Origin of the sequence: Solimonas sp. SE-A11 (assembly GCF_030345715.1) — a bacterium.
Classification (GTDB): domain Bacteria; phylum Pseudomonadota; class Gammaproteobacteria; order Nevskiales; family Nevskiaceae; genus Solimonas_A.
In genome coordinates, this window is sequence record NZ_JAUASX010000001.1 from 279,112 (window position 1) to 386,206 (window position 107,095).

Annotated in this window: 122 protein-coding genes and 2 pseudogenes (2 of these 124 running past the window's edge); 86 read left to right on the forward strand and 38 right to left on the reverse strand. The window is 67.9% G+C overall.

What is annotated here, in order from left to right; translation table 11 throughout:
- Both ubiA and QT386_RS01435 read left to right on the forward strand, forming a co-directional pair.
- Positions 1 to 507: the 3' portion of a 4-hydroxybenzoate octaprenyltransferase gene (gene ubiA / locus QT386_RS01430; RefSeq protein ID WP_289271941.1), read on the forward strand. Its footprint begins 360 nt before the window's first position; the window shows 507 of its 867 coding nt (coding positions 361–867); its start codon lies beyond the left edge, outside the window; its stop codon occupies positions 505 to 507.
- Entirely contained in the window at positions 504 to 1,352 is an 849-nt protein-coding gene (locus QT386_RS01435; RefSeq protein ID WP_289271942.1) for an alpha/beta hydrolase, read from the forward strand. The genes ubiA and QT386_RS01435 overlap by 4 nt, the downstream gene beginning before the upstream one ends.
- A 69-nt stretch (positions 1,353 to 1,421) precedes the next feature.
- Here the strand turns inward: QT386_RS01435 and QT386_RS01440 are convergent, their stop codons facing one another.
- The 3 genes from QT386_RS01440 to QT386_RS01450 all read right to left on the reverse strand — a co-directional run bounded on the left by QT386_RS01440 (position 1,422) and on the right by QT386_RS01450 (position 4,086).
- A complete protein-coding gene (locus QT386_RS01440; RefSeq protein ID WP_289271943.1) occupies positions 1,422 to 1,916 on the reverse strand; it encodes a VOC family protein in 495 nt (164 codons plus the stop codon).
- Positions 1,917 to 1,945: 29 nt separating this feature from the next.
- Positions 1,946 to 3,349 carry an ATP-dependent RNA helicase DbpA gene (gene dbpA, locus QT386_RS01445; RefSeq protein ID WP_289271944.1) on the reverse strand — a complete coding sequence of 468 codons (1,404 nt, stop codon included), beginning with the start codon at positions 3,347 to 3,349 and terminating at the stop codon, positions 1,946 to 1,948.
- 74 nt (positions 3,350 to 3,423) lie between these two features.
- Complete coding sequence (locus tag QT386_RS01450) at positions 3,424 to 4,086, reverse strand: ComF family protein (protein WP_289271945.1); 663 nt, start codon at positions 4,084 to 4,086, stop codon at positions 3,424 to 3,426.
- Positions 4,087 to 4,162: 76 nt separating this feature from the next.
- Between QT386_RS01450 and bioB the strand changes: the two genes are divergently transcribed.
- The 12 genes from bioB (at position 4,163) to QT386_RS01510 (ending at position 16,444) form a co-directional block, all read left to right on the forward strand.
- On the forward strand, positions 4,163 to 5,257 hold the full coding sequence (gene bioB / locus QT386_RS01455) for a biotin synthase BioB (RefSeq protein WP_367401366.1): 1,095 nt from the start codon (positions 4,163 to 4,165) through the stop codon (positions 5,255 to 5,257).
- Between the two features lie 26 nt (positions 5,258 to 5,283).
- Positions 5,284 to 7,143 carry an adenylate/guanylate cyclase domain-containing protein gene (locus QT386_RS01460; protein WP_289271946.1) on the forward strand — a complete coding sequence of 620 codons (1,860 nt, stop codon included), beginning with the start codon at positions 5,284 to 5,286 and terminating at the stop codon, positions 7,141 to 7,143.
- Positions 7,140 to 7,619: an SH3 domain-containing protein gene (locus QT386_RS01465; RefSeq protein WP_289271947.1), complete on the forward strand. Its 480-nt coding sequence runs from the start codon at positions 7,140 to 7,142 to the stop codon at positions 7,617 to 7,619. Before QT386_RS01460 ends, QT386_RS01465 begins: the two co-directional genes overlap by 4 nt.
- 11 nt (positions 7,620 to 7,630) lie before the next feature.
- A complete protein-coding gene (locus QT386_RS01470) occupies positions 7,631 to 8,482 on the forward strand; it encodes a M48 family metalloprotease (RefSeq protein ID WP_289271948.1) in 852 nt (283 codons plus the stop codon).
- The gene (gene bioF, locus QT386_RS01475; protein WP_289271949.1) at positions 8,479 to 9,687 is read left to right on the forward strand and encodes an 8-amino-7-oxononanoate synthase; all 1,209 of its coding nucleotides are present in this window, start codon (positions 8,479 to 8,481) and stop codon (positions 9,685 to 9,687) included. Before QT386_RS01470 ends, bioF begins: the two co-directional genes overlap by 4 nt.
- The gene (gene bioC / locus QT386_RS01480) at positions 9,688 to 10,479 is read left to right on the forward strand and encodes a malonyl-ACP O-methyltransferase BioC (RefSeq protein WP_289271950.1); all 792 of its coding nucleotides are present in this window, start codon (positions 9,688 to 9,690) and stop codon (positions 10,477 to 10,479) included.
- Entirely contained in the window at positions 10,476 to 11,204 is a 729-nt protein-coding gene (gene bioD, locus QT386_RS01485) for a dethiobiotin synthase (RefSeq protein WP_289271951.1), read from the forward strand. The genes bioC and bioD overlap by 4 nt, the downstream gene beginning before the upstream one ends.
- 145 nt (positions 11,205 to 11,349) lie before the next feature.
- On the forward strand, positions 11,350 to 11,889 hold the full coding sequence (locus QT386_RS01490; protein ID WP_289271952.1) for a DUF2244 domain-containing protein: 540 nt from the start codon (positions 11,350 to 11,352) through the stop codon (positions 11,887 to 11,889).
- Positions 11,890 to 11,893: 4 nt separating this feature from the next.
- Positions 11,894 to 13,195 (forward strand): cytochrome c oxidase subunit II, encoded by a 1,302-nt coding sequence (gene coxB, locus QT386_RS01495; protein ID WP_289271953.1) that lies wholly within the window; start codon positions 11,894 to 11,896, stop codon positions 13,193 to 13,195.
- Between the two features lie 18 nt (positions 13,196 to 13,213).
- Positions 13,214 to 14,875, forward strand: coding sequence for a cytochrome c oxidase subunit 1 (locus QT386_RS01500; RefSeq protein ID WP_289271954.1), 1,662 nt, complete (start codon positions 13,214 to 13,216; stop codon positions 14,873 to 14,875).
- Positions 14,876 to 14,996: 121 nt separating this feature from the next.
- A complete protein-coding gene (locus QT386_RS01505) occupies positions 14,997 to 15,548 on the forward strand; it encodes a cytochrome c oxidase assembly protein (protein WP_289271955.1) in 552 nt (183 codons plus the stop codon).
- Between the two features lie 17 nt (positions 15,549 to 15,565).
- Positions 15,566 to 16,444, forward strand: a complete 879-nt coding sequence (locus QT386_RS01510) for a cytochrome c oxidase subunit 3 (protein WP_289271956.1) — start codon at positions 15,566 to 15,568, stop codon at positions 16,442 to 16,444.
- A 65-nt stretch (positions 16,445 to 16,509) separates the two neighbouring features.
- Here QT386_RS01510 and QT386_RS01515 read toward each other — a convergent pair whose 3' ends face one another.
- A complete protein-coding gene (locus QT386_RS01515; RefSeq protein ID WP_289271957.1) occupies positions 16,510 to 16,749 on the reverse strand; it encodes a twin transmembrane helix small protein in 240 nt (79 codons plus the stop codon).
- Positions 16,750 to 16,854: 105 nt separating this feature from the next.
- Here QT386_RS01515 and QT386_RS01520 point away from each other — a divergent pair, with 105 nt between their 5' ends.
- The 5 genes from QT386_RS01520 (at position 16,855) to QT386_RS01540 (ending at position 21,894) form a co-directional block, all read left to right on the forward strand.
- Positions 16,855 to 17,568 carry an SURF1 family protein gene (locus tag QT386_RS01520; RefSeq protein ID WP_289271958.1) on the forward strand — a complete coding sequence of 238 codons (714 nt, stop codon included), beginning with the start codon at positions 16,855 to 16,857 and terminating at the stop codon, positions 17,566 to 17,568.
- Positions 17,565 to 18,167, forward strand: a complete 603-nt coding sequence (locus QT386_RS01525; protein WP_289271959.1) for an SCO family protein — start codon at positions 17,565 to 17,567, stop codon at positions 18,165 to 18,167. Before QT386_RS01520 ends, QT386_RS01525 begins: the two co-directional genes overlap by 4 nt.
- A gap of 249 nt (positions 18,168 to 18,416) precedes the next feature.
- Positions 18,417 to 19,493 carry a heme A synthase gene (locus QT386_RS01530; RefSeq protein ID WP_289271960.1) on the forward strand — a complete coding sequence of 359 codons (1,077 nt, stop codon included), beginning with the start codon at positions 18,417 to 18,419 and terminating at the stop codon, positions 19,491 to 19,493.
- A 13-nt stretch (positions 19,494 to 19,506) separates the two neighbouring features.
- The gene (gene cyoE, locus QT386_RS01535) at positions 19,507 to 20,400 is read left to right on the forward strand and encodes a heme o synthase (RefSeq protein WP_367401372.1); all 894 of its coding nucleotides are present in this window, start codon (positions 19,507 to 19,509) and stop codon (positions 20,398 to 20,400) included.
- Positions 20,401 to 20,748: 348 nt separating this feature from the next.
- A complete protein-coding gene (locus QT386_RS01540) occupies positions 20,749 to 21,894 on the forward strand; it encodes a hypothetical protein (protein WP_289271962.1) in 1,146 nt (381 codons plus the stop codon).
- Positions 21,895 to 21,992: 98 nt separating this feature from the next.
- Here QT386_RS01540 and QT386_RS01545 read toward each other — a convergent pair whose 3' ends face one another.
- A complete protein-coding gene (locus QT386_RS01545) occupies positions 21,993 to 22,460 on the reverse strand; it encodes an SET domain-containing protein (protein WP_289271963.1) in 468 nt (155 codons plus the stop codon).
- A gap of 232 nt (positions 22,461 to 22,692) precedes the next feature.
- On the opposite strand from QT386_RS01545, the gene QT386_RS01550 reads away from it, so the two are divergent.
- Together QT386_RS01550 and QT386_RS01555 are read left to right on the forward strand one after the other, a co-directional pair.
- Positions 22,693 to 23,253 (forward strand): hypothetical protein, encoded by a 561-nt coding sequence (locus tag QT386_RS01550; protein WP_289271964.1) that lies wholly within the window; start codon positions 22,693 to 22,695, stop codon positions 23,251 to 23,253.
- Between the two features lie 197 nt (positions 23,254 to 23,450).
- Positions 23,451 to 24,695 carry a S8 family peptidase gene (locus QT386_RS01555; protein WP_289271965.1) on the forward strand — a complete coding sequence of 415 codons (1,245 nt, stop codon included), beginning with the start codon at positions 23,451 to 23,453 and terminating at the stop codon, positions 24,693 to 24,695.
- Between the two features lie 57 nt (positions 24,696 to 24,752).
- Here the strand turns inward: QT386_RS01555 and QT386_RS01560 are convergent, their stop codons facing one another.
- Complete coding sequence (locus QT386_RS01560) at positions 24,753 to 25,211, reverse strand: flavodoxin family protein (protein ID WP_289271966.1); 459 nt, start codon at positions 25,209 to 25,211, stop codon at positions 24,753 to 24,755.
- Positions 25,208 to 26,047 (reverse strand): D-hexose-6-phosphate mutarotase, encoded by an 840-nt coding sequence (locus QT386_RS01565; protein WP_289271967.1) that lies wholly within the window; start codon positions 26,045 to 26,047, stop codon positions 25,208 to 25,210. The genes QT386_RS01560 and QT386_RS01565 overlap by 4 nt, the downstream gene beginning before the upstream one ends.
- 87 nt (positions 26,048 to 26,134) lie before the next feature.
- On the opposite strand from QT386_RS01565, the gene QT386_RS01570 reads away from it, so the two are divergent.
- From QT386_RS01570 to QT386_RS01580, 3 genes are read left to right on the forward strand one after another with little or no spacing between them, the layout of a single operon-like run.
- Positions 26,135 to 27,046, forward strand: a complete 912-nt coding sequence (locus QT386_RS01570; RefSeq protein ID WP_289271968.1) for an alpha/beta fold hydrolase — start codon at positions 26,135 to 26,137, stop codon at positions 27,044 to 27,046.
- A gap of 37 nt (positions 27,047 to 27,083) precedes the next feature.
- Complete coding sequence (locus tag QT386_RS01575) at positions 27,084 to 28,262, forward strand: MFS transporter (RefSeq protein ID WP_289271969.1); 1,179 nt, start codon at positions 27,084 to 27,086, stop codon at positions 28,260 to 28,262.
- A gap of 10 nt (positions 28,263 to 28,272) precedes the next feature.
- The gene (locus QT386_RS01580; protein WP_289271970.1) at positions 28,273 to 29,313 is read left to right on the forward strand and encodes a hypothetical protein; all 1,041 of its coding nucleotides are present in this window, start codon (positions 28,273 to 28,275) and stop codon (positions 29,311 to 29,313) included.
- A gap of 107 nt (positions 29,314 to 29,420) precedes the next feature.
- Here QT386_RS01580 and QT386_RS01585 read toward each other — a convergent pair whose 3' ends face one another.
- Genes QT386_RS01585 through QT386_RS01595 form a run of 3 tightly spaced genes read right to left on the reverse strand, consistent with a single transcriptional unit; the run spans position 29,421 to position 31,453 of the window.
- Entirely contained in the window at positions 29,421 to 30,080 is a 660-nt protein-coding gene (locus QT386_RS01585; protein ID WP_289271971.1) for a CAP domain-containing protein, read from the reverse strand.
- Positions 30,081 to 30,108: 28 nt separating this feature from the next.
- Entirely contained in the window at positions 30,109 to 30,915 is an 807-nt protein-coding gene (locus QT386_RS01590) for a dienelactone hydrolase family protein (protein ID WP_289271972.1), read from the reverse strand.
- 31 nt (positions 30,916 to 30,946) lie between these two features.
- Positions 30,947 to 31,453, reverse strand: a complete 507-nt coding sequence (locus QT386_RS01595; protein ID WP_289271973.1) for a DUF1993 family protein — start codon at positions 31,451 to 31,453, stop codon at positions 30,947 to 30,949.
- 165 nt (positions 31,454 to 31,618) lie between these two features.
- Between QT386_RS01595 and QT386_RS01600 the strand changes: the two genes are divergently transcribed.
- Together QT386_RS01600 and QT386_RS01605 are read left to right on the forward strand one after the other, a co-directional pair.
- Positions 31,619 to 32,059, forward strand: a complete 441-nt coding sequence (locus QT386_RS01600) for a glycine zipper 2TM domain-containing protein (protein WP_289271974.1) — start codon at positions 31,619 to 31,621, stop codon at positions 32,057 to 32,059.
- A gap of 62 nt (positions 32,060 to 32,121) precedes the next feature.
- Complete coding sequence (locus tag QT386_RS01605; protein ID WP_289271975.1) at positions 32,122 to 32,328, forward strand: SlyX family protein; 207 nt, start codon at positions 32,122 to 32,124, stop codon at positions 32,326 to 32,328.
- A gap of 33 nt (positions 32,329 to 32,361) precedes the next feature.
- Here QT386_RS01605 and QT386_RS01610 read toward each other — a convergent pair whose 3' ends face one another.
- Positions 32,362 to 33,369, reverse strand: a complete 1,008-nt coding sequence (locus tag QT386_RS01610; RefSeq protein ID WP_289271976.1) for a beta-ketoacyl-ACP synthase III — start codon at positions 33,367 to 33,369, stop codon at positions 32,362 to 32,364.
- A gap of 61 nt (positions 33,370 to 33,430) precedes the next feature.
- Complete coding sequence (locus tag QT386_RS01615) at positions 33,431 to 34,426, reverse strand: formylglycine-generating enzyme family protein (RefSeq protein WP_289271977.1); 996 nt, start codon at positions 34,424 to 34,426, stop codon at positions 33,431 to 33,433.
- Positions 34,427 to 34,644: 218 nt separating this feature from the next.
- Here QT386_RS01615 and msrA point away from each other — a divergent pair, with 218 nt between their 5' ends.
- The 4 genes from msrA to QT386_RS01635 all read left to right on the forward strand — a co-directional run bounded on the left by msrA (position 34,645) and on the right by QT386_RS01635 (position 36,139).
- Positions 34,645 to 35,274 (forward strand): peptide-methionine (S)-S-oxide reductase MsrA, encoded by a 630-nt coding sequence (msrA, locus tag QT386_RS01620; RefSeq protein WP_289271978.1) that lies wholly within the window; start codon positions 34,645 to 34,647, stop codon positions 35,272 to 35,274.
- Between the two features lie 114 nt (positions 35,275 to 35,388).
- On the forward strand, positions 35,389 to 35,670 hold the full coding sequence (locus tag QT386_RS01625; RefSeq protein WP_289271979.1) for a hypothetical protein: 282 nt from the start codon (positions 35,389 to 35,391) through the stop codon (positions 35,668 to 35,670).
- An 80-nt stretch (positions 35,671 to 35,750) separates the two neighbouring features.
- Entirely contained in the window at positions 35,751 to 35,879 is a 129-nt protein-coding gene (locus tag QT386_RS01630; protein ID WP_289271980.1) for a hypothetical protein, read from the forward strand.
- Positions 35,879 to 36,139 (forward strand): hypothetical protein, encoded by a 261-nt coding sequence (locus QT386_RS01635; protein ID WP_289271981.1) that lies wholly within the window; start codon positions 35,879 to 35,881, stop codon positions 36,137 to 36,139. Before QT386_RS01630 ends, QT386_RS01635 begins: the two co-directional genes overlap by 1 nt.
- Before the next feature lie 4 nt (positions 36,140 to 36,143).
- Here the strand turns inward: QT386_RS01635 and QT386_RS01640 are convergent, their stop codons facing one another.
- The gene (locus tag QT386_RS01640) at positions 36,144 to 36,722 is read right to left on the reverse strand and encodes an NADPH-dependent FMN reductase (protein ID WP_289271982.1); all 579 of its coding nucleotides are present in this window, start codon (positions 36,720 to 36,722) and stop codon (positions 36,144 to 36,146) included.
- Positions 36,723 to 36,925: 203 nt separating this feature from the next.
- Between QT386_RS01640 and QT386_RS01645 the strand changes: the two genes are divergently transcribed.
- Positions 36,926 to 37,282 carry a hypothetical protein gene (locus QT386_RS01645; protein ID WP_289271983.1) on the forward strand — a complete coding sequence of 119 codons (357 nt, stop codon included), beginning with the start codon at positions 36,926 to 36,928 and terminating at the stop codon, positions 37,280 to 37,282.
- A 58-nt stretch (positions 37,283 to 37,340) separates the two neighbouring features.
- Here the strand turns inward: QT386_RS01645 and QT386_RS01650 are convergent, their stop codons facing one another.
- The 3 genes from QT386_RS01650 to QT386_RS01660 form a co-directional block, all read right to left on the reverse strand.
- Positions 37,341 to 38,102, reverse strand: coding sequence for a hypothetical protein (locus QT386_RS01650; RefSeq protein WP_289271984.1), 762 nt, complete (start codon positions 38,100 to 38,102; stop codon positions 37,341 to 37,343).
- Between the two features lie 69 nt (positions 38,103 to 38,171).
- Positions 38,172 to 38,591, reverse strand: a complete 420-nt coding sequence (gene arfB / locus QT386_RS01655; protein WP_289271985.1) for an alternative ribosome rescue aminoacyl-tRNA hydrolase ArfB — start codon at positions 38,589 to 38,591, stop codon at positions 38,172 to 38,174.
- Complete coding sequence (locus QT386_RS01660) at positions 38,588 to 38,890, reverse strand: PGPGW domain-containing protein (protein ID WP_289271986.1); 303 nt, start codon at positions 38,888 to 38,890, stop codon at positions 38,588 to 38,590. Before QT386_RS01660 ends, arfB begins: the two co-directional genes overlap by 4 nt.
- A gap of 273 nt (positions 38,891 to 39,163) precedes the next feature.
- Between QT386_RS01660 and QT386_RS01665 the strand changes: the two genes are divergently transcribed.
- The 5 genes and pseudogenes from QT386_RS01665 to mtgA form a co-directional block, all read left to right on the forward strand.
- Positions 39,164 to 39,376 carry a cold-shock protein gene (locus QT386_RS01665; protein ID WP_289271987.1) on the forward strand — a complete coding sequence of 71 codons (213 nt, stop codon included), beginning with the start codon at positions 39,164 to 39,166 and terminating at the stop codon, positions 39,374 to 39,376.
- Positions 39,377 to 39,467: 91 nt separating this feature from the next.
- Positions 39,468 to 39,932, forward strand: a complete 465-nt coding sequence (locus QT386_RS01670; RefSeq protein WP_289271988.1) for a YaiI/YqxD family protein — start codon at positions 39,468 to 39,470, stop codon at positions 39,930 to 39,932.
- A gap of 41 nt (positions 39,933 to 39,973) precedes the next feature.
- A complete protein-coding gene (locus QT386_RS01675; RefSeq protein ID WP_301334122.1) occupies positions 39,974 to 40,405 on the forward strand; it encodes a murein L,D-transpeptidase family protein in 432 nt (143 codons plus the stop codon).
- A 178-nt stretch (positions 40,406 to 40,583) separates the two neighbouring features.
- Positions 40,584 to 41,600: a medium chain dehydrogenase/reductase family protein gene (locus QT386_RS01680; RefSeq protein ID WP_289271990.1), complete on the forward strand. Its 1,017-nt coding sequence runs from the start codon at positions 40,584 to 40,586 to the stop codon at positions 41,598 to 41,600.
- A gap of 74 nt (positions 41,601 to 41,674) precedes the next feature.
- Positions 41,675 to 42,328, forward strand: a pseudogene (gene mtgA / locus QT386_RS01685) (monofunctional biosynthetic peptidoglycan transglycosylase); the annotation flags it as partial.
- A gap of 371 nt (positions 42,329 to 42,699) precedes the next feature.
- Here the strand turns inward: mtgA and QT386_RS01690 are convergent.
- Positions 42,700 to 44,292 carry a DHA2 family efflux MFS transporter permease subunit gene (locus tag QT386_RS01690; protein ID WP_289271992.1) on the reverse strand — a complete coding sequence of 531 codons (1,593 nt, stop codon included), beginning with the start codon at positions 44,290 to 44,292 and terminating at the stop codon, positions 42,700 to 42,702.
- 124 nt (positions 44,293 to 44,416) lie between these two features.
- Entirely contained in the window at positions 44,417 to 45,784 is a 1,368-nt protein-coding gene (locus QT386_RS01695; RefSeq protein WP_289271993.1) for a cytochrome P450, read from the reverse strand.
- 185 nt (positions 45,785 to 45,969) lie between these two features.
- On the opposite strand from QT386_RS01695, the gene QT386_RS01700 reads away from it, so the two are divergent.
- Both QT386_RS01700 and QT386_RS23295 read left to right on the forward strand, forming a co-directional pair.
- A complete protein-coding gene (locus tag QT386_RS01700) occupies positions 45,970 to 47,148 on the forward strand; it encodes a diguanylate cyclase (RefSeq protein WP_289271994.1) in 1,179 nt (392 codons plus the stop codon).
- A gap of 257 nt (positions 47,149 to 47,405) precedes the next feature.
- Positions 47,406 to 47,525: pseudogene (locus QT386_RS23295) on the forward strand (glycine zipper 2TM domain-containing protein); the annotation flags it as partial.
- Positions 47,526 to 47,608: 83 nt separating this feature from the next.
- Here QT386_RS23295 and QT386_RS01710 read toward each other — a convergent pair.
- Positions 47,609 to 47,824: a hypothetical protein gene (locus QT386_RS01710; RefSeq protein ID WP_289271996.1), complete on the reverse strand. Its 216-nt coding sequence runs from the start codon at positions 47,822 to 47,824 to the stop codon at positions 47,609 to 47,611.
- Positions 47,825 to 47,901: 77 nt separating this feature from the next.
- Here QT386_RS01710 and QT386_RS01715 point away from each other — a divergent pair, with 77 nt between their 5' ends.
- From QT386_RS01715 to QT386_RS01730, 4 genes are all read left to right on the forward strand, one after another.
- Positions 47,902 to 48,201 carry a hypothetical protein gene (locus tag QT386_RS01715; protein WP_289271997.1) on the forward strand — a complete coding sequence of 100 codons (300 nt, stop codon included), beginning with the start codon at positions 47,902 to 47,904 and terminating at the stop codon, positions 48,199 to 48,201.
- 11 nt (positions 48,202 to 48,212) lie between these two features.
- Complete coding sequence (locus QT386_RS01720; RefSeq protein ID WP_289271998.1) at positions 48,213 to 48,575, forward strand: hypothetical protein; 363 nt, start codon at positions 48,213 to 48,215, stop codon at positions 48,573 to 48,575.
- A gap of 94 nt (positions 48,576 to 48,669) precedes the next feature.
- Positions 48,670 to 49,554, forward strand: a complete 885-nt coding sequence (locus tag QT386_RS01725; protein WP_289271999.1) for an SDR family oxidoreductase — start codon at positions 48,670 to 48,672, stop codon at positions 49,552 to 49,554.
- A 151-nt stretch (positions 49,555 to 49,705) separates the two neighbouring features.
- The gene (locus tag QT386_RS01730) at positions 49,706 to 51,472 is read left to right on the forward strand and encodes a cholesterol oxidase substrate-binding domain-containing protein (RefSeq protein ID WP_289272000.1); all 1,767 of its coding nucleotides are present in this window, start codon (positions 49,706 to 49,708) and stop codon (positions 51,470 to 51,472) included.
- A 66-nt stretch (positions 51,473 to 51,538) separates the two neighbouring features.
- On the opposite strand, the gene QT386_RS01735 is transcribed toward QT386_RS01730, so the two are convergent.
- Positions 51,539 to 52,096: a MarR family transcriptional regulator gene (locus QT386_RS01735; RefSeq protein WP_289272001.1), complete on the reverse strand. Its 558-nt coding sequence runs from the start codon at positions 52,094 to 52,096 to the stop codon at positions 51,539 to 51,541.
- 216 nt (positions 52,097 to 52,312) lie between these two features.
- Here QT386_RS01735 and QT386_RS01740 point away from each other — a divergent pair, with 216 nt between their 5' ends.
- From QT386_RS01740 to QT386_RS01815, 16 genes are all read left to right on the forward strand, one after another.
- The gene (locus tag QT386_RS01740) at positions 52,313 to 53,764 is read left to right on the forward strand and encodes a coniferyl aldehyde dehydrogenase (RefSeq protein ID WP_289272002.1); all 1,452 of its coding nucleotides are present in this window, start codon (positions 52,313 to 52,315) and stop codon (positions 53,762 to 53,764) included.
- 131 nt (positions 53,765 to 53,895) lie between these two features.
- A complete protein-coding gene (locus QT386_RS23300; protein ID WP_289272003.1) occupies positions 53,896 to 55,140 on the forward strand; it encodes a cytochrome P450 in 1,245 nt (414 codons plus the stop codon).
- Between the two features lie 21 nt (positions 55,141 to 55,161).
- A complete protein-coding gene (locus QT386_RS01750; protein WP_289272004.1) occupies positions 55,162 to 55,971 on the forward strand; it encodes an enoyl-CoA hydratase-related protein in 810 nt (269 codons plus the stop codon).
- A gap of 66 nt (positions 55,972 to 56,037) precedes the next feature.
- Positions 56,038 to 56,346 carry a 2Fe-2S iron-sulfur cluster-binding protein gene (locus QT386_RS01755; RefSeq protein ID WP_289272005.1) on the forward strand — a complete coding sequence of 103 codons (309 nt, stop codon included), beginning with the start codon at positions 56,038 to 56,040 and terminating at the stop codon, positions 56,344 to 56,346.
- A gap of 24 nt (positions 56,347 to 56,370) precedes the next feature.
- Positions 56,371 to 56,769 (forward strand): nuclear transport factor 2 family protein, encoded by a 399-nt coding sequence (locus tag QT386_RS01760; protein ID WP_289272006.1) that lies wholly within the window; start codon positions 56,371 to 56,373, stop codon positions 56,767 to 56,769.
- An 11-nt stretch (positions 56,770 to 56,780) separates the two neighbouring features.
- Positions 56,781 to 57,155: a hypothetical protein gene (locus QT386_RS01765; protein WP_289272007.1), complete on the forward strand. Its 375-nt coding sequence runs from the start codon at positions 56,781 to 56,783 to the stop codon at positions 57,153 to 57,155.
- Positions 57,142 to 58,953 carry an AMP-binding protein gene (locus tag QT386_RS01770; protein ID WP_289272008.1) on the forward strand — a complete coding sequence of 604 codons (1,812 nt, stop codon included), beginning with the start codon at positions 57,142 to 57,144 and terminating at the stop codon, positions 58,951 to 58,953. The genes QT386_RS01765 and QT386_RS01770 overlap by 14 nt, the downstream gene beginning before the upstream one ends.
- 470 nt (positions 58,954 to 59,423) lie before the next feature.
- Positions 59,424 to 62,057 (forward strand): TonB-dependent receptor, encoded by a 2,634-nt coding sequence (locus tag QT386_RS01775; RefSeq protein WP_289272009.1) that lies wholly within the window; start codon positions 59,424 to 59,426, stop codon positions 62,055 to 62,057.
- 26 nt (positions 62,058 to 62,083) lie between these two features.
- On the forward strand, positions 62,084 to 62,833 hold the full coding sequence (locus tag QT386_RS01780; protein ID WP_289272010.1) for a DUF3450 domain-containing protein: 750 nt from the start codon (positions 62,084 to 62,086) through the stop codon (positions 62,831 to 62,833).
- 3 nt (positions 62,834 to 62,836) lie between these two features.
- Complete coding sequence (locus tag QT386_RS01785) at positions 62,837 to 64,219, forward strand: MotA/TolQ/ExbB proton channel family protein (protein ID WP_289272011.1); 1,383 nt, start codon at positions 62,837 to 62,839, stop codon at positions 64,217 to 64,219.
- 254 nt (positions 64,220 to 64,473) lie between these two features.
- A complete protein-coding gene (locus tag QT386_RS01790; RefSeq protein WP_289272012.1) occupies positions 64,474 to 65,004 on the forward strand; it encodes a MotA/TolQ/ExbB proton channel family protein in 531 nt (176 codons plus the stop codon).
- Positions 65,005 to 65,017: 13 nt separating this feature from the next.
- Complete coding sequence (locus tag QT386_RS01795; protein ID WP_289272013.1) at positions 65,018 to 65,443, forward strand: biopolymer transporter ExbD; 426 nt, start codon at positions 65,018 to 65,020, stop codon at positions 65,441 to 65,443.
- 25 nt (positions 65,444 to 65,468) lie between these two features.
- The gene (locus QT386_RS01800) at positions 65,469 to 65,876 is read left to right on the forward strand and encodes a biopolymer transporter ExbD (protein WP_289272014.1); all 408 of its coding nucleotides are present in this window, start codon (positions 65,469 to 65,471) and stop codon (positions 65,874 to 65,876) included.
- Positions 65,876 to 66,589, forward strand: coding sequence for an energy transducer TonB (locus QT386_RS01805; protein ID WP_289272015.1), 714 nt, complete (start codon positions 65,876 to 65,878; stop codon positions 66,587 to 66,589). Before QT386_RS01800 ends, QT386_RS01805 begins: the two co-directional genes overlap by 1 nt.
- Positions 66,590 to 66,597: 8 nt before the next feature.
- Positions 66,598 to 67,887, forward strand: a complete 1,290-nt coding sequence (locus tag QT386_RS01810; protein ID WP_289272016.1) for a tetratricopeptide repeat protein — start codon at positions 66,598 to 66,600, stop codon at positions 67,885 to 67,887.
- 129 nt (positions 67,888 to 68,016) lie between these two features.
- Positions 68,017 to 69,246 (forward strand): NAD(P)/FAD-dependent oxidoreductase, encoded by a 1,230-nt coding sequence (locus tag QT386_RS01815; protein WP_289272017.1) that lies wholly within the window; start codon positions 68,017 to 68,019, stop codon positions 69,244 to 69,246.
- Positions 69,247 to 69,284: 38 nt separating this feature from the next.
- On the opposite strand, the gene QT386_RS01820 is transcribed toward QT386_RS01815, so the two are convergent.
- The 4 genes from QT386_RS01820 to QT386_RS01835 are packed head-to-tail and all read right to left on the reverse strand — an operon-like array spanning position 69,285 to position 72,897.
- Positions 69,285 to 70,571, reverse strand: a complete 1,287-nt coding sequence (locus QT386_RS01820; RefSeq protein ID WP_289272018.1) for an acetyl-CoA C-acyltransferase — start codon at positions 70,569 to 70,571, stop codon at positions 69,285 to 69,287.
- 28 nt (positions 70,572 to 70,599) lie between these two features.
- A complete protein-coding gene (locus tag QT386_RS01825; protein WP_289272019.1) occupies positions 70,600 to 71,079 on the reverse strand; it encodes a hypothetical protein in 480 nt (159 codons plus the stop codon).
- A 33-nt stretch (positions 71,080 to 71,112) separates the two neighbouring features.
- Positions 71,113 to 71,922, reverse strand: coding sequence for an SDR family oxidoreductase (locus QT386_RS01830; RefSeq protein WP_289272020.1), 810 nt, complete (start codon positions 71,920 to 71,922; stop codon positions 71,113 to 71,115).
- A gap of 30 nt (positions 71,923 to 71,952) precedes the next feature.
- Positions 71,953 to 72,897 (reverse strand): alpha/beta fold hydrolase, encoded by a 945-nt coding sequence (locus QT386_RS01835; RefSeq protein ID WP_289272021.1) that lies wholly within the window; start codon positions 72,895 to 72,897, stop codon positions 71,953 to 71,955.
- 154 nt (positions 72,898 to 73,051) lie between these two features.
- Between QT386_RS01835 and QT386_RS01840 the strand changes: the two genes are divergently transcribed.
- The gene (locus QT386_RS01840; protein ID WP_289272022.1) at positions 73,052 to 73,933 is read left to right on the forward strand and encodes a LysR family transcriptional regulator; all 882 of its coding nucleotides are present in this window, start codon (positions 73,052 to 73,054) and stop codon (positions 73,931 to 73,933) included.
- 2 nt (positions 73,934 to 73,935) lie between these two features.
- On the opposite strand, the gene QT386_RS01845 is transcribed toward QT386_RS01840, so the two are convergent.
- Positions 73,936 to 74,727, reverse strand: a complete 792-nt coding sequence (locus QT386_RS01845) for a PaaX family transcriptional regulator C-terminal domain-containing protein (RefSeq protein WP_289272023.1) — start codon at positions 74,725 to 74,727, stop codon at positions 73,936 to 73,938.
- 58 nt (positions 74,728 to 74,785) lie between these two features.
- Between QT386_RS01845 and QT386_RS01850 the strand changes: the two genes are divergently transcribed.
- The 8 genes from QT386_RS01850 (at position 74,786) to QT386_RS01885 (ending at position 81,288) form a co-directional block, all read left to right on the forward strand.
- Positions 74,786 to 75,580 (forward strand): crotonase/enoyl-CoA hydratase family protein, encoded by a 795-nt coding sequence (locus QT386_RS01850; protein ID WP_367401367.1) that lies wholly within the window; start codon positions 74,786 to 74,788, stop codon positions 75,578 to 75,580.
- A 100-nt stretch (positions 75,581 to 75,680) separates the two neighbouring features.
- The gene (locus QT386_RS01855) at positions 75,681 to 76,595 is read left to right on the forward strand and encodes a crotonase/enoyl-CoA hydratase family protein (protein ID WP_289272025.1); all 915 of its coding nucleotides are present in this window, start codon (positions 75,681 to 75,683) and stop codon (positions 76,593 to 76,595) included.
- A gap of 202 nt (positions 76,596 to 76,797) precedes the next feature.
- Positions 76,798 to 77,955 carry an epoxide hydrolase family protein gene (locus QT386_RS01860; RefSeq protein ID WP_289272026.1) on the forward strand — a complete coding sequence of 386 codons (1,158 nt, stop codon included), beginning with the start codon at positions 76,798 to 76,800 and terminating at the stop codon, positions 77,953 to 77,955.
- A gap of 13 nt (positions 77,956 to 77,968) precedes the next feature.
- The gene (locus QT386_RS01865; RefSeq protein ID WP_289272027.1) at positions 77,969 to 79,153 is read left to right on the forward strand and encodes a cytochrome P450; all 1,185 of its coding nucleotides are present in this window, start codon (positions 77,969 to 77,971) and stop codon (positions 79,151 to 79,153) included.
- Between the two features lie 52 nt (positions 79,154 to 79,205).
- Entirely contained in the window at positions 79,206 to 79,427 is a 222-nt protein-coding gene (locus QT386_RS01870) for a DUF1161 domain-containing protein (protein WP_289272028.1), read from the forward strand.
- Between the two features lie 32 nt (positions 79,428 to 79,459).
- The gene (locus tag QT386_RS01875; RefSeq protein ID WP_289272029.1) at positions 79,460 to 79,687 is read left to right on the forward strand and encodes a DUF1161 domain-containing protein; all 228 of its coding nucleotides are present in this window, start codon (positions 79,460 to 79,462) and stop codon (positions 79,685 to 79,687) included.
- A 33-nt stretch (positions 79,688 to 79,720) separates the two neighbouring features.
- Positions 79,721 to 80,488, forward strand: coding sequence for an ABC transporter ATP-binding protein (locus tag QT386_RS01880; protein ID WP_289272030.1), 768 nt, complete (start codon positions 79,721 to 79,723; stop codon positions 80,486 to 80,488).
- Entirely contained in the window at positions 80,485 to 81,288 is an 804-nt protein-coding gene (locus tag QT386_RS01885) for an ABC transporter permease (protein ID WP_289272031.1), read from the forward strand. Before QT386_RS01880 ends, QT386_RS01885 begins: the two co-directional genes overlap by 4 nt.
- A gap of 261 nt (positions 81,289 to 81,549) precedes the next feature.
- On the opposite strand, the gene QT386_RS01890 is transcribed toward QT386_RS01885, so the two are convergent.
- On the reverse strand, positions 81,550 to 82,071 hold the full coding sequence (locus QT386_RS01890) for a nuclear transport factor 2 family protein (RefSeq protein ID WP_289272032.1): 522 nt from the start codon (positions 82,069 to 82,071) through the stop codon (positions 81,550 to 81,552).
- A 116-nt stretch (positions 82,072 to 82,187) separates the two neighbouring features.
- Between QT386_RS01890 and QT386_RS01895 the strand changes: the two genes are divergently transcribed.
- Together QT386_RS01895 and QT386_RS01900 are read left to right on the forward strand one after the other, a co-directional pair.
- The gene (locus QT386_RS01895) at positions 82,188 to 82,649 is read left to right on the forward strand and encodes a DUF1801 domain-containing protein (protein WP_289272033.1); all 462 of its coding nucleotides are present in this window, start codon (positions 82,188 to 82,190) and stop codon (positions 82,647 to 82,649) included.
- Positions 82,646 to 83,092: an HIT family protein gene (locus QT386_RS01900; RefSeq protein ID WP_289272034.1), complete on the forward strand. Its 447-nt coding sequence runs from the start codon at positions 82,646 to 82,648 to the stop codon at positions 83,090 to 83,092. The genes QT386_RS01895 and QT386_RS01900 overlap by 4 nt, the downstream gene beginning before the upstream one ends.
- Here QT386_RS01900 and QT386_RS01905 read toward each other — a convergent pair.
- Entirely contained in the window at positions 83,087 to 83,302 is a 216-nt protein-coding gene (locus QT386_RS01905) for a hypothetical protein (protein WP_289272035.1), read from the reverse strand. The genes QT386_RS01900 and QT386_RS01905 overlap by 6 nt on opposite strands.
- A gap of 123 nt (positions 83,303 to 83,425) precedes the next feature.
- Here QT386_RS01905 and QT386_RS01910 point away from each other — a divergent pair, with 123 nt between their 5' ends.
- A complete protein-coding gene (locus QT386_RS01910; protein ID WP_289272036.1) occupies positions 83,426 to 83,773 on the forward strand; it encodes a hypothetical protein in 348 nt (115 codons plus the stop codon).
- Here QT386_RS01910 and QT386_RS01915 read toward each other — a convergent pair whose 3' ends face one another.
- Positions 83,774 to 83,962 carry a DUF4169 family protein gene (locus QT386_RS01915; RefSeq protein ID WP_289272037.1) on the reverse strand — a complete coding sequence of 63 codons (189 nt, stop codon included), beginning with the start codon at positions 83,960 to 83,962 and terminating at the stop codon, positions 83,774 to 83,776.
- A 382-nt stretch (positions 83,963 to 84,344) separates the two neighbouring features.
- Here QT386_RS01915 and QT386_RS01920 point away from each other — a divergent pair, with 382 nt between their 5' ends.
- From QT386_RS01920 to QT386_RS01930, 3 genes are all read left to right on the forward strand, one after another.
- Entirely contained in the window at positions 84,345 to 85,454 is a 1,110-nt protein-coding gene (locus QT386_RS01920) for an S-(hydroxymethyl)glutathione dehydrogenase/class III alcohol dehydrogenase (protein WP_289272038.1), read from the forward strand.
- Positions 85,454 to 86,290: an S-formylglutathione hydrolase gene (gene fghA / locus QT386_RS01925; protein ID WP_289272039.1), complete on the forward strand. Its 837-nt coding sequence runs from the start codon at positions 85,454 to 85,456 to the stop codon at positions 86,288 to 86,290. Before QT386_RS01920 ends, fghA begins: the two co-directional genes overlap by 1 nt.
- A gap of 125 nt (positions 86,291 to 86,415) precedes the next feature.
- Complete coding sequence (locus QT386_RS01930) at positions 86,416 to 86,697, forward strand: hypothetical protein (RefSeq protein ID WP_289272040.1); 282 nt, start codon at positions 86,416 to 86,418, stop codon at positions 86,695 to 86,697.
- Between the two features lie 161 nt (positions 86,698 to 86,858).
- Here the strand turns inward: QT386_RS01930 and QT386_RS01935 are convergent, their stop codons facing one another.
- Positions 86,859 to 87,722 carry a metal-dependent hydrolase gene (locus tag QT386_RS01935; protein ID WP_289272041.1) on the reverse strand — a complete coding sequence of 288 codons (864 nt, stop codon included), beginning with the start codon at positions 87,720 to 87,722 and terminating at the stop codon, positions 86,859 to 86,861.
- A 135-nt stretch (positions 87,723 to 87,857) separates the two neighbouring features.
- Here QT386_RS01935 and QT386_RS01940 point away from each other — a divergent pair, with 135 nt between their 5' ends.
- The gene (locus tag QT386_RS01940; protein WP_289272042.1) at positions 87,858 to 88,583 is read left to right on the forward strand and encodes a TetR family transcriptional regulator; all 726 of its coding nucleotides are present in this window, start codon (positions 87,858 to 87,860) and stop codon (positions 88,581 to 88,583) included.
- A gap of 176 nt (positions 88,584 to 88,759) precedes the next feature.
- Here QT386_RS01940 and QT386_RS01945 read toward each other — a convergent pair whose 3' ends face one another.
- Positions 88,760 to 89,020: a hypothetical protein gene (locus QT386_RS01945; protein WP_289272043.1), complete on the reverse strand. Its 261-nt coding sequence runs from the start codon at positions 89,018 to 89,020 to the stop codon at positions 88,760 to 88,762.
- Between the two features lie 68 nt (positions 89,021 to 89,088).
- On the opposite strand from QT386_RS01945, the gene lexA reads away from it, so the two are divergent.
- Positions 89,089 to 89,736: a transcriptional repressor LexA gene (gene lexA / locus QT386_RS01950; RefSeq protein WP_289272044.1), complete on the forward strand. Its 648-nt coding sequence runs from the start codon at positions 89,089 to 89,091 to the stop codon at positions 89,734 to 89,736.
- A 53-nt stretch (positions 89,737 to 89,789) separates the two neighbouring features.
- Here the strand turns inward: lexA and QT386_RS01955 are convergent, their stop codons facing one another.
- Positions 89,790 to 89,924, reverse strand: a complete 135-nt coding sequence (locus tag QT386_RS01955) for a hypothetical protein (RefSeq protein WP_289272045.1) — start codon at positions 89,922 to 89,924, stop codon at positions 89,790 to 89,792.
- A gap of 504 nt (positions 89,925 to 90,428) precedes the next feature.
- On the opposite strand from QT386_RS01955, the gene QT386_RS01960 reads away from it, so the two are divergent.
- A complete protein-coding gene (locus tag QT386_RS01960) occupies positions 90,429 to 91,340 on the forward strand; it encodes an NTF2 fold immunity protein (RefSeq protein ID WP_289272046.1) in 912 nt (303 codons plus the stop codon).
- 47 nt (positions 91,341 to 91,387) lie between these two features.
- Positions 91,388 to 91,939: a DNA-3-methyladenine glycosylase gene (locus tag QT386_RS01965; protein ID WP_367401373.1), complete on the forward strand. Its 552-nt coding sequence runs from the start codon at positions 91,388 to 91,390 to the stop codon at positions 91,937 to 91,939.
- A gap of 12 nt (positions 91,940 to 91,951) precedes the next feature.
- Here QT386_RS01965 and QT386_RS01970 read toward each other — a convergent pair whose 3' ends face one another.
- A complete protein-coding gene (locus QT386_RS01970; protein WP_289272048.1) occupies positions 91,952 to 92,365 on the reverse strand; it encodes a hypothetical protein in 414 nt (137 codons plus the stop codon).
- A gap of 82 nt (positions 92,366 to 92,447) precedes the next feature.
- Positions 92,448 to 92,750: a GIY-YIG nuclease family protein gene (locus tag QT386_RS01975; RefSeq protein ID WP_367401368.1), complete on the reverse strand. Its 303-nt coding sequence runs from the start codon at positions 92,748 to 92,750 to the stop codon at positions 92,448 to 92,450.
- 109 nt (positions 92,751 to 92,859) lie between these two features.
- Here QT386_RS01975 and QT386_RS01980 point away from each other — a divergent pair, with 109 nt between their 5' ends.
- Together QT386_RS01980 and QT386_RS01985 are read left to right on the forward strand one after the other, a co-directional pair.
- Positions 92,860 to 93,240, forward strand: a complete 381-nt coding sequence (locus QT386_RS01980; RefSeq protein ID WP_289272050.1) for a glycine zipper 2TM domain-containing protein — start codon at positions 92,860 to 92,862, stop codon at positions 93,238 to 93,240.
- Between the two features lie 204 nt (positions 93,241 to 93,444).
- Positions 93,445 to 93,999, forward strand: coding sequence for a C40 family peptidase (locus QT386_RS01985; RefSeq protein ID WP_289272051.1), 555 nt, complete (start codon positions 93,445 to 93,447; stop codon positions 93,997 to 93,999).
- 9 nt (positions 94,000 to 94,008) lie between these two features.
- Here QT386_RS01985 and QT386_RS01990 read toward each other — a convergent pair whose 3' ends face one another.
- The 4 genes from QT386_RS01990 to QT386_RS02005 all read right to left on the reverse strand — a co-directional run bounded on the left by QT386_RS01990 (position 94,009) and on the right by QT386_RS02005 (position 97,700).
- Positions 94,009 to 95,250, reverse strand: a complete 1,242-nt coding sequence (locus tag QT386_RS01990; protein WP_289272052.1) for a diguanylate cyclase — start codon at positions 95,248 to 95,250, stop codon at positions 94,009 to 94,011.
- A 79-nt stretch (positions 95,251 to 95,329) separates the two neighbouring features.
- Positions 95,330 to 95,959, reverse strand: coding sequence for a peptide chain release factor H (prfH, locus tag QT386_RS01995; RefSeq protein ID WP_289272053.1), 630 nt, complete (start codon positions 95,957 to 95,959; stop codon positions 95,330 to 95,332).
- Complete coding sequence (locus QT386_RS02000; RefSeq protein WP_289272054.1) at positions 95,956 to 97,104, reverse strand: RNA ligase RtcB family protein; 1,149 nt, start codon at positions 97,102 to 97,104, stop codon at positions 95,956 to 95,958. The genes prfH and QT386_RS02000 overlap by 4 nt, the downstream gene beginning before the upstream one ends.
- Before the next feature lie 206 nt (positions 97,105 to 97,310).
- Positions 97,311 to 97,700, reverse strand: coding sequence for a hypothetical protein (locus QT386_RS02005; RefSeq protein WP_289272055.1), 390 nt, complete (start codon positions 97,698 to 97,700; stop codon positions 97,311 to 97,313).
- A gap of 169 nt (positions 97,701 to 97,869) precedes the next feature.
- Between QT386_RS02005 and QT386_RS02010 the strand changes: the two genes are divergently transcribed.
- Entirely contained in the window at positions 97,870 to 98,349 is a 480-nt protein-coding gene (locus tag QT386_RS02010; protein WP_289272056.1) for a hypothetical protein, read from the forward strand.
- Between the two features lie 69 nt (positions 98,350 to 98,418).
- On the opposite strand, the gene QT386_RS02015 is transcribed toward QT386_RS02010, so the two are convergent.
- Positions 98,419 to 99,954, reverse strand: a complete 1,536-nt coding sequence (locus QT386_RS02015; RefSeq protein WP_289272057.1) for a lysyl oxidase family protein — start codon at positions 99,952 to 99,954, stop codon at positions 98,419 to 98,421.
- A 308-nt stretch (positions 99,955 to 100,262) separates the two neighbouring features.
- Between QT386_RS02015 and QT386_RS02020 the strand changes: the two genes are divergently transcribed.
- The 6 genes from QT386_RS02020 to QT386_RS02045 form a co-directional block, all read left to right on the forward strand.
- A complete protein-coding gene (locus tag QT386_RS02020) occupies positions 100,263 to 101,033 on the forward strand; it encodes a peptidylprolyl isomerase (protein ID WP_289272058.1) in 771 nt (256 codons plus the stop codon).
- A complete protein-coding gene (locus tag QT386_RS02025) occupies positions 101,033 to 102,004 on the forward strand; it encodes a HupE/UreJ family protein (protein ID WP_289272059.1) in 972 nt (323 codons plus the stop codon). The genes QT386_RS02020 and QT386_RS02025 overlap by 1 nt, the downstream gene beginning before the upstream one ends.
- 8 nt (positions 102,005 to 102,012) lie before the next feature.
- On the forward strand, positions 102,013 to 104,292 hold the full coding sequence (locus QT386_RS02030; protein ID WP_289272060.1) for a DUF3604 domain-containing protein: 2,280 nt from the start codon (positions 102,013 to 102,015) through the stop codon (positions 104,290 to 104,292).
- A 98-nt stretch (positions 104,293 to 104,390) separates the two neighbouring features.
- Positions 104,391 to 105,248, forward strand: a complete 858-nt coding sequence (locus QT386_RS02035; RefSeq protein WP_289272061.1) for an SDR family oxidoreductase — start codon at positions 104,391 to 104,393, stop codon at positions 105,246 to 105,248.
- A gap of 55 nt (positions 105,249 to 105,303) precedes the next feature.
- Complete coding sequence (locus QT386_RS02040) at positions 105,304 to 106,365, forward strand: MBL fold metallo-hydrolase (protein WP_289272062.1); 1,062 nt, start codon at positions 105,304 to 105,306, stop codon at positions 106,363 to 106,365.
- A 241-nt stretch (positions 106,366 to 106,606) separates the two neighbouring features.
- Positions 106,607 to 107,095: the beginning of a class I SAM-dependent methyltransferase gene (locus QT386_RS02045; RefSeq protein ID WP_289272063.1), read on the forward strand. 573 nt of this gene lie beyond the right edge of the window; only the first 489 of its 1,062 coding nucleotides appear in the window; the start codon lies at positions 106,607 to 106,609; its stop codon lies off the right edge, out of view.

Genomic DNA, 107,095 nt, shown 5'->3' on the forward strand with positions numbered 1-107,095 from the left:
GCGGTGATCCTGGCCGCGGCCTATCCCTTCATGAAGCGCTGGATCTCGATCCCGCAGGCGGTGCTGGGCCTGGCCTTTTCCTGGGGCATCCCCATGGCCTTCGCCGCCGTGCGGCCCGAGGTCGACTGGGCCCTGGCGCTGCCGCTGATGGTGGCCAACATCGCCTGGGTCATCGCCTACGACACCTGGTATGCCATGGTGGACCTCGAGGATGACATCAAGATCGGCGTGAAGTCCTCTGCCATCCTGTTCGGCCGGCATGCCCGCCTGGTGATCGCACTGCTGCAGGGCGGGGCGCTGCTGCTGCTGATCCAGCTCGGCTTGAACACCGGCCGGGGCGTGTTCTACGAGGCCGGCATTGCCGTGGCCGCGATGCTGGCGGTCTACCAGCAGTGGATCACGCGCGGGCGCGAGCCGGCGCGCTGCTTCCAGGCCTTCCTCAACAATCACTGGTTCGGCGCGGCGATCTTCATCGGATTGGCGCTGGATTACGTACAAAGGGCATGAACACGAAAATCCTGCTGCTTTCCGCCCTGGTCCTGCTGACCGGTTGCGCAACCCATACCGGGCCTACCGGCTCCCCCGATCCCGCCCTGGAGATGGATGTGGACTACGCCGTCCAGAAGGATGTGCCCTACACCCCCGCGGGCTGGCCCACGGAACTGCGCGCCGATCTCTGGCGCCCTGCCATCGGCGGCGCCAAGCCCGCGGTGCTGCTGATCCACGGCGGCGGCTGGGTGGGCGGCAAGCGCCAGCAAATGGACAGCATCGCCAGGCGCCTGGCGCGCCGCGGCTACGTGGTGATGAACATCAGCTACCGCTTCGCCCCGGAGTATCGCCACCCGGCGCAGTTCGAGGATGCGCGACAGGCCCTGCGCTGGCTGCGCGCCAACCACGAGGCCCTGCAGGTGGAACCGCAGCGCGTCGCCGCCTGGGGCTACTCGGCCGGCGCCCATCTGGCGGCGCTGCTCGGCGCGGCAGACACGCCCGCGGCGGATCGCGTGCAGGCGGTGGTGGCCGGCGGCATCCCGGCGGACTTCCGCTACTACCCGGACAGTCCACTGATCGGCAAGCTGATGGGCACCACGCTGGCGGATGACAGCGCCGGCTGGACGGCCGCCTCGCCGGTGGTCCGCGTCGGGCGCGGCAGCCCGCCGTTCTTCCTGTACCACGGCAGCTGGGACCAGATCGTGGGCCTGAAGAACGCCGACGCGATGAAGGCCGCTCTGGATAGCGCCGGCGTGTACAACGAGCTCTACGTGCTGCGCGGGCTGGGGCACATCCCGGCCTTCCTGTTCGACGGTGGCGCGGTGCGCGCGGGCACGGCGTTCCTCGACCGGACGCTGCGCTGATCAGATCGTAGGAGCGGCTGTTAGCCGCGATTCCCGCTCGAGGCTAACAGCCGCTCCTGCGAAAAGCGTTCAACCGTCGTACGCGTCCTGCAGTGCCGTGATGTCGAGCTTCTTCATCTTCAGCATCGCGTTGATCACGCGCCCGGCCTGCTGCGGGCTGCCCTTCATCCACTCGCCCATCTGCGCCGGCACGATCTGCCAGGACAGGCCGTAGCGGTCCTTGAGCCAGCCGCACTGCTGCGCCTCTGGATTGCCGTCCTCGGAGAGACGCGTCCAGTAGTGATCCAGGTCATCCTGCTTGCGGCAGTTCACCTGCAGCGACACCGCCTCGGTGAACTTGAACATCGGCCCGCCGTTGAGCGCGGTGAAGGCCTGGCCGTCCAGCTCGAATTCCACCGTCATGACGCTGCCCGGCTCCTCCTGGTGGAGCTCGTACCCGGCCTCGGTGAAGTGCGTCACCTGCGTGATGCGCGAGTTCGGGAAGACGGAGACGTAGAACTTCGCGGCTTCCTCGCCCTGGGTATCGAACCAGAGGCAGGGGGTGATGGTCTGGATGCGTTCCATGGCGGGGACCTCCCGGGTGGCGATACGGCTTAGACAATCTCCCGCACGCGGAATTTCCGGCCCTTGATCTTGTTGTTGCGCAGGCCGTCCAGGGCCTTCTTCGCCTGCTTGATGTCCACCGCGACGTAGGTACGGGTGTCGAAGGTGTTGATCTTGCCGATGGCGCCGTTGGGGATGCCCGCGTCGCCGGTCAGGGCGCCGAGCAGGTCACCGGGGCGCAGCTTGTCGCTGCGGCCGGCATCGACGCAGAGCGTCATCACCATGGGTTTCAGCGGCTTGTCGGGCGAGAAGCTGCCGGCGGCCAGGCGCTGTACCTCCACCGTGGTCCCCAGGCGCTGCTCGATGGCGGTCACACGGGCATGTTCGCGCCCGGTGAACAGGTGCAGCGCCAGGCCCGCCGCACCGGCGCGGCCGGTGCGGCCCACGCGGTGCACATGCGCATCGGGGTCCGAGGGCAGCTCGTAGCTAAGGACGCAGGCGAGGTTCTTGATGTCCAGGCCGCGCGCCGCGATATCGGTGGCCACCAGGATACGGGCGCTACCATTGGCGAAGCGCACCAGCATCTCGTCGCGCTCGCGCTGGTCAATGTCGCCGTGCAGGGACAGTACCGAGAATCCACGCTTGCGCAGCTGTGCTTCCACTTCCTGCGCGTCATTCTTGGTGTAGCAGAACACCAGAGCGGATTCGGGCTGGCGCGTGCTCAGCAGGTGCGCCAGCGCATCGAGGCGACGCGTGTCATCCACCTCGTAGAACTTCTGCTCGATCTGCCCCGGCGCGGCAGCCAGATCGGTGCGGGCTTCCACCGGATTCTTCTGCAGGCGCTGGCTCACGGCGCGCACGGCATCGGGGAAGGTGGCGGAGAAGAACAGCGTCTGCCGCGTCTTCGGCGACTGCTGGATGATCGCGCGGCTGGCCTGCTCGAAATCGCCGTCGAGCATGCGGTCGGCCTCGTCCAGCACCAGCACGCGAAGGTCGTCGAGCTTCAGCGCGCCCTCGGTGAGCAGTTCGCCCACGCGTCCGGCCATGCCGACGATGATGTGCGGATCGTGCTCCAGCGAGGCCAACTGCGGCCGCTTGGAGATGCCGCCGCCGAGCACGGTCAGCTTGATATTGGGCAGGCAGCGCGCCAGCCGGCGGATTTCCTTGGAGATCTGGTCGGCCAGTTCACGTGTGGGGCAGAGCACCAGCGCCTGCAGCTTCGGCAGTGCCGGATCGATGCGCGACAGCAGGCCCAGGCCATAGGCGGCGGTCTTGCCGCTGCCCGTGCGCGCCTGACCGATCACGTCACGGCCCTCCAGGATCAAAGGCAGGCTCAAGGCCTGGATGGGCGTCATCTGCCGGTACTCCAGCGAGTCCAGCGCTTGCAGCAGGGCGGGATGCAGGGGCAGGCTGTTGAACGGCTGGGACGGGGGCTGGGCGGGCTTGTTGTCCACGGATCACCTTGTTGCGGCCCGGGCCGGATGGCGCGGGGCGCGGATTGTGAGGCCTTGCGGCAGATTCTGCCTGCTCAGGCGGTCCGGGCCACCGCCCAGGCCTCGATCCGGGCGGCTCCGGCCTGGCGGCAGGCCCGGGCCAGTTCGGCCAGCGTGGCCCCGGTGGTCATGACGTCGTCGAGCAGGGCCACGTGCAGTCCCTCCAGGGATGTCCTTATATGGAAGGCGCCCTTGAGGTTGCGGCGGCGCTCCACGGCGGTCAGGCCGATCTGGTCCGGGGTGGGGCGCAGGCGCCGGGCGGCGCGCGGGTCTACCGGGATGCCGGTCAGCCGGCCCAGGTGGCGGGCCACCTCGCCGGCCTGGTTGTAGCCGCGGCGCGCCAGGCGCCAGCGGTGCAGGGGCACCGGCAGGATCAGGTCCGGGCGGGACGGCAGCCGCGGCGCCAGCAGCCGGCCCAGCCGCGCGGCCTCGATCAGCTGCCCCTGGTATTTCAGGCGATGAATCTCTTTCTGCACAGGCACTTCCAGGCGGAAGGCGGTCCAGGCGGCGTCATAGGGCGGGGGCTTGGCGGCGCAATGGCCGCAGCGCTCGCCGTGGACCTGGGGCCGGGCGCAGCCGGGGCAGGCGGGGTCGTTCCAGGGCAGCCCGGCTCGGCAGTCCGCGCAGGCGTCGCTGCCGGGGGCGCCGCACCAGGCGCAGGCGGAGGGGAATATCAGGCCCAGCCAACCGTCAACCACGCTGTCACCTCCTTGGTTGACAACCATCGGCGCCCTCGGGACACTGCCGGCCACGATTCATAGGGAAAGCCTTCAAATGAGTACCGATCTGCGCCACGACTGGACCCGCGAAGAGGTCCAGGCCCTGTTCGAGCTGCCGTTCAACGACCTGCTGTTCCGCGCCCAGAGTCTGCACCGCCAGCACTTCGACGCCAACAAGGTCCAGCTGTCCACCCTGCTCTCGATCAAGACCGGCGCCTGCCCCGAGGACTGCGGCTACTGCCCGCAGTCGGTGCGCTTCAACACCGGCCTTAAGAAGGAGCCGCTGATGGACGTGGATGCCGTGCTGGAAGCCGCCCGCGAGGCCAAGGCCAACGGTGCCGCACGCTTCTGCATGGGCGCCGCCTGGCGTTCCCCGAAGGACCGTGATCTCGCCAAGGTCGAGGACATGGTCAAGGGCGTCAAGGCCATGGGCCTGGAGACCTGCCTGACGCTGGGCATGCTCAAGGAACACCAGGCCCAGAAGCTGGCCGATGCCGGCCTGGATTACTACAACCACAACCTCGATACCTCGCCGGAGTTCTACGGCAAGATCATCACCACCCGCACCTACCAGGACCGCCTGGACACGCTGGAGAACGTGCGTGCCGCCGGCGTGAAGGTCTGCTGCGGCGGCATCGTCGGCATGGGCGAGGAGAAGCAGGATCGCGCCGAGTTGCTGCGCCAGCTGGCGATCATGACCCCGCATCCGGAGTCGGTGCCCATCAATAACCTGGTGCAGGTGGAAGGCACACCGCTGAAGGGCGCCGAGGCCCTGCATCCGCTGGAGTTCGTGCGCACCCTCGCGGTCGCCCGCATCCTGATGCCCAAGTCCTACGTGCGCCTGTCCGCCGGCCGCACCGCGATGACCGAAGAGTTGCAGGCCCTGTGCTTCATGGCCGGTGCCAACTCGATCTTCTACGGCGAGAAGCTGCTGACCACCAGCAACCCGCAGAACGCCAAGGACCGCGCGCTGTTCGCGCGCCTGGGCATCACGCCGGAAGGCGGCAGCTTCGAGCCGGTGGCCACCACCGACGGGCATGGCCATGAGCAGGATCACGGCTGCTGCGGCCACGAGCACAGCCACGAGCACGAGGCGCCGCCGGCGATGATGGCCGCAGGCTGCGGCTCGCAGGCGGCCCGCGCCGAGTAGTCCTCCGCGCATCCGGGGCCGCGACCATGGCGAATCGTTCGCTCAATGCCGCGGCCCTGCTGGTCGCGGTGCTGGCACTGCTGGAGCTGGGCCTGCTGCACCTGGGCTCGGGGCTGGAACACCGCCTGTCCGATGCCTTCGTGCGCGCGCAGGCCGCGCGCCTGCAGCCCGATCCGGGCATCGTGATCGTCGACATCGACGAGGCCAGCCTTGCGCGCCTGCAGGACGACTACGGCCGCTGGCCCTGGCCGCGCGCCATCTATGCCGAGATGCTGCCAGGGTTGCTGGCGCAGAAGCCGGCCGCGGTAGTGTTCGACCTGTCCTTCTCCGAGCGTGACATCGACCGCCCCGACAGCGACCAGGCGCTGGCGGACGCACTGCGAGATCAGCCGCGGGTCTACGTGCCGAGCCTGCGGCTGTCGGCACAGGACGATGCGCGCGGCGTGTTGCTGTCCGAGTTCGGCCCGCCGATGGGCGCGCGCCGCACCGCCGCCGCGGGGGACCAGGCCCGCGCCATGCTGCTGCCGCCGCTGGTGCTGCCGCCTGAGTCCTGGCGCACCGGCCTGATCAACTTCGACGAGGAGTCCGACGGCGTCGGCCGCCGCTACCTGCTGCGCTTGGACGTGCAGGGCTGGCAGTTCCCCTCGCTGCCGGCGCGGGTCGCCGCGGACCTCGGCTGGCCGGTGCCACGGCAAGACTCCCTGCTGCTGCACTGGCGCGGCGGTCCGGGTAACGGCTACCGCCATGTGTCCTTCGCCGACGTCCATGCCGACCTGATCCGTCGCGAGCGGCAGCGGCCCGCCGACGAGTTCCGGGATGGCATCGTTATCATCGGCTCCGCCGCCTCGATGCTGCACGACCTGCGCGTCACGCCGCTGGGCAACCGCTATCCGGGCGTGGAGGTGCTGGCCACCGCCTTCGACAACCTCAAGCACGGACGCTCGATGCAGCGCCCGCCGTGCTGGGCAGCGCCGGCCCTGGCGTTGCTGCTGATCGCCCTGCTGTGGCTGGCCTTCCATCGGCGCGGTCACGCGCTGGCCATCGGCGTCGCGCTGGCCGCCATCAGCGCTGCGCTGCTGGCTGGCGCCTGGGCGGCGGTGCCGCGGCTGTGGCTACTGCCGGTGTTGCTGCCCCTGTTCTTCGCCTGGGCCTTCTATTTCAGCGCCGCCTTGCTGGAATACCTGCGCGAGCGCCGCGCGCGGCGCCAGGCGGTGCAGATGTTCGGTCGCTTCCTCAACCCGGTGGTGGTCAACAAGCTGATGGAGCGCGGAGAGACGGTGGAGTCGCTGTCCGGCAAGCATCACCAGCTCAGCGTGCTGTTCTCCGACATCCGCGGGTTCACCTCGCTGTCGGAGACGCGGCCACCGCAGGAGATCGTGGAGCTGCTCAACCGCTACTTCAGCCGACAGGTAGCGATCGTGTTCAGGCACGGCGGCACGCTCGACAAGTTCATCGGCGACTGCATCATGGCCTTCTGGGGCGCGCCAATCCCGGACGATCAGCACGCGCAGCGTGCCGTGGCCTGTGCCCTGGACATGCAGCGTGCCTTGCTGGAGTTCCGCGAGGAGCTGGGCGCGGCGGCGGCCGACTTCGACGTGGGCATCGGCATCCACTCGGGGCCGGCGGTGGTGGGCTTCATCGGCGCCGAGCAGAAGCTGGAGTACACCGCCATCGGCGACACCGTGAACCTGGCCAGTCGCGTGGAAGGCCTGACCAAGGGCGTGGCGCGCATCCTGGTGTCTGGCGACACCATGGCGGCATGCGGGACGCAGTTCCGGTTTGCGTCACGGGGTTCGTTTAAGGTGAAGGGCAGGGCGCAGGAAGTGGAGCTCTACGAACCTGCGCACGGACCTGCAACGGAACCCGGGAAGGGGGAGATGTCATGAAGCGATGGATTGCGATGCTGCTGCTGGCCTGTGCCGGCGGCGCAGGGGCCGCGGAAAGCGGCGTGCTGGCCAAGGCCGGCGAACTCAAGCAGGAGCCCTTTGCCGACGCCGCCACGGTGGTGGAACTGCCGGCGGCGGCCCCGGTGGAGGTGCTGGCGCGCCAGGGCGCCTGGATGAAGGTCAGCTCCGGCGGCCAGGCTGGCTGGGTGCGGCTGCTGTCGGTGCGCCTCGCTGGCGTGCCTGCAAGAGCCGGCGAGTCCGGCCTGGCCAAGGCGGCCAATGTCGCCCTGAGCGGCTCCAGCGGCACCGCCGTGGCCACCGGCGTGCGCGGGCTCGACAAGGAACAGATCGCCAACGCCGCACCCAACCCGGTGGAGGCGGCCAAGCTTGAAGGCTACGTGGCGACCGACGCCAAGGCGCGCAGCTTTGCCCAGGCTGGCCCCTTGGTCGAACAGACCGTTCCCTATCTGCAATGAGGCGGCCTGCCATGAAGAAGATCGCATGCACGATGGCCGGCCTGCTGCTGGCGGCACCGGTACTCGCCGCCGACTGGGGCAGCCTGCTCAACAAGGCGCAGGATGCCGTGAACAACTACGGCGACGATGCCGCCGGCGTGGTCACCACCAAGAGCGTGGATGAGGAGCGCGACATCGGCCGCCAATGGGCCGAGACCCTGCTCGGTGCCGCGCCGCTGTGGAACAACGACCGCGCTCAGCGCTACGTCAACGAGGTGGGCCTGTGGCTGGCGCTGCACAGCGAGCGCCCGAACCTGGCCTGGCGCTTCGGCGTGCTGGACTCGCCCAACGTCAATGCCTTCGCCACGCCCGGCGGCTACGTCTTCGTCACGCGCGGCCTGCTGGCGCGCATGCGCAGCGAGGCCGAGCTGGCCGGCGTGCTGGCGCACGAGATCGCCCACGTGGTGGAGAAGCATCACCTCGACGCCGTGCGCAAGGCACAGGGCATGAGCTTGGGCGGCAAGCTGCTCAAGCAGTTCGCCATCAAGGACAAGGGCAACGAGCAGGTCAACGAGCGCCTGCTCGGCGGCGTCAAGGAAGTGCTGAACCGCGGCCTGGACAAGGGCGACGAGTACGAGGCCGACCGCATGGGCGTGGTGATCGCCGCGCGGGCCGGCTACGACCCGTACGGCCTGCCCGCCGTGCTGCAGACCCTGCATGCGATGAGCGCGCAGGATTCGACGCTGTCATTGATGTTTGCCACGCACCCTGCGCCGGAGGCCAGGCTGGAAGCCCTGGACAAGGCCATGGGTGCGTCGCTCGATGCCTATGCCATGCAGCCGCAACTGCAGGCGAGGTTCCAGAAATCGGTAGGAAGGCCTTGAACGCGAAGTCCCTGAAGAATGTAGATCCAGCCGTAAAGGCGGAAAGCCCGCTCGACGCGCGCCTGCGTGGGGAGCTGGACAGGCTGCGCGCCCGCGCGCTGTATCGCACGCGCCGCGTGATCGAGGGTGCGCACGGCGTGCGCATCACGGTCAACGGCCGCGAGTGCCTGAATTTCTGCAGCAACGATTACCTGGGCCTGGCCGCCGATCCGCGCCTGGCCGCGGCCGCCAAGGCCGCGCTCGACGCGGGCGGTACCGGCAGCGGCGCCGCGGCGCTGATCTCGGGCTACAACCGCGAGCACCAGGCGCTGGAGGAGGAGTTGGCGGATTTCCTTGGCCGCCCCCGGGCGCTGCTGTTCTCCTCCGGCTGGGCCGCGAACCTCGGCGTGATTCGCGCGCTGGCCGGACGCAAGGACTCGATCATCGCCGACGAGCTCAACCATGCCTCGCTGATCGATGGCGGCCGTCTCAGCGGCGCGCAGTACCTGCGCGCCAACCATGCCGACCTCAATGCCTGGGCCGTGGCGCTGGCCGCCGCCGACGGCGAGCAGCGCCTGGCGGTGACGGATTCGGTGTTCAGCATGGACGGCGACATCGCGCCACTGCCGCAGCTGGCCGAGCTCTGCGCCACGCGTGATGCCACGCTGATGGTGGACGACGCCCATGGCCTGGGCGTGCTGGGACCCAACGGCGAGGGCGCCGTGCAGGCCGCCGGCCTGGGCCTGGATGCGGTGCCGGTCTACGTCGCCACGCTGGGCAAGTCGCTGGGCTGCAGCGGCGCCTTCGTCGCCGGCTCCGAGGCCCTGATCGAATACCTGGTGCAGCGTGCGCGCACCTGGGTCTTTTCCACCGCGCCGCCGCCGGCCATCGCCGCCGCCGCGCGCCGCGCGCTGCGCATCGTCCGCGAGGAGCCTCAGCACCGCGAGCAACTGCTGGCCAACGTGCGCCGCTTCCGTGCCGGCGCGCGCCAGCTCGGCATCCCGCTGTCGGCGTCCGAGACGCCGATCCAGCCGCTGCTGCTGGGCCAGGAACAGCGCGCGCTGGACCTGTCGCAGGCCCTGTTCGACCGCGGCTACTGGGTGGCGGCGATCCGTCCGCCCACGGTGCCCCACGGCACCTCGCGCCTGCGCATCACCTTCTCCGCCGCGCACACGGCCGAGCAGATCGACGGGCTGCTGGAAGGATTGGCGGCAGGGCTGAAGTAGATGTCCGCCACCCGGATCGATCACGCCCGCGCCGCGCGCAACTTCAGCGCCGCCGCCACCAGCTACGACCGCGCCGCGACGCTGCAGCAGCGCACGCGCGAGGTGCTGCTGGCAGAGCTGGCGGCGCGCGTCGAGGCGCCGCAGCGCCTGCTCGACCTGGGCTGTGGCACCGGCCTCGGCGCGCAGCGCCTGCAGGCACTGTATCCGCAGGCCGCCGTACTGGCGCTGGACCGTGCGCCGGGCATGGTCCGCTGCGCGCGTGATGCGGGGCTCGACGCGGTGGTGGCGGATGCGCAGCGCCTGCCGCTCGTCGCGCAGGGCTGCGATGCGATCCTGTCGAACCTGGTCCTGCAGTGGTGCCCCGAGCCGGAGCGCGCTCTGGCCGAGGCGCAACGGGTGCTGCGGCCGGGCGGCTGGTTATGCCTGAGCCTGCCGGGCCCGGCGACGCTGCAGGAATTGCGCGAAGCCTGGTGCCAGGTGGACCAGGCCGAGCACGTCCACCGCTTCGCCCCGGCGTCCGCCTGGCTGGCGCACGCCGAGGCGGCGGGGCTGGAACTGCTCAGCTTGCGTACGTCGCGGCTGCAGGGGTGGCACGCCGACGTGTTCGCGCTGATGCGCAGCCTGCGCGAGACCGGCGTGGTCAACGCCAGCGCTCAACGCCGCCGCGGTCTGCTGGGGCGTTCCGCCCTGGCGGCGCTGGAACAGGCCTATGCTCCCTGGCGCCGCGACGACGGGGTCGTCGCCAGCTGGGAAATCCTCTACCTGGTGCTGAGGCGCCCGATCCCGCAATGACCGCTGCCCGTACCCTCTTCGTTACCGCCACCGACACCGGCGCCGGCAAGACGCTTGCCGCCTGTGGGCTGCTGCATGCTTTGCGCGCCCGGGGACTTCGCGCCTGCGGCTTCAAGCCGGTGGCCGCCGGCGGCATGGAGACGCCCGAAGGCCTGCGCAACGAGGATGCGCTGGCCCTGCAGGAAGCTGGCGGCACCGACGAGCCCTACAGCCTGATCAACCCCTGCCTCCTGCGCGAGCCGGCGGCGCCCCACCTGGCGGCAGGGATGGAAGGCCGGCGCATCCGCATGGCCGATCTCGACGTGGCGCATCGCGAACTGGCCTCGCGCTATGAGACGCTGGTGGCCGAGGGGGCCGGTGGCTGGCAGGTGCCGTTGGACGAGGTCTGGACCCTCGGCAGCTGGGTGGCGGAGCGCGAATGGCCGGTGATCCTGGTGGTAGGCATGCGCCTGGGCTGCCTCAACCATGCCCTGCTCAGCGCCGAATCCATCACCCGGCGCGCGAAGCTGGCCGGCTGGATCGCCAACGTGCTGCCGCCGCAGATGCCCCTGCTGGAAGGCAACATCGAGACCCTGCGCCGCCGCTTCGCCGCGCCGCTGCTGGGGATCATCCCGGCCGGCGCCGACGCGCGGGCCGCCGGCCGGGCCCTGGACCTGGCCCCGCTGGGCCGCTTCCTGGACCCGCCTCCGCCGCCGGAGCCCGACGAAGAGGGAGAGGAAGGCTAGGGCGCCCGCGCGCCGGCCGGCCGAAGGACGCTTCAGTGACCGGCGGATCGCGCGAAAATGGCTGTTCCGGATGCCGAAATCGCCGCTGCGGCCTTTGCGCGCTCCGATTGCGTTGCACTACAATTCCGCGGCTGGACGCCGTCGGATGACTGCCCCCGTCAACACCAGACTGGTTATCGGACCCAATGCCTCCCTGACCCCGCGTCAGGCGGTTGGGTTCATGGCCCTGGTTTCTGTGCCGGGCCTGGGCATCGCGGGGGTGTTCGCCGCCCAGGGGTTCTGGCCCATTTTTCCGTTTGCGGGTCTGGAGTTATCGGCGCTTGGGGCGGCCCTGTGGGTTTCCCTGAGGCATAACCGATACCGCGAGGTGCTCCGCTTCGAAGGCGGGCAGCTGGTGGTGGAGTGCGGCGACCTCGGCGGGGAGGTGCGGCGGGTGTTGGCCTGGCCGCGGGCGTGGACGCGGGTGGTCATGGAACGGGGCCGGCGCGGCAACGATCCGCAGCGGTTGTTGCTGGTGAACGCGGGGCGGAGGGTCGAGATCGGCCGCTGCCTCACCGATGACGAGCGCGCGGCGTTGCGCGAGCGCATCAAGGAATTGCTGAGGCCCGTGGTGCCGGAAGGCGCGGCGGGTGCAGTCGGTAGGGGGCCGGAGCCCCCCACCCAAGACTTATGTTCGGGAGAGTAAGGCGATGAAGATGGGACGGCTCGCGCGTATCGCAGCAGGTACCTCACTGGCTCTGGCGGCGTTTGTCGCGCAGGCCTACACGGAAACGAGCGGCGGCTACAACCTGCCGACCGGCGTCACTGACCTGAGCAAGGAGGTGCACAGCCTCCACATGCTGATCTTCTGGATCTGCGTGGCGATCGGCACCGTCGTCTTTGGCCTGATGATCTACTCGATCGTCAAGCACCGTAAGTCCAAGGGCCACAAGCCGGCCGACTTCCACGAGTCCACCCTGGTGGAAATCCTCTGGACCGCCGCGCCCTTCATCATCCTGATCGGCATGGCCATCCCGGCGGCCGGCACCCTGATCAAGATGGAAGACACCCGCAACGCCGACATGACGGTGAAGATCACCGGCTACCAGTGGAAGTGGGAATACGAGTACCTGGGTGAAGGCGTGAAGTACTACTCCACCCTCACCGCCGAATCCAACGCCGCCCGCCAGCATGACGGCAACGGCCTGCTCAGCGGTGCCGCCTGGGCCAAGACCTTCAGCAAGGCGGAGCTCGAGCGGCTCAAGAACGTCGATGGCGGCAACTACCTGGTCAACGTCGACAACGAACTCGTCCTGCCGGTCGGCAAGAAGGTCCGCTTCCTGATCACCTCCAACGACGTCATCCACGCCTGGTGGGTGCCCGAGATCGCCGTGAAGAAGGACGCCATCCCGGGCTACGTCAACGAGACCTGGGCCAAGATCAACACCCCGGGCGTCTACCGCGGCGTCTGCGCCGAGCTCTGCGGCCGTGACCACGGCTTCATGCCGATCGTGGTCCGTGCCCTGCCGGAAGCCGAGTACAACGCCTGGCTGGCCAAGCAGAAGGGTGGCGAGCCCGCCGCTGCCGCCGCTCCGGCTGCCGCCCCGATCGAAGTGGCGACCGCTCCGGCGACCACCGCCACCGATGCGGCCCCGGCCGCTGCGCCGGTCGAGGTTGCCGCTGCCGCTCCCGCCGCCCCGGCCGCCGCCAAGGAACTGTCCAAGGACGAACTGATGAAGAAGGGTGAGCAGGTCTATACCGCCAACTGCTCGGCCTGCCACCAGCCCACCGGCAAGGGCCTGCCGCCGAACTTCCCTTCGCTGGTCGGCAGCAAGGTCGTCAAGGGCGCCGCCATGGATCACATCAAGCAGACGCTCAACGGCAAGGGCATGATGCCCCCGTTCAAGCACCTGTCCGACCTCGACGTCGCGGCCGTGGTGACCTATCAGCGCAACTCGTGGGGCAACAGCAGCGGCGTGGTCCAGCCGGCCGCCGTCGCCGCCGCGCGCTAAGAAATTCAGGAGTAGAACATGGCTCATCACGACCACGCCCACGACGATCACGCTCACGACGAGCACCATGGTCCCGAGAAGGGAATCATGCGGTGGATCAAGACCACCAACCACAAGGACCTGGGTACCCTGTACCTGTTCTTCGCGTTCACCATGTTCTTCATCGGCGGCCTGATGTCGCTGGTGATCCGTGCCGAGCTGTTCCACCCTGGCCTGCAGTTCGTCGATCCTGAGTTCTTCAACCAGATGACGACGATGCACGCGCTGGTGATGATCTTCGGCGGCGTGATGCCGGCCTGGGTCGGCCTGGCCAACTGGATGGTGCCGATGATGATCGGCTGCTCCGACCTGGCGCTGCCGCGCATCAACAACTGGGGCTTCTGGATCCTGCCCTTCGCCTTCACCATGCTGCTGGGCACGCTGTTCATGGAAGGCGGCGCCCCCGCGGGCGGCTGGACCATGTACCCGCCGCTGGTGCTGCAGACCGGCAACGCCTTCCCGTTCCTGATCTTCGCCGTGCATCTCATGGGTATCTCGTCGATCACCGGCGCGATCAACGTGGCGGTGACGATCCTGAACATGCGCGCCCCGGGCATGAGCCTGCTCAAGATGCCGCTGTTCGTCTGGACCTGGCTGATCACCGCCTACCTGCTGATCGCCGTCATGCCGGTGCTCGCCGGCGCCGTGACCATGCTGCTGACCGACAAGTACTTCCTCACCAGCTTCTTCACGGCGTCTGGTGGCGGCGACCCGGTCATGTTCCAGCACATCTTCTGGTTCTTCGGCCACCCCGAGGTGTACATCCTGATCCTGCCGGCCTTCGGCATCGTCAGCACGATCATCCCGACCTTCGCCCGCAAGGCGCTGTTCGGCTATGACTCCATGGTGTACGCGGTGGCCTCCATCGCCTTCCTGTCGTTCATCGTGTGGGCGCACCACATGTTCACGGTGGGCATGCCGCTGGCCGGCGAGCTGTTCTTCATGTTCGCCACCATGCTGATCGCCGTGCCCACGGGCGTGAAGGTGTTCAACTGGGTCGCCACCATGTGGAAGGGCTCGATGACCTTCGAGAGCCCGATGCTGTTCGCCCTGGCCTTCGTGTTCCTGTTCACCATCGGCGGCTTCTCGGGCCTGATGCTCGCCATCACCCCGGTGGACTTCCAGTACCACGACACCTACTTCGTCGTCGCCCACTTCCACTACGTGCTGGTGCCGGGTGCGGTGTTCGCCATCCTGGCCGGTGTGTACTACTGGATCCCGAAGTGGACCGGCCGCATGTACAGCGAGAAGTGGGGCAAGATCCACTTCTGGCTCTCGGCCATCTTCATCAACATCACCTTCTTCCCGCAGCACTTCGCAGGCCTCGCCGGCATGCAGCGCCGCGTCCCGGACTACGCCGTGCAGTTCGTTGACTGGAACGTCTGGTCCACGATCGGCGCCTTCGGCTTCTTCCTGGCGCAGTTCATCTTCATCTTCAACATGCTCGCCTGCTGCTACGGCTGGTTCGGCCGCAAGCAGGGCCTGCCCGACCGCGTCTGGGAAGGCGCGCACGGCCTGGAATGGACGGTGCCGTCGCCGGCTCCGTACCACACCTTTGAAGTGCCGCCGGTCGTCTCCGACAACGAGCTGACCGCTACGCACGATGCCGTCGATGCCTTGGACAAGCACAAGCTGAGCTGATTGACATGAGCAGCGTCGACCTTCGCGCCCGGGCGCGCCGTAACAAGATCCTGGGGGTCCTGCACCTCCTGCTTGCGCTCGGCATCGTGGCGGGCTTCGTCATCGCGCAGAGCCATCGCTGATGGACGCCGGCGCGCGGCGCAGCACTTTCAAGTTCGTGCTCGTCGTCGTCGGCATGTTCGGCTTCGGTTTTGCGCTGGTGCCGATGTACAACGCGCTCTGCGACGCGATCGGCCTGAACGGCAAGGTCAAGATGCAGGCGGCGGCGGAGCCGGTGCAGGTGGATACCAGCCGGACGGTGACGGTGCAGTTCGTCACCACCGTCAACGGCGGGCGCACCTGGGAGTTCCGTGCCGAGGAAGACAGCGTCAAGGTCCACCCCGGCGAGATGCGCGCGGTGAAGTTCTACGCCCGCAACACCGAGGGACGCGACCTGATCGCGCAGGCGGTGCCCAACGTCGCTCCGATGGAAGCGGCCAAGCACATGCGCAAGACGGATTGCTTCTGCTTCAACCAGCAGCCCTTCGCGGCCGGGGAAGAGAAGCACATGCCGGTGGTGTTTATGCTGGACCCCGCCCTGCCCAAGGACGTGGATACCGTCACGCTGTCGTATACGTTTTTTGAAGTGGAGCAGGTGGCCCACCAGGGCGCGCCGGCACAACCGAAGATTTGAGACACAGAGGAACAGTCATGGCCGAGCACGCCACTCCGAATCCCGACCGTTATTTCGTACCCGCCCCCAGCGCCTGGCCGTTCGCGCTGACGGTGGCGCTGGTCGCGATCCTGGCTGGCGTCTCCAGCTACCTGGAAGACAAGCACATCGGCCCGGTGCCCATCTATGCCGGTGCCGTGCTGATGATCTACATCCTGTTCCGCTGGTTCCGCGGTGTGGCCATGGAGAGCGAGGGCGGCTTCTACGGCGCCCAGGTCGACCGCACCTACCGCTGGAGCATGGCCTGGTTCATCTTCTCCGAGGTGATGTTCTTCGGCGCGTTCTTCGGCGCGCTGTATTACGCCCGTCACCTGTCGCTGCCCTGGCTGGGTGGTGAGGGCAGCAAGATCGAAACCAACCTGCAGCTGTGGTCCGGCTTCGAGAACCACTGGCCGACCAACGGCCCGGCCAAGCTCAACGGCGACTTCGACACCATCCCGGCGTTCGACGTGCCCTTCATCAACACCCTGCTGCTGCTGACCTCGGGCGTGACGCTGACCCTGGCGCACCACGCGCTGAAGGCCAACAAGCGCACCGCCACGATCCTGTGGATGTGGGCGACGGTGGCCCTGGGCTGCGCGTTCCTGTTCTTCCAGGTCGAAGAGTACATGCACGCCTACGGCGACCTGAACCTGAAGATGGCCTCCGGCATCTACGGCTCGACCTTCTTCATGCTCACCGGCTTCCACGGCATGCACGTGACGCTGGGCACGCTGATGCTGCTGATCATCACGCTGCGCCTGATGTCCGGGCACTTCAAGCCCGACTCGCATTTCGGCTTCGAGGGCGTGGCCTGGTACTGGCACTTCGTGGACGTGGTCTGGATCGGCCTGTTCATCGTGGTGTACTGGCTCTAACCCGGCCGGCAACAAAAAAAGGGCGGCCATCCGGCCGCCCTTTTTGCTTTACCGCTTTACCGCGCTCAAGGCGACGCTTCGACGTTGGCGGGGCGGCCCTGGTAGATGCCATGGGGCTTGAGCCAGCCCATGAAGTAGCTGAGGACCAGGAACAGGATCAGCGTGACCGACAGGGCCACGCGCAGTTTCAGGCTGTTGAGCATGCGGCGACGGTTGCCGGGGTCCTTCACCAGGAAGGTGCCGCCGGCGATCAGGGAGCCGATGATGGCCAGCAGCAGGACGATGATGATGGTTTTGACGAGCATGGGCAGGACATCCGGAGGCAGGGGAGCGGCGGCGCAGGGAACGCGCACGGCCGTTGGCTGGTCATCTTACCGGTCCGCCACCGTCGCCGCCTGCCGCTCCCTGCCATGAACTACACATTCCGACCGCCCTGGTGGGCCTGGCTGGCCACCGCCGCCCTCAGTGCCCTGATGATCAACCTGGGCCTCTGGCAGTACCACCGCGGCCAGGCCAAGGAAGGGCTGATGCGGGCCTACGCCGAAGCCTCGGCGGCCGCGGCCACCCCGTTCGACCCGGCCGAGCCGCCCCATGCGGAAGCCATGCTTCGGCGCTCCCTGTCCGGCGATTACCTGGGCGCGCGCCAACTGCTGCTGGACAACCAGGGCTCCAAGCGCCGCGCCGGCTACCATGCCTGGGCGGCGCTGCGCCTGGCCGACGGCAGTCTGGTGATGGTGGATCGCGGCTGGGTGCCGGGCAACCCGGACCGCAGCCAGTTGCCGGCGCTGGAGATCCCGTCCGGCACGGTGAAGATCGAGGGCTTCTGGCGGCCGCTGCCGCGCCCAGGCCTGCGCGTGGCGAGCGATAATTGCGATGAGCGCCCCTTCCCCCGCGTGGTGCAGTACCCCACGCAGGAGGACCTGGCCTGTCTCTATCCCGGCGAGCGCGTGGCGCCCGGCCTGCTGCTGCTGGCGCCCGAGGCGCCGGGCGGCTATGAACGCGAATGGAATATCGGCGTCGAAGTGCCGCCGCAAAAGCACTACGGTTATGCCCTGCAGTGGTTCGCCTTTACCGCGACCCTGCTGGTCCTCTTCATCAGGCTCAATCTCAAGCGTCGATCATGAATCCCACCGAGCACCCCGTTGGCCGCGGCCGTGGCCAGTTCCTGCTGCTGGCCACGCTGTTCTTCGCACCGCTGCTGCTGGCCATCGTGTTCTATTTCTTCGCTCCGGCCTGGCAGCCGACGCACAAGACCAACTACGGCCAGCTGATCAACCCGGCGCGGCCGCTGCCGGCGCTGCAACTGCTGGATCATGACGGCAAGCCGCAGGATCGCGAGGCCCTGCGCGGCAAGTGGAGCTTCGTTTACCTGGCCGGAGCCGGTTGCGAGACCGCCTGTCTGCAGAAGCTCTACCAGATCCGCCAGATCCGCACCCTGCTCAACGAGAAGCGCCAGCGCGTGCAGCGCGTCTACCTGGCCCCGGATATGGCTGGCCTGAAGGCAGGCGAGGAAGCCCTGAAGAAGGAGCACCCAGACCTGGTGTTCCTGGCCGCCAGCGGACAGGGCGATGACCTGGCCCGCTTCCTGGAAGCCAAGGACCCGCAGGCCCTGTACCTGATCGACCCGCTTGGCAACTGGTTGATGGTCTACCCGGCCAACGCGGAGTCGCCGGGCATCCTGAAGGACATCAAGAAGCTGCTGCGGTTGAGCCAGATTGGATAAAGGACAGGCATGGGGTTGCCGTCCATGGCGGGACGGCGACTCGCCCATCCAACCCCTGGGCGGCCATCCATGGCCGCCCGTGGTCCGCTTTGGCGATGCCCTTTAGGCATCGCCAAAGCGCGGCGAATCACCCGCTTGCGGGAGAGGGGGCCGAATCGAGGCGCCCGGGCTGGGACGAAATGCCCAGCCGACCCCCGGCCCCCGATCCTGTAAAATCTGTCCCCCGCGTCGAGTCACTAGCCTGCCGCCATGTCCTGGTTCCGCCGCATCAATTTCCTCGCCATCTGCCTGTGTTTCGGCGTCGTCGTGCTCGGAGCCTTCGTGCGCCTGTCGCATGCCGGCCTGGGTTGTCCGGACTGGCCGGGCTGCTACGGCCATATCGGCGTGCCCCTGGAGGCCCATGATGTGGCCAAGGCGGAGCAGAATTTCCCGCAGCGTCCGGTGGAGGCCCATAAAGCCTGGAAGGAGATGATCCACCGCTACTTCGCTTCGACGCTGGGCCTGCTGATCGTGGCGCTGGCATTCATGAGCCTGAAGCTGCGCAGGCAGGGGGCACCGGGCGTGCTGCCCTGGGTATTGGTGGCCTTGGTGATCTTCCAGGGCTTGCTGGGCATGTGGACCGTGACCGAGCTGCTCAAGCCGCTGATCGTGACCGCCCACCTCATCGGCGGCATGAGCACGCTGTCGCTGCTGGTCTGGCTGTGGCTGGCCAGTGGCCGCCCCGCTGTGGCTGACGCCGAGCCCGCGCGCCACCGCTCCGAGCGCCAGCTGGCCATCGAGCTGCAGCGTACCCCGGCGCAGGAAGGCCCCAAGCCCCTGCCGCTGCCGCCGTCCAGGCTGCGCCGCTACGCGCTGGGCGCGCTGCTGCTGGTCTGCGTGCAGATCTTCCTGGGCGGCTGGACCAGCACCAACTATTCGGCCCTGGCCTGCCCGGACCTGCCGACCTGTCATGGAAAATGGCTGCCGGAGCTGGATGTACCCACCGCCTTCACCCTGTGGCACGGCCTGGGTATCGACTACGAGCACGGCATCCTCGATGCGCGGGCACGCGTCACCATCCACTTCTTCCATCGCGTGGGCGCGGTCGTGGTGACCGTGGCGCTGCTGCTGCTGGGCTGGTTCCTGTGGCGGCGTGGCGAATTCCCGATCTGGCGCGGCTATGGCGTGGCGGTGGTGGCGGCGCTGGCGCTGCAGGTGTCCATTGGCCTGTCGGTCGTCAAGCTGCAGCTGCCGCTGGGCCTTGCCACGGCGCACAATGCCGGGGCGGCGATCCTCCTGCTGACCCTGGTCAGCCTCAATTTCTTCGCCTGGAAGGCCCGTCGCTAGCATGGCTGCCACGATGGAGCAGACCCTGAGCCTGCGGGCACGGCTCAACGAATACTACGAGCTGACCAAGCCCCGCGTGGTCATGCTGATCGTGTTCACCGCGATCGTCGGCATGTTCCTGGCAGTGCCCGGCCTGCCGCCCTGGGGCGGCTTCCTCTGGGGTACCCTGGGCATCGCCCTGCAGGCAGCCTCGGCGGCGGCGGTGAACCAGATCATCGACCGCAATATCGATGCGCGCATGGCTCGCACCTGCGGCCGCCCGCTGGTCACCGGCGCCCTGACGATGACCGAATCCATCGCCTTCGCCACGGCGCTGGGCATCGGCGGCTTCGTGCTGCTGTGGTTCCTGGTCAACCCGCTGACCGCCGTGCTGACCCAGTTCACGCTGATCGGCTACGCCGGCATCTACACGCTTTATCTCAAGCGCGCTACGCCGCAGAACATCGTGATCGGCGGCGCTGCCGGTGCGGCCCCGCCAGTACTGGGCTGGGTGGCGGTGACCGGGGAGGTCCATCCGCATTCGCTGATCCTGTTCCTGATCATCTTCATCTGGACCCCCCCGCACTTCTGGGCGCTGGCGATCGAGCGGCACAAGGAGTACGCCGCCGCCGACATCCCGATGCTGCCGGTGACCCATGGCCTGGAGTTCACCCGCACCCAGGTGCTGCTCTACACCGTGCTGCTGACGGCGGTGACGGTGCTGCCCTTCGCGGTGGGCATGTCGGGCTGGCTGTACCTGGTGGGCACCCTGATCCTGGACGGCCTGTTCCTGTACTACGCCTTCCGGCTCAAGTACGCCCCCCTTCCGGGCCTGCCGATGAAGACCTTCGGCTACTCCATCGTCTACCTGATGGCGATCTTCACCCTGCTGCTGGTGGACCACTACCTGCCCCGCGCGGCGCTCTGAGCGGGTCCAGGCCGTCCTGGGTCCTTGCAGGGGAAGGCAATATGCCCGACCGGGCATCAAAGGCTCGTCCTGGCGGGGTATCGAAGCCTGTGAATGGTCATTCTCTCACTGGTGCTTCCCTCGGGGCCATCGCCCGCATCCGACTTAGGTCGGAGGGCGTATTGGGGCCGAGGGTGTAAAGATATTCTGGGCCTATAGATATTTCATACGTCGGGAGCAAACCGACTGCGGGTTGCGGATATTTGCCAATGGTCGGAACTTGACCAGTGGGCTAAACTGCCCCCTGATATGGAATAACCTTAGGCCGCAATCGACGGCTTGCCAGCAATCTTGTAGGGAGATTCAGATATGTTCGAGCGATTCCGCGGAGCCGGTACGGTCCTGGCCGGTTCCCTTGCCCTGTTGCTGGCCGCTTGCGGCGGCGGGGGCGGTGGCGGCAGCAGTGGTGGCGGTGGTGGTGGTGACGGTGCGGCCAAGTCCTGCTCCGAGAGCTTCAGCGCCGACAAGGCCGCAGCCGATGCCGGTGCCTGCCAGCCGACCTACAACGCCCAGTGCGACTCGCTGAATCTCCGCGTGCCGATCAACGCGATGAATCCCACGCCCTGCACCAAGGATGGCGCGGATGGCGGCGTCACCTACCAGACCCTGAAGGTTGGCGATACCGAGTACGTGCTGGTCACGCCGCCTACCGGCGGAAAGAAGGGCCTGTACATTGCCCTGCACTGGCGCAGTGGCAACGGCGCCACCATGATCAACAACATGCGCCTGTCGGAGCTGGCCAAAGCCCGCGACATCACCATCGCGGCACCGACCTCCCCGTACGTGCTGCTGGGCGGCGGCGGCGTCGGCTTCGTCCGCGAGTGGGACTTCGCCGGTGCGGCCGACGCGATTTCCGCAGTCATCAACGATGCCAAGATCCAGGCCAAGCTGAACGCCAACGTGACGGTCGTCGTGGCCGGCGTTTCGTCCGGCGCGGCCGGCGCCACCCGCTTCCTCTGCGAGCGCGGCAACGAGATGAACGGCATCCTGCTGGTAGCCTCCGGCACGATCAGCTCCGAGTCGACGGCGGGTTGCCTCTCCGCAGCGGCGGCTTCCAAGGCCGATATCGGCGCCAAGGCGGCGGTCTCGACCCCGGTGGTGCTGGTGGAAGGCGTGGACGATCCGGCCTACGACACCACCGTGGCCCGCTACGGCCAGTTCAAGACCATCAACGGCTGCAGCGCTGCGGCTGAGGCCAACAAGACCGTCAAGCTGAACGACCAGGTCGATATCGCCTACAACACGACCTGCAGCTCCACCGACGGCGCGGCCCTGGTCACGGTCAAGGACAGCGGCCACAACTGGCCGGGCATGGATCGTCCGATCCCGCCCAACCCGCTGACCGATGCGCTGTCGCTGCTGGGCACCAGCACCGCGATGAGCATCTTCGGCAAAGTCTCGTTCTCCTTCGACGCGACCCTCCAGGGCTACGACCTGGTGCGTTCGCTGGATTGATGCATCGAGAGGTACAAAAAAACCGCGGCCTCGTGCCGCGGTTTTTTTGGCCTTGTGGAATGCAGGCGCGGGGGTGACCTGCCCTGCGTCCTGCCCGCTCAGCGCTTGGGTTTGAGCATGGTGCCGCTGCACTCCGGGGCGCCGCAGCGGCAGGCCCAGAGGGCCTTCATCCTCGCGGTCTGGCGTACGGGCAGGCTGATGCCGTAGTCGTAAGTCAGCTCCTCACCCGGGGCGATCTCGCGCAGGGTCTCGATCAGGATGCGGTCCTTCTTCGGGTTGCCGTCGGCGCTCTCTTCCCATACGGCTTGGCAATTGGGTGCGCAGCTATGGTTGAGCCAGCGCGCTTCATTGCCGTCGACGTTGGCGTCGATGATGTAGCGCTCGTTGAGTGTGAACAGGAAGGTGTGGCCGGTATCCACGCCGCCTTCATACAGGCGGTCTGCCTGTGCGTGCGTCATCAGGCGGCCCTGGTATTCGATGAGTTCAACGCCGGGGGCCAGCTTGCGGGCGGCGAAGACGCCGTTGCCATGGATGGGGGAGCGACGCGTGACGATCTTGCGGGACATGCGGTCGTAACAGGTGAGGGGACTCGGCGGATTCTCCGCATGTAGCGTGCCAGTGCGATGACGGGCTGCCTGCGGGCTGCGCATTGTGGGCAAGTCCCGGGCCGGCGTCACCTCCAGGGTCGCGTTCATGGACGGTTCAGTAGGCCACCACCATCCTGCGCTCACCGCTTGATCGCGGAACGGCGGCCCAGAAGAGGCCGGACGTCACCCCCGAATGACAGGAGTCACGAACATGAAAGCACTCACCCGAACCCGCCTGATGATCGCTGCCGGCGCCCTGGCGGCACTGCCCGGACTGGCCGCGGCCCACAATTACACCTACGTGGAAGGCGGTTTCCTGAACCGCGACTTCGACGGGTATGACGAATCCGGCTTCCGCATCGCCGGCTCCGGCGATATCCACAAGAACATCGCCCTGATCGGTGAATACAACGATACCGACGATCTGGAGCAGCTCAGCCTGGGTGCGCTGTTCCACACGCCGCTGAACAACAGCGTGGATCTCACCGCCGGCGCCACCTATGAACGCTTCGAGTTCGGCTCGGCGGACGAGGACGGCTTCGGCCTGCGCGGCGGTGTGCGCTGGCAGAACGCCGATGGCCGCCTGGAGCTGTCGCCGGAAATCCGCTACATCGACATCGACGGTTATGACGACACCTCGCTGCGCCTCACCGGCCTCTATGGCCTGACGCCGAAGGTCGACCTCGTGGCCGCGGTCCAGGGCGCGGGTGACGACGACCGCCTGGAAGCGGGCGTGCGCTACAACTTTGGCCCGCGCCTCACCGGTCGCTGAGACCCTGCCTGGCGGCAAAAGGCGGCGCCCTTCGGGGCGTCGCCTTTTTTGTGCCCGGCCGCCGGGGCCGTGCCGCCTTCGGCGGACAGGCCTGTAGGACTTTTTCGCACGGCCCCATCCAGGGGCGGCGGGTATGCTCCGGGCGGGGTACCGGGCTGGGGAGCCCGTTCCAGAGCGAGACCAGGAGAGCCTGAAGAATGAAAAGCAAAATGATCCTCGGCGCGTTGGCAATGCTGGCCATGACAGGTGCAGCGCAGGCGCAACAGGCTGCAGGCCCGCAGCCGATCCGCGGACTGGTGAGCCAGCTGATACCCGATCAGTACATCGTCGAACTGGCGCCGGCGGCGGCCCGCAGCGGCCCGCTGGCCCAGGTCGTCCAGGGCGTGGTGGGCAGTGTCGGCGGCGGCGAAGTCCGCCAGGTCTACAGCCATGCGCTGAAGGGCTTCAGCGTACGCCTGCCCCCCGCGGCGGCCGAGGCCCTGGCGCGCAACCCGCGCGTGCTGCGCATCGAGCAGGACCGCACGCTGTTCCTCACCGAGACGCAGTTCAGTCCGCCGTCCTATGGTCTGGATCGTATCGACCAGGTGAACCTGCCGCTGGATGGCCAGTACAGCTATCCGGCCAGCGCCGGGCAGAACGTGCATGTCTACGTGATCGACACCGGCCTCAATGCCGCGCACACGGACTTCGCCAACCGCATCGGCACCGGCCGCAACTTCGCCGCCAACGGCAACGAGGGCCTGCTATGCACCCTGCTGGGCTTGGGCTGCCCGCCGACGGATCCGGTCAACACCACCGACTGCAACGGCCATGGCACGCACGTGGCTGGTACCGCCGTGGGCAGCAGCTTCGGCGTGGCCAAGCGCGCCACACTGCACCCGGTGCGCGTGTTCGGCTGCGGCCGCAGCACGGCGACCTCCACCATCATCGCGGGCGTGGACTGGGTGACGGCCAATCGCCAGTTGCCGGCCGTGGTCAACATGTCGCTGGGTGGCGGCGCGTCCGACCTGCTCGATACCGCGGTCAACAACCTGATCGACTCCGGTGCCACCGTGGTCGTGGCGGCCGGCAATGAAACGGCCAACGCCTGCAATGGCTCGCCCAGCCGCGTGCCGCGCGCGATCACCATCGGTGCCACCACCAATACCGATGAGCGTGCGTCCTATTCGAACTTCGGCGCCTGCGTCGATCTGTTCGCGCCGGGCTCCAACATCGTGTCGGCGGCCTACAACAACAATGCCGGCTCCAGCAGCCTGAGCGGCACGTCCATGGCCAGCCCGCATGTGGCCGGCGCGGCGGCGCGCTATCTCAGCGTGAACAGCGGTGCCAGCCCGGCGGCCGTGGATGCGGCGCTCAAGGCTTCGGCCACCAGTGGCAAGGTAGGCAACCCGGGCAGCGGTTCGCCGAACCTGCTGCTGCGCCTCGATCCGTCCGCGTACTGAGCGGCAGATCCTCCACTCGGCGGGCCCTGCGGGGCTCGCCTTCTTTTTGCCCGCGCTTCAGAAGACGCCGCAGGCCAGCCCGGCGGCCAGGGTCTGGCCGAGTTCGCGGCAGCGTGCCAGCGCCATCCCGTCGGGCTCGCCCTGTACGATCAGGGCCTCGGCCACGCGGGTCCAGCCATAGCCGGTGGCAATACGCTCCAGCGCCCGCACGGCCCCCGCGCCGTCGTTGCCGGCGGACACGAACATGGCCCAGGGCAGACCCAGGGTCTTGCCCTCGGCCGGGTAGTAGGTGCGGTCGAGGAAGTCCTTCACCGCGCCGCTGAGATAGCCGAAGTTTTCCGGCGTGCCGATCAGCAAGCCCTCGGCCCACAGCAGGTCGTCCAGCCCTGCGTCGAAGGCGCGCAGCACCCGCAGTTCCACCTCGCCGGCAAACTCCGCGGCGCCCGCGCAGACGGCTTCCATCAGGCGGGCGGTACGGCCGCTCTGGCTGTGGTAGATCAGCAGCAGGCGCTTCATTCGGCCAGCAGGATCTGGGCGCCGCGCCAGCGCTGGCCGGGCTCCAGGCGTACCGGGTCGACGGTGGTGCCGGCCTCGACGCAGAGCATCCGGCGCCAGTCGTCCGTCTGCATGTCCGGCAGCGTCGCGGTGAGCGCGGCGGCGGGGTTCCAGACCACGGTATCGGTGAAGCCCTCCTGGCGGATGCGCAGGCGCCGCGAAGGCTCCTCCATCAGGAGTTCGCCGGGCGCGTCGAAGTAGATGCGGTCGATCCACTCGCCGAGGACCAGTGGCTCCTCGTGTTGCACGTGGTGCTCGCGGTCGAGCACGGCATCCAGGTAGCGCCGGCCCCGCAGGCCGTGCAGGCGCGTTTGATGGATGTCGCCGACCTGCAGGTAGCTGTGCAGCGCTACGGTGAACTCGAATGCCGATGAGCCGGTATTGAGCGCCGACAGCGCCATCTGCAGCCGGTTGGCTTCGATGGACACGTCCAGTTGCAGCTCGAAGGCATGGGGCCACAGGGCCAGGGTCTGTGCCGATTCCCGCAGTCGCAGGCGGCAGTGCGAGTCCCGCTGCTCCACCGCCTCCCAGTTCTGTACCCGCGCAAAGCCGTGCTTGGGCAGGGAGCCATGCCCCGAGAACTGGGGAAAGACCACCGGGACGCCGCCGCGTACCGAGACGCCGCTGCGGTACTCCGCCGCCGGGCTGAGGAACAGGCGGTTGTGCGGCTCCCCGGCGGGCGTCCAGGACAGCACATGTGCCCCGTACGGCAACACCTCCAGGCGAGCGCCATCGGCTCCCCGCAACCGCAAGGGCTGGAACGGATTGGAGGCGGGGGTGGGGGAAGCTTGGCTCATGGGCAGCGCGGACGGTCGGCGGGGTCAATCCAAGCATAGCCTGCCCGTGACAGAATCCCCCATTACCTTCAGAGGCGAGCCTGTTCCATGCCGCACGTAAGGGCCAATGGCCTGCAGATCTGCTACGAAACCTTCGGCAATCCGTCCAACCCGGCGCTGCTGCTGATCATGGGCCTGGGCGCGCAGCTGGTGCACTGGCCCGACGCCTTCTGCGAGGCGCTGGCCGCCGGCGGCTATCACGTGATCCGCTTCGACAACCGCGACATCGGCCTGTCGGAAAAGCTCGATCACCTGGGCAAGCCCGACCTGCTGCGCAGCGGGCTGTTCTACACGCTGCGCCTGCCGCAGAAGTCGGCTTACCTGCTGGACGACATGGCCGAAGACGCGGTGGCGCTGCTCGATGCGCTGAAGATCAAGACCGCGCACGTGGTGGGACTGTCGATGGGCGGCATGATCGCGCAGGTGCTCGGCTACAAGCATGCCAGCCGCGTGCGCAGCCTGACCCTGATCATGACCAGCAGCGGCAATCCCTGGCTCAAGAAGCCCTCGCTCCGTATCCAGATGCGCATGATGTCCAAGCCCAAGGCGCGTGATCGCGAGAGCCTGCTGCAGTTCGGCATGAACACCTGGCGCATGATCGGTAGCCCGGGCTATCCCTCACCCGAGCCGGAGCTGCGCGAGTACGTTGCCCGCGCGCTGGACCGCAACGTTCACCCGCAGGGCCTGGCACGGCAGATGGTGGCGATCATGGCTTCCGGCAGCCGCGTGAAGCAGCTGGCGCGCATCAAGGCGCCGACGCTGGTCATCCACGGCGACAAGGACCCGCTGGTGCCGGTGCCGGCGGCGCGGGACCTGAAGAAGCACATTCCGGGCTCGCAGCTCGAAATCATCCACGGCATGGGCCATGACCTGCCGTCGTCGCTGCTGCCCAAGCTGTCGCACCTGATCCTGCATCACGCCAAGCACGCCGAGCGCGCGCACGGACGCCGCGCGGCGTAAGCGGCTAGGGCCTATCATCAATTCCACGATCGCTGCGATGACAGGCCCTAACAACTCACGCCGCCGCACCGTGATCGCCGTGGGCCTGGGCCAGTTGCTGGCCTGGGGCTCGAGCTACTACCTGCTGGCCACGCTGGCCCGGCCGATGGCCACGGCGCTGGGCCTGGCGCCCGCCACCGTGTACCTGATGTTCTCCGCCGCGTTGCTGCTGGCGGCGGCGCTGGGCCCGCTGGTGGGCGGCCTGATCGACCGGCAGGGCGGGCGCCGCGTGCTGCTGGCCTCCAACCTGGTGTTCGCCACGGCGCACCTGACCATGGCGACCGCCCAGGGCCCGCTGCAGCTAGCCCTGGGCTGGCTGCTGCTCGGCGCGGCCATGCCCATGGGTCTCTACGACGCCGCCTTCTCCACGCTGGTAAGCCTGTACCGCGGGGAGGCGCGCCGCTCCATCGTTGGCGTGACCCTGCTGGGCGGATTCTCCAGCACCGTGAGCTGGCCGCTGACCGCGGCGCTGGAGGCGCACTACGGCTGGCGCGTGGCCTGTGCCGTCTGGGCGCTGGCGCACCTGAGCATGGGCCTGGGCATCCATTACTGGATGGTGCCGCGGGTGGACCGCCCCCTGGAGATGCATCGCGCCGAGGCTCCGGCGCCCGCCGCAGGGCCGCCGGCGCTGACCATGTGGATACTTGCCGGTGCTTTCACCTGCTCCGGCCTGGTGTTCGCCGGCATGGCCACGCACCTGCCGCGCATCCTGGAGCGGATCGGCTGTACGCCCGCGATGGCGGTGGCGGCGGCATCGCTGTTCGGCGTCTCGCAGGTGGCGGGGCGCCTGGCCGAGGCCGGCTATCTCAACCGCTTCCACCCCCTGGTGGCAGCGCGCATCTCCATGTCACTGCATCCCACGGGCGCGATGCTGGTCATGGCTTTCGGCGCGCCCTTTGCCGCCGTCTTCACGGTGCTGCACGGCATGGGCACCGGCCTGATGACGATCATCAAGGGCACCCTGCCGCTGGCGCTGTTCGGGCCCGCCGGCTTCGGGCGGCGCGCCGGCTGGCTGGAAGCCCCCTCGCGCGTGGCGCAGGCGGCGGCGCCACTGGCGTTCGGCATCGGGGTGGACCGGCTCGGCGGCCATGTGCTGTGGATCTCCGCCGGCATAGGCTTGACCGGATTGAGCGGGCTGCTGTGGCTACGACGCAGTGCCTCCGCCACGCAATACTGAGGAGCAAGACATGACCAAGAAGACCCATCCCCTGGCCGAGGTGCTGCTTGAAGCCCACGTGCAGTTCACGCTGGAGCAGCTGGAGGGCGACGAACTGAAGGTGGTGGTGGCCGAGCTGCTCGACGAGGGCCTGGCCGACGCCGCCAAGCTCAAGCTGGCCGAGGCGGTGACCCGCAAGCAGATCAAGGACACCGCCCACACCTACGCCGCCAACCTGGAGCTGGGCAGCGGCATTCCCGAGCTGGTCGGCGAGATAGCGCGCGTCATCCACGCCCACCCGGCGCTGGACGACACCCGCCTGGGCGACCTGATGAGCGACCGCCAGTTCGAGGAGTTCACCGACCTGGTACTGGAGCAGAAGTCGGCACGCGAGGCCATCGTGCGCGGCGTGGTGGCCAGCCCGCTGTACGGCCGCATCGCCTCGGAACTGTTGCTGAGTGGCATCCGCGGCTACCTGTCGCAAAGCTCGCTGGGCGAGAACATCCCCGGCGCGCGCTCAATGATGAAGCTGGGCAAGGCCGTGCTGAGCCGTGCCGCCTCCGTCTCCGGCCTGGACGAGACGGTGGAGGAAGGCCTGCGCCGCTACATCGCCAAGAGCGTCGGCAGTGCCTCGCAGCGTGCCGTGGAAATGCTGCTGGACGAGGAGGGCGACGAGATCCTGCGCGACGCCTCGCTGCGCGCCTGGAAGGAACTCAAGAACCTGCGCCTGGGCGAGCTGCGCCGCCATATCGACGAGCGCACGCTGGAAGAGATCTTCGTGGCGGGCTTCGAGTACTGGCGCGAGCTGCGCAAGGCGCCGATCTACACCAAGCTGATCGACGCCGGCATTGATGCCTTCTTCGAGCGCTACGGCAAGGTCTCGCTCAAGGCACTGCTGGACGACCTGGGCATCGACCGCGACCTGATGCTGGCCGAGGCCATGCGCCACGCGCCGCACGTGATCCAGGCGCTGAAGAAAAAGAAGATGCTGGAACCCACCGTGCGGCGCCTGCTGCAGCGCTTCTACAACTCCGGGGCCTTCGAGAAGGCGCTGGCTGCGCACGGCGGGTGATCTGTTCGTAGGAGCGGCCAACGGCCGCTCCCACGATTTGGTCGACGCTGCGAGGCTGAAATGAAGAGGGCCGGCGAAAGCCGGCCCTCTTCGTTCTCGACGTATCCTCAGTTCACCGGCGACTGCTGCGGATAATCCACTCCCGGGTACACCTGCGGCAGCGCCGAGCACTCCAGCGCGCCGACCATGACCTCCTGCGGCTTCTCGCTGACCGCGGGCGGTGCCGGCGGGTTGCCGTAGGGCTTCACGCCGTCCTGCAGGCCGCGCGGGGTGTAGTTGCAGACCCAGACCTCGGCGGTCTCGCAGCGCGCGCGGCCGCAGCCCACCTCCTCGGTAGCACCCCAGATCATCTGCAGGTACTGGCCGCACTGCGTGCCGCCCTGGTTACGGCACTGGTGCAGGTTATGGTCGTAGTCGCGGCCTTCCTCGTTCCAGCGCGACACCACCTGCGCCGGCGTGCGGCGGTAGCCCTGGTAGGGCTGGCCGGCGGTGGCGCGGAACACGTTCTCGCCGTACTTCTCGCGGCGGGTCATGTCGGGGTTGTAGCGCGCGGCGCAGTTCTCGCGGGCCAGCTGGTCGGCCCAGGACTGGGCCTGCGCGGCGGCCTGTGCCGACCAGCGCAGCGGCGGCTGGTTGACGGCCCCACGGATGCCGTTGTGCGCACCCAGCATGCCCTCGAAGCCCGGCGGTTCGCCCTGCGCCTGCAGCACGCCCGGCAACAGCGATCCCAGGGCCAGCATCAGTGCGGCAATCAGTCGCGTCTTCATGTCTCTCATCTCGCTCCAGTTCCCGGCGTCAGCGGCCGGCGAAGGACTCCGTGAGGAAGTCCTTCATCATCTCGAAGGCGCGCTTGGCGGCGCGCGCGTCATATATCGCCTTGCCCGGCTGGTTGGCATCGGGGTCGGTAAAGGAATGCACCGCGCCGCCGAAGCGCATCATCTGCCAGTCGGTCTTGGTCGTGCGCATCTCGTCGAGGAAGGCGTTGATCTGAGCCACCGGCACGTAGGGATCGGCATCGCCATGCAGCACCAGGATGCGGGTCTTGGGCGGCTGGCTGGGCGCGGGAGCATCCAGCGACGGGTTGCCGTGGAAGGACACCACCGCGTTGAGCTCCTCGCCGGTGCGCGCCAGCTCCAGCACCGTGGAGCCGCCGAAGCAGAAGCCGATGGCGGCAATCTTGTCCGGGTTGGCCGGCAGCTTGAGCCGCTTGACCGCCGCCTGGGCCTGCTCCTTGGCGGCCTTGGCGCGCGTGCGCAGCAGCAGGCGGTTGCCGTAGAGCTGGCCCACCAGCTTGCCGGCGGCGTCGGCATTGGCCGGCTGCTGGTCGCGGCCGTACATGTCGGCCAGGAATACCACGTAGTCGCGGCCGGCGATCTTGCGCGCCTGGCGGCGGTTGGCCTCGGAAGTGCCCATCCAGTTCGGCACCATCAGCACCACCGGGCGCTTCTTGGCGCCCGCGGTGTCGTAGTAGACGTAGCCGCGGTAGGACTGTTCGGCGATCTGGTAGTCCACCACCTTTTCCACCGACTTGGCCTGGGCGCCGCAGGCGGCGCAGAGCGCGGCGGCCGTCAGCCATTTCCCGATCCGATTGGAGATGCTCATTGCTCGACGTTCCCTGTGATCGGTCGGCGCCTCAGGCCCGACCGAGGAAGTCCTGCTTGCCGAGCTCCACTCCATTGTGGCGCAGGATGTTGTAGACGGTGGTGGCGTGGAAATAGGCGTTGGGCAGCACGAAGAACTGCAGGTAGTCGTGGCCGGTGAAGTTCATCTCTCCGCGCGGGGACTTGAGCTGGATCGCCTTGCCCTCGCTGCCGTCAATCTGGTCCGGGCGGAATTGCCCGAGGAAGGCCAGGGTCTTGTCGACGCGCGCGATCAGTTCGGCGAAGGTGGTTTCCGTGTCCTCGTAGCGCGGCACGTCCTGGCCGGCCAGGCGCGCGGCGGCACCCTTGACCATGTCGGTGGCGATCTGGACCTGGCGGGTCAGGGGGAACATGTCCGGATAGAGGCGGAAGCCAGTCAGGCTGGCCGCGTCCAGCTTGCGCGATTCGGCATGGGCGGCGCCCTTTTCCAGGATCACGCGCAGGTTGCCGAGCAGGCGGATGAAGGCGGGCACCGAGGCGGAGTACATGGTCAGGCTCATGGAATCCCTCGCAGGATCAGGCAGTTCGGATGACGGATTCTAAGGTTTTGCGGCGCCCTTGGGTTGAACCGTGGTCCGGAATGGCCGGGCAGGGTGCAAGTTCAGATTCGGTTAAGACCGCTGCGCTAGTGTCTGCGCCATCTACCCCGCGATCCGAGGTCGCACATGAAACGCACTATCCTGGGTTTTCTGGCTCTTGCTGGCGCCACCCTCGCCACCCCCAGCTTCGCCGGTGACGACCGGGCCGTCGGCGCCGTGATCGGCGGCGTAGCCGGCGGCGCCATCGGCCATTCCGCCGCCGGCACCGACGGCGCCGTGGTCGGCGCGGTCCTGGGCGCCGTGGTCGGCGCCGTGATCGGTGACAACAACAGCGATCGCCGTCACTACCGCTCTTCCTACCGCGACGACCATTACTACTCGGCCCCGCCGCGGGTGGTCCATCACTACCGCGAACCGCCCCGCGTGGTGCACCATCACTACCGCGAGCCGGTGCGTCACGTGTATCACCGCGACTACCGGGACAGCCGGCGCGACTACCGCCATGACCGCCGCGATGGCCGCTGGGACCGCGACGATCGCCGTGGCCACTGGCAGGGCCGCCACTGACGGCGCATGCTGCACAGCACAAAAGGCGGGCTTCGGCCCGCCTTTTTGCTTATGCTCGCCGCATGGACGAAGAACGCCTGATCGAACTGGAAATCCGCTTCGCGCACCAGGAAGAAACCCTGCGCGTGCTCAACGACATCGTCACCCGCCAGCAGGACCGCATCGAGCGGCTGGAGAAGATCTGCCGGCAACTGGCCGAGAAGGCCGCCAGTGCCGGCGATGGGCTGCTCAAGGTGACAGCGGCGGACGAAGTGCCGCCGCATTACTGATTCGACACGGGCGGATCGATGATCCGCTTCGTCTTACCAACGCATCAGCACCGCACCCCAGGTAAAGCCCGAGCCGAAGGCCACGGCGCAGACCAGGTCGCCTTTCTTTACCTTGCCCAGCGCCCGCGCCTCGGACAGGCACAGCGGGATGGTGGCGGCGGTGGTGTTGCCGTATTTCTGGATGTTGTTGTGGACCTTGCTCTCGTCGATCTGGAGAAGCTTGGCCACCATTTCGTTGATGCGCAGGTTGGCCTGGTGCGGGATCAGCATGTCGATGTCGGACACCGCCAGGCCCTGGTCGGCCAGCACTTCCTGGATCACCTCGGGCATGCGCTTCACGGCGGTCTTGAAGACCTTCTGGCCTTCCATGTTGGGCCAGATGCGGCCTTCCTCGATGTCCTGCTGGGTGAGGTAGGCCTCGCGGCCGGCGGCCATGCCGGGCCACTGCATGGCCAGGCACTCGGCATCGCTGCCGTCGGAATGCATGCGGCTGACCAGGATGCCGCGCTCGGGGTCGTCGCTGGCGCCGATCACGGCAGCGCCGGCGGCGTCGCCGAACAGTACGCTCACGGTGCGCCCGCGGGTGGACTTGTCCAGGCCGCGGGAATGCACTTCGCCGCCGATCAGCAGGATCTTCTTGTACTGGCCGGAGCGGATGAAAGCGTCGGCCATCTGCAGGCCGTAGACGAAGCCGGAGCACTGCTGGCGGATGTCGAAGGCCGGTATGTGGCCAATGCCCAGTTCGCGCTGCACCAGCACGCCGCAGCCGGGGAAGAAGTAGTCCGGCGACAGCGTGGCGTAGATGATGCAATCGATCTCGCTGGCTTCCAGCTTGGCGTCGGCCAGCGCCGCGCGGGCGGCCTGCACGCCCATGGTGTAGTTGCCGTCCTCGGGCGTCACCCAGTGCCGCTCCTCGATGCCGGAGCGCTCCACGATCCACTCGTGGCTGGTCTCCATGGTCTTCACCAGGTCGTGGTTGGTGACGGTGCGGGCCGGGACGTAGGTGCCCAAGCCCAGGATGCGTGCGCGCGGTGTGGCCACAGAAATGCCCTCGTTGAGTGGCCGATAGGTTAACGGCGAAGCCGCGGAATGGGGAGTGGGCTCATTCCTGTGGCAGTACGGTCCTGAAACCCACGTGCGAGGTCGGCAGGTCCGACTCCTGCGGGTGCCGCGCCGAGGCGCGGTAGCGCACACAGAAGTTGGCGGCACAGAGGTAGCTGCCTCCCTTGATCACAGCCAGATTGCCGTTGACCTGGGGGCGGGCACTGGCTGCATCGCCGTGGCCGTGCGGCTGGCGCGGGCCCTGGTAATCGTCGAGCGTCCATTCCCAGACGTTGCCGATGACGTCGTAGAGGCCGTAGCCGTTGGCGCCGTAGCAGCCCACGGGCGCGCGACCGGCGTAGCGGTCGCGCGCGTCGTCGGTGTAGGGGAAGTTGCCCTGCCAGAAATTGGCTTTCGGCGCTTCGGCGCTGCCGATGAGCAGATCGGCCTCAGCGTTGCCGAGGCCGGCCTTGGCGGCGGCCTCCCACTGCGATTCGCTGGGCAGGTCATGCTGCAACCAGCGGGCGTAGGCCAGCGCGTCGGCGCGGGTCACCTGCACCACCGGGTGGTTGTCGCGGCCGGCGATGCTGCTGTCGGGGCCTTCGGGGTGGCGCCAGTCGGCGCCGGGTTGCCACTTCCACCAGGTGGAAGGCGAAGCGGCGGCGTTGGTGGCCGGGCTGCTGAAGACCGCGCCGCCGCCCTGGCGCTCGGCGTCGGTAACGTGGCCGGTGGCGGCGACGAACGCGGCGAACTGGGCGTTGCTGACCTCGGTAGCGTCGATCCAGAAGCCGGCGACCTTTTCGCGCAGCACCGGGCGCTCGTCGGCATAGCCGCGGTCCGAGCCCAACTCGGCCTCGGCGGCGGGCACGTGAACCATGCCGGCCTTGCGCTCGCTGGGCCAGCCCGGCGGCAAGCCGCTGTACTGCTCGCAGCGCTCGAAGCTGCCCAGGCCTGGCAGTTCCGGCGAGGCCGGCCGCGCCAGCCAGGAAGCCGCCAGGGCCAGGACGACCGACAATCCGGCGCCAGCGAGGGCGCCGCCGTATCGGCGGATATTCATGGTTTGTCCCGACCCGGGAGGGGGTGATGGGGGAGGGGCTTCATCGGGATTCGGGCCTGGAAATCGTGAATATAGAGGCTCAGGGTATAACAAGCTCGCCTGATACAAGATTTTCCAAGCTTGTAACGCCGGAACGTCCCACTCGTCTTGAAGCCGATGATAGCGGTCATACTTGGAATAGACGCGGCCGGCCGGCCGCACAGCCAGCGGACGACACCATGATCAGTTCCCTTTTCGGTGGCAGCAGCCTGCGCATCAGCCCCAAGGATTTTCCGGACCCGGTGGACGACGCGCCACTGGCCCCGCAACCCGGCCGCGCCCTGGCGGTGCTGGCGGGAGGCTGCTTCTGGTGCACCGAGGCGGTGTACCTGGAACTGGAGGGCGTGCTGGGCGTGGTCTCCGGCTATTCCGGCGGCAGCGCGGAAACGGCGGACTACAAGAGCGTCTGCACCGGCCGCACCGATCACGCCGAGGTGATCCAGATCGAGTATGACCCGGCACACCTGACCTTCGGCGGGCTGCTGAAGATCTTCTTCGCCGTGGCACACGACCCGACGCAGCTCGATCGCCAGGGCAATGACGTGGGCACGCAGTATCGCTCCGCTATTTTCTACGCCAACGACGAGCAGAAGCGCATCGCCGAGGCCTATATCCGCCAGCTCGACGAGGCCCAGGTTTTCTCATCGAAGATCGCCACGCGGCTCGAGCCTCTGGAGGATTTCTTCGAGGCCGAGGCCTATCACCAGAACTACGCGGCGCTGAACCCCGGTCAGGGTTACATCCAGGGCGTGGCGCTGCCCAAGGTCGAGAAGCTGCGCAAGTATTTCGGGGAGCAACTGAAGAGCTGAGGCCTCACTGTTCCGCGAGCATTCATCTGCGCGGGAGATGCGTGTTTCCGTTCGGGTGGCGTTCAGGCTCGGGTTGCGATGCTGGAACCGTACCTTCCAGGATGGAGAAAGAACATGCAACGCAAGGAAGAAATCCTGAACCGCATCGATGAACTGTTCACGGCCGAGCTGCCGGACATGGACGCCGCCTTCGACTTCGGCGACGACCTGCTGCCGGGCCTGAGCCAGGCTGGAACCTCTGGTGACGACCTCACACCGTCCTCGCTGCTGCGCGAGCACGGCAGCCTCTGGGCTACGCGCGCCGATGAAGACGACATGGGTCTGGAAGATCCGGATGCCTTCGCCCTGAGCGAGGCCTGGGAGATGGAATCTCCGCGCCGTCGCCGCCTGCACTGATCTTGTGCGGTGTCCTGCATGGAGTCGGTGACGACTCCTGCAGGACGCCGCATGACGCTGATCCACGGAAGGAGAACGTCATGAAGCGCATGCGTGAACGCGTCTCGGCGCAGATGCAGCAGGGCAAGGTCGGTTACATCATCCTCTGGGCGTTGGGCGTGCCCATTCCGCTGCTGTTCCTGGTGTTCCTGTTGCGAGGCTGCGACTGATGGAATCCTCCGCCCTGGCGGCGATCATCGGTCCTTTGCTGATGGGCCTGGTCGCGGTGGGCGTCCTGCTGTCGATCAAGATCGCACGCCGCCGCCAGGCAACGCGGGCGGCCGATGCCGGGTACAAGCCCGGCATCGGCGAGGCGGTGCCGGCCCGCCCGCTGTCGCAGAAGGACGCCGCCACCATGATGCGCCGCTACCTCTGGTCGGCAGCGGCGATTCTGGCTGCAGCCCTGCTGGCCTTCTTGCTGATGGGCTGAGGCCTCAGGACACTAGTCCCAGCGCGCGGCCCTGGTTCAGTGCCTGGGTCCACGCCACCAGGGCCTTCAACTGCTTGCGGATCAGTTCGCGAGCCTTGTCGTCCTTCATCTCGCCCGAGGTATCGAAGGCCGCACTCGCCGGCCCGATCATGATCTCCGGCTTGTTCAGCGGATGCATGTCGAGCGACAGCAAGACCTGGCGCAGGTGAGCCTGTGCCCGTGCCGTGCCGAAACGGCCGGCAGAAACGCCCAGCAAGGCTACGGGCTTGCCGCCCCAGGCACTGTCACCATAGGGGCGCGAGGCCCAGTCGATGGCGTTCTTCAGCACGCCGGGAATCGAGTAGTTGTATTCCGGCGTAGCGATCAGGATGGCGTCGGCGGTGCGGATGGCGCGCTTGAAGTCCGATACGGCGGCGGGTGGCGTCTTTTCCTGATCCTCGCTGAAAGGCGTGATCGGCGACAGGTCGAAGATCTCCAGGTGCGCATCCTCCGGCAACAGTTGCCGGGCTACGCGCAGGGCGGCACGGTTGTAGGACTTCTCGCGGAGGCTGCCGGCGAAACCGAGGATGTTCACGATGGACATGGGGATTCCTTTGTGGGTACGACAAGAGACTTCGGGACTTTAGGACGGTCCGGCAGGGTCTGGAAGATTGTGACCGACAATCTTCCGCGGAATTTCATGCCGCCGGCCGATGTTCAGGCTGCGCTCAGCGCCTCTGGGATAGCTTGGTCGAATGTCCTGCGGTATCGCACGCAGGACATCAATCCCGAACATAGGAGCAATACATGAAAAGGAACTTCCTCATCGGCCTCGGCCTGACCCTCGCCGCCAGCACGGCTTTTGCCGCCGATAATGGCGTCCTGCCATCTGCCAGCCAGGCCCCGGCAGCCAAGGTCGGTGCCGGTGTGAATGCCACCACGGACGGGGTCGGTATCTCGGCGGCTGCGGGCGCTGACTTCGGCAGCCTCGACACCAACGCCGACGGCAAGCTGACCCGTGCCGAGGTCAAGAGCAACACCGAACTGACGGCGCGCTTCAAGGCGCTGGACAAGAACAAGGACGGCAAGCTGTCGTCCGACGAGTACGCGGCTCGCAACGCCGACGCCACCGGCGGCTCGGGCCTGGACAAGCCGATCAACTAAGATCGCGCTGCATGGAAAAGGGCGGCATGACGCGGCCCTTTTTCTTTGCACGGGATTCTCAGGGATCAGGGACGAACCCTGCCGGAAACGGCTCGGGGCGGCGCGGCGCCCACTCATGACGGGGCAGGGGGATGACACCCTGAGACGCGAGTTTGCGGTGTGAGTCGTACCAGAGGGTGATGACCTCCACGGGCTTGTCCGAGGCGCGCTCGAACGCGGTGTATTCCGCGCCCGACCATTCGCGCGTGCCGTGTCCGGTACCCAGGCTGGGCGATGGTGCATGTTGTGCTCTGGATTCCGCCGCGGATGCGCTGGCGCTTTCCTCGCGCAGCGGTTCGTTGCCGCGCCAGCCGTCCCAGGGCCGCGGTGCGGGGCGTTCCTCGAAGACGGCGATGCCGATCACGCCGACATTGCGCGGCCGCCCGGTGCGCGCGGCGTAGGAATCGGGCAGCGTGGTGAAGCTGAAGCGGGCAATTTCATCCAGGCTCTTGCGCCAGCCATCCACCTGCAGGGAGCCCCACGGCCGCAGCACGTAGCCGCCCTGTGTGGTGGATGCGGTCTGTCCGCTGATGACGTTGATGCCATCGACGCTGGTCACGGCCAGCAGGCGCTCACCGCGGCGGCTCTGCAGGTGGATCTCGTAGTCATGTCCCGGTTCGCCAGCCAGGTAGCTGCGGCCGCGGTGGTGGTACAGCCGCAGGTAGCGTCCGTCCGTGCGGTCGTAGACCTGGACTTCGACACGGCGGCCGGTGAAGGATTCCTGGGCGGGCGCCGCCAGGGGCAGTAGGACAGCAAGCAACAACAGGGCGGGGCGGATCATGTTCGGGCTCGTTGGGGACCTGAACATGTAAACGGCGCGGCAGCCGTTTCGGGGTTGAGACCCGTGGAATTATTCCGCCGGCGCCCGTCGCAGGTTCTTCACCTGGCCGCGGCGCATCTTGCCCTCCAGCCGTTGCAGGCGTTGCGCGCGGCTGGGCTTGGTGGCCTTGCGCGCCTTGGGCACCACGGCGGCGCGGCGGATCATGGCGGCCAGACGTTGCAGCGCGGCGTCGCGATTCATCTCCAGGCTGCGATGTTCCTGTGCCTTGATCACGATGACGCCATCGCGCGTGAGTTGCTGGCCGCCGGCCTGCAGCAGGCGCTGCTTGCAGTCCTCCGGCAGGGAAGACGCCGTCACGTCGAAGCGCAGCTGCGCGGCGTTGGCGGTCTTGTTGATGTTCTGCCCGCCGGCACCCTGTGCGCGGATCGCGCTGATGCGCATTTCGTCGAGTGGCAGGAAGAGGGAGGCGTGGATGCGGAGCTGCGTCATCCGCGAATCCTGCGCAGCAAATCGCGCAGGCGCAACTCGGTGGCGTCGAACAGGCGGGCCGCCGTGCGCGATTCGCGTGCCACCATCACCGCCGCCAGGGCCACCACGATCATGCCGGGGCCCGGTGCGGGCATCATGACCAGGCCAACCGGCAGCAGGACCAGCCCCAGCACCAGGCGGCAGCCGCTGAGAAAGGCGCTGCCTTCGCCATGGCGGCGCTCGTAATAGTCCTGGAACCGCTTGCCCGGCTCGCCCTGGCGGAATTTCTGCCAGTGCTGCCGCAACGCCGCCAGTGCCATGCCTGCTTTCCGTGCAAACCCGCCTCTAGGACCGCAAAAGCGTTGCCTGATTCCCATGAGCCCTTGCTTTTATGGCGGTTTTTTCCATTTTTGCTATCGACAAACCGATTCTGGACGGGTAATGTCGGGCTGGCAGTCGCTTCAAGCATGTAAGCAGCATGGTGGTATCCGTCCTCACAACGGCTCGAAACACCCGGCTACCTTCCTTGATCGTTTGCACCCTGCGGGCGGGATGGCCCGATTTTCTACTTCAACGTTTTAAGGAATGTATCAATGAGCAACGCTTCCACCGGCACCGTCAAGTGGTTCAATGAAGCCAAGGGCTTCGGCTTCATCACCCCGGAAGGCGGCGGCGAAGATCTCTTCGCCCACTTCAAGGAAATCCAGGGCACGGGCTTCAAGACCCTGACCGAAGGCCAGCGCGTCGAGTTCAAGGCTCAGCGCGGCCCGAAGGGCATGCAGGCGACGCAGATTCGCCCGCTCTAAGCCTCATCGCTTAGCTAAAAACCGCGGCCTCGTGCCGCGGTTTTTTTGTGCCCGAACACTTTTTGCACATCCAGCCGTTATTCTTGCTGGCATGAACATTTACGTCGACGCCGACGCCTGCCCCAAGGTGATCAAGGAGATCCTATTCAGGGCTGCCCTGCGCAAGCAACTGGACCTGGTGCTGGTGGCCAACCAGCCCCTGGCCGTGCCGCGCCAACCCGGGGTGCGTGCCGTGACCGTGCCGCAGGGTTTCGACGTGGCCGACAAGGCGATCGTGGAGTGGGCGCAGGCCGGCGACATCGTCATCACCAACGACGTGCCTCTGGCGGCCGGGGCCGTGGACAAGGGCGCGCTGGCGATCAGCCCGCGTGGGCAGCTGTGGACACGCGACAACGTGCGCCAGGCCCTGGGGATGCGCAATTTCATGGACGAGTTGCGGGGTGCAGGCGTGCAGACCGGCGGACCCGCGGCGATGGACCAGCGTGACCGGCAGGCTTTTGCGGCGCAGCTCGACAAGCTGCTGGTGAAAGTGCCGGCGCGGAAGATCGGTGGGTGAAGCGTGGGCTGATCCTGCTGCTGTGGCTGCCGCTGGCGGCGATGGCGCAGCCGGTGGACCTGGTGTACGTCGACAAATCCGCGCGGCAGCTCTACCTGATGTCCGGAGGAAAAGTGCTGCGGCAGTTCCAGATCGCGCTGGGCGACAACCCCATCGGGCACAAGCAGCAGGAAGGCGACGAACGCACGCCCGAAGGCCGCTACCTGCTGGACTACCGCAAGGCGGACAGCGCGTATCACCGCTCCATCCACATCTCCTATCCCAATGAAGTCGATCGCGAGAAGGCGCGCTTGCGTGGGGTAAGCCCCGGTGGGGCCATCATGATCCACGGCCAGCGCAACGGCTTCGGCTGGCTGTCCTCGCTGACGCAGCAACGTGACTGGACCGATGGCTGCATCGCGCTCAGCGATGCGGACATGGACGTGGTTTGGGACGCGGTGGTGACTGGGACGCCGATCGAGATCGTGCCCTGAGCCGATGCTTCATTGCAGGTAGCAGGCCTTGGCGCGGTTCACCCTTCGACAGGCTCAGGGCGAACGGAGGCCTGGTCGGGCCTTGCACGGGCTCCCACCCATAGGGCCGGCCAGCCATCGAAACCCGCGCTCGATCCGTGTAGGGTTCCAGGCTTCGACGGCTGGGGAGCCCAGGGGCATGAAACAGGTCACTATCACCGGCCACGGCGGCCCGGAGAAGCTGCAGGTTCGCGAGTCGCCGGACCCGATGCCCGGGGCAGGCGAGCTGCGGGTGCGGGTGCGTGCCACCGGCATCAACTTCGCCGACATCCTGGCCCGCAAGGGCCTCTACCCGGACGCGCCGAAGACGCCCTGCGTGGTGGGCTACGAGGTCTCCGGCACGGTCGATGCCGTCGGTGCCGGGGTCGACTCCGGCTGGGTCGGCCAGGACGTGTTCGGCCTGACGCGCTTCGGCGGTTACTCGGACACGGTGGTGGCGCCGCTGGGGCAGATGTTTGCCAAGCCCGCCAAACTGAGCCACGAGCAGGCGGCGGCGATCCCGGTGAACTACCTGACGGCTTGGCAGCTGCTGGTGGCGGCGGGCTCGCTGTCGGCAGACGAGACCGTGCTGATCCACAACGCCGGTGGCGGCGTGGGCCTGGCGGCGATCGACGTCGCGCGCCATGTCGGCGCCACCATCTACGGCACGGCCAGCGCCGGCAAGCATGAGTTCCTGAAGGGCCGTGGTCTGCACCAGGCCATCGACTACCGGACGCAGGACTGGCCCCGGGAGTTGCACAAGCTCACCGAGGGCCGCGGCGTGGAGCTGATCAGCGATCCCATCGGCGGCAACCACTGGAAGAAGAGCTACAAGGCCCTGCGCCACAGCGGGCGCCTGGGCATGTTCGGCATCTCGGTGGTGACCGAGTCGGGCCTGATGGGGCCGCTGAAGCTGCTCAAGGCAGTCAGCGGCATGCCCCTGTTCAATCCGGTGAGCCTGATGAATGACAACCGCGGCGTCTTCGGCGTGAACATGGGCCACATGTGGCACGAGACCGCCAAGATCCGCGGCTGGATGGAGAAACTGCTGGCGGGCGTGGAGCAGGGCTGGGTACGGCCGCACGTGGACCGCACCTGGCCGCTGGCCCAGGCCGGCGAGGCGCAGTCCTACATCGAGTCGCGCGGTAATATCGGCAAGATCGTCCTCATTCCCTGAACATGGACCGCAAGGAACCTTCGCTTGATTCCGACGCCAACCCGCCGCTGCGCCCCTCGCGCGGTGAACCCGTAGTGGCGGCCCGTCCGCGCCGCCGCAAGGGCCGCCTGCGCCGCTGGTTCTGGGGCTTGCTGCTGTTCGCGGTGCTGTTCGTGCCGGTGTCGGTGCTGCTGCTGCGCTGGCTGCCGCCGCCGACCACGGCCTTCATGCTGCAGAGCCCCAAGCACCCGGTGCAGTACGACTGGGTGCCGGCCTCGCAGATCGCCGAGGCGGCGCGCAAGGCGGTGGTGGCCTCCGAGGACCAGAAGTTCTGGGACCACAACGGCTTCGACCTGGAGGCGATCGAGAAGGCGCGCAAGCACAACCAGCGCTCCAAGAAGCGCCGCGGTGCTTCCACCATCAGCCAGCAGACCGCCAAGAACCTGTTCCTGTGGTCGGGCGGTGGCTACTTCCGCAAGGGCGTGGAAGCGGGCATCACGGTGCTGATGGAAGCCCTGTGGCCCAAGCAGCGCATCCTGGAGGTCTACCTCAACATCGCCGAGTTCGGCCCCGGAATCTACGGTGTGGAGGCCGCCTCGCAGGCTTACTTCAACAAGCCCGCCGCCAAGCTCAGTGCCAACGAGGCGGCGCGCCTGGCGGCCGTGCTGCCCAGCCCGCGGCGCTGGAGCGCCAAGGTCCCGGGCCCCTACGTGCAGAAGCGCGTGCGCTGGATCATGGGCCAGATGGGCTACGGCGCCCGCGTGGCGGAGCCGGAGCCGCCCCCGCCCGTGCCGGGCGAGCCGGGGGATGCAGGTGACGAGAGCGGTTTCTTCGACGGTGACGGGCCAGCCGCGGACGGCGTTGCGCCTGCTGGCGAGGCCCCGGCGGCGCACCAGCCTGTGGAAGGTGAAACGCCTCCGGCGCTGGACGCGCCGGTGGAGGGCGGGCCGGTGCCGGAGGCGGCACCCGTGGTGGAAGCGCCGGCTGCACCTTCGGAGCCGGTGCCCACTCCCTGACTCGTTGCCCAAGAGAGGATTTCTGCAGGACGAACTGGGAGCCTGCCAGATGCTTCCTTTACAGAAGCCCTCTCTCCCGCAAGCGCGCGAGAGGAGACCCGCGGTCAGTGCGAGGCCTCGGCGGCTGTCTGCGGATTCTCCGTCAGCCGATACCGCGACGTGAACAGTAGCATTGGCACCGCCAGGCAGCTGACCCAGGCGATCAGGATCAGCGCGTCGTTGTAGGTCAGCACGCTGACCTGGCGCTCGATGCGCATCGCCAGTTCCACCAGCGGCATCGGCAGCTCGCGTGACCAGCCGCCGTGTTCCACCACGAAATCCCGCACCGGCGCGCGCGACAGGCTCAGCGACTCGGTGAGATTCTGCTCGTGCACCGCGCGGCGCCAGAAGATGATGGTGTTGATCGAGGCCAGGCCCAGCGCGCCGCCGAGGTTGCGCATCAGGCTGTACATGGCGCTGGCGTTCTTCAGCTCGCTCATTGGCAGGGTGCACAGCGACAGCGTGGAGCAGCACACCAGCGCCAGCATGAAGCCGGCCCCGCGCAGGAACTGCGGCAACGCCAGCTCGGCGAAGCCGGTGTCGGCGGTGAGGTCCGTCATCATCCAGCTGCCGATGGCCACCAGCATCGCGCCGAAGGCGAACAGCAGGCGCATGTCGTACTTGCGCGTCAGGCGCGCCGCGAAGGGCGCGGCCATGAACATCGACAGGCCGCCGATCATCAGCGTGTTGCCGATCTGCTGCGAGGTGAAGTCGCGCAGCTGCCCCAGGAACACCGGCACAATATAGTTGGTGGCGAACAGCGAGATGCTCAGGAACAGCGCCGCCACGTTGGCCCACAGGAAGTGTCGGTTGCGGAAGGGCCGCAGGCTGACGATGGGGTTGTCGTGGGTGGTCACGCGGTGGAAGAACAGCAGCCCGGAGACCACGCAGACCACCGCCCAGGCGGCGATGGCATCGTCGTCCAGCCAGTTGTGCGCGGGCCCTTCCTCCAGCACCCACTGCATCGAACCCAGGAACAATGCCATCCAGGCGCTGCCGCGCAGGTCGATGCTGCGCCACAGCGCCCAGTCGGGCTGGTCGATGCGCACCAGTTGCCACACCAGCCCGCCGACCAGCAGGCCGGGCAGCAGGTTGATCAGGAACAGCCAGTGCCAGGACGTGGCGTCGGTGATCCAGCCGCCGATGATCGGCCCCAGCACCGGCGCGGTGCTCATGGTGATGCCGGCCACCACCTGCGGCACCAGGCGCTTCTTCGGCGAGGGGAACAGCGCGTACATCGCCGCGAAGGAGCAGGGGATCATGCCGCCGCCCAGGAAGCCCTGTAGCGCCCGGAACAGGATCATCGACTCGATGCTCCAGGCCATGGCGCAGAGCGCGCTGGCCAGCGTGAAGCCGAGCACGCTGACGGTGTAGTAGATACGCGTGGACATCATGCGCGTCAGGTAGCCGGACAACGGGATCGCGATGACCTCGGCGATCAGGTAGGACGACTGGATCCAGGCCAGCTCGGTGGCGGTGGCCGACAGGCCTGCCTGGATCTGGTTGAGCGAGCTGGCGACGATCTGGATGTCGAGGAAAGCCATGAACGCGCCGAAGCTCATGGCGATGAAGCCGTACCAGGCGCGGCGCTCCTCGGGCGTCAGCGCGCCGCGGGGTTCCTCCTGCGGGAGGCTGACCGTGTCGGCGGGGACGCTCATGGCAGGCGCGGGGTCATCGTGGGGTCAGTATTTCCGCCGGATACCGTCGGCGAATCCCCCGATTCGGTTAGAAAAGCAAACGCCCGGCGAAGGCCGGGCGTCTGGGAACCGCGCGAAGCCGCGATCAGTTGCGGTAACCCTTCACCTTCACCTTGAAGCTGGTGGCGGGGCCCGGCGTCGGGGCGGTCTTGGTCTTCAGCTCGTAGTTGGGCGGGTCCAGTTCCAGGTCCAGCTTGTGGAACAGGCGCGCCATCGACAGGGCGATCTGCACCTCGGCCAGGCTCTTGCCCAGGCAGGTGTGCGGGCCGCGGCCGTAGGGCGAGTAGACGCCGGGCTGCATGTGCTCGGCGCGCGGCTTGGCGTAGCGGTCGATGTCGAACTTCTTGGCGTTGGGCCAGTACTCTTCCATGAAGTGCGGCACGCTGGTGGCGATGTAGATCATCTCGCCGGCGCGAATCTGGTGGCCCTCGAACACGAAGTCCTTGGTGGCGGTGCGCATCTGCGCCACGGCGATCGGGTAGAGGCGCATGGTCTCCATGATCGCGCCGTTGAGCGCCGGCAGCTTCTTCAGCAGGCCTTCTTCGTCCACCGTGCCGGCGGCAAAGAGCTCGTCCACTTCCTTGAGCACGCGCGCCTTCACGTCCGGGTTCTTCAGCACCGTGTAGGTGATGGCGGCGGTGGTGTTGGCCACGGTGTCCAGGCCGGCCACGTAGGGGCCGGTCAGGGTCACGATCAGGTCGGAGGCCGGCATCACGTCCGGCTGCGTCAGGTGGGCGTGGTAGATGTCGTCGATCAGGTTGCGGTCTTCTTCCTTGATCGTCTTGGAGCGGGCCTTGGCCTGGGCGATCATCTTCTCGCCCAGCTCGAATACGCGCGACTTGGCCTTCTTGTACTGCGGGTTCTTCAGCAGAATCTTGGGGCGCTGGCGCGTCACCAGCACGTTGAGGATGTGCAGGATGGTGGTGCGGATGTCCTTGACGTATTCCAGCGGCGCGGCGCCGGTCAGGATAGTGCCTAGCTGGTCCACCACCATGTACTGCATCGCCGGCAGCACGCTCACCGAGGTGCCCACCGGCCAGTCGCGCTTGAGGGCGCCGTCGGTGATCTGCACCAGCTCGTTGTAGCGGCCCTTGATGGACTCGCGCGAATAGCCGCTGCGCATGATGTCGCGCAGCTGCTTGTGGGATTCGCCGTCCTCGCCGGTGAGCATGCGCGTGGCGCCGTACTCGGCCACCAGGCCTTCCCAGAACTCCTTGGAGCGCAGGCTTTCCTTGCCCTCGCGGGTGCCCAGGAAGTTGGCGGCTTCCACGCCGGCGATCACGCAGTACTGGTTGCCCAGCACGTTGACGCGGAACACCGGGCCGTACTTGCGGTAGTTGTCCACGAAGAACTGGGCCGGGTCCTTGGCCATGCCGAGGACGCTGCCGATCAGGGGCAGTCCGGGGACCTGCGGGGTGGGGCGCAGCTCGAGCGATGGGGTGGCGGTGGACACGGGTCTTCCTCGAATAGTGGTCATGGGCAGACAGGGGTCCGCCAAGGTTGCGTATTGGTACCAAACCGGGGCGGGGGCGAATTCATCCGGGCGGAGTAGGCGGCGGCCCGGCGAAAGGGGATGTATGCTGTCAAAAAACCAATAAGGAACCGGTATTCAGCCGGGCGCACGAGGGGTGCGGGGCCATGGAACAGGTCGACGAGCTTCACCACGCCAGGCAGCACCGGCGTTTCTGGGAGCGGCTGCCGCCGGCCCTGGAGGAGCAGTTCCGGCAGTCCCAGCGGATGCGCTACCGCTATCCCCGCGCCATCCTGTTCCTGATCGCCGCCCTGGCCTACGGCCTGGCCCCGGTCTACGAGGACGACCTGCTGTCCCCCTCGGCTGGTTTCCGGCCCCTGTTCAACCTGATCCAGTTCGGCTTCGTGGTGCCCCTGACCCTGGCCGCCGGCATCCTGACCCTGGCGCCGGTGCCCCTGATGCTGCGGCGCTGGGCCCAGGTGATCGGCGTGCTGGCCTTCGTCGGCGGGGTGCTGCTGCTGCGCTACCACGCCCTGCGCGGCGAACTGAGCTACCCGCCGGAGATGCTGGGTATCGTGGTAATCGCGGTGTCTTTCTTCGGCGGCTTCTCGTCGCGGCGCGTGGTGCTGCTGGGCGGCGGCCTGATGGTGGCCGGCATCTGGGTGGAGCTGAACGCCCCGAGCTCGCTGACGCCGGAGCTCAATGCGCTGAGCCTGTTCTACATGGCGCTGATCGCGGTGCTGGGTTCGCTGACGCAGGAGTGGCAGGCGCGCTCGGCCTGGATCAACCACCGCTACGTCACCGCGCTGGTGCGCACCGACCTGCTAACCGGGCTGTCCAGCCGCAGCGAGTTCAACCACCTGTTTCCGCGCTTGCTGGCGATGGGCCGGCGTGAGCTGAAGCCCCTGGCGGTGGTGTTCCTGGACATCGACCACTTCAAGCGCATCAACGACCGCTATGGCCACCTGTTCGGCGACGAGGTGATCCGCCGCGTGGGTCGCGCGCTGTCGGCGCACTACGCGCGCCGCCCCTGGGACCTGTGCGCGCGCTTCGGCGGCGAGGAGTTCGTGCTGGCCTGCTATGACGCCGACCTGAATTCCCTGGCGGGGCAGGTGGCCGATCTGCTGCAGGCAGTGCGCGGCCTGCAACTGAAGGCGCCGGAGAACGGCGGCCCGGTGTCGATCAGCGCCAGCGCCGGTGCCCTCTGGGTGCTGCCGATCGAGGAGACGGTGGAGCAGGTGCTGGGCGAGGCCGATGCCTTGCTCTATCGAGCCAAGGACCTCGGCCGCAATCGCGGCTGCGTGGCGCGCCACGGCACGGCTGCCGAGATCATCGAAGTCGCCTGACGGCTCTCGCGGTCACCCATTCCCCTGCGGTTCACCGTCGATTCATGGCGGAATTGCTAGCGTGTGTCGTTCGAGGGCAGGACGCCCAAGGAGGATGCAACATGCACAGAACAAAAGGATTTGTCGCGCTGGCCCTGGTCGCCGGCATGGCCGCGCCGCTGGCGCAGGCCGAAATCTTCACCAATGAGAAAGGCGAGCGCGTGGAGTGCCGCGACGAGGTGGTGAACACCGGACGCCAGGGTGTGAACCCCACGGTCGGCGCCATCGGCGGTGCCGTAGCCGGCGGCGTGCTGGGCCACCAGATTGGCGGTGGCCGCGGCCAGGACATCGCCACCGCGGGCGGCGCCGTGGCCGGCGGCATGGCCGGCAAGCGCATGGCGGAGAACAGCGGTGGCGGCCAGCAGCAGACCGTCACCCAGCGGGTTTGTCGCCCGCTGGGCTGACGGCCGGCCTCCCGTCGTCAGTTGACGGCGGGAGGCAGCTTGTCGGCGAGGTCGTCGAGCGGATCGGTCAGGCCGCCGCCCTGCTGGCGCTGCCCACCACCCTGCTGTCCCTGCTGACCGGGAAATTGCTGGTCACGAGGCTTCGGTGGAGGTGTGTCGCGGATTTTCGGCGGAACCGGATCCTTGATCTGCGGTGTCTGAGTGTTGCGGCTGTCCTTGCGGTCCTGGGTCATGGCTCACTCCTTGAGTCAGGCCCATTGGGACCGCGCCGGGCCGGCCTGCGTTCCCATCCATGGAAGGAGAGTGCGATATGGCGAGCAAGCAGAAGAAAGTGGCCGTGGTCAGCCAGAAGACCGTTGATGACCTGTTCGACCGGGCCGATGGCCTGGTGACGGAAGGCCTGCACCTAGTGGAGCAGCAGCTGCGCGAGCGCATCCAGGGCGCGCGCCGCCGCGTCGACAGCCTCTATGACCGCTGGCCCAGCGGCACCAACCGTGCCATCAGCGCGGCCACGCAGTACGTGCGCAACCATCCGGTGCAGGCAGCGGGCCTCTGCGTGGGCGCCGGCGTGGTCGCGCTGGCGGTGGCGTATCGCCCGACGGCCGCCTGAGGCACCGGCGCGTGAGGGTCCGCCCGAGCATGCGCATGCGCGCGGTGCTCGGCATCTACCGCGCGCAGCGCAAGCCGCGCGGTGGATCGCTGAGCCGGCCAGTGCTGGAGCGCGAGTGGAAGAAGAGCGGGCTGCGCCACGGCGACCTGGCCGCTGCACTGGAAGACCTGGTGCAGCGGCAGTTGCTGTTGCGTTGCCCGCATTCGCCCACGCCGGCCTGGGAGCTCAGCGCCCTCGGCGAGCGCGCGATGCATTCGCTGCGCTTCAACACCGGCTTCGGCGCCTTGCGTGACTGGGCGATGCTGCGCCGCGCCCGCCGACGACGCATCCAGCCACCCTCCAGCGAACGAGGACGGCGGCGCGAGGATCACTAGGGGGCAGCCTGCACGGCGGCGGGCGAAGTGCCGTTCTGCTGGTGTTCAGTACGCCGAGTGCAGGCTGCCAGGCATGGATGCTAGGAGAGAGCACATGGAAACCGCCAAGGACGTTCGCCAGCACCCGCGTTCACCGCTGCCGCCGCAGCACCAGGACAAGCCGGGCTTCGAGTTCAAGATGCAGCCGCGCCCGCAGTACCAGGCGCCGGGCTATCGCGGTTCCGGCAAGCTGGAACGCCGTGTGGCGCTGATCACCGGCGGCGACAGCGGCATCGGCCGCTCCGTGGCCACGCTCTACGCCCGCGAGGGCGCGGACATCGCCATCGTCTACCTGCAGGAGGAGAAGCTCGACGCTGCCGAGACGCAGCGTGCCGTGGAGAACGAGGGCCGCCAGTGCCTGCTACTGCCGGGCGACGTACGCGATCCGGCCTTCTGCCGCCGCGCGGTGGAGAACACCGTGGAGTGCTTCGGGCGGCTCGACGTGCTGGTCAACAATGCCGCCTTCCAGCAGAGCGTGGAGCGCCTGGAGGACCTCAGTGACGAGCAGATCGAGCGCAGCTTCCGCACCAACATCATCGGCTACATGTTCATGGCGCGCGCCGCGCTGCCGCATCTCAAGCCAGGATCGGCCATCGTCAACTGCGGCTCCATCACCGGCCTGGAGGGCAGCCATGCGCTGCTCGACTACTCCGCCACCAAGGGCGCCATCCACGCCTTCACCAAGTCGCTGGCGCAGAACCTGGTGGATCGCGGCATCCGCGTGAACTGCGTGGCGCCGGGGCCGGTGTGGACCCCGCTCAATGTCGCGGACAAGCCGGCGGAGAAGGTGGCACAGCATGGCGCCAAGACGCCGATGAAACGCCCGGCGCAGCCCGAGGAAATCGCACCCGCCTTCGTGTTCTTCGCCTCCAACCTGGATTCGAGCTACATCACCGGCGAGGTGCTGTCGCTGCTCGGCGGCGACACCACGGCGGCTTAGCTATCTTGCTGAGACATCGGCGCAGGCACTTGTAAGAAAAATCCCCCATCCATTCGGTGTAGAGCCCTGGGCGTCGCTTTGCTTCTATGATCGGCCCGGGGAAAGCCGACGTTTGTCATGACGCGGCTGGCATGTGCGAATGGGGGAAGCCTTGTCACAGAACAACAAAACGCCTGCCGCAGACGGCAGGCAGGGCGGCGTGTCGCGCCGCAGCGTCATCAAGGGCCTGGGTTCCATCGCTGCGGCTGCGGCCTGGGCGCCGCTGTTCCGCCTGACGCCGGCCGATGCCGCGGCGGGCGCGCCGCCGCCGGCCTTCCCGGCGGGCTTCGACCTGTACCGCCAGGGCTTCGAGAACTGGGCCGGCGACATCCGCGTGGATGCGCTGTGGACCTGCTCGGTGCGCAGCCCGCAGGCGGTGGTCGCGCTGGCCAACTGGGCCAAGGCCCAGGGCTGGCGCCTGCGCCCGCGCGGCTCCATGCACAACTGGTCGCCGCTGGCGCTGGAGCCTGGCACGCGCTCCGACGCGCGCATCCTGATGGTGGACACCACCGCGTACCTGGCCGACATGGCCATGGTCGCGCCGCTGCCGGAAGCCGCAGTACGCGTGCAGGCCGGCGCCATGCTGGAAGACCTGCTGGGCTTTCTGGAAACCAAGGGCTGCGGTCTGGCGGCCTCGCCGGCACCGGGTGACGTCACCATCGGCGGCATGCTGGCCATCGGCTGCCACGGCACGGGCCTGCCGGCGGCGGGCGAGACGCGCAAGCCGGGCCACAGCTTCGGCACGCTCAGCAACCTCATCGTCAGCATCACCGCCGTGGTCTGGGACGCGGGCAGCGGCAGCTACCAGCTGCGCACCGTGCCGCGCTCGCATCCGCACTGCAAGGCGCTGATGACCCACCTGGGCCGCAGCTTCGTCACCGAGGTGGTGCTGCGCGTGGGCGCCAACAGCAACCTGCGCTGCCAGTCGTTCATGCACATCCCGGCCAGCGAGATGTTCGCCGCGCCGGGCAGTGGTGGTCGTACCATCGCCAGCTTCGTCGAGCAGGCTGGCCGCATCGAGGCGATCCAGTTCCCGTTCACGCCCAATCCCTGGCTCAAGGTCTGGAGCGTGAGCCCGACCAAGCCGCTGCTGTCGCGCAAGGTCAACAAGCCCTACAGCTACGTCTTTGCCGACGCGATCCCGCGCGTGGTCTCGGACCTGGCCGACCAGGTGCTCAGCGGCATCGGCGCGGCCACGCCGGCCTTCGGCGCCGTCGAATACACGGTGAGCAGCGCGGGCCTGCTGGCGACGCTGTCGCAGGACATCTGGGGACCGTCGAAGAACCTGATGCTGTACGTGAAGCCGACCACGCTGCGCGTCACCGCCAACGGCTACGCCATCCTCACCTCGCGCGCCAACATCCAGCGCGTGATCCACGAGTTCCACCTGAAGTACCAGGCCATGATTCAGGCCTGGCAGGCGCGCGGCCGCTATCCGGTCAACGGCCCGGTGGAGATCCGCATCACCGGCCTGGACCATGCCGGTGACGTCGGCATTGCCGGCGCGGAGGCCGCGGCGCTGTCGGCCGTTCGCCCGCGCGCGGATCATCCGGAATGGGACGTGGCGATCTGGCTGGATCTACTGACCTTCCCCGGCACGCCCGGCGCCAACGAGTTCTTCCGCGAGTTCGAGCTGTGGGCCTTCCAGAACTACAGCGGCAGCTACGCCACGATGCGCGTGGAGTGGTCCAAGGGCTGGGGCTACGGCAGCCAGGCCCCCTGGACCGACCCGGTGGTGCTGGGCCAGCACATCCCGCAGGGCTTCCGCGCGGCGGCCGGCGCGCACGAGGACTGGGACTGGGCCCTGGCCCGGCTCGACCAGTTCGATCCGCACCGCATCTTCAGCAGCCCGATGCTGGATCGGCTGATGCCGGCCTAGCGGTGTAGTGCTCCACAACGAAGAAAGTCGCCTTGCGGCACCTTTCTTCGTTTCAGCTCTTTCACTTCAACGCGCGGGCGCCGAGCGGTCCTGGTCGCTTTCGTCGCGCGGACGCGGCGCGTTCTCGAAGATGCGCGCCACCAGCGACAGGAAGTGCACGCCCATGTCGACCTCTTCGGGCGTCATGTAGTCGATGGCCCAGCGCATCAGCGACTGGCCGTTGGTGACCATCTGCAGCATGAAGCGCTCGCCCTTGGGCGTGAGCTTGATCAGCTTCTCGCGGCCCGAGTCGGGATCTTCCATGATCTGGAGCAGGCCCAGCGGCGGCTTGGACATGGCCCGTAGCGCCTTGGAGACCGAGCTGCTGGTGATCTCGAACCAGTCCATCATCGCCTTCTCGACGAACTTGCGGCGCATCAGCTTGCCGTCCACGCCCTGCGAGCGGATCAGCCACATGATCACGGTCTGGTGGCGGTTCAGCGCCTTGCCGGAACGCAGCGTGTCCTCGATCGTCATGCCCACCGTGTAATGGATGGGATAGAACAGCTCCAGCAGTTCGTGCGGCCCGTTCAGGTGCGGGATGCGGCGGACTTCGGTGGTCTTTGAAACGCCTTTCTTGTTCACGGTGCTCGGTTCAGGGCAGGAGGTCTTGTCTTCGCGGCGAGGCTATACGAAGCCGGCCGCTGGCGGCGGAACTGTTTATAGCCTGAAACATAGTAACTTGGAAAACAATATAAAAAAATAATTATGTCTTGACGGACATAATTCACAAAAGCACACTCTCGCGCCGCCTGCCGGGTCCCCGGCGGGCGCTTTATCCATGGCGCGGAGGGTTGGGCGATGCACGGTGACGGCAAGGCGGTATCGGTGGTCGGGGCGGGGACGAATCTGGCGAAACTCCTGCAGGTCCAGCGGGCGGCCCATGCGGCGGACCCCTTTCCCACGGCGGAGCAGCGCATCGACCGCCTGCGCCGGCTGCTGGCCGCGCTGGAGAGCCACGAGCAGCGCATTGTCGAGGCCCTGAACGCCGACTTCGGCTACCGCTCGCCGCACCAGACCTGGTTCGCCGAGGTGGTCACCACCGCCAAGCCGCTACGCCTGGCCATCGCGCAGCTGCGGCGCTGGATGCGGCCCGAGCGCCGCAGCACCGGTTTGCCCTTCAACCTGCTGGGCGCGCGTGCCGAGGTGCACTACCAGCCGCTGGGCGTGGTCGGCGTGATCAGCCCCTGGAACGTGCCGGTGAACCTGGCGGTGGCACCGCTGGCGGGCGTCCTGGCGGCCGGCAACCGCGTGATGATGAAGCCCTCCGAGGCCACGCCCGCCACCGCGGAGCTGCTGCAGCAGATGATCGCCTCGGCCTTCGATCCGGCGGAGCTGACGGTAGCCACAGGCGGCGTGGAGGTAGGCCGCGAGTTCAGCGCGCTGCCCTTCGACCACCTGCTGTACACCGGCGGCGAGGCCGTGGCCAAGCACATCATGCGCGCGGCCTCGGATCACCTCACGCCGCTGACGCTGGAGCTGGGCGGCAAGTCGCCGACGCTGATCGGCGAGGGCGCCGACCTGCAGCTGGCGGCGCGCCGCATCGCCTTCGGCAAGGTGTTCAATGCCGGCCAGGTCTGCCTGGCGCCGGACTACGTGCTGGTACCCAATGCGCGCAAGCGCGAGCTGGTCGACGCGCTGATCGAGGCCTTCAAGGGCATGCTGCCCGAGGCCTCCGGCAGCCGCGACTTCGTCGCCGCGATCAACGCCCGCCATGCCGACCGCCTGCGCGGCTACGTGCTGGAGGCGCGCGCCTCGGGTGCCGAGGTGATCGAACTGGAGTGGACCGGCCGCAGCAGCGCGCCGGGCGCGATCATGGTGCCGCTGACCCTGCTGGTGGAGCCCTCGCCGATGCTGGCGGTAATGCGCGAGGAGATTTTCGGGCCGCTGCTGCCGATCGTGGGCTACGACCGCTTCGAGGATGCGCTGGCGATGATCAACGCCAAGGATCGCCCACTGGCGCTGTACTACTTCGGCGACGACCGCGCGCAGATCCAGCAGGTGCTGACGCGCACCGTCTCCGGCGGCGTCACGCTCAACGACGTGATCATGCACTACACCATGGACGACCTGCCCTTCGGCGGGGTCGGCGCCAGCGGCATGGGCGCCTATCACGGCCGTGACGGCTTCCGGCGCTTCTCGCATGCGCGCGCCGTCTACACGCAGAGCCGCTTCGACATCGGCGGCATGCTGCGACCGCCCTACGGGCCGCGCTTCGAGCGCATCGCCCGAGTGCTGCAGAAGCATGGCTGATCCCGTCTCCATGACCTGACCCGACAGGCCCGCCGCTGGCCACGTGCGGGCTTATTGTGTCCTTGACACAATAGTGTCCAAAAGACACAATCAACCAATAATCACATTCAAAGTGCGAGTGAGGAAACACCGTGAGCCAGCCCCGTCTGCCCGATGCAGCGAGCTTCACCGTCGAGTCCCTGAACCGGCCCGAGGTGATCGCCAATCCCTATCCCTGGTACGCGCTGCTGCGCGACCAGCCGCCGCAGTTCGGCCTGCGTGACTGGCCTCCGGGCACGGTGCCCGGTCAGGACGTGCCGGAGCCGTCCTGGGTGTTCCTGAAGTACGCCGACGTGGCGGCGGCGGCGAAGAACCATGACGCCTTCTCTTCGCGCGATCCGATGCAGGAGGCCTCCGACGCGCCGACGCTGATGCTGGTCAACCACGACCGCCCGCGGCACACGGTGCTGCGCAACATCGCCAAGCAGGCCTTCACGCCCAAGCGTGTCGAGCATGACGTGGCGCCCTGGGTGGAGCGCACGGTCGCCGGCATGATCGCGGAACTGCCGGACGGCGACGTCGAGTTCATGCACAGCTTCGCCGAGGTGCTGCCGGCCCGCGTGATGACCAAGCTGATCGGCACGCCGGAAGGCGACTACGACAAGCTGCGCCGCTGGGCCAGCGCCTTCATGGTCACCTCGGACTTCACGCTCGAGGAGCGCAACCAGTGCAACCGCGAGATCGCGATGTACTACGCCGAGGCCGTGGCCGAACGCTACCGCGACATCGAGCGTGGCCTGACCCCGCCGGACGACCTGATGACGGCCTTCATCCGCGCCGAGGACGAGGGCCAGACGCTGACCCGCGACGAGGTCACCCGCTTCTGCCTGACGCTGGTGGTGGCCGGCGCCGAGACCACCGGCTACCTGCTCGGCAACCTGGCCTGCACGCTGGCCGAGGAGCCGCAGTTCTTCCCGCTGCTGAAGCAGGACCGCCGCCTGGTGCGCCCCTTCATCGAGGAGAGCCTGCGCCGCGACGGCCCGCCGCAGCGCCTGTTCCGCGTAGCGACCATGGACGTGGAGATCGGCGGCGCGCAGATCCGCGCCGGCGAATGGGCGGCGCTGTTCTACGCCGCCGCCAACCGCGACCCGGCCGTGTTCGAGTCGCCGGACGAGTTCATCCTCAACCGCCCCAACGTCGGCCGCCAGCTCACTTTCGGTCACGGCATCCATCACTGCATGGGCGCCGGCATCGCCCGCCTGGAGGCCGACAAGATGATCAACGGCCTGCTGGACCGCTGCTCGCGCATCGACCCCGGCAGCCAGCCGTTCAAGCGCCAGACTGGCGGCCTGCTGAACTACGGCCTGGACCGCTGCCCGATCGTGCTGGTGCGCTGAGCGCACAAGGAGAGCCCGCACATGTCGCTGCAACTGACGCGCAACGGCGCCGTGGCCGAGATCCTGATGGACCGGGCCGAGCGCATGAACGCGCTCGACACCGCTTTCTGGAGCGAGCTGCCGCGCCTGCTCGACGAGGTGGATGCCGACCCCTCGATCCGCGTGCTGCTGCTGCAGGGCAGCGGCAAGCACTTCAGCGCCGGCATGGACCTGGACTTCTTCCCGGCGATCCGTGAGCAGGAGAACGGTGAACCCGGCCGCTACCGCGACTGGATCCGCCGCAAGGTGCTGGCCCTGCAGGCGGCGCTGACGCGGCTCGAGACCCTGCGCGTGCCGGTGATCGCGGTGACCCAGGGCGCCTGCATCGGCGGCGCCCTGGACCTGGCCTGCTGCACCAACCTGCGCTACGCCACGGCCGATGCCTATTTCCGCATCCACGAGATCAACATCGGGATGATGGCCGACCTCGGCGTGTTGCAGCGCCTGCCACGACTGCTGCCGGCGGCATTGGTGCAGGAGCTGGCCTTGACCGGCCGGCCGATGAACGCCGCGGAGGCCTTGCAGCGCGGCTTCGTCAACGCGGTATCCGACAGCCACGAGCAGGCGCTGCAACTGGCGCGCGAGACTGCGGCGCGCATCGCCGCGCTGTCGCCGCTGGCAGTGGCCGGCACCAAGGCGGCGCTGAACCACGCCCGTGATCACAGCGTGGCCGACGGCCTGGAGTTCGCCAGCCTGTGGAATGCCGCCATGTTCGTGTCGGAGGACGTGCCGCTGGCGCTGGCGGCACAGAAGCATCGCGGCGCCGCGCAATTCCAGGACCTGCTGCCCTGAGGGCAGCCAACGCCTTTTTCAGCGCGTGCCCCTGCCGGGGCGCGCCATCGACCGGAACATTCGAAAGTGAAGATTCATGTCATCGACCGGGGCGGCCGCGCCCATGAGCTGGAAGCCGACGCCGGCGAGGCGCTGGTGAACCCGTTGAGCTTCGCCAATCTGGTGGAAGCAACCTGCGGCGGTGCCTGCTCCTGTGCCACCTGCCAGGTCTACGTCGATCCCGCCTGGCTGGAGCGGCTGCCGCCGGCCGTGGGCGACGAGAGCCAGTTGCTGCCGGAGCTGCTGAACACGCAACCGAACAGCCGCCTGGCCTGCCAGGTGGTGATGAGCCCCGCGCTGGACGGCATCCGCCTGACCGTGGCGCCCGAACAGTAAAACCGTAACCGAGGAGACGCGAGCATGAGCATGAACCCTGTCGAGGCGACCCAGGAAATCTTCACGCGCTTCGGCGCCAAGAACGTGCCGGGCATCGTCGAGCTGCTGGACGACGACATCCGCATCGAGTTCTACGGGCCGTCGGTGATCCCCTATGCCGGCGACTATCGCGGCAAGGAGGAGGCGCGCCGCTTCTTCGAGACGGTGCTCAGTTCAGTGGACATCCACCAGTTCGACGCCGAGCAGATGCTGCGCGACGGCGACATGGTGACGGTGACCGGCGTGCTGCACCTGACCGCGCGCGCCACCGGCCGCGACATCCGCTCCGACTTCGCCCACGTCATCACCGTGCGAGACGGCAAGTGGCTGCGCTTCCGCGACTTCATGAACACGGCCGTGGCCGTGGCCGCCTTCACCCGCTGAAGGCCGCCGCCATGTCGATCGAGCGGCACATCGCCGCGGGTGACCTCGGCCTGTTCCTGGCCCTGGCGGTGCCGGGGCTGGGACCCTGGCTGGTCGAGGCCCTGCTGCAGCTCAACGGCCTGCTGGGACTGCCGGGGCAGGGCGGCATGCATGGGCTGTCGCCGCTGCTGCTGGGCCTGATGGGCCTGCTGGGTGCCGGCTTCGCTTGGGCGCGGCTGAATGCGCCGGCGGGCCTGCTGCGCAAGCCCGCCATGCTGGTGAAGGCCGCCGCGATGCTGCTGTTCGTGCTGGCGGTGCTGGGCGGCGCGCCGGCCATCCTGCTGCTGCTGGCGGCGGCCGATGCTGTGGCTGCGGTGCTGCTAGCGGTGGCCCGTGACCCGCGCTGAAGCCGCCCCGCCGCCGCAGGCGCGGCAGGAATCGCCGCACACGGTGATCGAGGCCTTCACCGCCACCGCGCGGCGCCTGGCCTCGCGGCCGGCGCTGCGGCACAAATGCGACGGACGCTGGCACACGCTCAGCTTCCGCGAGTACCACGCCGAAGTGATGACCGTGGCGCGCGCCTTCATCCGCCTGGGCCTGCAGCCTGGGCAGACCGTCTCGATCCTGGGCGGCAACAGCCCCCAGTGGCTGATCGCGGATCTCGCGGCCATTGCCGCGGGTGGCGTGGCGGCGGGCATCTACGCCACCTCCAGTGCCGAGCAGTGCCAGTACATTGCCGGGCACAGCGGCTCCGCCATCGTCGTGGTGGAGGACTCGGCGCAACTGGCCAAGCTGCTGGCCGTGCGCGCCACGTTGCCGGAACTGCGGGCCATCGTGCTGATGAAGGGCGAGAGCGACGTGGCCGGCGTCCACGGCTGGGAGCAGTTGTACGAGCTCGCCGAAGGCGTGCCGGAGGCACAGCTGGAACAGCGGCTCGCCACGCAGCGCCCCGGCGACCTGGCCACGCTGATATACACCTCCGGGACCACCGGTACGCCCAAGGCGGTGATGCTGTCGCATGCCAACCTGCTATGGACCGCGCGCGGCGCCGCACTGCTGCTCGGCACGCGGGAAGGGCAGGACTGGCTCAGCTACCTGCCTTTGTCGCATGTCGCCGAGCAGATGCTGACGTTGCATGTGCCGCTGCTCGTCGGCAGTTGCGTATGGTTCGCCGAGAGCCTGGAGCGCCTGCCGGCCAACCTGCCCGAGGTGCGGCCCCACAGCTTCCTGGGAGTGCCGCGCGTCTGGGAGAAGATCCAGGCGCGCATTCTCGGCCTGGAGGCGCAGGCTCCGTTCGCGCGCCGCCAGCTGATGCGCTGGGCGCGCGGCGTCGGCCGCGCCGCGGCATGGGCGCAGGAGCGCGGCGGCCAGCCGCCGTTGCTGCTGCCGCTGGCGGATCGCCTGGTGCTGTCGAAGCTGCGCGCCGCCCTGGGCCTGGATCGCGCGCATCACTGCGCCACCGGCGCCGCGCCCATCGCGCCCGAGACCGCCGCCTTCTTCGCCAGCCTGGGCCTGCCGCTCTACGAGATCTATGGGCAAAGCGAGTCCACCGGTGCCTGCACCATGGGCGGACCCGGGCGCCACCGCAGCGGCTCCGTCGGCCGGGTCTGGGACGGGCTGCAACTGCGCCTGGATACCGACGGCGAGATCCTGCTGCGCGGACCCTGCGTGTTCATGGGCTACCTGAACAACGAGCGGGCCTCGCGGGAGGCGCGCGATGACTCCGGCTGGCTGCGTACCGGCGACATCGGCCGCATCGACGACGAGGGCTTCCTCTACATCGTCGATCGTAAGAAGGAACTGATCATCACCGCCGGCGGCGAGAACATCTCGCCGGCGCACGTCGAAGGCGAGATGAAGTCCATTCCCGCCGTCGGCCAGGTCTGCGTGATCGGCGACCGGCGCAAGTACCTGGTCGCGTTGTTCACGCTGGACCCCCTGCTGCTGCCGGCGGTGGCGCAGGCGGCTGGCAGCCTGGCCACCACGGCGACCGAGGCGGCACAGTGTCCTGCCTTCACGCGCTGGTTCGGGGCGCAGGTGGCCCAGGCCAACCGCCGCTTGGCGCGCGTGCAGACCATCAAGAACTGGACGCTGCTGCCGGAGCCGTTCTCGCTGCAGAACGGCGAGCTGACGCCGACCATGAAGACGCGCCGTGCGGTGATCCTGCAGCGGCATGCCGCCGCCATCGAGGCCATGTACGACTGAGCCTCGCCGCCTTGCGCGGGGATGTCAGATTCAAAAGCCGTCCAAATGACACAATATTAATGTTGACACCATTAAATACTGGATATAATATTTGTGCGACGGTGAGAAGTCATAAGAAGTCGCCGGAGTGCATCCCGGCGAACGACGAGAAGCACATGAGGAGAATCATGCCGTTCATCATTTCCCATCTTCAGTGCCCGTTTCGATTCGCTGCCGACACCCTTGGTCGGTGGCCGCGCCAGGTGCCTGCCTGACGTACGCGCCGCCGGCCCGTAGGCCTCCGCGGCATCGCTGAAAAGCCGTTCGAGTAACGAGGGGGCAGTCGGCCCCGGCCGATCCTGCCGGGGCAATTGCGCGCGCGATTCGTGCCGCGGCCCCGCGGGAGACCGGGCCAGCCGCGCTGCGTGGATCAAGTGGAGACGCCCTGTGCCGCAACGAGGCGAGGGCGCGTGACCGATATGGAAGGTGCCATGAAGAAGATCGTAAGGAACGCCGCGCTCGCCGGCATGTGTGTCGCGGCGATGGGTGCCCAGGCGCAGGATGCGCCGCCGTCCGATGCGCTCGACGAGCTGCTGGGCTCGGAGCTGTTCAGCGAAGAGGCCACCGGCGCGCCCGCCGCGGCGCCCGCGACGGCGGAGCCGGCTCCCGCGGCATCCGCCGAGGCCGCGCCGGCCGCTGCGGAGACGCCGGATGCCGCGCCTGCATCGGAGCCCGCCCAGGCCGCCGCGCCCGAGGCTGCCCCAAAGGTCTATGACGACACCATCCCGGTGGCGCAGAAGGAGACCGAGCCAAAGAACCCGGTCAAGCAGCCGTCGGGCAGTCGCCTGGTCGAGGAGATCGTGGTCACCGCGCAGAAGCGCGAGGAAAACCTGCAGGAAGTGCCCATCACGATCAACGCTTTCAGCGGCGAGAAGCTGGACGCCTTCGGCGTCGAGTCCACCGCCGATCTGCAGAAGATCACGCCGGGCCTGACCTACACCTACTCCTACGGCTACAGCGTCGTCTTCATCCGCGGCGTCGGCACCGACGCCTTCCTGCCTAATGCCGACCCCAGCGTCGCCACCTACATCGACGGCATCAACATCGGCCCCAGCCAGGGCAAGCAGGATTCGCTGGGCCCGGTGAAGCGCGTGGAAGTGCTCAAGGGCCCGCAGGGCACGCTGTTCGGCCGCAACGCCACGGCCGGCGCCATCAACATCATCACCGAGGATCCGCCGGACGAGTTCACGGGCTCGTTCAAGACCGAGCTGGGCAACTACAACACCCGCAAGTACCAGCTCTATCTCGGCACGCCGATCACCGACTCCATCGGCGCCACGCTGGCGCTGTTCAAGGAAGACCAGGACCTGTTCGGCCGCAACGAAGTCTTCGGCCAGCCGGGTCCCATGCGCGAGGACTACGTCAAGGGCGGCCGTGCCAAGCTGCGCTTCCAGCCCACCGACGACCTCAGCCTGACCCTGGTGGGCTCCTACAACCGCCAGTTCAACAGCAACTCGCTGTCGCAGGAGAACACGCGTCCGGCGCCGATCCTGGTCGGCGGCGTGCCGGCTGATCCGCTGGACCGCGTCTGGCACAACAACTACCAGGGCGGCAACGAGACCACCAACACCCTGTACGGCGCGACGCTGGAGTGGCTCACCAGCTTCTCCGACATCAAGTTCATCTACTCCGACAACGAGGCGGTGGTGGACGAGGCGATGTACGACTTCGACTCCACGGCCACCTCGCAGGCTACCTTCTACAGCAACGACCAGTTCAATAAGCAGCGCACCTATGAGCTGCAGTTCGTCTCCAACTCGGATACGCCGGGCTCCGACACCTTCCAGTGGGCGGCCGGCTTGTATCGCCTGGAAGGCGAGGGCGGTTTCGGGAGCCTGTATCTGACGCTGAACGCGCTGGGCGTGGGCTCCAACGTGCTGGGCCTTCCTTACCTGCTCAACCGCGTCGGTGGCCTGCTGGGGCTCAACAACCTGGGCTACAACGTCAACCAGCTGATCAACGCCTCCAACGACATCGTGCTGGGCAATGGCGGCATCCTGACCACGGAGTCCAACTCCGCCTACCTGCAAGGCACCTGGTTTGCCACCGACTGGCTGGATATCACGCTCGGCGCGCGCTACCAGATGGAAACCCGCGGCATCACCAACAGCTATCTCGACGTGGTGCTGCCGACGGCGGGCGAGCCACCCAATGCCTATTTCGATTCGGGCAGCCGCGCGCAGAACCTGCGCATCCGAAACTTCAGTGCGCCGGACCTGGAGGACAAGACCCTGTCGCCCAAGCTGGCAATCCAGATCCACCCCTGGGACAACTTCCGCATCTACGCCTCGGCGCAGCGCGGCTACAAGAGCCCGACCTACAACATCGTCAACTTCTTCTCCAACCCGGACCCGGTGAAGCGCGAGACCGCCACCTCCTACGAGCTGGGCTTCAAGTCCGACCTGCTGGATGGCGCACTGCGCTTCAATGCCGCCATCTTCCACACGCAGATCGACGAACTGCTGACCGCCATCGTGTCGGTCACCTCCGGCGGCGTGGTGTCGTTCAGGAACGCAGGCGAGGCGCAGATCAATGGCGCCGAGTTCGACATGCTGTGGCAGCCTATGCCCAACCTGAACCCGGGCCTGGCCATCGCCGCCAGTGCCACCTACCTGGACGGCAAGTACACCGATTACAAGGACGGCTCGGGCTTCGATGACACCACCGGCCTCTACTTCGGCAAGGACAGCCTGCTGCTGCTGCCGGCGCGTGACTTCACCGGCAACGACATCGTGCGCACCCCGGACCTGACTGCCAGCATCTCGGTGAACCAGGCGATTCCGGCGGGCAGCTTCGGCTCCTTCGAGCTGGGCGTGGACTACTACTACAACAGTGGCTTCAACACCACGCCGCAGAACTCGCCGCTGTACGAGCAGCCGGCCTACGGCCTGCTGGGTGGGCGCGTTGCCTACTTCTACGAGCCCTGGGGCATCCAGCTCACCGCCTTCGTCGACAACGCCCTGGACAAGGATTACGCCCAGGCCATCGTGCAGCACGACTTCGGCCGCACCGTGACGCTGGCGCCGCCGCGCCTCTACGGCCTGCGCATCAAGTGGGAATTCTGAAGATGAATCAGCAAGGAAAATCGAGCATGAAACTCCATGGCAAGCGTCACGCGGCGATGCTGCTGGCCGCCCTGCTGGCACCGGTGGCCTATGCGGCCTCACTGCCGGAGGTGATCAAGGCAGGCGAGAGCTTCATGGTGGCCCAGGCCGACTCCCAGAAGCGCGTTGACGCCCTGGCCGAACAAGGCCGAGACCTGTCGAACGACTACCGCACGACCCTGCGCGAAAGCGAAGGCCTGAAGCTGTACCTGCAGCAGCTGCGTGCGCAGCTCAAGAGCCAGGAAGAGGAAATGGCCGTGATCCGGCAGGAGTCTTCCGAACTGGACCGCACCAACATCGAGATCCTGCCGCTGATGCAGCGCATGCTGGCCTCCATGGACCAGTTCGTGCAGCTGGACGTGCCCTTCCTGAAGGAAGAGCGCGCCGCCCGCGTCGCCCGCCTGAACGACATGATGCCGCGCGCCGACGTCACCGTGTCGGAAAAGTACCGCCGCATCGTCGAGGCCTACCAGATCGAGATGGAATACGGCCGCACCATCGAAGCCTACCGCGGCAAGCTGGGCGACAAGGAAGTCGACTTCCTGCGCGTCGGCCGCGTCGGCCTGTACTACCAGACCCCGGACGGCAAGCAGACCGGCTACTGGGACCGCGACAAGAAGGACTGGACCTCTGACGGCAGCTACGCCGAAGGCGTCACCGAGGGATTGAAGGTCGCCAAGAAGCAGACCTCCCCGAACCTGCTGATCGTCCCCGTCCAGGCCGCCGCGAGCCAATAAGCCATGAAACTGAAGAACATCACGCTGTCCCTCGCCCTGGCCCTGGGTATCGTCGGCCTACCCGTAGCCGCCCAGGCCCCCGCCCAGGCGACCGCCAAGAGCCTGGACGAACTGCTCGAACAGGTCCGCACCGCCGACGCCCGCGACGCCAAGGCCAACGCCGAACGCGAAGCCCGCTTCGCCGCCGCCCGCGAACAGCAGCGCAGCCTGCTGGCTGAAGCCAACGCCGAAAAGACCGCCCTGGAAAACCAGGCCGCCGCCCTCGCCAAGCAGTTCGAAGACAACGACCGCCTGATTGGCGAACTGACCCAGGCCCGCGACATCAAGGCCGGCAACCTCGGCGAACTGTTCGGCGTCATGCGCCAGACCGCCGGCGACTTCGCCACCGTCGCCCGCAATTCGATGCTGACGGCCCAGTTCCCGGACCGCGTCGCCCAGATCGACCGCCTGGCGCAGACCAAGACCATGCCGCCGATGGAAGACCTGAACCGCTTCTGGTTCGAGATGCAGCGCGAAATGACCGAAGGCGGCAAGGTCGTCCGCATCCAGGCCAAGGTCACCGCTCCCGACGGATCACAAGCCGACAAGACCGTCCTGCGCGTTGGCCCCTTCGTCGCCGTATCGGACGGCCAGTTCCTGGAATACACCACCGGCGCCAACGCCTTCAGCACCCCGCCCAAGCAGCCGCCTTCGAAGTTCGGCGGCATCGCCGAAGATTTTGAAGAGGAAGGCTCCGGCTACCACGCCATGGTGGTCGACCCCACCCGCGGCGTCCTTCTGAACCTGTTCTCCCAGCGCCCCGACATGGTCCAGCGCATCGTCGAAGGCGAATCGGTCAACTGGCTGATCCTGGCCATCGGCCTGATCGGCACCATCATCGCCATCTACCAGTTCGGCTACCTGACCCTGACCAGCACCAAGGTCAACCGCCAGCTCGCCAACCTCAACAACCTGTCCACCGACAACCCGCTGGGCCGCGTCCTGCTCGCCTTCAAGGGCGGCAACGCCCCGAGCAGCAATGAAGACTCCGAAGTCATCGAACTGCGCGTCTCAGAAGCCGTGCTCAAGGAACTGCCCCCGCTGGAACGTGGCCAGTCCTTCCTCAAGCTGGGCGTCGCCGCTGGTCCGCTGTTGGGCCTGGTCGGTACCGTCGTCGGCATGATCCACACCTTCCAGGTCATCACCGAGTCCGGCTCGGGTGATCCCAAGCTGATGGCCGCCGGTATCTCCATGGCCATGATCGCCACCCTGTTGGGCCTGGGCATCGCCATCCCGCTGCTGTTCGCCAACTCTGCCCTGCAGAGCCGCTCCAAGCGCCTGATCCAGATCCTCGACGAACAGAGCACCGGCCTGCTGGCCGAGCTGATCGAGAAGCGTCGTGCATAGGACCTGTCATGGCATCCCCCGATCGCAGCGCCGGGGGTCACTTGGGCGCCGTGCGGCAAGCGGGCAATGGAGCGCGTTGAAACGGTGCCGGACATCTTCGGCATCGCAGGGCGCCCAAGCGGCCCCGGCCCTGCGGGTTATCCCCGCCGCGGGCGCCAGGCGTTGTTGCTCGTCGGTTGTTTGGGCCCGCCAAACGTCCTCCTCGCGCCTAGCCTGGCACCCACGGCGGGGCAACGCTGCGACCGGGGAATGCCATGACAGGTCCTGAGATCCTGCTCGCTCCGTTGCACGCGGTCAGCCAGCTGACCATCGCCGGCGGGCCGTTCGTGATGTGGATCCTGGTGGCCGGCGTCCTGATGTGGACGCTGATCTTCGAGCGCCTGTGGTTCTTCCGGACCCATTTCCCCGGCATGACCCAGCGCCTGCTGGGTCAGTGGCAGGGGCGTCCGGGACACCAGTCCTGGATGTCGCACCAGATCCGCACCGCCATGATCTCGCGGCTCAACGGCGCCATGTCCGAGAACATGCCGGTGCTGAAAGTCCTGATCCCCATGTGCCCGCTGCTGGGCCTGGTGGGGACCGTGCACGGCATGCTCGAGGTGTTCGACTCCATGTCGATCCTGGGCTCGGCCGACGCACGCACCATGGCCAGCGGCGTGTCCAAGGCCATGAACTGCACGATGACGGGCCTGGCGGTGAGCGTCACCGGTATGTACCCGGTGTTCTATTTCCAGTCGAAGATCGCCAAGCAGACCGAACTGCTGGCCGACCGCTTCACCTTCTAGGAATTCCTTCGCCATGGGCCTGCGCCACCGCCGCCAGCACGTCGAGCACGACGAGGAGGCCATCGACCTCGCGCCGATGCTCGACTTCGTGCTGAACCTGCTGATCTTCTTCATCATCACCGCCGTCTTCGTCAAAGAGGTGGGGCTCTCACTCAACACCCCGCCTCCCTCTCCGCCGAACCAGAAGCAGCAGGAAGAGGACAACAGCACCCTGTTCATCGCCGTGCACAAGAACGGCGACATCTCGATCGACCAGAGATTGGTGGACCCGGCCGCAGTCCGCGCCAACGTGGAACGTTTCAGGGGCGAGAAGCCGGACGGTCCGGTGATCGTGGTGGCCAACACCAAGGCCCCCACGGGCATGGTGGTCAAGGCCATGGACCAGGCCCGGGCGGGTGGGGCGATGAACGTCATGCTGCAGCCGACCACGAGCAAATAACCAGAGCGAGCCTGAGGAGACACCCATGCAAGCCCGCCGACACGCAACCGACGACGGACGTCACGGCATCGACCTGGCGCCGATGCTGGATTTCGTACTCAACCTTCTGATCTTCTTCATCATCATCACCAGCTTCGTCAAGCAGGCCGGCGTCAAGGTGGACAAGGAGCAGGCCGAGACGGCCGAGTCCAAGGCCAGCGGCAACATCCTGATCGCGGTGCGTCCCAACGGCGAGGTCTGGATGGATCGCAAGAAGGTGACGATGCCGGAGGTGCGTGCCCTGGTGGAACGCATGCATGCCGAGCGCCCCGAGGACACGGTGGTGATCCTGGCCGACAAGGCCTCCGAGAGCGGAATCATGGCCCAGGTGATGGACCAGGTGCGGGCCGGCGGCGTGGATAGCGTGTCGGTGGCGACCAAGGGAGCCGAGTGATGGCCAGTTCCACCTCCACGGGTGATCGCGTGCCGCTGTTCGTGGTGGACCGCAACAGCGGCGTCCCGAACAACCCGCCGATCGGTGAGCAGCCGCAGTTGAGCCCCTTGCGCTTCATCGCACCCCTGGGCCTGGCCTGCGTGTCCATGGTCGGACTGTTCTGGCTGCTCTATGCCCTGATCCATTCGACCACGGGCGCCGTGCCCAACGGCGAGATCCTGCCGACGGTGGATTTCCTGCGCCTGGCCAAGAACTTCGAGATCGAGAGCCGCGAGCGCAAGCCGCCGCCGGAGATGCCGGATCGCCCCGAGGCGCCGCCGGAGGTGCCGGTGCAGACCACGCAGATCCAGGGGCCGACCAACACCAACGTCGCCATCAACATGAAGCTGGAGAACTCCACGCAGGTGAAGTCCAGTTTTGGCTTGTCATCGACGGATGGTGAGTACCTGCCGATCGTGAAGGTGGCGCCGATGTACCCGGCCCGTGCGCAGAGCCAGGGCATCGAGGGCTGGGTGCTGCTGAGCTTCACGGTGACGGAGGCGGGCGGGGTGACCGACCCGAAGGTGATCGAGTCGCAGCCGCCGGGGGTGTTCGACGAGGCGGCCAAGAAGGCCGTGCTCAAGTTCAAGTACAAGCCGCGTGTCGAAAGTGGCAAGCCGATCGCCGTGCCCAATGTCCAGCACTTGATCCGCTTCGAGCTCGACAAGAGATGAGGTGCCCGGTGAACGTGAAGAACCTGATCCTGTGCGGCACCCTCAGCGTGCTGCTCGCCTTCGGCGTCATCGTGGCGGACGCCAAGGAGAAGTCAAAGGGAAAGCCGGCGCCTCCGCCCAGCAAGCAGACCGGCGTGATCCGCGCCGAGACCTACAAGAAGATGGAGGTTGCGCAGAAGGCCTTCGAGGCCAAGGACTACAAGGGGGCGCTGTCCTCCCTGGACGGCCTGCGCGCCGGCGAAGCCAAGCTCAACGACTATGAGCGCGCCACGCTGTACAACCTCTACGCCGCCACCTGGTATGCGCTGGACAACACGCCGAAGGCGCTGGAGTCCTATGCCTTGGTATTGAAGCAGCCGAACCTGCCGGAGGGCCTGCGTGACAGCAGCCTCTACGCCATGGCGCAGCTGCACTTCATCGCCGAGGATTATCCCAAGGCGATCCAGACCGTGAACCAGTGGCTGGTCGTGGTGGCCGAGCCCAGCCCGGATGCCTATGCGCTGCTGGCGCAGGCCTACTACCAGACGCAGAAGTATCCGGAGGCCGAGAAGGCCCTGACCACCTCGATGAAGATCTCGCGCGAGCGCGGCGTGGTGCCGAAGGAAGCCGCCCTGGCGCTGCTGCGAGCGATCTATTACGAGCGCAAGGAATACGCCAAGGCGGCCAAGGTGCTGGAGATCCTGGTGGCCAGCCATCCGGACAAGGGCAGCTACTGGCAGCAGCTGGCCGGCATGCGCGGCCTGATGGACCAGCAGCGCCAGCAGCTGGCCCTGATGCATGCGGCCTATCGCAATCGTTTGATCACCGCGGAGACTGACCTGTTGAACCTGGCGCGGCTGTACATGGTGCAGGAGGTCCCCTACGCGGCCGTGCGCCTGATGGCGGGCGGCATGAAGAACAAGAGCATCAAGGCCTCTCCGGAAAACCTGCAGCTGTTCGCGCAGGCCCTGGCCCTCTCTCAGGAATACCGCCAGCAGATCCCTGTACTGAAGACGCTCGCCGAGATGACCGGCGAGGCCAAGCACTACATCTACCTCGGCCAGGCCTACAACGAGACCGGCGATTGGAAGAGCGCCGCCGGTGCCTTCCGCACGGCGCTCAAGGCCAAGGGCCTGGACAAGCCGGCCGACGCGCACATGCAGCTGGGCACCGCACTGTTCAACGACAAGCAGTTCGCAGAAGCACGCACGCAGTTCGTGGCGGCGGCGCAGTCGCCGGCACTGGCCGATGCCGCCGGCAACTGGATCAAGTTCGTCGACCAGGAGATCGCGCGCCGCGAAGCGGTCCGCGCCATGTAGTCCTCGTCTTCCTCCTCCTCCACCACATCTCTCCCTCGTCAAAGTTGTGGAGGACTTCAACCCCTTCCTCCCCGCGAAGGGGTTTCTTTTTTAGGGGCCGGCAACGGCCCGTCCATGCGGAATGCTGAAATGACGGAGCAGAGCGACATCGTGGTGATCGGCGCCGGGCAGGCGGGCGCGGAGCTGTGCGTGGAGCTGCGGCGGCGCGGCCATGCGGGCCGCATCGTGCTGCTGGGCGACGAGGCCTGGCCGCCGTACAAGCGCCCGCCCTTGTCCAAGGCCTACCTGGCCGGCACGGCGGACGAGGCGGCGCTCCATGCCGTGCCGCCTGCACAACTGCAGCGGCATGCCATCGAGTTCATCGGCGGCGCACGGGTCGTTCACCTGCACCGACAGCACCGTGAGGTGGAACTGGCCGATGGCCGCCGCATCGCCTACCGCGGCCTGGCCCTGACCACCGGCGGACGCGCGCGCCCGCTGCCGGTCCCGGGCGGCGACCTGCGCGGGGTGCAGGTGCTGCGCAGCATGGATGACGCGCGTGCCCTGCGCCCGGCGCTTCGAGAAGGCAGCCGGCTGGTCATCATCGGCGGCGGCTTCATCGGGCTGGAGGCGGCCGCGGCGGCGATCAAGGCCGGAGCCAGGGTCACGCTGCTGGAAGGCCTGGAGCGCGTGCTGGCACGCGTGACCGCGCCCCAGATTTCGGACTTCTTCGAGCGCGCGCATCGCGAGGCGGGGGTGGATCTGGTCACCGGGGCGCAGGTCGCGGCAGTGCTGGGCCGGGACGCGGTGGAGGCGGTGCAACTGGCGGACGGCCGGCTGATTGCGGCGGATCACGTGCTAGTGGGCATCGGCCTGCTGCCCAATGTCGATCTGGCGCTGCAGGCCGGCCTGGAAGTGGCCGACGGCATCGTGGTGGACGAATGCGCCCGCAGCTCGGATCCGCAGATCGTCGCCGCGGGAGATTGCGCCAACCATCCCAGTGCCTTCGCCGGGCGCCGGCTGCGCCTGGAGTCGGTGCAGAACGCGCTGGAGCAGGCCCGCACGGCCGCGGCGACGCTGCTCGGTGCCCAGGAGCCCTACCGCACGGTGCCGTGGTTCTGGTCGGACCAATACGACCTGAAGCTGCAGATGGTCGGCCTGTCGCAAGGCCATGATCGCCTGGTGCTTCGCGGGGATCTGCAGCTGGCGCGGGACTTCTCCGCGTTCTACCTGCGCGAGGGCCGACTGATCGCGGCCGACGTGGTGAATCGCCCGCAGGAATTCATGCTGGCGAAGAAGCTGGTGGCCGCGGCGGCGACGCTCGATCCGGCCCTGCTGGCCGACGCCAGCGTGCCGCTGAAATCCCTGCTGCCGTCCTGAATCCGGCCCCGTCGCATGGCGGTGGGGGGGCGGTACGCTCAGGCCGCCTGCAGCAGCACCACGCTGCCCTGGCCGCCGTCGGCGCAGATGCTGACGATGCCCAGCGTGCCGCTGGGCATGGCGGCGAGTTCCTTCACCGCCTGGCTGAGGATGCGCGCGCCGGTGGCACCGAAGGGGTGGCCGATGGCGACGCTGCCGCCGTTGGGGTTCACGCGGTCGCGCGGGAAGGTGCCCATCACCGCCTTGACCCCGGCCTTCTGGTGCAGGAAGGCCACGTCCTCCATCGCCTTGATGTGGAACAGCACCTGCGCCGAGAACGCCTCGTGGATCTCCCACAGGCCGACGTCGTTGTAGGTCAGGCCCTGGCGCTCCAGCAGGCGCGGGATCGCGAAGGCCGGCGCCATCAGCAGGCCCTCATGGCGGAAGTCGATGGAAGCAATCTCCCAGTCCACCAGCTTCACGCGCGGCGTGTCCTTGGCGAGCTTGAACAGGCCCGCCTCGGTGCCTACCCAGATGGCGGCGGCGCCGTCGGTCAGCGGCGAGGAGTTGCCGGCGCTGAGCGTGCCCTTTCCGCTGTCACGGTCGAAGGCCGGCGGCAGCTTGCCGAGCTTCTCCAGCGTCGTGTCCTTGCGCGGGATGCCGTCACGCTTCACATCGCCCAGCGGGATCACCAGGTCGTCGAAGAAGCCGCGCTCCCAGGCCGCCACCGCGTTCTTGTGGCTGGCCAGGGCGCTTTCGTCCTGCGCGGCGCGCGGGATCAGCCATTCCTTGGCGGTGATCTCGGTGTGCTCGCCCATGCTCTTGCCGGTGGTACGGTTGGTCACGGACGGAATGTAGAGCCCCACGTCCGCCATCTTCAGGCGGGCCAGGTGCTGCAGCTTCTCGCCGGTGGTCTTGGTCTTCTGGAACTTGCGAAGCCAGTCGGACAGGGTCTGGCCCAGGCCGATCTGCACACGGCTCATGCTCTCCACGCCGCCGACCAGCGCCAGCTGGCGGCTGCTGTCGTTGAGCATGCCGGCAGCTTCGATGGCGCCGATCATGCTGGTGGAGCAGGCCATCACGGTGGAGAAGGCGGTGATCGTGGCCGGCGCGCCGGCTTCCATCAGCACCTCGCGGGCGAGGTTGCTCCAGGTGAGGTTGGGCACCACGCTGCCCCAGACGGCGAAGTCCGGCGCGGCGCCGTCCAGGCGCTGCAGCATGGCCTGCACCACCGGCACCGACAGCTCGATGGCGTCGTGAGAGGCCAGGGCACCGTCTACCTTGGCGAAGGGCGTACGGACACCGGAGGCGATCCAGGCCTGGGGCGGAGGGTTCTTCTTGGTCATGACGTTCTTCCTTGGCGGGCGACAGGGTTCAGGCGGAGCCGCGCAGGCCGCGCACGGCGGACCTGCCCAGCAGGACGAAGACGACCAGCAACAGGCCCTGGGTGATCATGAAGCCCGGCGACTTGTCGCTAGGCGCCAGCGCGTTCAGGGCCGGAATCTTCTGCAGAGCCTGCACCAAGGCTACGAAGGCGTCCAGATACACCGCGATGGCCAGCGTGGCGCCGTAGACCGTCAGCCAGTGCCCGGCCAGGCGCTGGCTCCAGCGTGCCACCAGCGTCCCGGCCAGCAGGATCAGCGACAGGATGCCGAAGGCATGCGAGGGCAGGAACTTGATGAAGGGGAACATGAACCCGGTGATGCTGGTGGCCAGCAGCAGCACGAGGGTGGCCGTCGCCAGCCCCGGCTGCGCCTTGCCGCCGCGCCAGGCGAACAGCAGGGCAAGGCCGGCTACCAGCGCCAGCAGGCTGATGATGACGTGTATGAGGGTGAAGGTCTTGAGATCGAACATGGCGGGCTCCCTGATGATGAGTGCAGGTGGCGTTTACGACAGGACGGCGTTGCGGTAGCGGGCAGCGGGTTGGCTCAACGACAGATGGGGCGCCATCGCCAGGCGCCGTGCGTCATAGGCGGCCCAGTTCGCGGCGTCGGGCAGCGAGGGGATGGTCACGATCTCGCCCTGATCCAGCCCGGCCAGCGCCGCGTCCACCATGTCGCCAGCCTCCATCACCATTTCCGGCGGCAGCGATTCGGCAGACGTGCCGGGCTGATCCCAGATCGGCGTGCGTGTCGCCCCGGGCAGCACCGCCTGCACGTGCACGCCGCGCGGCGCCAGCTCCTGCGCCAGCGCCTGGCTCAGCGTCAGCAGGTAGGCCTTGGTGGCGGCATAGACGCCATTGAAGCGTTCCGGCAGCAGCGAGGTCACAGACCCCATGTTGACGATGGTGCCGTGCCCCTGGGCGGCGAAAGCCTCGGCGGCGGCCAGCGCCAGCCGCGTGGCGGCGACGCTGTTGAGCTGGATCATGGCTTCGAGCTTCGCGGGATCGGCCTCCAGCAGCGGACCGTTGACGGCCACGCCGGCATTGTTGATCAGCAGGCCGATGCGTTCGTCGCCGCGCAGTTGGGTCTCGACGGCCGCCAGGTCTTCGCGGCGATTGAGGTCGGCGACCACGATTTCGACATTCACGCCGGCTTCGTCGCGCAGGCGCTGGGCCAGGGCCTCCAGGCGTGCACGGTCGCGTGCCACCAGGATCAGGTCGTGGCCGCGGCGGGCGAGCCGTTCGGCATAGGTGGCGCCGATGCCGGAGGAGGCGCCGGTGATCAGGACGGTGCCGGAGATCTTCGAGGTGGTCATGAGAGTTCCTTTCGCGCGAATCTGGAGAGATCAGGACTTGATGAAGTCCAGCAGGTCCGCGTTGAAGCGATCCTGGTGGGTCACCGTCAGGCCGTGGTCGGCCCCCTTGTAGACCTTGAGGGTGGAGTTCTTGACGATCTTGGCGGCCAGCAGCGCGGAGGCGCCGATCGGCACGATCTGGTCGTCGTCGCCGTGGATGAACAGCGTTGGCACGTCGATCTTTTGCAGGTCCGGGGTGTAGTCGACCGCGGAGAACTCGTGGATGCAGTCGAGCTGGCCCTTGATGCCGCCCATCATCCCCTGCAGCCAGAACGACTGGCGCACGCCCTCCGAGACCTTGGCACCAGGGCGGTTGTAACCGTAGAAGGGCATCGTCAGGTCACGGAAGAACTGCGAGCGGTCGTCGTAGGTGCCCTTGCGGATGCCGTCGAACACTGCCAGCGGCAGGCCGCCGGGATTGGCGGCGGTCTTGAGCATCAGCGGCGGCACCGCGCCCACGAGCACCGCCTTGGCGACGCGTTTCGTGCCGTGGCGACCCATGTAGTGGGTGATCTCGCCGCCGCCGGTGGAGTGGCCCACCAGGATCAGGTTCTTCAGGTCCAGTGTTTCGATCAGGGTCTGCAGATCGTCGGCGTAGGTGTCCATGTCGTTGCCATCCCAGGTCTGGCCAGAGCGGCCGTGGCTTCGGCGGTCATGGGCAATCACGCGATATCCCTTCTGCCCCAGGAAGACCATCTGGGCGTCCCAGGCATCGGCCGTCAGCGGCCAGCCATGGCTGAACAGCACTGGCTGCCCCTTGCCCCAATCCTTGTAGAAGATGGGGGTGCCGTCCTTGGTGGTGACGGAGCCGCTGCCCTGGATGCCGCGCTTGGCCGGGCTGGCGGCCGCGGCTGGCAGGCCCGCGGCGGCGGCAACGGCGCCGATGCCGGCGACCAGGATTTCGCGGCGGGTGGCCAGCGGGCTGTGGTGGGTCATGTCGGTGCTCCCTGTGGTGGTTGGCGGCGGAACGTCGTGTCCTGCCTAGGTACAGATTGCGACCCGGCCCGGCGCGGCGGAATCGCCGCGCTTGCAAGCTGCCTTTGCAAAAATGCAAAGATGGGAGCCTGGGGACGGGCTGATGGGGCGGGGCATGGGGATTTCTGCGTTGGACTGGAACGATATCCCGCTGCTGCTGGCGCTGGCCCGGGCTGGCAGCATGAGTTCGGCCGCGCGCGACCTGGGGGTGGATGTCTCCACCATCAGCCGGCGTGTCGCAGCGGTGGAAGCCGCCATGGGCACGCGCCTATTCATCCGCAGCAACCGCGGCTATGAGCCCACCGATGCCGGTACCGTGTTCATCGCCCACGCCGAGCGCGCCCTGGGCGAGGTGCAGGCCCTGCAGGCCGAGACGCGGGCCGAAGGCGAGGGCATCAGCGGCCGAGTGCGGCTCACCGCCGTCAACGTGCTGTTCGACCACTGGCTGCTGGACCACCTGCCGGCACTGCTGCAGTGCCATCCGAAACTGGACCTGCAACTGCTCACCGACAACAGCAACCTGTCCTTCACGCGCCGCGAGGCCGACTTCGCGCTGCGCCTGGCGCAGCCCACCCAGGACGCCGCCATCCTGATGCGCAAGGTCGGCGACATCGGCTTCGCGGTATTCGGTGCCGGCGCCCATGCGCAGGTGTTGCCGGAGCGCTGGAGCGAACAGCCTTGGCTGAGCTACGGCGAGGAGCTGGATGGCTTGCCGGAGATGCGCTGGCTGTCGGAGCTGGGCATTGCCCGGCGCATCCTGCGGGTCAGCAACGTCACCACACTGGCGCGCGCCTGCGAGCAGGGCCTGGGCCTGGCGCTGCTGCCCTGCATCGTCGGCTCGCGACAGGGCCTGAAACAGCTGGGCGCGCCGGTGGTGACGCGCGAGTTGTGGCTGCTGAGTCACCGCGACGCGTCGCGCATCAAGCGCTTCCGCGCGGTGTCGGACTGGCTGGCGGAGTTGTTCGAGCGCGAAGCGGCGGCGCTGCGCGGTACGTAGCCTTAAGGTTTTCCGGAGAGAGAGCCGAGCTTGCGCCAGATGTCCTGGCCGGCGCGGTCGAAGCGGCGCACGGTCTCGACGAAGGCATGGCGCGCGTCGGCGTCCACCAGCGGCGCCGGCAGCAGCGGGTCATAGACCACGTGGCGGATCGCATTGCTGCCTAGCAGGTAGGACTCGCGCGCGGCGGCTTCCGGCTCCAGCCGGTCGGCACGCGCCAGCCATTCCTCCAGTTGCACGCGCAGCTTGCGGTAGCTGGCGTTCAGCGCCTTGCCGTCCCAGAGTTTGCGGATCGCCGCCTCGCGCGCGGTATCGAACTCGCCCGCCACGAACACCGGCGCCTGCTTCTCCAGCCCCAGCGCATGCAGACGCTTGCGTACCGCGTCCACGCTGTCCTCGATGTTGTCCGGCCGCAGGTGCAGCCCGCCGTCGAGCTCGCGGAAGCCGAGCATCGCCAGTGCCCGCGTGCGGCGGCGCAATGCCACGCGGTCGCTGCGGCCCAGCCCGGCGCAGTGCACCGCCAGCCAGCCGCCCTGCCAGGGCCGCAGGCGCTGCTCCGCGTGGCGCCAGGTGGCCACGTCATCGGCCAGCTCGTGGGCGCTGGCGCCCAGGCGGTAGCTGCCGCGCTCGGTCGCCTCGATCAGCCCGTCGGCCGACAGGCGCACCAGGGCGACGCGCACGCTGTTGGCGCTGATGCCGAACAGGCCGCAGCCGGCGATGGCGTCGCGTACCGACAGGGGCTGGCCTTCCGCGGCGAGCAGCAGGCCCAGGATCAGGCGTCTTGGCTTGGGGATCATGCGCGCATGGTAAGGCAGCGTTTGCCAGTGGGTGAAACATTACATAGACTTTCATTGAATGCCATTTGGAGTAACAATCGTGAGCGAAGTCCTGATCGAGCGGCGTCCCCCGCTGCTGTGGGTGACGATCAACCGGCCGCAGGCACGCAACGCCGTGGACGGCGTCACTGCCGCGCAACTGGCCACCGCCTTCCGCGACTTCGACGCCGACCCCGAGCTGTCGGTGGCGATCCTGTCCGGAGCCGGCGAGCACTTCTGCGCCGGTGCCGACCTGAAGGCCGTGGCCGGTGGTGATCCCGCGCGCGCCAACCGCATCGACACCGTCGGCGACGGCCCGATGGGGCCCTCGCGCATGCAGCTGTCCAAGCCCGTGATCGCCGCGGTGTCGGGCTACTGCGTGGCCGGCGGCATCGAGCTGGCGCTGTGGTGCGACCTGCGCGTGGCCGACCAGACCGCGGTGTTCGGCGTGTTCTGCCGCCGCTTCGGCGTGCCGCTGATCGACGGCGGCACCGTGCGCCTGCCGCGCGCCATCGGCATGAGCCGCGCGATGGACATGATCCTCACCGGCCGCCCGGTGGACGCGGCAGAGGCCCTGTCCTTCGGCCTCGCCAATCGCGTGGTGCCCGCCGGCCAGGCGCGGGCCGAGGCCGAGAAGCTGGCCCTGCAACTCGCCGCCTTCCCGCAGCAATGCATGCGCGGGGACCGTCGCAGTGCCTACGAGCAGTGGGGCCTGGCGGAGGATGCCGCCATCGCCAACGAATTCGCGCATGGCCTGAAGACGCTGGGCAGCGGCGAGACGGTGGCCGGTGCGACGCGCTTCAGTGGTGGTGTGGGAAGGGGCGGGAAGTTCTAGCCGAGCCTTACAGTCATGGTAGGAGCCAGCTTGCTGGCGACTTCAAGGCTCGCTGTCGCCAGCAAGCTGGCTCCTACAAGAAGATCTGATCGGAGAAGTCATGGACACGCTCAAGACGATGACCTACGCCGTCACCGGCCGCATCGCCCGCATCACCCTCAACCGTCCCTCGCGCGGCAACGGCATCACCATGGGCCTGCCGCGCGAACTGGCGGAGTGTGTCGAGCGCGCCAACATCGACCCCGCGGTGCACGTCATTGCCCTGTCGGGCAACGGCACCGGATTTTGCGGTGGCTATGACCTCGTCGACAGCGCCGAGAGCATGGCCATCGGCGAGGAAAGCCCGTATCGGCCCAAGGGCTCGGTGCTGGACCCTCGGGTGCAAATGCAGAACCACGTGCCGGGTTCGCAGTGGGACCCCATGACCGACTACGCCATGATGAGCCGCAACGTGAAGGGCTTCATGAGCCTGTTCCACAGCGAGAAGCCGGTGGTCTGCAAGGTCCACGGCTTCTGCGTGGCCGGCGGCACCGACATGGCGCTGTGCTCCGACCTGCTGGTGATCGCCGACGACGCCAAGATCGGCTATCCGCCCGCACGCGTCTGGGGCTCGCCCACCACCTCCATCTGGTTCCACCGCATCGGCCTGGAGAAATCCAAGCGCCTGCTGTTCACCGGCGACTGCCTCTCCGGCAAGGAGGCGAAGGAATGGGGGCTGGCCATCGAGTCCGCGCCGCCGGATCAGTTGGACGCGCGCTTCGAGATCCTGCTGGAGCGCATCGCCCGCATGCCGGTGAACCAGCTGGTGATGATGAAGCTACTACTCAACCAGAGCGTCATGTCCCAGGGCCTGCACAGCACCCAGGTCCTCGGCACGGTGTTCGACGGCATCACCCGGCATACCCCGGAAGGCTACGCCTTCCAGCAGCGCGCGGCCGAGGCGGGATTCCGCACGGCGGTGCGTGAGCGGGATGAGCCGTTCGGGGACTTTGGGTTGTCGACGTTTAAAGGCTGAACAGCCCAGGTTTCCAGCCGTTCGCCCTGAGCTTGTGGAAGAGCGCGGCCGCGAACTCTGGGGAGCCGTCCATCGCGAGACAGTAGCTGGTTAAATGGGCCAGGCGTTCGCATTCCTGGAGTGCCATTCAAGGCACTCCAGGAATGCTCACCCAAATGCAGGGCGATTCCCGCCCGTCCAGCCCGCTACCTTGGATCCGCCCATGACCCAGCCTCCGCGCCCGTTCCGTTTCGAGTTCCCGCCCGCTGCCGTAGCCGAGCTGCGCCAGCGCCTGGCCTGGACGCGCTGGCCCGACGAACTGGAAGGCGAGGGCAATGCCGCCGGCTTGCCGCTGGGCCAGGCCCGTGCCCTGGTCGAGTACTGGCAGGACGGCTTCGACTTCGCGGCAGCCGAGACGCGCCTCAACCGCTACCCGCAGTACCTCATCGACATCGACGGCCTGGACCTGCACTACGTCCACATCCGCTCACCGCATGCGCACGCGCGCCCGCTGCTGCTGACGCACGGCTGGCCCGGTTCGGTGCTGGAATTCTTCGAGGCCGTGCCGCGCCTGACCGAGCCTGAGCGCTACGGTGGCAACGCGGCCGACGCCTTCCATCTCGTGCTGCCCTCGCTGCAGGGCTACGGTGGCTCGCCGTCGTCGGGCAAGCCCGGCATGAGCCCGCGCCAGATCGGCCGACGCCAGGCGCGCCTGATGCAGGAACTGGGCTACGAGCGCTACATATTGCAGGGCGGCGACTGGGGATCGGTGGTCTCGCACTACATGGCGGTGGACGATGCCGCCCACGTCGACGGCCTGCACCTGAACCTCGTCACCTTCACGCCGCCGCGCGACCTGGCCGCGGCGATGAAGCAGGTGCAGCCGCACGAGCTGGCCTGGCTGGCCGCCTCCGACGCGCACCGCCGCGACGGCATGGGCTACTACCGCCAGCAGGCCACCCGCCCGCAGACGCTGGCCTACGCGCTCACCGACTCGCCCGCCGGCTGGTGCGCCTGGATCGGCGAGAAGTACGGCGGCTGGAGCCAGGACGCCGCGGTGGACCGCGACACGCTGCTGACGCAGGTCTCGCTGTACTGGTTCACCGGCACCATCGCCTCCGGCATCCGCCTGTACCGCGAATTCGCGCAAAGCCTGCAGCGCAAGGAGCCGCCGGGCAAGATCACCGTGCCCACCGGTTTCGCAAGCTACCCCAACGAGATCGTGCGCATGCCGCGCGCCTGGTGCGAGCAGGCCTACCCGCTGATCCACTGGAGCGAGCCACCGCGCGGCGGCCACTTCGCCGCGCTGGAGCAGCCGCAACTGTTCGCCGAAGACCTCTGGGCGTTCGCAGGAAAGCTGCGCGCCCACGAGAAGAAATGACAGAGGAGCCCCCATGTCCAGCCTGCAGCTCGATCCCTACGACCACGCCTTCCACTGGGATCCTTACCCCACGTACAAGGCCCTGCGCGAGCAGGACCCGGTGCATTACAACGAGAAGCTGGACCTGTGGTTCCTGACCAAGTGGGATGACGTCTTCGGCGCCTTCCGCGACTTCAAGAGCTTCATCAACACCGGCGCCACCTCGCTGGAAAAGGGCTCCACCGAGGCGCTGCCGTACCCCATGTTCATCTTCAGCGATCCGCCCGAGCACACGCGGGTTCGCAACCTGTTCATGCCGCTGATGACGCCCTCCGCTGTGCAGGCGCTGGAGCAGTACATCCGCGACAAGACCGTGCGCCTGCTGGAAGCGAAGCTCAAATCCGGCAAGCTCGACTTCGTCGACGATCTCGGCTGCTTCCTGCCGATGGACGTCATCTCCACGCTCACCAGCGTGCCGCCGGAAGACCAGGACCGGGTGCGCGGCTGGGCCGACGACCTGATCGCCCGCGAGGACAAGCAGCACGCCCTGTCCGAGCGCAACATCAACGGCTTCATCAACATGGCCACCTACTTCGAGACGCACTCCGCGAAGTTCGAGGCCGCTGGCAACGCCGAGGGCCTGGTGGAGATCATGCTGCGCGCCGAGAAGGCCGGCACCATGAGCCGCAAGCAGACCGTGGGCACGCTGATCCTGCTGGCCATCGCCGGCAACGAGACCACCACCAAGCTGATCGGCAACATGGCCTACCGGCTGTGGCAGCACAAGGACCAGCGCGCCCTGCTGGCGCGCGATCCTTCGCTGATGGCCAACGCCGTCGAGGAGACCCTGCGCTTCGACGGCTCCTCGCAGATCATCGTGCGCCGCGCCGGCAAGGACGTGAGCCTGCGCGGCAAGACCATCCCCGAGGGCGCGCGCGTCGGCCTCTGCATCATTTCCGCCAACCGCGACGCCGACAAGTACCGGGACCCGGACCATTACGACATCACCCGCGGCGCCCGCGACCACATGGCCTTCGGCATGGGCATCCATGCCTGCCTGGGCTCGGCCCTGGCCCGCCTGGAGGCCCGCGTGGTGTTCGAGGAGATACTCAAGCGCATCCCGGACTACGAAATCGATGAATCCGGCCTCAGGCGCGCCCACAATCCCAATGTGCGCGGATTTACCCATGTCCCTGCAACTTTCCCCGTCCCCGGATGAGCTAATCTAGCCCCAAGCGGGCGGGGGCCCGCCGTATACCGGGGTTTCACCAATGCGTCACATCCTGCTCGGGGCCGCGCTCGCCACCATGGCGACGCCCGCCTTGCCGGCCAAGGCCTGCGAAGAACTGGGGGCGGAGATTTCCGCCAAGATCGAATCCAAGGGCATTCGCGGCTATTCTCTGAGGCTGGTGCCGGCCGCCCAGGTGGGCGACCAGACCGTCGTCGGAAGCTGCGACAGCGGGGCGACGAAGCTGGTCTACCGTCGGAACTGAGCCGGCGCAACGGGAACAGGGAGCGTACTCACATGAAGCAGATCATCCTCGCGGCCGTCCTCACCTTGCCGACCCTGGCCGTGGCGGCCAAGCCCTGCGACGAACTCAAGGGCGAGATCGCCGCCCATCTCGATGGCAAGGGCGTCAAGTCCTACTCGCTCGACGTGGTGCCGGCGGCCGAGGCCAACGGTGGCAAGGTGGTCGGCAGTTGCGACGCCGGCGCCAAGCGCATCGTCTACAAGCGCACGCAAAGCCTCTGATTCCGGCAGCGGGCGGCGGGTTATGCTTCACGCATGATCCCTGCCGAAACCTCCCGCCCTCCCGTGCTGTCGGTGCGGGCGCTGCACAAGCGCTACCGCGAGCTCGTGGCCGTCGAAGAGCTGTCCTTCGACGTCGGCCGCGGCGAAATCGTCGGCCTGCTCGGCCCCAATGGTGCCGGCAAGACCACCACCATCAACATGGTGCTCGGCGTGCTGCAGCCCAGCGCCGGGCAGGTGCTGGTGGACGGCATCGACGTCGCCCGCCGTCGCGAGCAGGCCCTGGCACGCACCAACTTCGCCGCTGTCTACGCGCCGCTGCCCGGCAACCTCACGGTCTGGCAGAACCTGCGCTACTTCGGCCTGATCTACGGCGTGCGCGATCTTTCCGCACGCATCGACGCGCTGCTGCTGCAGTTCGCCCTGGAGCGTTTCCGCGACACCCGCTGCGGCCTGCTGTCCTCCGGCGAGCAGACCCGCGTGTGCCTGGCCAAGGCCATGCTCAACCGCCCGCCGTTGCTGCTGCTGGACGAGCCCACCGCCTCGCTGGACCCCGCCACCGCGCAGGACATCCGCCAGCTGATCCGCCGCCTGGCGCGCGAGGAAGGCGGAGGCATCCTCTGGACCTCCCACAACATGGGCGAGGTGGAGGAAGTCTGCGACCGCGTGCTGCTGATGTCGCGCGGCCGCCTGCTGCTGCAGGGTGATCCGTGCACACTGCCGCAGGAGCACGGCGCCGACTCGCTGGAAGACCTGTTCATCCGCGTCGCGCGCGAGCCGCTGCAGTTCGGAGGTGGCCGATGAAATGGCGTGCCGTCGCCGGCGTGGTGCTGCGCCAGGTATACCTGATGCGCAGCAGCCCCACGCGCGTGCTGCCCCTGTTCGCCTGGGTCGCCGTGGATATCGTGCTCTGGGGTTTCTTCACGCGCTGGCTCAATGCAGCGGGCCCTTCCGGTATCGACTTCGTGCCGCAACTTTTGGGCGCCGTGCTGCTGTGGGATTTCTTCGGCCGCGTGATGCAGGGCGTGACCACCGCCTTCTTCGAGGACCTGTGGTCACGCAACTTCCTCAATGTCTTTGCCACGCCGCTGACCATCTCCGAATACGTCAGCGGCCTGGTCGTCACCAGCACCGCTGCCAGCATGCTGGGCCTGGCGGTGATGCTACTGCTCGCCAGCGCCGGCTTCGGCCTGTCATTCTTCGCCTACGGCATCCTGCTGCTGCCCTTCCTGCTGGTGCTGTTCCTGTTCGGCATCGCGCTAGGCATCGTCGCCAGCGCCATCGTGCTGCGCTACGGCCCTGCCTCGGAATGGCTGGTGTGGCCGCTGCCCGCCGTGCTGTCGCCCTTCGCCGCCGTGTTCTATCCCTTGTCCACGCTGCCGGAATGGATGCAGGCCATCAGCCGCCTGATGCCGCCGTCCTACGTCTTCGAGGGCATGCGCGCCGTGGTGGCAGGGCAGGGCGTGTCCTGGCCGATGCTGCTGGGCGGCCTGGCATTGGCGCTGCTGCAGGTGTTCCTGGCGGGCTGGCTGTTCGCGCGCGTGCACCGTCATGCGGTGAATAGCGGGTTGCTGGCGCGGTATAGCGCCGAGAGTGTGAACTGAGTCGTCATCCCCTCTCCCCGCGTGCGGGGAGAGGGTTGGGGTGAGGGGCGACGGGTCTTCGGTCGAGATCTGAGACATGGTGCCGGCGACTACGCCGTTCAGGTGTCATGGGTACCTGAAGACTGGATTCGGCTAAAGCGCCAGGAGGGCAGGAAAACGAAGCGTATCCGGCATTCCGAAGCGGCGGGATGCGCTGTGCTTTCCCGCCCTTGTTGCTGAACCCGTCGAGGGGTGAACGCGATCAAGCCGCCGCCAACCGCGTCACAACCCCTTCTGCAACATCCCGATCAACCGGTGCTTCGTCGGCACCACCCACTGCTGCTTCAACTGCGCCGACAGCAGCCCCGCGGTTTCCAGTTCGTCGCAGAGATGCATCTGGTGCGCCAGATCGAACAGGTCGAGCTGGTAGGTGAACAAGCCATCGTCGCCCACCGTGATGAACGAAACCCCCGGCGTCTGGTAATAGCTCCCATCTGCGCGTTGCCCCGGCCCGCGGTTCCACCAATGCGTGATGATCTGGTTGCCGTGCGTGGCATAGCGTTCGATCGGGAAGCTCCAGCCCTCCCAGCCCACCATCATGTCGCGGCCGTAATGGGTGGCGCGGATCTCGTCGCGGTTCTTGGCGTAGACACGCATGGTGCCGGCGTACTCGCAGAGGTATTCACAGTCCTGCGCATAGAACTCATCGGCGATCCAGGCCCACTCGTTGCGGCGGGCGGCCTCGACGAAGGCGTCCTGCATCGCTTGGGCTCGCGCTTCCAGTTGCTGGGGGCTGATGGCCATGACTCGTCTCCTCGTAATGTCGTCCGGCCATCCTGCGCGCGGCTGGCGGGAGCGGCCTCACCCGATCGGGCGAGCGCGGCTGGCCGCAGGCGAGGGTGGAGGGTAAAGTCCGCGCCATGCCGATGCCCAAAGCCCCGCCCGCCGAGAATCCGGACGCCTATGTCGCCGCCCTGCAGGGCTGGCAGCAGGCGCAGGTGCAGAAGCTTCGCCAGGCCGTGCGTGGCGCAGCGGAACTGGAAGAAGCGGTGAAGTGGGGCCACCTGGTCTATTTCGCCAACGGCCCGGTGCTGCTGATCCGCGCCGAGGAGACGCGCGTGTTGTTCGGCTTCTGGCGTGGCCAGCGCCTGCGGGAGACCGAGCCGCGCCTGAAGCCCGGCGGCAATTACGAGATGGCCACCCTGGGGCTGCAGGCCGACACCGCCATCAGTCCGGCGAAGGTGAAGGCGCTGGTGCGCCAGGCGGTGGCGCTCAACCAGTCGCTGGGCAATCCGGCCGTACCGGCAAAGAAGATCGCGGCAACAAAGACAGCAAAGAAATCCGCCACGAAGAAGACCACCACGAAGCGCAAGACCTCATGACCACCATCTTCGAACGCATCATCGCCGGCGAGCTGTCCGCCAGCTTCGTGCACCAGGACGCGCGCTGCGTCGCCTTCATGGACATCAACCCCGTTACTCGCGGCCACGTGCTCGTAGTGCCGCGTCGCGCGGTGGCGACGCTGGACCAGCTCGACGCGCTGACCCGCGCGCATCTCTGGGAGACGGCCAACCGCATCGGCCGCGCGCAGCGCCAGGGCCTGGGCAGCCGGGCCCAGCACCTGCTGGTGAACGACGGCAAGGCCGCCAGCCAGACCGTGCCGCACGTGCACATCCATGTGATCCCGCGCTACGGCAGCGACACGCTGCACACCCTGGCGCGGCTGGCCTGGCACATCACCACGATCACCATCCCGCGGCGCGAGACCCCGGAACGGCGCGGCAAGCTGGAAGCCGCCGCGGCGGAAATCCGCAGCGCGCTATAGCGGCTCCCCGGGGATCGACTGCTCCGTCTGGCGCCGCAGCGCTGCGGCCAGGCTGGCGGCGGCCGGATCGGCATCCAGCACCTTCAGCACGTCGGCGACGTGCTCGCGGGCCACGGCGTGGATGAGCTCGGGTTCGCGGCTCTGGGCCAGCAGGCCCATGACGAGGCCTTCCAGAACGGTCAGGCGGGCGTGGAGCTGGTCGGAGATCATGGTTTCCTTCGGTATGCAGTAGGGGAGGGAACACCCCGATTGGGTGGCAGGGTCGCAGGCGTTCGGTCCGACATACTAGGTCATGGCGCTCACAGTGACAGCGCCGCCGCCGGGGAATATGGGATGTCCAGCAACCGTCTGACGAATCACGTCGTGTGGATCGCGAGCCTGCTGCTGGTGGCCGGAAACGCCGCTGCCAGGGACAGTGAGTGGTACTTCAAGGTCAGCAACGATACCGGGTCGCGCATCACCGCGCTTCAGGTGTCGATCGATCGCCAGGCCTGGGGAGATTTCGACATCGGCCGCGGCATCAAGGCCGGCGCCACCGAGACGCTGACCTGGGACGCCAGCACTGACGACGAACCCTGCGAGCAGTGGATTCGTGCCAAGTTCGCCGATGGCAGCGTCAGCCCACCGAGCAAGCAGGATTTCTGTCAGGACCTGGACGATCCGATCGTATTCTCGGAGTAGTTAATCGTCTGCAGGAGGCTCTCGCCGCAGCTGGTCCATGCGGCGACGCGCATCCTCGGCCTGCACTTCATCCAGTTGGCGCTGCTCGCGCGTGCGGCCGAAGCGCACGCGGTTCTCGGCCGCCAGCTGCTCCGCCTCCGCGCGGGCCTTGCGCTTGCGCGCCTTGTTCAGGTTGATGATGTCGGCCATGACGTCTCTCCGCCGGGGAGCCGATAATAGGCCCCCGCGACACCCGAGGCGAGCCTGAACGCCGCTTTCATCCGGATGTCGTATCGTCCGCATTCCCCCTTGGGGTCTGTTAACGCTACCGCGATCGCTGCGATGCCACCAGATTTGCCGCCAGGCAAGGCGCGAGGAGGGCGTTGGGCGGGCCTCAATAACCGACGAGTAACACAGCATGGCGGCAAATCTGGTGGCACCCGAAGGGCGGGACCATTTTGGCGCATGGCGTTGTCCCGCCCCGCTTATGTACGTCAAGTACTCCGCGCGTGACGGGACTTAGCCCTGCGTCAAAATGGTCGCCGTCGCAGTGATTGCGGTAGTGTTAACAGACCCCCTAGGAGAGAACAGAATGAAAACCCGCGCCGCCGTGGCCCTCGAGGCCGGCAAACCCCTGAGCCTGGAGATGGTGGACCTGGAGGGCCCGCGCGAGGGCGAGGTCCTGGTGGAGATCAAGGCCACCGGCATCTGCCATACCGACAAGTACACGCTCTCCGGCGCCGATCCGGAAGGCCTGTTCCCGTCGATCCTCGGTCATGAGGGGGCCGGCGTGGTGGTGGACGTGGGGCCCGGCGTCAAGTCGCTGAAGAGGGGCGATCACGTGATCCCGCTGTACACGCCGGAATGCCGCGAGTGTGACTACTGCACCTCGCAGAAGACCAACCTCTGCCAGAAGATCCGCGGCACCCAGGGCCGCGGCCTCATGCCGGATGGCACCAGCCGCTTCTCGCTCAACGGCAAGCCGATCCTGCACTACATGGGCTGCTCCACCTTCGCCAACTACACGGTGATGCCGGAGATCGCGCTGGCCAAGGTGCGCGAGGACGCGCCCTTCGACAAAATCTGCTACATCGGCTGCGGCGTCACCACCGGCATCGGCGCAGTGATCTTCACCGCCAAGGTCGAGGCCGGCACCAACTGCGTCGTCTTCGGCCTCGGCGGCATCGGCCTCAACGTCATCCAGGGCCTGAAGATGGTCGGCGCCAACATGATCGTCGGCGTCGACATGAATCCCGAGCGCGAGGCCATTGCGCGCCGCTTCGGCATGACGCACTTCGTCAATCCCAAGGACGTGCAGGGCGATCTCGTCGCCCACCTGGTGGAGCTGACCCGCGGCGGTGCCGACTACAGCTTCGAGTGCATCGGCAACGTGCAGGTCATGCGCCAGGCGTTGGAGTGCTGCCATAAGGGCTGGGGCGTCTCCACCATCATCGGCGTAGCCCCGGCCGGCGCCGAGATCGCCACCCGTCCGTTCCAGCTCGTCACCGGCCGCCGCTGGATCGGCTCCGCCTTCGGCGGCGCCCGCGGCCGCACCGACGTGCCCAAGATCGTCGACTGGTACATGGACAAGCGCATCAACATCGACGACCTGATCACGCACGTCCTGCCGTTCGAGAAGATCAACGAAGGCTTCGACCTGATGACGCGCGGAGAGTCGATCCGCAGCGTCGTGGTGTACTGATGAAGGAGCTCTCGCGCCAGCGTTGTTTCGGCGGCTGGCAATGCGTGTACAGCCACGCCTCCGAGTCCACCGGCACCGAGATGCGCTTTTCCGCCTACCTGCCGCCGCAGGCGGAGCAGGGCAAGGTGCCGGCGCTGTACTTCCTGGCGGGCCTCACCTGCACGGAAGAGACCTTCATGATCAAGGCCGGCGCCCAGCGCCTGGCCGCGGAGCTGGGGCTGATGCTGGTGGCCTGCGACACCTCGCCGCGCGGGCTCGACCTGCCCGGCGACGCGGAGCACTGGGACTTTGGCGTCGGCGCCGGCTTCTACCTCGACGCCACAGAAATGCCCTGGGCGCCGCACTACCGCATGGGCCGCTACATCAACGAGGAACTGCCCGCGCTGGTGGAAGCGCAACTGCCGGCCGCGCCCGGCCGCCGCGGCATCTTCGGCCACTCCATGGGCGGGCACGGCGCGCTGGTCACGGCGCTGCGCCACCCGCAGCGCTGGCAGTCGGTGTCCGCCTTCGCGCCCATCGCCAATCCGGTCGCCGTGCCCTGGGGCCAGAAAGCCCTCGGCCGTTACCTGGGTGCGGACGAGTCGCAGTGGCGCGAGTGGGACGCGAGCCTGCTGATGGCGCGCCAGCCCTATCCCGGCGACATCCTGGTCGACCAGGGACAATCGGACCCATTCCTGGAACGGGAACTGCATCCGCAGGCCCTGCAGGATGCGGCGCAGCGCTCGGGGCAGTCGCTGACGCTGCGCCTGCAACCCGGCTACGATCACTCCTACTGGTTCATCCAGAGTTTCATCGGTGATCACCTGCGGCACCACGCCGCGCAACTGGGCGCCTGAGGCGAGGTCGCCCGGCGTCCTACGTGCGCTGTCGGCAGCGTCTGACACGGGGGAGGGGATTGGTTCCGATGTGGCGAACGGCGCCGCTGCCGGACAATCGCGATATGTCTGGAGACCCTTCCGCCATGTCCGATATCACCGCCGTCGTTGTTCCCGCGCGTCCCGCCAGCCAGTGGCCGGTCGGTGCGCGCCTGCGCTTCCTGCCCGAGGCGGAGCTCAATCCGAGCCACGAGCGGCTGCGCGGAACCATGGCCCTGGTGCTCGGCGAGATGCAGCTGATCGGCCCCTCGAACGGACGGTACTCCTGGCGGCAGCAGATCCTGTCGCTCAGCACCTGCAGGGTTGGTTGGGCACGGCCGGACCAGTTGGGTCTGCCGTTGGATGGGGAGGACGCAGAGGCCGGTTAACTCCAGCCAGGATCTCCGCGTGCAACAAAACGGGGGCCAACTTGGGTTGGCCCCTTTTTCTTTGATGCCGCCTTGCCCCGCCAGCCTTGTAGAGTGGGCACGCTTCGCTTGGCGCACCCCACAAAAATCACCGGCTTTCTACGGTGTGGCGGTCAGAGGACTCAGGCTGCCGCTTCAACCTTCCCCGCAAACTCCTCGATGCCTTCCAGGAAGTGGCGGTTGTCGTCGTCCCAGGGGTGGAAGTCCGGGCGGAAGTAATCGAACCACGCGCCGATGCGCTTGCGCAGGAAGCCCACGCGGCCGAAGCCGTGGTGGTAGAACTCCAGCCAGCCCTTGGCGTCCGCCAAGCGTCCCTCCGAGCGCAGCACCGCCAGGTAGGCCGGCGTGATCATCGCCCAGAAGATCACCGTGGCCAGCACCAGGCCGCCCGCGCGTTCCGCATAGGCGCGCGGCCCCGTGCCCTTCACCGTCTCCCAGACATCGAAGGCCACCGCCTTGTGCTCGGTCTCCTCCAGCGCATGCCAGTGCCACAGCGCGGCAAAGCGCGGGTCGGCCTTCTCCAGCACCTCCGGCTGCTTCAGCAAGCCATCGGCGAGGATCGCGGTGAAATGCTCCAGCGCGATCGTCGCCGACAACTGGTAGGAGCGCGGCGTGTGGCGCTGGATGCGCCCCAGCAGACCGGCCACGATCTTCTCGAAGCGCGCCGCCGCGGGCACCCGGGCGAACAGCGCCTCGTTGTACTCTTCGTGTTCGCGGCCGTGCATCGCCTCCTGGCCGATGAAGGCGGTGACAGCCTTCTTCAGTTCCGGGTCGGTGATCTGGTCGCGGTAGTTGCGCACGCTCTGGATGAAGAAACGCTCGCCCACCGGGAACACGATCGACAGCGTGTTCATGAACTGCGAGATATGCACGCTGCCGCCATTCCAGTCGGCGATCCTCTCCGCCGGCAGCCGGAACTTGAGGTCGCGGCGGGTCGGCAGGATCGGTGTCTTGGTGCGGCTGGCGGTCTTCGGCTTGCTGCTCATCGTCCTGTGCTCCATCGGGGGCGACGAACCCCGGAAGAGGTATACAATCGTCTACACGAAAGGTAGACGACTGTAGACATCGATGTCAACGAGTGATGTCACAGTCCTTCTGATTCCGCAGATCAAGGCGTTGATATGAAAAAGGATTCCGCTGAAGACAGACCATCGGCCAAGGTCCCGTCGCCCCTGGTCAGCGGCCGCCAGCGCCTGATGGAGGCCGCCCTGCAACTCGCCGCCACCACCCGCAGCCTAGCTTCACTGGGGCTGCGCGAGGTGGCGCGGCAGGCCGGCCTGAATCCCAACACCTTCTACCGCCACTTCAACGACTTCGATGAGCTGGGCCTGGCCGTGATCGACCAGCTCAGCGGCCAGCTGCGCGAAGGCCTGCGCGAGCGCCGCCGCAGGCCGGCGGAAGCCGGGCTCAAGCTGTCGGACACCGCGAACCCCGGGGATGCCTGGCGCAAGGCCCAGGACGTAGTGCGCGAGTCGATCGCCCTGGTGCTGGATTTCGTCACCGAGCACCGCACCGCCTACGTCGTCGGCATCCGTGAGATGCACGGCAGCTCGCCGGTGCTGCGCAAGGCCCTGCGCAAGGTGCTGGACGATATCGGGGAGGACATGACCGAGGACGTGCTCGGTGCCCTGCAACTGCCGCTGCTGCAGCGCGAGGACGTGGCCGAGATCTCGCAGCTGGTCATCCGGCAGATGACCTTCTTCTCGCTGGATTACCTGGAGCATCCGGAGCAGCGCGAGCAGATCCGCCGCCAGGCGGAGCGCTTCGTGCTGTTGTTGTTCTGGGGGGCCATCGCAGCCAAGGCGCCGCAGGAACTGGCGGCGTCGGGACTCAGGTTTCCGGACTGATGCCGGGCTGAGGTCCAAATCGGGAGTGGCGGTCCGGGCGAAGTCCTGCTGATGGAAGGGAGGAAGCAACCACCAGCAGGACCGCCCTTACGCGGTTTGAAGGATAGCGCGTTGAGCGCGGCTTGTAGCGGGTTCCGCCCCGATTGCCAGGGCGAAAACGGTCCCGCCGGCCGGGCCTATGCGAACAGCGAGAACAGTGCGTCCAGCAGCGTGCGGTGGTGCAGGGCCGCGATCCCGACCATGGCCATGACCATGCCGGTGTTCACGAAGCCATCCGGCAGGCCATAATGGATCGCAGGGTTCTCCTGCGAAATCATGGTCTTGCGGCGCGCGGCGCTACGGCGGTGACGGCTGTCCACGGTCACCGTGGCCTCGGCGGGGAGGCGGGTGCGGCGGCGGGACGGGGTCTGGGTTGCTGCGGCAGTCGCGAGGCTCATATACTGTTTACCTGACAAGTACTGTTCAAACGAACAGTAGTCGTTTCCGAAACAGGATGCAAGCCCCGATGGCCAATCTGACGCCCCGCCAGACCGAGATCCTGCAGTTCATCGAGCAGCGCCTGCGCGCGGAGGGCTATCCGCCGTCACAGCGCGACATCGCCGAGCACTTCGGCTTTGCCCAGAACGCCGCGCGCGATCACCTCCAGGCCCTGGCACGCAAGGGCGAGATCGAGATCTCGCCCAACGATGCCCGCGGCATCCGCCTGCTGCGTGAGCAGACGCCACCGGGCCTGCCGCTGCTGGGCCGCATCGCCGCCGGTGCGCCGATCACCGCGCCGTCCAACGCCGAGCACTGGCTGGAGCTCGACCCCGGCCTGTTCCAGCCGCGCGCCGACTTCCTGCACCGCGTGGACGGCGACTCGATGATCGACGCCGGCATCCTGCCGGGCGACTTGGTGGGCATCCACGCGCAGTCCGAGGCCGAGAACGGACAGATCATCGCCGCCTGCCTCTACGAACCGCGTGGGGGTTTCGAGCGCATCACGCTCAAGCGCTATCGCCGCAAGGGCAGCGTGGTCACGCTGCATGCCGAGAACCCGCGCTACGAGCCCATCGTCATCGACCTGGCGCAGCCGGCGGAAGACCAGGAGGCCGCGCCCTTCCGCATCGCCGGCATCATGGGTGGCCTGCTGCGCACCGGCGCGCCGCGCTGATCCGCGAGCCGGCTCGCGGATATCGCTGTTTCCTGCCGGGCGAAAAGGCCGCGTCAGTAGGCCTGGTACAGCCGCCCCATCAGCACCCCGTCGGGCTCGTACCACACCACCACCACATTGCCGTAGGCATCCATCGCCGTGGTCGGCGCGCTGACGATGCGGATGTTCTCCGTGCCGTCGGCACGCACCGTGGTCTTGCCGCCGCGCGGGCCGCCGTCGGCGTCTTAGCGCTGGATGTCGACTTCCTGTCGAAACCAGCAGGCTCGCTGGCGCGCCAGGCGATCACATAGTTGCCCGCCGCGTCCATCGCCACTCGCGGATCGGTGCCCGGATTGCCCGGCGCGGCTACCCCGAACTCGGGGCCCTGCGGAGTGCCGTTGGCGTAGTAGCGCCGTGCGTTGATCGGCGGAGTCGGTGCCGGCATCTCGGACTGCCAGCCCACCAGGAAATTGCCGGCGGCATCGCGCGCCACCTGCGGCCTCCACTGCCGAAACCCAGCGGATCACCGGGGCCGGCCTGCGCCGGACTCAGGGCCATGACGACAACGGCAACGCGCGCGGACCCGTGCCCCATCTGCATGGTCTTTCTGCCCCGGGGCTATCCTGCCGGCCCGCAATATAGGCCGCGGCCCCGCGGTGGCCAGGCCTGCACTATGCTTGGCCGGCCCCCGTCCGACGAAAGGATTCCGACCGATGAAGCTTCTCCGTGCCCTGTGCTGCGTCCTGCCGCTGCTGCTGGCGCGGCCGGCCCAGGCCGAGCCCACACAGGCGCCGCCCTGGTCGCTGAAGACGCCCGACGGCAAGACCGTGAACTACCCGGCCGACGCCAAGGGGCAGCCCACCGTGCTGCTGTTCTGGCCCTCCTGGTGCCCGTTCAGCCGTGCGCTGCAGCCTTACGTGGACGACATCTGGAAGGATTATCGCGGCAAGGGCGTGAACGTCTGGACCATCAACATCCTGGAGAACCGCGGCGGCGACCCGGTGCAGGCCATGAAGGACCGCGGCCTCAGCTTCCCGCTGCTGCTCAACGGCGATCCGTTGATCGCCCCCTACGGCATCTCGCGCACGCCCTGGTTCCTGGTGATCGACGGCAAGGGCCGTATCGTCTACTCGCGCCCCGACAACGTCCCTTCGCCGATCGACGTGGCGAAGAAGGCACGCGAGACGCTCAACGGCCTGCTCGGCGACCGCGCCGTGCCGCTGCCCACCAGCTACTCGCCGCCCTACGACCTGCACCTGCGCAAGCCGGGTGGCCCGCAGTCCTCGCGCCTGGAATCGGCCGCCGCGCCGGACGCGGACTGGCGCCCCTGGGCGCAGAAGTATCTGGAATCGGTGCCGGCCGGCGAGAGCGTCGCCGGCATCGCGCCACGGGGCCCGGTGGCCGACGGCAAGACCGCCATCCGCATCGCGCGCGAGCTGTGGACGCAGCGCTGGGGTGCAGAGCAGACCGCCATCCAGGCGCCGTACCGCTCCTATCGCCGCAACAACCTCTGGCTGGTACTGGGCAGCGCCAAGACCGCGCAGCTTGGCCAGGGCTGGGTGCTGGTGCTGGAGGCCGACAGCGGCAAGGTCGTCCGCCTGTCGCAGGGCGACCCCGCGCCTTGAAGCATCGGCTGCTCCCGGCTCCGCTGGAGCTGCCGGCGGAGGCGCCGCTGCACCCGCTGGAGCGCGCCTTCTACGACCGCGACGCGCAGACCGTTGCGCGCGAGCTGCTGGGCTGCTACCTCGTGCACCGCAGCGGCGGCGTCGAGCGCGTTGGCCGCATCGTCGAGGTGGAGGCCTACCTCGGCCCGCACGATCTCGCGGCGCATTCCTCCAAGGGGCTTACACCGCGCACGCGCGTGATGTTCGGCCCGCCGGGGCATGCCTACGTCTACCTGATCTACGGCATGCACCACTGCGTCAACGTGGTGACCGAGGCCGAGGGCATCGCCTCCGCCGTGTTGCTGCGAGCACTGGAGCCGGTGAAGAACCTGGAGGGACGCACGCGGGGGCCGGGCCTGCTGTGCAAGGCCATGGGCCTGGACCTGCGCCACAACGGCCTGGACCTGCTGGGCGACGAGCTGTTCGTGGCTGCGCCGCAGCCGATGCCGCCGGTACGCATCGAGCGCCGCCCGCGTATCGGCGTGGACTATGCCGGCCACTGGGCACGCCGCCTGCTGCGCTTCTACATCAAGGACAATCGCTGGGTGTCCAAGCCCTAGCGTCGACGGGCCCTAGTTCAGCAGGTGGCTGTGGCGCTGTGCCTGGGGCTGCGCGGCGCGGCTTTCGTAGTGACGCCGGCCATTGCCGCCCGGGGCGGCGGGCAACTGGCGCTGGCGCAATGTCGGCAGCAGCACGCCCTGCAGGTACTGGCCCCAGGGCATGCCCTCCGGGCCGCTGAGCATGCGCGCGCCGGTCCCGCCGGCCGGTGTCAGCGACAGCAGCGTATCGCCGGCCTGGTCGTCGATCCCGAGGTTGCCGGTGGCGGACAAGCGCACGATGGCGTCGAGCAGGTCGCCGCGGCGCAGCGTCGTGATGCTCCAGAGCTGTTCCACCTGGCCGAGCGGCACCTGCCGTCCCGCGCCCAGCCCGCGGGCGTGGAACAAGTGCAGCAGCGTGTTCTGCAGATCGCTGACGGTCAGGCTCATGGCGTTTCCTGGAGACGGTAGGGCCAGACTGTGGCGGGCCCGGTCCCTCGTCCAGCGGAAAAGAACTCCCGCAGGCCTGTGATCAACTTTCCGGCGGGCCCTCCGCGCTCCAGGCGTGCTGCTGCACCCAGGCCAGCTTGGCTGGCCGCTTCAGCTTCTTCAGCGCGCTCTCCGTCTTCAGCGCGCTGCTGCGGTCGGCACAGGCCATGGCCGCCAGGACCCGCCGGGGTGGGTTGATGCGCGTGAAGGCCGCGCCGCGGCCGCTGCAGTGCTTCTCGAAGCGCTGCGCCACGTCCGGGGTGATGCCGGTATAGAGCCGGTCGCCCGCGCATTCGAGCATGTACACGTACCAGCAGGGGCTTCCGGAGTCGGCCATCCCCGCCATGATAAGGCTGAACGCCGGCTGACTTCGCCGCTCAGTTTCTGTTCAGCGCGCCGCGCTAACTTGGGCTCACCGGCGCAGGGTCGCGCCTTTCGAAGAAGGACAGGAAGTCATGAACAATCTCACTGCGGGTATCGTCGGCGGCGTGGCGGCCGCGGTGGTCGGCATGTCGGCCATGGTGTTTGCCAGCAAGTCCGGCGATGAGCCGGCTGCGGACAAGAAGGAAGTCGCGGCAACGCGCGAAGAGTGCCGCACCGAGCGTGTGGTCACCAACAAGGAATGGGGCGTCAAGCGCGTCACCGGCACCCTGCTGGGTGGTGCCGCAGGCGGCGCCCTGGGCCACCAGATCGGCGGTGGCAGCGGCAAGGACGTAGCCACGGTGGCCGGTGCCCTGGGTGGTGCCTATGCCGGCGGCAAGGTGGCCCAGCAGCACTATCCTGACCAGGAAGTGAGCTACCGCGAGCGTTGCCGCCAGGTGCCGGCGAACTCGTAAGGGTTCCTCCGCAGCGTGCACGAGGCGGGCCTCCGGGCCCGCCTTTCTCATGATCGGCCCATCGCGGGCCGTTTCGTTTTGCAGGACCACGACCGGTCGGCGGCGCATCGCGACCATTCATGCCGGGCAGTACATTTTGTCTACTTACGGTGGATAACCTCCCCGCTACGGTGCCTCCACTGGCACCTTCATGAGCCCCCGATCATGCGATTGACGACTCGCGGCCCCCGCGCCGCAAGCCTGTTGCTGTCCCTTTGCACCGTACTCGGCACCACCCCGGCTTCGGCCCTCGACCTCAGCACCCGGCTGGGCTCGGTAGGGTCCGCCGACCACATGATCGACGACGGCGTGCAGACGCCGGTAGCCCTTGAAGCGTCCAACCGGCTGGACGACGAATTCGTGGTGGACCTGGTGATCAGCGACGCCCTGTCGATGCTCGGCACCGACTACCAGCTCGGCGCCCGCGACGAGAATTCGGTGGACTGTTCCTCGCTGGTGCAGCGCATCTTCCGCGTCATCGGCCTGGACATGCCGCGCACCACGCGCCAGCAGGTCGGCTATGGCGAGCCGGTGGCACGCGACGACCTGCGCAAGGGTGACCTGCTGTTCTATCGCTGGCAGCCGCGCAACCTGCACGTGGCGGTCTACATGGACGACGGCTACATCCTGCATGCCTCGCCGGGCCAGGGCCGCGTGGTGGTCACGCGCCTGACACCGGACTGGGAGCGCCGCCTGGTGGCCGCGCGCCGCATCATCTGAGACTACCTTCTAGAGCCGCACCAGCTCGTAGTTGTTGCGGCCCGAATCCTTGACCCGGTACAGCGCCTCGTCCGCCGCGCGGTAGGCGTCCGACAGCCGCGCGTCCGGCAGCACCACCGCCGCGCCGATGCTGACCGTGATGATGCCCAGCGTCGCTCCGCGGTTCTCGATCTGCAGGCCCGACACCGTCTCCAGCAGCGATGACAGGCGCTGCCGCCCCGCCTCCTCGTCGCAGTCATAGAGCAGCAGCGCGAACTCCTCGCCGCCCATGCGCGCGGCCATGTCCAGCGGCCGGCGGGCGAAGCCGGACAGTGCCACCGCGATCTCGATCAGCACGCCGTCGCCGTACTCGTGCCCCTGAAGGTCATTGACCTTCTTGAAATGGTCCAGGTCGATGATCGCCAGCACCATCCGGCCCGTGCGGCTGCCCCGCGCCATCGCGCGGCCCATCGCCTCGTAGTGCTTCTCCAGCGCGCGGCGATTGGGCAGGCCGGTGAGCGGATCGCGGTGGGCCATCACCCGCAGCAGCAGTGCCGCCGCCCACTGCCGGCGCAGCGCCAGCTTGTTGGACGCCGAGGCCAGCACCACCAGCGCCGGCAGCATCCACTTGATGATCCAGGAGCTGGCGGCATGCGGATTGGCCGCCTCCTTCCAGATCCAGGCCTGGCTGACCGTGATCACCGCGAAGGCGCCGAGCAGCATCAGGCTGCGGCCGAAGCGTGGCCGGGCCATCAGGATCACCGCAATCGGCACCAGCACGCCCACGGACGGGTCCACCGGGAAGCCGCTGGCGTCGCTGTGGTGGCGCATCGTCTCGATCACCAGCATCTCGATGCAGTAGGCCCCCAGCATCAGCCACTCGGTGCTGTCGCGCTCGCCGCGCTTCCACAGCAGCCACAGCACCACCGCGAACAGCGGCGTCACCACCAGCAGCTCCATCGCCAGCACAAAACCGCTGCTGGACGGTGCAGAGCCGAGCAGGACAGGGGCCCACAGGGCGGCGGAGGCGAAGGACAGCAGCGTGATGGCCGCCAGGATGATGCGGGCGTTGCGGCTGGACGCGCGGTTGAAGGCCTGGAAATCGTCCTCCAGGCGCTGCGGGAAGCGGAAGCGCTTGGTGCGCGCCGCCACGATGTCCGCCACGTCCAGCGCCTCCTGCGGCGTCAGATCGTACTCCGGCAGGTCGCGCAGGGCAGCGACAGCCTTGCGCGGGGCCAGCCCGTCCTCCTGTGCATCTCGGTCGCTGTTCATGAAGCGGCTCTTGATCTAGGGCCTGTTGACCCCTCTTGTGTCGCGCAGCCTAGCAGGCTGCGGGGCGAGTGCCGACCCCTCAATAAATACAGGTCCCCGCCTCCTCGAAGCGCGGCCCACGGAAGCAGCGCCGCGGGTTGCCCCGCTCCAGTTCGTGGTGCAGCTGGCGGCGCCCGGCGCGCAGCGATTGCCGCGCCTCTTCCGCCTGCTGCGCCAGGCGGCGGCCGAGCAGCAGCAGCGCCAGGCGCCGGTTGGCGTGCTGGCTGCGTTCCGACTGAACCTTCACACTGATGCCGCTGGCCAGGTGCGTGGCCCGCACCGCCGACTCGGTGCGGTTGACGTGCTGGCCCCCGGCCCCGGAGGCGCGCAGCGTATCGATCCGCACCTCCCCGGACGGTGGCGGCGCCGGCAGTGCCAGCACCTGGCCGGCGAAGTACCAGTTCTTGCGCCCGTAGCCCGGCCGGTAGGGGCTGGGGCAGGTCCATAGCAGGCTGCCGTTCCAGCGCTGTGCCAGCGCCTCGGCCCCGGCGCCCTCCAGCGCCAGCAGCAGCGACTGCCAGGTGCCGGGTTCCGGTCCCGGCTCCTGTTCCAGCACATTGCAGTCCACCCGCATTGCCGCCGCCTCGTCCCGCAGGCGCTCCAGCGCCCTCGCCAGTGCCAGGCAGCATTCGGCCGGTCCCTGGCCGGCGGAGAGTTGCAGCAGGATCATGGGCAGCACCCCGCGCGCGTCTTGTAGGTGAGCACCGGCTTCAGCCGCGCCAGCAGCCGCAGCAGGCCCGCCTCGCGCAGCGCGCCCACCACCGAATCCACCGGCTTGTAGGCCTCCGGCGCCTCCTCCCAGATCAGCGCGCGGTCATCGCAGATCACGCGGCTGCCCAGCGCGGTGCGCTGCAGTTGCTCCGGCCGGTAGCGCCGCGACAGCCGCGCCTTGCAGTCGCCGCGCTGCCACTTGCGTCCGGCACCGTGCGCCAGCGAGTGCAGCGCCTCCGCGGCAGCGTCACCGGACAGCGGCTCCGCCAGGTAGCTGTAGTCGCCGCGCGAGCCCGGGATCACCACCGTGCCGCGGTCCGAGGGCGTCGCGCCCTTGCGGTGCAGCCAGCCGTCCTCGCCGCCGATGTGCGCCGGACCGACCAGGTTGTGATGGATGTCCAGCGCCGCCTCGCCCTCCGCCCGCAGGCGCTCCAGCAGGCGCCGCGCGATCAGCGTCCGGTTGGCCTCGGCATAGCGCAGCGCGCCGTCGTGGCGCGCCAGGTAATGCCGCGCGTCCTCGCTGCCGTGCTCCAGCCCGCCGTGGCCGTGGCGCTCCACCTGCTCGCGCAGGATCGCCTCGCCCAGTCCGCGCGAGCCGCTGTGCACGAGCAGCAGCAGCTGACGGCGCTCCAGCTTCAGCGCCGCCACCGCTTCGCCGTCGTAGACCTCGTCGAGCTGCTGCAGCTCGGCGAAGTGGTTGCCGCCGCCGATGGTGCCGAGCGAACGCGCATGCGCGCCGGCTTCCACGCCCAGTGCATCGACCTGCACCTGCCAGCGCGGCTCCAGCGGCCCGTCGATGGAGCCGAGGCGTTGCTCCAGCTTGTCCAGGTGTAGCCTCGCCGTGGCGATATCGGTGCGCCACAGCGACATGCCGCAGCCGATGTCGTTGCCGACCAGGGCCGGGTAGAAGCGACCTACCGAGAAGAATGCAGCGCCCACCGGGTAGCCGCGCCCGGCGTGCAGGTCCGGCATGCCGGCCACGCGCCGCATGCCCGGCAGGGCTGCGGTGGTCTGCAGTTGCTGGATCGCATTGCCCTCGATCCAGCAGTCGTCCGCGGCGACGAGGACGACGCCCGCAGACAGGTTTTGAATGGGATTGCCCATGTTTCCATTTCCAGAAATGGTGAAGAGAAGGTCTGGTGATGGCAGGCCGGGCGGGCCTGGGCACAGCAACCGCTGTCAGCGGTTGAGGCTAGGCTCGGCGCGGCCTGCAAAGGCGTTTCGACAGCGTCATGAAGCGTCTCCTTTGCAGTGGGGGGGATGAGAGGGCGCGCATCCTATGCCTGGCCGCGCGCGAATGCAATGCGTCTTCACTGCGGCCAGAACAGCAGCGTCAGCACCAGCAGGCCGGAGTACATGCCGATCTCCAGCGTCTCGCTGATCGGCTGGATGCCCTGCACCGCGCCGCGCACGTGCACCACGATCATCAGCACCGCCACCAGCGCCAGCACCTCGAAGGTGAACAGCATGCCGACCCCGGTGAGGCCGGCGCGCAGCATCAGGCACTCCACGATCAGGATGAATGCGCCCAGGCAGCGGCCGAAGTAGATCGCCAGGTCCGTGTCGGCCGGGATCTTCCAGCCGAAGCGCCGGGCCCAGGCCAGTGGTGCCAGGAAGATCGGCAGCGCGAACACCAGCGTCGTAGTGGCGGCGATGACCAACAGATAGACATGGGCGTACTTGCCCCAGAGTCCCAGCATGCTCGTTCTCCCGGAGATCCGGGGAGGGTAGGTGCAGGCAGCCAGCCAGCGCAACACGTAATGGAATCAGTTACTTGAAGGGTACCGGCGCCGCCTTGAACTTATCCACAGGACGGCACGGAGTTTTCGCCACTGTTGCGGTGCAGCATGAAATCCGAAGATGCCTCCCATGACTTCCAGCACGAACAACCACAAGCCGCTGATGGCGCTGGCCCTGTCCATGGCGCTGCTGCTGGCCGCCCCGCTTGCGGAGGCTGCCCCGGCCAGGTCCAAATCCAGGGCTGCACAGCCGGTGAAGGCTGCCCGCCAGGCCGCGCCGCTGCGCGGCTACGTGTACAGCCCGCAGCAGGCCGCAGTGGCACTCGTACCGCCTCCCGCCATTGCCGGTGCCCACCCTGTGTCCAGCGTGCCGGCCGGCACCGAACTCACTCGCATCGCCGCCCTGATGCGCCAGTGCGAATCCGCCATTGCCACCGCCCACCCCTGGCGCGCCGCGCAGGCCCAGCGCGAGATGTTCCAGCTCAAGGTCAGCATGTCCTACCGCGCCGCGGCCGGACGCCTGAGCCCCCAGGACATGTCCAGCGCCATGGCCATCGAAACCCGCGCCTACGGCAACCTGGCCGCCACCTGCGCGCCGCTGCTGGTCTGATCTCTCCCCTGTCCTTGCTCAAAGGACACTTTCTGGCCCCGCCCTGCGGGGCCTCTTTTTTTGGGCGGGCTAGTCGCGGCGCTGGCGAACCGGCGACGCGCCTGGCCGCTCCAGGCGCAGCAGGGCGATCAGCGTGAGCAGCGCCAGCAGCCACTCCGAAGGCGCACCGCCACCGCCGCCATCGCTCGACGACCCCGTGTCGTCCTTGCCCGCGGCCACGGCTGACGCCGCGCGCCGAGCCGGCCCCGGCCCCTCGAAGGCGGTCTTGGCGGGATCCCAGGGGCTTTCGCCCCAGCCGCGCTCGATCAACTGGATGTTGTCGCCCTGCACCTCGATATAGGCGTAGGACAGGTTGTCGTCGTCGCGGGCTTCCAGTACGTGGTTGTTGGCATCGACGCGCGACTGCACCACGTAGCGGCCGTTGGGCATGCCGTCGAACTCCACGTACATGCCGGGACGCTGCCAGCGGTAGACGTCGCCCCAGCCGATCGACAGGCCGATGACGCCGTCGTTGGGCGAGAAGCAGCTGCCCAGCGCGGTGTCGCCCCCAGGCACTTCGTAACCCTGGTTGAACTGGGTCCAGTCGGCGAACAGCTGGTCCGCCGGGCAGAAGCCGGACTTGGTGCCCTCGCCGACGCGCGTCATGCTGCCGCGTGCCGCGTCGTTCACGGCAAACAGCTCGAAGCTCAACACGTAGTCGTCATGGAAATGCGCGTGGATCGGGTGGAAGCTGTAGGTGCCTGCCGTGATCTCCTGCGTGCTGCCGTCGGAGTAGTGGATCACCTGCTGCATCGGCCCTACCACGATGCGCGACAGCGCCTCCTGCAGGTTGAGCTGCGCGGTGCCGGCGATGAAGTCGTCGATCAGGCGGAAGCGCATGTCGTAGATGCCCGGCCCCAGGTTCATCGGCCCGGAGGTGAAGCGCAGGCAGCGCTTCGCCCCGCCGCCACCCAGAGCAACCGGCGCCGCCTCGTCGGCCGTGCAGGAGATCGGGTGGATGTCGCCGATCGCCAGCGGCGGATTGATGGTGTCGGGCGGATAGACGCCGTTGAGCGGATTGGCCGGTGCGATGAAGGTGAATTCGTAGGGCGGCACGGTGCGCAGGTTGGGCAGCAGCGCGCGGCGCGCACCCTGGGCGGAGAGGTCCTCCGGCAGTACCGACTCCAGCTTTGCGCGCATGCGGAACGAAGCCTGCGTGACGCTTTCGGGCCGCACCCGAATGGTCCATTCGCCGGGCTCGGGATCCATCACCAGCGCCTCCGAGTTGAACTGGTTGGAGTTGCTGTCGCTGGCCGCGACCGCGCCGTGCGGGTCGATCAGGTCCACGGCGAAGGTATCGGTGCGCTCCGGTGTGTCGATGCCGACGCGCAGGCGACGGCCGCCCGGGGCCAGGGCGATCTTCCAGCTCGGACAGGGCGCGGCGCGGTCGCAGAGGGCGGCATTGCTCACGCGGCCGGAGGCGATGGTGCCTCCGTCCCAGAAGGTCGATTCGCCCAGCCCCAGCGCGGCAGCAGGGCCGGCGGCCTTGGCTCCATGCGCCAGGGCGCAGGTGGGTGACAGCAGCAGCACGGCCAGCAGGGCGTGCTTCGAAAATGGCGATGGCATGCGTTGGATCCCCGGATGGCGGCGATGCACCACGCCGGCGCGGCGGGGCTTGCGATGGCGCCATCCGGATCACCGGGAGCAACGGACGTGCCATGGGGTGCCGCGGGCGGCGGCGAGTGTGGATTTACCATCGCGACCGCGGATGGCAGGTAAAATGTTGACATGCTGTAAATAAAGCGCCTTTAATGTCGCCGGCCGCGCCATGTACGCGACCGGGGGAGGGGTGCCTTGAAGAACAGCCTGAATTCCATCGCGACCTGCGGCCCGCGTGCGCTGCGGCCGGCCTGTGCCCATGGAGGCTTCCGCGCATGATCCAGCGATTCCTCGATACCCTCAGCCGCCTGCAGCAGCGCCACGCCCTGCTGCTGTTCCTGGCGCTGGGCGCCGTGCTGTTCGCCGCGGACTTCCTGAAGCAGCACGAGGCGCCGCTGTCGCCCCCAGCCGTGGCCGCCGAAGGGCAGAGCGCCGAGCAGTGGCTGGAAGACGAGGTGCTCTATCGCGAGGCGCTGGCGCGCGGCCTGGAAGAGGGTGACCTGATCGTGCGCCGCCGCCTGGTGCAGAAGATGCGCCTGCTGCTGGAGACCGGCGTGGACGTCGCCGAGCCCACGCCGGCGCAACTGCACGAATGGATCGACCAGCACGCTGGCCGCTATGGCGGCCTCGAGCGCCTGAGCTTCGACCACGTTTTCCTGTCGCGCGGCTTGCGTGATGCCCACATGGCGGCGGACGCGGCGCGGCTGGCGGCGTTGCTGCAGCAGCCGGGCGCCGACCTCGCCTCGTTGAGCGACCCGCACCCCGGCGGTACGCAGGTGGTAAGCCTGGGCCCGCGTGAGATCGTCAGCCTGTTCGGCATGCCCTTCGTGGCGCAGCTTGCCGAGCTACCGCAGGAGAGCTGGCAGGGTCCGCTGCCCTCGGCTACCGGCCTGCACTTCGTGCGCATCCATGAGCGTCGCGTCGGTCGGCCCGACTACGCCGCCGTGCGCGAGCGCGCACAGCGCGACTACCTGCTGGAGCACCGCCGCGAGCAGACCCGCCTGGCCCTGGCCCAGCTCAAGGCCCGCTACGGCTTGGAGCCCTGATGCGCGCGCTGCTCGCCGCCCTGGTCCTGCTGCTCGCCGCGCCCTCCGCCTGGGCGCATGCGATGAGCAGCGCGCAATGGCGCGTGACGCAGGCCGACGCCTGGACCTGGGATAGCCGTCTACGCCTGCCTGAAGACTTCGAGGGCAACCTGCTGTCGCTGGAGCCGCATTGGCCGGCGAGCTGCACGCAGCTGGGCGAGACCCGCAGCCAGCCCGCCGACGAGGGCGTGGTGCTGCATTGGCGCCTGCGCTGCCCGCAGGGTCTCGACGGCACCCTGGGCCTGGCCGGCTTCACCGTGCAGTTGCCGGATGCCGTGCTGCTGGTGCAGCCGCTGCAGGGCGAGGGACGGTACAGCGTGCTGTCCGCCGCGCGCCCGGAATGGCACGCCGATGCGCACGTCGACATGCCGCCGGTGGCGCACTACTTCGTGCTGGGCGTGGATCACATCCTGCTCGGCATCGACCACTTGCTGTTCGTGGTCGGCCTGTTCGCGCTGTGGCGCCGCAGCGGTCGCGGGCTCGGCACCCTGGTCGGCACGCTCACCGCCTTCACGCTGGCGCATTCGATCACGCTGGCCGGCGCCATGCTGCGCGGCTGGCAGCTGCCCTCCGGCGCCGTGGAGGCCTGTATCGCCGCGTCGATCCTGCTGCTGGCGGTGGAGCTGGCCACCGGAGCCCGGGGCCTGGCGCAGCGCCGGCCCGCCTCGGTGGCCTTCGCCTTCGGCCTGCTGCACGGCTTCGGCTTTGCCGGCGCGCTGGCCGAGACCGGCCTGCCGGAGCAGGCCCGCGGCTGGGCGCTCGCCGCCTTCAACCTGGGCGTGGAAGCAGGGCAGTTGCTGTTCGTGCTGGGGCTGCTGGCGGTGGTGCGCCTGCTGCAGCCGCAGCGCCGCTGGGCGCCGCTGGCGCTCTGCGCCTATGGCGCCGTGTCGGCCTACTGGCTGATCGAGCGCAGTGTCGCGGTGCTGGGATGAGGAGAACCATGAAAAGAACCATGATGCGTTACGCCGTGCCGGCCCTGGCCCTGCTGCTCGCGGCCTGCGGCCGCTCCGAGGCGCCGTCGGGGGGCAGCGAGCCGCCCACGGACAATCCGCCGGGCACCGTGCAGGGTGAGTGCGGGCCGGTGCTGCCGGGCCGCAAGCAGGCGCTGTACGGCGACCTGCACGTGCACACCAGCTTCTCCTTCGACACCTACTTCTTCAACTCCATCAACGGCCCGCGCGAGGCCATCCGCTTCGCCAAGGGCGAGCCGGCCGGCTACCCGGCGGGCGATACGGATCCCGACACCCCGGTCACCTTCGAGACTCTGGACCGCCCGCTGGATTTCGTCGCCATCACCGACCATGCCGAATTCCTCGGCGCCTTCGAGCTGATCTGCGAGGCAGGCGGCGCGCTGCCGGCCGGCACCAACCCGGTCTGCAACATCATCGGCAACAACATCCGCGGCAACATCCGCGCCTTCGTCGAAGGCACCACCACGCCGTTCCAGATCCTGATCCAGACGCTGCTCTCGGAGAGCCCCACCGACCGCACCGCCTGGGCGCAGGAGCGCGCCATCACCGACGAGGAATACGTGCCCTGCAGCTTCACCACCATGCACGGCTACGAGTTCAGCTCCAACAAGCGCGGCCAGATGCTGCACCGGAACATCATCTTCCGCGGCAAGGCCGACGAGGTGCCGGACACCGTCTTCAGCTCCGTCTCGCCGACCAGCGGCATCGACGACCGCAACGTCAACGACGAGTGGATGCTGTTCGACCACCTGAACACCGAGTGCGGCAAGGTCAAGGACTGCAAGGCGCTGACCATCCCGCACAGCGCCAACCTGTCCGACGGCCGCTTCTTCATGCCGCGCGATTTCGCTACCGGCCTGCCGCCGGGCCGCGACGGGGTCGCGCTGACGCGCGGAGACGCCGAGATTCGCCGCGGCTACGACCGCGTGTTCGAGATCTACCAGCACAAGGGCGGCTCGGAATGCGCCGTGGGCCTGGAGGGCAACTATCTCAGCGGCGAAGAGGGCAGCTGCGACTTCGAGCTGTCCAAGAACGTCTGCGCCGGCCTCCCGGGCGACCCGCCGTCCTGCGCCAAGTACTGCACCGGCGACCCCTCGCGCGATCCCAGCTTCTGCTCGCTGACGCAGTCTCCCACCTACCTGACCAGCGTCTGCGAGACCGCGGGCGTCAACGGCGCCTCCGGCCCGGCTGCCAACTGCACCACGCCGCTGGACTACTTCCGCAACATCATGGCCGAGGGCCTGAGCCTGCGCAGCGTGCTGGGCATCAATCCCTACCGCCAGGGCATCATCGCCTCCACCGACACGCATAACGGCACGCCCGGCATGGTGCGCGAGAAGATGTACCCCGGCCACGGCGGCGTGCTGGAAGACGAGCCCAAGGACCATCTCGGCCTCTGGGCCTGCGATAAGAAGAGCGAAGACCCCAACGACCCCGACAACTGCACCAACCGCGTCTTCACCGATCGCGCGCGCGGCTTCGGCACCGGCGGCCTGGCCGGCGTCTGGTCCGCGGAGAACACGCGCGGCCAGGTCTGGGACGCGCTGCACCGCGGCGAGACCTTCGGCACCTCCGGCCCGCGCATGCGCATCCGCATGCAGGCCAGCTGGACGCCGCCGCCCTCCGACATCTGCGCCAGGCTGGCGCAGGGCGGCGAGAGCGTTACCGCCGCCACCGGCGCGGTGATGGGCGGCGACCTGCCGCCGAAGCCGGACGGCGCCACCGCGCCCTGGATCACCGTCTGGGCCATGCAGGATCCGGGCGGCAGTGAGCCCAGCCTGCCGCTGCAGGCCATCGACATCGTCAAGGGCACGCTGGATGCCGGCGGCGCGCCCAAGGTGCATGCCTACGACAATGTCGTGAAGACCACCCACCCGGTGGACCGTCCCGCGCCGGACTGCTCCGTCAACGCCGGCAGCCACCCCGACCAGCTCTGCGTCACCTGGCAGGATCCGGACTTCCACGGCGAGCGCGATGCCTACTGGTATGCCCGCACCCGCGAGATTCCGAGCTGCCGCTGGAGCACCCAGCTCTGCGTCAGCAAGAACGTGGACTGCGCCGCGCTGAGTGCCGCCAACGGCGTCTTCCCGGCCGAGACCGGCTGGCAGGGCTTCGAAGGCTGCTGCCGCATGGAAGGCGGCCCCGGCACGTTCAAGGGCCGCAACATCTTCGCCACCATCGAAGAGCGCGCCTGGGCCTCCCCGGTCTGGTACGAGTCGCCCGCCGCACTGCTGATCAAGAATAAATAACGAGGTCGCCGAAAGACCGTTCGCACTGAGTTTGTCGAAGTGTGAGCGGTCTTTCACCACGACCCTCTCCGAGAACCTGCTGCACTCAGGAAGCACCCATGATCAAGGATTTCAGGAACAAGCTCTGCGTCATCACCGGCGGCTCCAGCGGCATCGGCCTGGCCGTGGCCGAGGAACTGGCCCGCCGCGGCGCGCGCCTGCTGCTGGTGGCGCGTGGTGCCGAGCAGCTCGAGAAGGCCGCAGCCTCGCTGCGCGCGCTCGGCGCCGCCGAGGTGCAGACCATCAGCGTCGACGTCGCCAGCGACGAGGACGTGGCACGCCTGCCCGCCGCGATCCAGGCCATGGGCCCCGCCGCCGACGTCGTCATCAACAGCGCCGGCATCGTCAGCGGCGGCCTGCTGCACGAGCTGCCGATGCACGAATGGCGCCGCCTGCACGAGATCAACGTGCTCGGCGTGGTGCGCGTGCTCAACGCCGTGGTGCCCGCCATGCTCGCGCGCTCCGCGCGCGGCGAGGGTGGCGGCCACATCGTCAATATTGCCTCCGGCGCCGGCCTGGTCGGCTTCACCGGCCTGGGCGGCTATGTCGCCACCAAGGCCGCCGTGGTCGGCTTCACCGAGAGCCTGCGCAGCGAACTGGCCGCCGCCGGCATCGGCGTCACCGCCGTGTGCCCCGGCTTCGTGCAGACGCCCATCGCCTCCAAGGTGCAGCTGTTCGGCCGCATGGACACGCCGCGCACGCAGGCCTTCATCCAGAACTGGTTCAAGACCAACAACCTCCAGGCCGAGACCGTGGCCAAGCGCACGCTCGACGGTATCCGCCGCAACCGCGCCATCGTGGTCGTGGGCCGCGACGCCGTATCCGGCTACTGGACCAAGCGCGTCGCTCCCTGGCTGCTGGATCGCTTCCTGCGCCAATCGGCCCGGCCGCTGACGGCGAAGAAGAAGGCTGCTTAACAAAGAACCCTCTCCCGCTCGTGGGAGAACAGGCAACACTGTTGGAGTTCATGCGGTGAAAAAACTTCTCCTCGCCTTTGTCGCGCTGCTCGTCATCGCCTTCGTCGCCTTCCAGGTCCCCGCCGTGCAGGACCGCCTGGTTGGCGCCGTCATGAAGCGCAACATGGACAACCGTGATCGCCAGGCCCTGTTCGCAGACGACGCCATGCGCCTGCTGGTCTGCGGCAGCTCCTCGCCGTTTCCGTCGGAAGATCGCGCGCGCCCCTGCCTCGCCGTGATCGCGGGCGGCAAGTTCTACGTGGTGGACACCGGCTCCGGCTCCTGGAACCGCCTGGCCCTGCTGCGCATCCCCGGCGATCGCATCGGCGCCGTGCTGCTCACGCACTTCCACTCCGACCACATCGGCGACCTCGGCGAGTTCGACATGCAGACCTGGGTTGCCGGCCGCCCCGGCCCGTTGTCGGTCTACGGCCCGGAGGGCGTGGAGAAGGTGGTGAGCGGCTTCGGCCAGGCCTATGAGCTGGACCACGGCTACCGCGTGGCGCACCACGGCGCCGAGATGCTGAAGCCCGAGTACGGCCACATGAAGCCCATCACCGCCCAGCTCGGCGACGGCCCGCAGCCCCTGTTCACCGACGGCGACCTGCGCGTCAGCATCTTCCCGGTGTCGCATGCACCGATCCATCCCGCCGTCGGCTACCGCTTCGACTATAAGGGCCGCTCCATCGTCATCAGCGGCGACACCACCAAGGATGCGCGCGTCGTCGCCGCATCCAAGGGCGTGGATCTGCTGGCGCACGAGGCCCAGAACCAGGAGATGGTCGCGCGCCTGGCCGCCACCGCCGAGTCGCTGGACCGCCCGCGCCTGCGCAAGGTCTTCCACGACATTCCCGACTACCACACCAGCCCGGTCGAAGCCGCCGAGGTCGCCAACGAGGCCGGCGCCAAGCTGCTGCTGATGTACCACCTGACCCCGCCGCCGCCCAAGGCCCTGGAGCGCCGCTTCCTCGCCGGCGTCAGCGACATCCGCCCCAAGGGCGTCGCCCTGGCCCGCGACGGCATGCTGGTGGAACTGCCGCTGGCCGGCGGCGAGCCGGTGGTGACGCAGCTGCGCTGATTCGCTGTGCCTTGCCCCTCTCCCCTTGCGGGAGAGGGTGAGCTGTCGCGCTTTGGCGATGACTCGATGTCATCGCCTGCGATGGATCACGGGCGGCCATGGAGGGCCGCCCAGGGGCTGGATGGGCGAGCAGAAGTCCCGCCATGGATGGCGTCACCGGAGTTGCACTCCTGCCCTAAAAGCGCACCGCCCCGCTTTCTGAAAGAATCCGCGCGATGACTGCCTTCCCACGTCTCCCGCGATGAGTCTTGACCGCTACACCGACGACACCCTGGCCACGCTGTTCCAGCCCCTCGCCGATGGCCTGCTGGACTGGCCGGCCGAAGGCGGCGCCCTGTTCCTGCGCGCCCAGGACGGCCTCGCCCTGCGCCAGGCACCGCGTCCCGGCCTGGTCTGCGAGCAGGAGTTCAAGCCCGCCGCCGATGCCCTGGGGCAAGCCGGCCTGCCCACCGTCGAGCTCGAATCGCTGGACCCGTCGCGCCGCTATCCGCTGGTGCTGCTGCTGCCGCCGCGCCAGCGCCAGGAAGCGCGCGGGCTGTTCGCCCAGGCCGTGGCCCGCTGCGCTCCCGGTGGCCGCGTGCTGGCCTGCATGCGCAACGACGAGGGCGCCCGCACCGGCGAGGACGACCTGGCTCGGCTGGCCGGCGGCGTCAGCAACCGCTCCAAGCGCAAGTGCCGCGTCTTCTGGACCGCCCCGCTGCAAGGCCCCGCCGACACCGTGCTGGCCGAA

Bases quoted from the DNA above. Each gene is read 5' to 3' on its own strand.
- QT386_RS01435 (WP_289271942.1), top strand. From the start codon at position 504: ATGAACACGAAAATCCTGCTGCTTTCCGCCCTGGTCCTGCTGACCGGT.
- QT386_RS01440 (WP_289271943.1), bottom strand. From the start codon at position 1,916: ATGGAACGCATCCAGACCATCACCCCCTGCCTCTGGTTCGATACCCAG.
- bioB (WP_367401366.1), top strand. From the start codon at position 4,163: ATGAGTACCGATCTGCGCCACGACTGGACCCGCGAAGAGGTCCAGGCC.
- QT386_RS01460 (WP_289271946.1), top strand. From the start codon at position 5,284: ATGGCGAATCGTTCGCTCAATGCCGCGGCCCTGCTGGTCGCGGTGCTG.
- QT386_RS01465 (WP_289271947.1), top strand. From the start codon at position 7,140: ATGAAGCGATGGATTGCGATGCTGCTGCTGGCCTGTGCCGGCGGCGCA.
- QT386_RS01470 (WP_289271948.1), top strand. From the start codon at position 7,631: ATGAAGAAGATCGCATGCACGATGGCCGGCCTGCTGCTGGCGGCACCG.
- bioC (WP_289271950.1), top strand. From the start codon at position 9,688: ATGTCCGCCACCCGGATCGATCACGCCCGCGCCGCGCGCAACTTCAGC.
- bioD (WP_289271951.1), top strand. From the start codon at position 10,476: ATGACCGCTGCCCGTACCCTCTTCGTTACCGCCACCGACACCGGCGCC.
- QT386_RS01490 (WP_289271952.1), top strand. From the start codon at position 11,350: ATGACTGCCCCCGTCAACACCAGACTGGTTATCGGACCCAATGCCTCC.
- coxB (WP_289271953.1), top strand. From the start codon at position 11,894: ATGAAGATGGGACGGCTCGCGCGTATCGCAGCAGGTACCTCACTGGCT.
- QT386_RS01500 (WP_289271954.1), top strand. From the start codon at position 13,214: ATGGCTCATCACGACCACGCCCACGACGATCACGCTCACGACGAGCAC.
- QT386_RS01505 (WP_289271955.1), top strand. From the start codon at position 14,997: ATGGACGCCGGCGCGCGGCGCAGCACTTTCAAGTTCGTGCTCGTCGTC.
- QT386_RS01510 (WP_289271956.1), top strand. From the start codon at position 15,566: ATGGCCGAGCACGCCACTCCGAATCCCGACCGTTATTTCGTACCCGCC.
- QT386_RS01515 (WP_289271957.1), bottom strand. From the start codon at position 16,749: ATGCTCGTCAAAACCATCATCATCGTCCTGCTGCTGGCCATCATCGGC.
- QT386_RS01520 (WP_289271958.1), top strand. From the start codon at position 16,855: ATGAACTACACATTCCGACCGCCCTGGTGGGCCTGGCTGGCCACCGCC.
- QT386_RS01525 (WP_289271959.1), top strand. From the start codon at position 17,565: ATGAATCCCACCGAGCACCCCGTTGGCCGCGGCCGTGGCCAGTTCCTG.
- QT386_RS01530 (WP_289271960.1), top strand. From the start codon at position 18,417: ATGTCCTGGTTCCGCCGCATCAATTTCCTCGCCATCTGCCTGTGTTTC.
- cyoE (WP_367401372.1), top strand. From the start codon at position 19,507: ATGGAGCAGACCCTGAGCCTGCGGGCACGGCTCAACGAATACTACGAG.
- QT386_RS01540 (WP_289271962.1), top strand. From the start codon at position 20,749: ATGTTCGAGCGATTCCGCGGAGCCGGTACGGTCCTGGCCGGTTCCCTT.
- QT386_RS01545 (WP_289271963.1), bottom strand. From the start codon at position 22,460: ATGTCCCGCAAGATCGTCACGCGTCGCTCCCCCATCCATGGCAACGGC.
- QT386_RS01550 (WP_289271964.1), top strand. From the start codon at position 22,693: ATGAAAGCACTCACCCGAACCCGCCTGATGATCGCTGCCGGCGCCCTG.
- QT386_RS01555 (WP_289271965.1), top strand. From the start codon at position 23,451: ATGAAAAGCAAAATGATCCTCGGCGCGTTGGCAATGCTGGCCATGACA.
- QT386_RS01560 (WP_289271966.1), bottom strand. From the start codon at position 25,211: ATGAAGCGCCTGCTGCTGATCTACCACAGCCAGAGCGGCCGTACCGCC.
- QT386_RS01565 (WP_289271967.1), bottom strand. From the start codon at position 26,047: ATGAGCCAAGCTTCCCCCACCCCCGCCTCCAATCCGTTCCAGCCCTTG.
- QT386_RS01570 (WP_289271968.1), top strand. From the start codon at position 26,135: ATGCCGCACGTAAGGGCCAATGGCCTGCAGATCTGCTACGAAACCTTC.
- QT386_RS01575 (WP_289271969.1), top strand. From the start codon at position 27,084: ATGACAGGCCCTAACAACTCACGCCGCCGCACCGTGATCGCCGTGGGC.
- QT386_RS01580 (WP_289271970.1), top strand. From the start codon at position 28,273: ATGACCAAGAAGACCCATCCCCTGGCCGAGGTGCTGCTTGAAGCCCAC.
- QT386_RS01585 (WP_289271971.1), bottom strand. From the start codon at position 30,080: ATGAAGACGCGACTGATTGCCGCACTGATGCTGGCCCTGGGATCGCTG.
- QT386_RS01590 (WP_289271972.1), bottom strand. From the start codon at position 30,915: ATGAGCATCTCCAATCGGATCGGGAAATGGCTGACGGCCGCCGCGCTC.
- QT386_RS01595 (WP_289271973.1), bottom strand. From the start codon at position 31,453: ATGAGCCTGACCATGTACTCCGCCTCGGTGCCCGCCTTCATCCGCCTG.
- QT386_RS01600 (WP_289271974.1), top strand. From the start codon at position 31,619: ATGAAACGCACTATCCTGGGTTTTCTGGCTCTTGCTGGCGCCACCCTC.
- QT386_RS01605 (WP_289271975.1), top strand. From the start codon at position 32,122: ATGGACGAAGAACGCCTGATCGAACTGGAAATCCGCTTCGCGCACCAG.
- QT386_RS01615 (WP_289271977.1), bottom strand. From the start codon at position 34,426: ATGAATATCCGCCGATACGGCGGCGCCCTCGCTGGCGCCGGATTGTCG.
- msrA (WP_289271978.1), top strand. From the start codon at position 34,645: ATGATCAGTTCCCTTTTCGGTGGCAGCAGCCTGCGCATCAGCCCCAAG.
- QT386_RS01625 (WP_289271979.1), top strand. From the start codon at position 35,389: ATGCAACGCAAGGAAGAAATCCTGAACCGCATCGATGAACTGTTCACG.
- QT386_RS01630 (WP_289271980.1), top strand. From the start codon at position 35,751: ATGAAGCGCATGCGTGAACGCGTCTCGGCGCAGATGCAGCAGGGCAAG.
- QT386_RS01635 (WP_289271981.1), top strand. From the start codon at position 35,879: ATGGAATCCTCCGCCCTGGCGGCGATCATCGGTCCTTTGCTGATGGGC.
- QT386_RS01640 (WP_289271982.1), bottom strand. From the start codon at position 36,722: ATGTCCATCGTGAACATCCTCGGTTTCGCCGGCAGCCTCCGCGAGAAG.
- QT386_RS01645 (WP_289271983.1), top strand. From the start codon at position 36,926: ATGAAAAGGAACTTCCTCATCGGCCTCGGCCTGACCCTCGCCGCCAGC.
- QT386_RS01650 (WP_289271984.1), bottom strand. From the start codon at position 38,102: ATGATCCGCCCCGCCCTGTTGTTGCTTGCTGTCCTACTGCCCCTGGCG.
- arfB (WP_289271985.1), bottom strand. From the start codon at position 38,591: ATGACGCAGCTCCGCATCCACGCCTCCCTCTTCCTGCCACTCGACGAA.
- QT386_RS01660 (WP_289271986.1), bottom strand. From the start codon at position 38,890: ATGGCACTGGCGGCGTTGCGGCAGCACTGGCAGAAATTCCGCCAGGGC.
- QT386_RS01665 (WP_289271987.1), top strand. From the start codon at position 39,164: ATGAGCAACGCTTCCACCGGCACCGTCAAGTGGTTCAATGAAGCCAAG.
- QT386_RS01670 (WP_289271988.1), top strand. From the start codon at position 39,468: ATGAACATTTACGTCGACGCCGACGCCTGCCCCAAGGTGATCAAGGAG.
- QT386_RS01675 (WP_301334122.1), top strand. From the start codon at position 39,974: ATGGCGCAGCCGGTGGACCTGGTGTACGTCGACAAATCCGCGCGGCAG.
- QT386_RS01680 (WP_289271990.1), top strand. From the start codon at position 40,584: ATGAAACAGGTCACTATCACCGGCCACGGCGGCCCGGAGAAGCTGCAG.
- QT386_RS01690 (WP_289271992.1), bottom strand. From the start codon at position 44,292: ATGAGCGTCCCCGCCGACACGGTCAGCCTCCCGCAGGAGGAACCCCGC.
- QT386_RS01700 (WP_289271994.1), top strand. From the start codon at position 45,970: ATGGAACAGGTCGACGAGCTTCACCACGCCAGGCAGCACCGGCGTTTC.
- QT386_RS01710 (WP_289271996.1), bottom strand. From the start codon at position 47,824: ATGACCCAGGACCGCAAGGACAGCCGCAACACTCAGACACCGCAGATC.
- QT386_RS01715 (WP_289271997.1), top strand. From the start codon at position 47,902: ATGGCGAGCAAGCAGAAGAAAGTGGCCGTGGTCAGCCAGAAGACCGTT.
- QT386_RS01725 (WP_289271999.1), top strand. From the start codon at position 48,670: ATGGAAACCGCCAAGGACGTTCGCCAGCACCCGCGTTCACCGCTGCCG.
- QT386_RS01740 (WP_289272002.1), top strand. From the start codon at position 52,313: ATGCACGGTGACGGCAAGGCGGTATCGGTGGTCGGGGCGGGGACGAAT.
- QT386_RS01750 (WP_289272004.1), top strand. From the start codon at position 55,162: ATGTCGCTGCAACTGACGCGCAACGGCGCCGTGGCCGAGATCCTGATG.
- QT386_RS01760 (WP_289272006.1), top strand. From the start codon at position 56,371: ATGAGCATGAACCCTGTCGAGGCGACCCAGGAAATCTTCACGCGCTTC.
- QT386_RS01765 (WP_289272007.1), top strand. From the start codon at position 56,781: ATGTCGATCGAGCGGCACATCGCCGCGGGTGACCTCGGCCTGTTCCTG.
- QT386_RS01775 (WP_289272009.1), top strand. From the start codon at position 59,424: ATGAAGAAGATCGTAAGGAACGCCGCGCTCGCCGGCATGTGTGTCGCG.
- QT386_RS01780 (WP_289272010.1), top strand. From the start codon at position 62,084: ATGAAACTCCATGGCAAGCGTCACGCGGCGATGCTGCTGGCCGCCCTG.
- QT386_RS01785 (WP_289272011.1), top strand. From the start codon at position 62,837: ATGAAACTGAAGAACATCACGCTGTCCCTCGCCCTGGCCCTGGGTATC.
- QT386_RS01790 (WP_289272012.1), top strand. From the start codon at position 64,474: ATGACAGGTCCTGAGATCCTGCTCGCTCCGTTGCACGCGGTCAGCCAG.
- QT386_RS01795 (WP_289272013.1), top strand. From the start codon at position 65,018: ATGGGCCTGCGCCACCGCCGCCAGCACGTCGAGCACGACGAGGAGGCC.
- QT386_RS01800 (WP_289272014.1), top strand. From the start codon at position 65,469: ATGCAAGCCCGCCGACACGCAACCGACGACGGACGTCACGGCATCGAC.
- QT386_RS01805 (WP_289272015.1), top strand. From the start codon at position 65,876: ATGGCCAGTTCCACCTCCACGGGTGATCGCGTGCCGCTGTTCGTGGTG.
- QT386_RS01815 (WP_289272017.1), top strand. From the start codon at position 68,017: ATGACGGAGCAGAGCGACATCGTGGTGATCGGCGCCGGGCAGGCGGGC.
- QT386_RS01820 (WP_289272018.1), bottom strand. From the start codon at position 70,571: ATGACCAAGAAGAACCCTCCGCCCCAGGCCTGGATCGCCTCCGGTGTC.
- QT386_RS01825 (WP_289272019.1), bottom strand. From the start codon at position 71,079: ATGTTCGATCTCAAGACCTTCACCCTCATACACGTCATCATCAGCCTG.
- QT386_RS01830 (WP_289272020.1), bottom strand. From the start codon at position 71,922: ATGACCACCTCGAAGATCTCCGGCACCGTCCTGATCACCGGCGCCTCC.
- QT386_RS01835 (WP_289272021.1), bottom strand. From the start codon at position 72,897: ATGACCCACCACAGCCCGCTGGCCACCCGCCGCGAAATCCTGGTCGCC.
- QT386_RS01840 (WP_289272022.1), top strand. From the start codon at position 73,052: ATGGGGATTTCTGCGTTGGACTGGAACGATATCCCGCTGCTGCTGGCG.
- QT386_RS01845 (WP_289272023.1), bottom strand. From the start codon at position 74,727: ATGATCCCCAAGCCAAGACGCCTGATCCTGGGCCTGCTGCTCGCCGCG.
- QT386_RS01850 (WP_367401367.1), top strand. From the start codon at position 74,786: ATGCCATTTGGAGTAACAATCGTGAGCGAAGTCCTGATCGAGCGGCGT.
- QT386_RS01855 (WP_289272025.1), top strand. From the start codon at position 75,681: ATGGACACGCTCAAGACGATGACCTACGCCGTCACCGGCCGCATCGCC.
- QT386_RS01860 (WP_289272026.1), top strand. From the start codon at position 76,798: ATGACCCAGCCTCCGCGCCCGTTCCGTTTCGAGTTCCCGCCCGCTGCC.
- QT386_RS01865 (WP_289272027.1), top strand. From the start codon at position 77,969: ATGTCCAGCCTGCAGCTCGATCCCTACGACCACGCCTTCCACTGGGAT.
- QT386_RS01870 (WP_289272028.1), top strand. From the start codon at position 79,206: ATGCGTCACATCCTGCTCGGGGCCGCGCTCGCCACCATGGCGACGCCC.
- QT386_RS01875 (WP_289272029.1), top strand. From the start codon at position 79,460: ATGAAGCAGATCATCCTCGCGGCCGTCCTCACCTTGCCGACCCTGGCC.
- QT386_RS01880 (WP_289272030.1), top strand. From the start codon at position 79,721: ATGATCCCTGCCGAAACCTCCCGCCCTCCCGTGCTGTCGGTGCGGGCG.
- QT386_RS01885 (WP_289272031.1), top strand. From the start codon at position 80,485: ATGAAATGGCGTGCCGTCGCCGGCGTGGTGCTGCGCCAGGTATACCTG.
- QT386_RS01890 (WP_289272032.1), bottom strand. From the start codon at position 82,071: ATGGCCATCAGCCCCCAGCAACTGGAAGCGCGAGCCCAAGCGATGCAG.
- QT386_RS01895 (WP_289272033.1), top strand. From the start codon at position 82,188: ATGCCGATGCCCAAAGCCCCGCCCGCCGAGAATCCGGACGCCTATGTC.
- QT386_RS01900 (WP_289272034.1), top strand. From the start codon at position 82,646: ATGACCACCATCTTCGAACGCATCATCGCCGGCGAGCTGTCCGCCAGC.
- QT386_RS01905 (WP_289272035.1), bottom strand. From the start codon at position 83,302: ATGATCTCCGACCAGCTCCACGCCCGCCTGACCGTTCTGGAAGGCCTC.
- QT386_RS01910 (WP_289272036.1), top strand. From the start codon at position 83,426: ATGTCCAGCAACCGTCTGACGAATCACGTCGTGTGGATCGCGAGCCTG.
- QT386_RS01915 (WP_289272037.1), bottom strand. From the start codon at position 83,962: ATGGCCGACATCATCAACCTGAACAAGGCGCGCAAGCGCAAGGCCCGC.
- QT386_RS01920 (WP_289272038.1), top strand. From the start codon at position 84,345: ATGAAAACCCGCGCCGCCGTGGCCCTCGAGGCCGGCAAACCCCTGAGC.
- fghA (WP_289272039.1), top strand. From the start codon at position 85,454: ATGAAGGAGCTCTCGCGCCAGCGTTGTTTCGGCGGCTGGCAATGCGTG.
- QT386_RS01930 (WP_289272040.1), top strand. From the start codon at position 86,416: ATGTCCGATATCACCGCCGTCGTTGTTCCCGCGCGTCCCGCCAGCCAG.
- QT386_RS01935 (WP_289272041.1), bottom strand. From the start codon at position 87,722: ATGAGCAGCAAGCCGAAGACCGCCAGCCGCACCAAGACACCGATCCTG.
- QT386_RS01940 (WP_289272042.1), top strand. From the start codon at position 87,858: ATGAAAAAGGATTCCGCTGAAGACAGACCATCGGCCAAGGTCCCGTCG.
- QT386_RS01945 (WP_289272043.1), bottom strand. From the start codon at position 89,020: ATGAGCCTCGCGACTGCCGCAGCAACCCAGACCCCGTCCCGCCGCCGC.
- lexA (WP_289272044.1), top strand. From the start codon at position 89,089: ATGGCCAATCTGACGCCCCGCCAGACCGAGATCCTGCAGTTCATCGAG.
- QT386_RS01960 (WP_289272046.1), top strand. From the start codon at position 90,429: ATGAAGCTTCTCCGTGCCCTGTGCTGCGTCCTGCCGCTGCTGCTGGCG.
- QT386_RS01970 (WP_289272048.1), bottom strand. From the start codon at position 92,365: ATGAGCCTGACCGTCAGCGATCTGCAGAACACGCTGCTGCACTTGTTC.
- QT386_RS01975 (WP_367401368.1), bottom strand. From the start codon at position 92,750: ATGGCGGGGATGGCCGACTCCGGAAGCCCCTGCTGGTACGTGTACATG.
- QT386_RS01980 (WP_289272050.1), top strand. From the start codon at position 92,860: ATGAACAATCTCACTGCGGGTATCGTCGGCGGCGTGGCGGCCGCGGTG.
- QT386_RS01985 (WP_289272051.1), top strand. From the start codon at position 93,445: ATGCGATTGACGACTCGCGGCCCCCGCGCCGCAAGCCTGTTGCTGTCC.
- QT386_RS01990 (WP_289272052.1), bottom strand. From the start codon at position 95,250: ATGAACAGCGACCGAGATGCACAGGAGGACGGGCTGGCCCCGCGCAAG.
- prfH (WP_289272053.1), bottom strand. From the start codon at position 95,959: ATGATCCTGCTGCAACTCTCCGCCGGCCAGGGACCGGCCGAATGCTGC.
- QT386_RS02000 (WP_289272054.1), bottom strand. From the start codon at position 97,104: ATGGGCAATCCCATTCAAAACCTGTCTGCGGGCGTCGTCCTCGTCGCC.
- QT386_RS02005 (WP_289272055.1), bottom strand. From the start codon at position 97,700: ATGCTGGGACTCTGGGGCAAGTACGCCCATGTCTATCTGTTGGTCATC.
- QT386_RS02010 (WP_289272056.1), top strand. From the start codon at position 97,870: ATGACTTCCAGCACGAACAACCACAAGCCGCTGATGGCGCTGGCCCTG.
- QT386_RS02015 (WP_289272057.1), bottom strand. From the start codon at position 99,954: ATGCCATCGCCATTTTCGAAGCACGCCCTGCTGGCCGTGCTGCTGCTG.
- QT386_RS02020 (WP_289272058.1), top strand. From the start codon at position 100,263: ATGATCCAGCGATTCCTCGATACCCTCAGCCGCCTGCAGCAGCGCCAC.
- QT386_RS02025 (WP_289272059.1), top strand. From the start codon at position 101,033: ATGCGCGCGCTGCTCGCCGCCCTGGTCCTGCTGCTCGCCGCGCCCTCC.
- QT386_RS02030 (WP_289272060.1), top strand. From the start codon at position 102,013: ATGAAAAGAACCATGATGCGTTACGCCGTGCCGGCCCTGGCCCTGCTG.
- QT386_RS02035 (WP_289272061.1), top strand. From the start codon at position 104,391: ATGATCAAGGATTTCAGGAACAAGCTCTGCGTCATCACCGGCGGCTCC.